Origin of the sequence: Bacillus sp. 37MA (genome assembly GCF_000372765.1) — a bacterium.
Classification (GTDB): Bacteria; Bacillota; Bacilli; order Bacillales; family Domibacillaceae; genus Domibacillus; species Domibacillus aminovorans.
The window spans coordinates 67,613-182,955 of the sequence record NZ_KB889752.1 but is presented as its reverse complement, the minus strand read 5'-3'; the positions used below and the strand labels follow the sequence as shown (position 1 = coordinate 182,955).

The following is a 115,343-nucleotide window of genomic DNA, read 5'->3' as shown; positions in this document are numbered from 1 at the left end:
CGGATCAGCTGTTGTTTCTCCCTCAAGCTGAACGCGTAAGTCAAGATGTTCGCCGACTATGTATTTCGGCGGCAGCTGTTCAGGTACCGGTTCACTAAAGGTAATGTTAACGGCTTTAGCAGAATCGAATGTGACGAATTCAATGACAGGCGTGTACATATTCTTCATATGATACTCGATGGATTTATGCAGCAACATGGCAAAGTCACCGCGTTTCATGTCGATGTGCGTGCCAAAGTGAACGGCTACACGACAGCATCAGCGGGCGAACTAAATACACCAAAGACTAACCTGGCAACAGCTAAATCGGCAAAACGCTTCCATCTGTTCATGTTCATCGCCCTCCTTTTTAGGAATTCAATCACATATATGCAGATGTAGACGCTCTATTCTTTTTTCCATTTTTCCAGAAGCGGTCCACCGACCCCAAAAACTGGATCGGTTTCGGGAACGACGATCCGGTTAATTTCACCAAGTGACAGCGCCCGTTCGCCCGGACTCCTTTTTTTCAAATTCGGGCTCTTGCCTTCTGGATAAGCACCGACAACCGAAAAATCGGGACTGCTTTCTAATCGTTTATGCCCGGTCCCTGCGGGTAAAACGATGACATCACCAGCCTGTAATTCGAGCCGCTCACCTTTTTCTCCACCGATTAGCACAGTCGCCTGTCCAGTTTTTACACCGAGCACCTCATGCGTATTCGTATGATAATGATGGTAGTCAAACACCCCATTCACCCAGCTATTTGTCCACTGATGACGGTTGAATGTCGACTCGATTTCTTCCGGGTTCTCTTGAAAAATGCCTTCATACACGATAACCGGCAGTTCTGGATTATTTGGTATCTCCCCGTCGTCTTTACACATAAATAATTTTATATTGCTTTCCATTCAATCCGCTCCTTTTAAATGAGTTTATTTCTTTATACCCTGGAGCAGAATCGTTACATTACTTTTTATTTATGTATTTTCGAGCCAAATTTAGGAACATGATATTCTGTTTTATAGGGGATGCCTCTTTACAACAACTCAAACCATTGATACACCAATCTTTATAAAGGGAGTTTGAATATGATCCATCAATATAATAGCTGGAAACTTCTTTATTTTGACGAAATTGAAAATTTATTTTCAGATCGTTATGGGATTAATCTCACGAGTTCTACACCGAATCCTTTTTACACAAGGTCTAATGAATTCGCCTATGCACACATCTTTGGTAATCCATTGATGGCACTTGAAAAAATCAAATATGAAGTAAACAGTGCTGGCCGAGATGTTAAAAGTCCTGAAGATTTGATTTCCATTCCACCAAATTATATAAAAAATACTTTTATGCTCTATAACGATCATCCATTATTTCGTAAAAGAACTCGTTGGGATTGATAACGGCGAAGGCTATGACGGCGAGTTTCGTTTCACAGACTATGTTAAGCTAAAATAGATTAAGAGACTTTAGCCCGCCCGAATCATTCGGGCTTTTGCAGGCAGTTGATCCCCCACTTCTTCTTCTTTGAAGTCAGGAATTAACCGCCTGTTTATACGGGATAAAATGGTTGGCTAAAAGGTATTTAGATTATCCAAGTTATTTTCACGAATGCCATCTGGTTCACTTCGAATGATTTCCCGTCCGTACCGCTCGAACACATCCACATGAGCAAGCTTCCCTTCTTTCGCTTCACTCAGTGCTTCAAGATAATCAAGTTCTCTTCCGCTATCTGTTTTAAAGGCAATGATGTCTCCATCGCCATTTTTGCGGACAGCTATGATCTGTTCTTGATTGTCCGTTTGTTGATGAAAGCTTTCCTTGCGAGCATTGAACTGGCTTTGTTGTTTATACTGATCAAAGGCCTGTTCAAATCGATCTCGTGTCATCAGATCACCCCTTTCCCCGGTAGTTTGTACAAAACCGCTAATTTTGAAACCTTTGGCGATTAAACAACGAACCGTAGATGGCTGCCTCTTCTCTATTCAATCTTAACCTGCTCTACTTCTTATAGTGCATGATTTAGGAAAGATCCACACGATTAAAAGAAATTTCATTTTTCTCAAACACTTTATAGGTCAATAAGGTATTTTGAACAGATTCAGCGGAAATGATGAGCATTCCCAGGTTATTCTCTGTTTCGATAATCGATCCTTTGTTGGTTGATAAATAGGCCAGCGTTTCCTTCCAGTGACATGTTTCCGGACAGGGAGACTGTCGATCCTGATGAATAATGTTATATGCCGCGTCACAAAACCGGTTGATCTCTTTCTTTTTTCTTTTTAACGAATTGACCCAACTGACTGATTTCATCAGATTTCCCCATACACCGGAGAAACTTCCATTATGCATGGGACTGCTTGTAAATTGAACAATTTCTGCGGCAGCGCCATTCCTGGATTGAACGGTTGATTTTACCGAAGACGCATAGTGCACGTCGCCTGATAGAATAAAACAATGCCGCGGAAGCCATTCGAAAATCCAGTGGAGAAACGTACTAAACCCCTTCCCATTGTATTTCCAAGCTTCAAAATCAAACAATTGATGAACTGGTATCCCAACGGCCCGTAAAGGATAAACATACGAATGCATAACCGATTCGATCAAACCAAGCCCATACAAGGGTGTCGGAGAAACAATCGTGAGGGCCTCGCCGGTTTTCCATCCACTTTCCAGCAGGGATGCGGAAACAGATTGCCAAGCTTCTTGACTAATCAGCTGCGGGCTTTGGATGGTCTCGTGCACGATTCTTCCTGTTTTCGCGGGTTTTGGAGAAAAATCGTACGTCCTCTTCGTTCTCGTATCAAGGAAGAGCGTTTTTGGTTCGGTTGGGGCCACAAAATGCCAAGATGAATACGTCGTCAAACAATGAAGCCACTCTCGATAAGAAGCAGTCATCACATCGAATGTGTGAACGTACCCCTTGATTTTCTCCCTAAATGTCCCATCAAATATTTCAGGATCATTCCCCCATCCTTGAAAGGCCCAATAAGCTCCTAACCCATTCGCTACGACGTGCCTGCCTAAAGGCGAATTCTCAACATTTTCTTTCCATTCCCCGGAAAGGTTCCAATCGTCCGTTATGTCATGATCATCAAAAATCATATAGACGGGAATATTGGCAAGAAGCCGTCTGACACGCTTCAAAACAGCCAACGATTGCCTAAGGTCTTCTGATTGTTCCGCAAACCGCGCTTCATGCTGCCTTCGCTCCATCTGACGTTCCTTACGAAAACGGTTCTCCGGTGGGAAAGCAAAATGAATGTTTTCGTTCGCTAGTTCATCTTCAAAAGCAGGTAGCCCTCCTTTTTCTTGTATATACTCCCATAACTGCGGTCCCCAGGACAACATGTACATCGCCGCATACTCCGAAAATGACATAAGATGATTATGAGATTGAGCCGAAGTGAACTGGCAGAAGTGATCCATAATGAACTTTCTTCCGTGAATTTGATGGATCGACTGACGAAAAGGTTTCTTTTTCAGGCGCTTGTCTATTCTGTCCAAACGCTCTCTTGTTCCGACAAGCTGCTGGCCGATGGAGGTAATGAGTGGGAATAGTGGGTCCGCGACATCATCTGCATAAATTTGATCACCTAAAAGAAAAAGGGAATGAGGCCTGTTCATAACGTTAGGATAAGTTTCTTCGAGCAGCAGATCTGCGCTAGCTAAAGCATCATCGCCTTTTCCGTGAAATTTTCGGCACGAGCCGTACAACACTTTTGCCTGCTCTCCTTCTTCATGTATAAAAAAAGAAGGGTATTTGAGGCTCCCATACACAATGGAATCATCACCTGGCGTAAGCAAGCCGAAATGCCCTAAATCGACAGTCTCCGATTCACCGGTAAACAAAAGATTGTATCCTAGCAACACTTCTACAGGGAAGATACCTGAAACCGGCTTCAGTTTAATCATATAAATATACAAGTGTTCACCAAAGCGGATGCTCTCTGTTTCACTTTGATCGCTTAAAAGGCTATACGTATACGAATGATCCGGATTTTCCTGATGAATGCGAAACAACTCAGCCCCGATTTGAAAACGTCTGCTCGTGGCAACCCAAATATAAACGTTATGCCGATCGACCCTTCGTAAAATCGGCCCCGATACAATAACAGGAAGGTCCATTACGTACCATCCCCCTTCGTTAAAGAATTTCCTATAAGATATTCATAGGCTGGATGGTGTGTGAGTTAGCCGTTTCAATAGCGGTATGGTTTATGGATCTTTGGGGTATTAATTTCAAATTCCTTCCTGAACAACAAAGCAAGGGGCTGTCACATAAGCCCCTCTAAATAAAGAAAATATAAAGAAAATCCGGAGAGAAATTTCATTTCTCTCCGGATTTTTTCGTTGTTATTCTTTTATTCCAATTACACGAATCCTCTTGTAATCAGCTATCCAATTACCATCTTTATATAAAATTTCTTTTAAACTATTCTCAACTTTTTTCATGATATAGTCTTTTCTATCTTCGGCAATGCCTTCAAACATATGACTGCCGAACATCTCAATCCAGTTCATTAATCCATTCTCTCCGTGTAATTGTGTCGGTCGATCATAGTGCCCTGCAAAAATGACTCTAAATCCTACTTCTTCCATTAGAGAAGAATATTCACCAATGCTAGGATAATACCAAGGGAATTGTTCTATTTTATAACCAATTCCTTCTTTTTTAACTTGATGAATGATTTCATCCGTTATGGTTTGAACATTTCCATTACCACCAAATTCCGCAACAAATCTCCCATCTTGCTTTAAGCTCTTGTAAATGCACTGCAGTGCTTGTTTTGGCGGTTTTATCCAATGAAGTGCGGCATTAGAAAATACTGCATCAAATTCATTATCATATTCTAATGTTATGGCATCTTGTACTATAAAGCTAATATTAGGGTACTTACTCATTGCTTGCGTAACCATATTTTTAGATTTATCTACACCTTTAACATCCACTCCATTATCATACAATTTCTTTGCCAAATCTCCTGTTCCACAACCAAGATCAAGAATTTTTTCACCTTGTTTTGGCGCCAGTAACTCAATTAGATTGTCTCCATACTTCGAAACAAATGAATGTTTTGTATCATATAAATTTGCATTCCAATTATCCTTCTTGCTTTGGGTTTCCCCCATCTTTAATCGCTCCCTTGATCAATTATTTGTAAACACAAAACAATCTGTATATTCCTGTTAATGAGATTATAATTAATAGAACAAATAATAAATAGTAACAGAAATAGCGAAAATTAATAACCAACTGTTATTAATGAGGGAGATGATTTGTATGGATATTAAATGGATCAAAACGTTTATTGTTGCAGCTAAGTATGAAAATTTTCGAAAAACCTCAGAAGAACTTTTTCTCACTCAGCCTGCAATAACAAAACATATTAGAAGACTTGAAGAATACCTTAACATTCAGTTGTTTGAAAGAAGTGGAAAAAAGATTGTTCTTACATCAGCAGGTCATCATTTTCTTCCACATGCAAGAGAGATCATCACGGCATATGAACAAGGGGTAGACGAATTTGAATCGTGGAAACAAGGTTATAATCGCAGGTTAGTTATTGCAGCAGCACCACAAATTGCATCCTCTATCCTACCTTCAATATTACGAAGCTTTATAGATAAAAATCCCGATATAGAAGTTTTAATAAACGTACTTAAATCTTATGAAATAGGTGAGGAGATCGGTGCAGGAAGAGCAGACCTTGGATTAACAAGAGTAAAACCAATACAAACAAATATAAATTACCGTATTGTACACGAAGAGCCTGTTATTTTAGTGGGACCTAATCTTGATGAAAAGGAGAATACGTTTGAGGAACAGAGGATATTACAAAAATACAGGTTAATCACTTATAACCATCCGGATTATTGGGATAATCTTTTGAATGACATTAAGAGGAATTACCCAACTGTTCGAACAATGAAAGTTAATCAAATTGAAATAACAAAACGCTTCATAGAACATGGGCTTGGTATTTCGTATTTACCCTTTACCATGGTTAGGGAGGAAATAAGGATGAAAAAATTGTTAGAAGTAAAATCAGATAAAATCATTCTACCCACATCTTTAACTTATGTATTAACAAAAGTTGAAACAAACGAAGTAAGTACATTCATTGGATTTTTAAAAGAGGAAATTGCAAAGCTTTAGGCTATTTTTAAATTTCAACGAGTTCGTTTTTATTAATTGTTATAACATACTTACAAATTTTCAAACAAAAAAGAAACAGATTCCAGATCCCCCATTTGCATCCATTGCATTTAAATTTCTTCCTAAACAACAAAACAAGCGCCATCCTTGATCAATAAAGATTGACGCTTGTTTTTCATCTACTTTCAAATTGCAGCTTAATGAGAATAACTTTTTTGTCTGTTCTTATTTGATTTTGAATTGGTTAAATGGTAGAACTTAATGTGAATGTTTCAACATCAGCAGGTCTTGTTTTTCTAAAAAACGCACTTGGCTTTTTCGCTCCACGTTTGTCTAGTTCAAAAAAAAGTTTTTTGTAATCAACAATTGATAATTCCCCGTAAATATAACTTTTTTGAATATAATCCAGTAATTCATTAGCATGTAATGGGTTACGCTTTTTCACTAGTTCAAAACGATGTATCAAGTCTTCTAATAACATAGTCGTTCACTCATTTCATCTGGATTTTTTAAAACGTGTATGCGCTTTCAAGTAGTATAACATGCAAATTGTTTTGAATTTATTTTTTTGAAAATTCAAACTTACGACATTTTTCTACAGTAAATTCAATTTAATTCCAATTAAAGGTAAGAAGCATATTCAGCCTTCTTTTCTTTAATTGAAAAATGAATATGTGAAACGGTCGAAATAATTACCTTTTAGCAATCGATCTGACGACTGAAAATAAACTAACTATTAAGATAGGAAAGATATCACCCTACAAATGATGGAATCTTTTTTGTTTCTTGTACGTTCGATTCTTTTAACTTTTAAAATTCCGAAACATATCTAACTCAAATTTGGGTAATGTAAAGAGTAAAGCGAAGATGTTGACAATATGAAATGAATATTATCCTGTCTTAAATAACAAAAAAGGAGACGTCGACATGAAATTTCAAGATAAAGTAGTAATCGTCACAGGAGCAGCTAGTGGAATTGGGGACGCTACAGCACTTGAGTTTGTAAAAGAAGGAGCAAAAGTTGTTGTTGCTGATTTATCGGAAAAAGGAAAAGTATTTTCTGATGAACTGAATGCAAATGGCTATGATACGATTTTCGTAAAAGTAGATGCAGCAAATGAAGATGAGGTAAAAAATTTAGTTTCTGAAACTGTAAAAAAATATGGAAAATTAGATGTTATGTTAGCGAATGCAGGTATTAACATTGAAACAAATGTTCATGAATTAGATTTTGCTAAATGGAAAAAAGTAATCGATGTAAACTTAAAAAGTGTGTATCTTTCAAATAAATATGCAATCGAACAATTCCAAAAACAAGGAACTGGTGGAGCGATTGTTAATACTGGTTCCATTCACAGCCTTGTTGCAAGGGATGATCTTGCCGCTTACTCAGCTGCAATGGATTCATTGAAAACGCTTACACAAAAAGTAGCTGCTAGATACAGTAAAGATGGAATCCGTGCAAATGCCGTTTGTCCTATCTATATTCAAACACCGCTTATTAATACTTTATCACAAGGTGTCACTAATGGTTTAGTAGGCCTTCACCTAAGTAACCGTTTAGCTAATCCAGTGGAAGTAGCGAGGACTGTTCTATTCCTTGCTAGCGATGATGTTGCATTTATCTCAGGTGTAAGTTTACCAGTTGATGGTGGTTATATAGCTGTATAATTTGATTAGGTGAACTTTTTACGGATTGAATGATTGCCCTGCTCACTGAACTGAACCCGAATAGGGACTTTTTAAATTGTCCACTATTCGGGTTCAGTCCATCTTGCAAAAATAAAAAAGTGAGATACAGCAAAGATATGTATTCTGTTCGTTCAACAATCGGGTAAGATATCTATCTTTTATTTAATAATTCCTTTTTTAAAATCCCTGTATTTCTTCCTCTGTCGGTTGATCCCCTAGTTCTTTTAAGCTTTCGATGTAAGTGTCAAGATCTTTGTTCGTTGCACTGATATTTTCTTCAGTAAAAAAATCGCCATCTTCATCCTCCTCTACCCATTGGACTATTGGTTTGTTTTTTCTTAATTCATCAAAAGTCATACTATCCTCCAAAACGATTTTTTATTTTGCTCATTTTTTTCTTTTATTTATTCAACTTCTCCATAAAGATAACCTGTCGTATCAGTTAATAAGTAAATCAGAAATGTTTATAGCAAAGATAAAAGAAAGTGGCTTATGAAACAGCCCCTTTTCATTTTAAAAAATAGCAATAAATAATAATAAATGAAAACAAATTATAATAAACTAATCATAAACGAAAATATATATTGAAAAAACAATAAAAAAAGTATTATAATGAAAATAGTTAATCGTAAATCAATATTTTAGATTCCTTAAATATCGATATTATATTTACTTCAGCAAATGGATTTTTTCTAAAAAATGAGTTAGAAGATTTTGATTTATGTGAGGTAGAATTGGATTTTTCTTTGGCACTATATTTTTAATTACAATGAAAGCGCGAACAAAATGTACTAATAGAAAGGAAGACGATTTATGAGTTTTCAAGGGTACGATAAGAACTTCAATATTACAGACAAAGTAGCTATTGTAACAGGTGGAGCAAGTGGAATTGGAAAAGCCGTGTCAGAATTATACTTAGAAAAAGGGGCAAAAGTTGCTATTTTTGACCTAAAAGATGGTGTAAAAGATGTAGCTAAGGAATTGAGTGCAGAAAATGCCATCGGTGTACAATGTGACGTTACCAATAATGAAAGTATGGACAGTGCTATCAAGAAAGTTAAAGAGCACTTTGGCAAGATTGATATTCTAGTAAACTGTGCTGGTCTTGTATTACTCGATGATGCAGAAAATATTTCTGATGATTACTGGCAAAAAACGATGGATCTTAACTTAACTGGATCATTTAAAATGTGCCAGAAAGTCGGCAGTGTAATGATTGAGCAAGGTAATGGCGGAAACATTATCAACTTAGCTTCTCAGGCAGCACTTATTGCATTAGATAATCACGTGGCTTATGCTGCAAGTAAAGCTGGGATTCTTGGAATGACTAAAGTACTTGCTTATGAATGGGCTCAATTCGACATTAAAGTAAACGCGATCTCACCTACTGTTATTTTAACTGAATTAGGTGAAAAGGCTTGGGCTGGAGAAAAAGGAGAAAAAGCGAAAAAAGAAATTCCACTTGGACGCTTTGGATATCCTGAAGAAGTTGCAGCTATTGCCTTATTCTTGGCTTGCGATGCAACAAACTTAATGACAGGTGAAAATATTGTACTTGATGGAGGAAATACAATTAAATAGTAGGAAATAAAATCCATCTATTTTAGAGGTATAGCATTTATTGCTGTACCTTTTTTTCTATGTTATATGCCCTGATAATAGATCCGTTCCCTCCATTTCTCTAAAGCGTTTCTGTCATACTTGATTTGGCACCGGGTGCTGCTCATACGTCTTTCTATCCTCAATAAATCCCTGTGCAGTAAATTTCAACAAAAAAACCACCTCACATTTTTCGCGAGATGGCTACTGTAAAACCTATATACGATAACACTCTGTTTATGTCCCGTCGCTTCCCTTTGTAACGTTTAAGTGCAATCAAAATCAGTTTAATCTATCTCTATCACCTGTGACCACTGTGGACATAAAAAAGAAGGCGGACTATATTTAATCCCTCTTACGTCAAATTGATGTGATAACTGCGAACACTTGTAAGCGTCTTCTTTTTGTTTTATCGCTTTGTCTCTTGTTCTATAAACCATATAACACGTGAATCAAATAACCTCTATTTTATCAATTTGGAAACGGTCATTCTCATTAGATTTCATGGTCACTTTATATTTAGTTTTTGAATACGAAAAGGTGAAGTATTCATCATCGTATCCTTCCACATTCTCCATTGGAATCCCGTTTGATATAAGAGTGTAAACACCATGTTCAGCCGTGTTAAATTCGAGAACTTTAGAGTCGTTTAGAGCAGATAGGATGCTCTCCATTTGCTGTTTCTCATTTTTGATATCTTCAGTACTAGACATTGTAAGTCCTCCTACTATTTTTAAATCCAATTATATCAGTAGATACTACCTTTTGATACATATAAAAACAATGTTTTTTAAATAACCGAGTTGCGAAAACGATCTACTACTTATAAGAACTCTTAAATATTTTTGTAAATATCCATTAATACCGTAATTATAATTGTAAGCAAGATTACATTCATTCCATAACGTAAGACACGATCAGAAAAGAATTTGCTAAAGGTTGGTCCGACATAGCCACCAATCATCCCGCCAATTGCAACAATAAGGGAAACTTCCCAGTTCATCATCCCTATAAAAGATTTTCCAATGATCCCAAAAAGGGCAATCATCGCTCCAGCAAACGTTGTGGTGCCGATTGTCTTCCGAATCGAAAAACGCAATACATAGACCATGTATGGCATAAACAGAACCATACCTCCAATTCCAATAATTCCAGTAGTCATGCCTAAAAAAAATATAATAACAATGCCTATCACAAAAAAAATAGTTTTAGGTACTTGTTCATTTTTTTCTTTAATTGGTATTAAATTAAAAACCAACGACAAAACAGCAATGGAACCAAATAAGGTTAGAATGAATAAGTGGTTTATATTCTTCGAAATATAACTCCCTGAGATAAATGATCCAACAGAACCACTTATTGCAAGTATAAGAGCATAACGGTATGGTATTAGCTTGGCATTATGATACCGTATAGAAGCTGTTGCAGTAGAGAAAAAGGTGAGTGCAAGTGTTGCTGATGTAATAGTTTGAATAGAAAAATACTTCCCTGTAATCAAAGGAAATACATATAAAAGCAAAGGAGTCATCATCATGGAGCTTCCTGCCCCCAGTATGCTAGCAAGAATTCCACATAAAACTCCGAAAACCACTAATATGAGCATAAAAATCTCCTTTCTTCAATAAACAATCAACTAACCTGCCCTTTAGCCATCCATGAATGCGTGCTTCACCACTTACATGATAGTTAGTTAATAAGAAACTTAAAATTAAATAGTTTTTAGCTTACCTTATCCCGAATATTGACTCAAATCCACTTTTACTATTATCGAGTAGACTTTACCACTAGCCTACCATTAGTTGCAACAACAAGAATGTTTAATCAATTTTTAAATTGATAAAAAACCTTTCATGAACTTGCTGTCATTAATTAAACGCATAGCTGACAAATTTACCCCCTCATCCTAAGAATTTTAGGCGTTCTGAAGGTAATAGAAAAACATTCTATCCAAGATACTTTATTGAGGTGGATAGCTCAGCTTTCTTTTGGATCTGAAAAATATGCCGTACGAGTAGAAGCGGAAGGAAAACGTTTAGGAAACCAATGTAGGGAAGGTATTTCTTTGCAAGTAATACAACGATGAACATTTACAGTCATTATTTAAAGGAGGCTTATGAGCGGGCCGCAGCTAAACTTGACTCTCTTTTTTCTCCATTTAAACAAGCAAATGATAAAAAAGCCTAAAAAAGCACCGCTATATACGGTGCTTCCAGTTCATCATTAGCATCCACTTTTTTTTCCACAACAACAGCCCCACGCTCTCTTGAATATACATATTCCAAAGAGAAGAACAGCAAGGAAGCCAAGTATTGCAATAATGAAGTGTAAAACAGTACCAACAATTCCCAGGTTAAGGAATGTAAACAAAGAAGTAAGTACCCCCAATGTTGTTGCTAGTAGCAACCATACCACACCCGTTAAAAATCCAAGGAAAAGCTCAAAAAGGCTACATGTAGAATGACCATTACTCATAGATGTTCACCCCCTTTCAAAAGGAATGTTGTTCAACAATATAGTATGCGGATGCTTGAGAGTTTGTTTAAGAAAAACACAAAAAAAGGCTCTAATTAAAAGATGCCTGGCATGCCCCAAAATTTCTTGTTTTAACGATTGTGTTCCACGGGGTTGTTCGATATGAACTATAGTATTTTTTACTTACTTTCATTAATTTCACCACCCATTTACCACTCAATTGGTAAAAACACACAAAAAAACACCACTCCCGAAGAAGTGGTGTTTTCATAGAGAAACCGTGTTCCTGACGCTCTCTCAAGGGTTTTAGCCCCCAATGATTCCTACTGGGTTCGAACCAGCGACCCCTACCCTTTCAAGATGGTGCCTTCATTCTGAGTAGGTCTGTTTTCCCTTTTGAAAATCAGTTACTTCAAGGCATTAGACACTTAAATACTCACACCCTCTGAAAAACTGTTAAGGTAAAAATTTAAATTCGTTGACCGAATTTTTGACCAATAAAATCTCATTATTATAATTTTTAGATGTCTTAATCTACAGAATTATAAGATAATAATGATCACAAAAATTAGTGGGCTTATAATGGCATGATACAAACAATAAAATAATCTCTAATCTTAAATATCTTAATTAGAATAGAGGATTTTGTTATTTTCAAATAAATTGTTGTTTTCCACAGTATCTGTATGGAATGCAACTATTCTCTTTTTGGAAATCCGAACTTCATATTGAACAATATGGTAAACAACAGTCCCTTGTCTTGTTGAAAAGGATATGGCCATAGGGAAAAGCAAAAAGAAATTGTCTCTATGTTGTTGAGATATCTTCTTTATGACTTTCTTTCATTATTTCGTAAAGCTGCCATTCAAAAAAATGAACCAACTTAAGCCTTTTCTCATCAATCAGCTTATATACGTATGTTTCTACTACTTTAGCATATTGATCCTTTTTAATCAGTCGGAAATATTCAGCTAGGTACAGATAGACTTCAAGCGATTCTTCTTCTACAGCCGGAAAACGGGTTGTACGAATATACCGCACTGGAATCTTTCCCCTTTTATCCCATTCACTCAAAATCCATGTTTGAAAAGCGAGTGACGGCTGCCCTATCCGCTGCCGGTTGATAGCGATTCGAAGCTGTTCCTCCATATAAATATCGTATCCCCATTTATACTGTTGACTTTCTAAATCATAAAATTCCGGAAAAAAAACGCCATATTCTTTTGCATTCATCAGCACTTCTTCTGTTTGGCCTGTCTGATTCAACAGTGTAAACAAGTCTGGTACCAGTTCGCTTAATGTCACGCGTTTAGCTGGCTCATTGAAAGCCCAGTCGGTGTAATCCGTATAAACACCTTGAATTTGCTGCGTTTTGTTTATCGTTGAAGCGAGTTTATCGGCCAGTTCTTTATAATCCGGCCTGTCAAATTGGTCTGCCGCTTTATAGAGCGCCTTGATAATCCGGATATCGTCCGCCAGTCCATTTGCCGATGTCTCTTCCTTTATCGTCCAGCGAATAAACAGGTCTTCCCCCTTTTGCACAATAAAAAAGCGTTTTAAACGATCTACCTGCCGGTCAAATTCCATTTCATTGTTTTTAAGCAACCATGTGTGGGTATCCAGCAGCGTATTCATATAATAGCCAAGATCGCGCGATAAAGAAAGATTTTCCTCTGTAGTCCCGTCTTCAAACTCTTCCTCTTTTACTTCATTCACTCCCGCGATATCGTCCTCATTGGATTGAGGAGAAAAATAAATAAGCGCGAATAAAAGAAGCAATGTTAGAAGCACGGTTTTTTTCAGATTCATAAACAAGATCCTTTCTATGCATACAAACGAAAAATCTTACTGCTGACAATGATGTGCCCATAAAGGTCAACACAATCTTCTTTTATTCATCCATACCGGGCCGAAATACACGGCACCGATTTTCGACAGAAGACTTTGCTCTATACATGGCTTTATCCGCATAATAAATTAGTTTCTCAGCATCGATGCTTTGATCCGGATAGAGGCTCACGCCTATACTTGCACTGACAAGAATCCGGTTTTGATCCATCTGAAACGGCGTGTCGAAAACCGCTGTCACCCGCTCCATTTTCTCTTTCAGATTATCCGCCAATTCAATCAGCAGCATAAATTCGTCGCCGCTTAAGTGAAAAGCCTGGATATGATGTTCCGAAAGCGCAGCTAGGCGATTAGACATCTCTATTAAAAATTCGTCTCCCGCATAATGCCCGAACATATCGTTGATTTCTTTAAACTGGTCAATATCAATAAGAACAACAGCCAGTTTTGTTTGCTGCTGATGCGCTCGCGCCATATACGATTCCATTGACATGTGAAGCATCCGCCGATTAGGCAAATCCGTCAATTCGTGATGAAGGGCAAGATATTTCCATTTCCCCATTGCCTCTATTTGCTCTCCTGTTGCTTCAAATGAATAACAGCTGTAGTCTGCCATACGATTTTCTTCCCCCATCGATTTTCCACATTTTGTTTTTTTTCTCATTTTTTAAAAAACCTCTTATCTTCTGCTTTTTTTCTCTTACAATAGTCTTATTAACGAAAATCAAGGAGAATACTCACTATGATCCGGGCTATTATCATAGACGATGAACTGTTGTCTTTGCAGGTAATGAAAAACGAATAGCCGATTTTAATATTGATAGTGTCGGTATATATTCAGGTGCGAAATCGCTGCTGCCGATATAAAAAATATTTCGTTTAATACCGCTTTTCTTGATATTCATATGCCGGGTATTAAAGGGCTTGATTCTCCCGCGCCCGGGTCATATACAAATCCATTTACAAGTTCAGCATTCTCCGATTTGGCAATCGAGTTAATTCGTAATGGCAGGCAAGGTACTTCCGTTTTCCCATTGTCGCCTGCCGAGCAGCCTCCGTTTTAAATGAACAAAAGCTGTAATTTTCCAAGTTCATTCGCGCCCGCTTTTCCCTCTTGATTCATGGTTCGAGTATAGTAAAAAAATCTTAAAAAATTCTTAAATACAGTCTGCAACAAGTTTTATATAAATATAAAATAGTGGTGATAATCACATCTTTTAGCTTTAAAAAAACAGGTTTTCTTTTTCTTTACATGCCTGTTTCTTTCTGAAGGATAATGACGATTTTCGTCCCTTTATTTAGTTCACTCGTAATAGTCCACGCTGCATAAGATATATACTGGAGGCGGCGATTAATGTTTTTCAGTCCGATACCTTTCCCTTCCACCGTGCCGCTGCGAATCTTTTCCAGGACCTCTGGCGGAATTCCCACCCCGTCGTCTTCAATGACAATTTTCCACTTGTCCTGTTCCTGCGTGATCGACAGGCGCACTGTTCCGCCGTCTATCCGCTTGCTGATGCCGTGGCGAATCGCGTTTTCGACGAGCGGCTGCAGCAAAAGAGGCGGTAGGCGAAGCGACAACTCGTCTGGAATATCATAAACAGCCCGGACTTTGTTTCGAAAACGGGCCTGTTCAATCGATACATACGTCTGAATGAGCGCCAGTTCCTTCTCAATCGGAACCAGCTGCTCGGTATTATGAAAGTCAAAACTGCCGCGCAAGTAACGGGCAAGGGCATCAATCACCTGCCGGGCCTGTTCTGCATCCATATATGTTAACGCATGAATTGTATTCAGCACATTAAATAAAAAGTGGGGCTTTATTTGTGACTGTAAAAATGCGACTTCCATCGTCGCATTTTCAGCTGCCGCCTGTTTTAGTGCCACTAAATTAGCAACGCGTACTTTCAGCTCGGAAAGATCAAACGGCTTGGGCAGAAAATCAGTTGCCCCCGCCTGAAACGCCGTAATCTTTTCTTCCTTATGATGGCTGGCCGTCACAATTAAAATCGGCAGCTGAATGGCGCTGTACCTTTTGCGGATGTGACGGCATACGTCAAATCCCGACATGCCGGGCATCATCAAATCAACAATCATTAAATCAACCTGCTTTCGGGAAATGAGCTGAACCGCTTCTTCTCCACTTTTCACCGCAGTTACCTTATACCCTTCCCCTTCAAGCAGTTCGATCAAAATTTTCAAATTTACGTCATGATCATCGACAACAAGAATGGACGGACCGCTTTGGCTCGATGATTCATACGGCACATGAATCATGTACCGCTCTGACGGGTCAGCAGCCGGTTTCCCTTTTGTTTCTACTGAAGAATCAATAGGAAGATAAAACGTGAACGTCGACCCTTCTCCTTTTTGAGAAGCGACCTTAATTGATCCGCGCTGCACCTCCAGCAGCTGCCTGACAATACTGAGTCCAAGACCTGCTCCTTTATACGACGTCGCCTCGTGAAATTGGCGGTACGGCTCAAAAATAGTGTTCAGCTGCTCAGCACCGATCCCCTCGCCTGTATCTTCAATCGAAATGGCCAGCCTTCCGGATTCTTCAAAAGCGGTAATCCGGATCATGCCATGGTTTGTATGCTTCATCGCGTTATCAAGCAAGTTAATCATAATCTGCCGGAAGCGAACTTCATCCGCCAGCACAGACGGCAGGTTATCTGGCACATCATTCACAATAATGAGCTTCTTTTCCTCAATCAAAAACGTATACATATCCAAAATTAAATCGACCGACCCACGGACATCGACTTTGAGAATGTGAACGTCAAGCTCGCCCCGCTTCAGCTTCGACAAATCCAGCATGTCATTTACTAAAACAGACAGCCTTCTTGCCGTAGCGGAAATGAGGGTAATATTTTCAAGCTGTTCTTTCGACAAACTGTTTTTCGCATCTTTCACAATCGATTCGGCAATATTCATAATGCCGTGCACCGGCGTTTTGAACTCGTGGGACGTTTTCGCCAAAAACTCATCTTTATGCTTGTCAATTTTCAGCAGCTCCTGCGACAAAGCATCCACTTTTTTAAACGCATTTGAAAAGCGTAAAGAAAGAAGCAGCGCCATCATTAATATAAATAAAATAACTTCCAACGGAAAATAATCCAAGACAGACAAGCCAAACACATTCGCTGTATGGGAAATTCCATATATATTAAAAACAATCAGGCCAATGAGAAGGTACATCGCCCCTTCTTCGCGCTGCCAAAAAGCCGCACTCAAAATGTAGATAAAATAAATTGCGGATAAAAGAGAATAAAGCGGGCTCATCACCATAAGTCCATACGGAACAGCGGACGGGGAAAGAAAGCAGTAAAGAGTCCCCGCCGCCCCAATGCCTGCGCCCATATAGAGCATCATTTTGGGACGAATCGACGGAAACGCATAATATAAATAAAAATACAGCAACACATTTCCCGACACCGGCGAGAGAAGCTGCATCCGCAGCACGAAGCTGTACGGCAAATCCGGCCATATCATATAGAGCACCTTTTCGCCGTGCAAACCTGAAAACACCATTTGCGCGAAACAAAACAAAGAGAAAAACAAAAGCGAGCGATCGGTTTTCCGCTGCATGTACATGCCTAGTAAATAAAGACCCATAACGAGTAGTGCTGTCACCACCACCCAGTCATGCATTAACGAACGGTCCCGGAGAGACGAAATCGCTTCCTGGCTGCCGATATACATCGGGCTGGTCAGGCCCCCGCCCGCCATATAATAATAATTCGCAACGTGCAAAACAATTGTGTTCTTACCTTTTTCAAGCGGGACATATACGGTATATGGTGTATTGCCGGGCTTAGTAGACTCTTTCGTTTCACCCGGCGCGCCGCTTGATCCGATCAGCTCGCCATTAAAAAAAAGCCGATGCGCCATCCGGATCGAGTTCGTCTTCAGGCCGATCACGTTTTCTTCCTGATCAGCCAGAATTATCAGCCGATACGAACCGTAGCCAAATGGACTGTCCAGCTGCTCATCTCTCGCCCAGTTATGAGGAACGGGCTGGGAAAGGCTTTCTGACCAGTCCCCATCAATCGGATCAACAAACGCACCTTTTTGAAACAACCATTCGCCGTTAAGCTGCATCGCTACTTCCTCTTGAAAAGATCCACCCCGTAAATCAAGAACACCCTTTTCTGCCAGATTTTCTGTCTCATTTTGACCCAATAAAAACAAATAAGCGATCGAGATTCCCCCAAATAAAAGCACGCATAACGCCAGCAGCCATTTCGATTCTTTCATGACACTCATTGCCCCATAATCGAAGCCAATAAAGCGCAAGTAGCTGTGGACGGCTGGATACCGATATCTTCTTCAAGCAATTCCGCAAACCGACGATACACAATGACCGCTTCTGTCCGGTTCCCCGTCTTCGCATACGCATTCATCAGCCGCTGGCATACGTCATCCGAGTAAGGAGACAGCTCAAGCTGTTTTTCAAGGGAGTGAATCCATGCTTTTTCCATTCCGGCTAATTCATAATCTGCTTCCAGCTGTTGAAGCAGTTCCAGCATTTGCCGACGGATGTATTCCCGTTTCTCTTGTGCCCAATGAAATCCCGTCATTTCCATATAATCGCCCGTGTACAGATCCAGCCGCTTTTCCATATACGTCCGCTCGTGCGTTCCATTTGACATCATCTTATTCCATTCTATACAGTCACAATTAAGGCGCTCGATATCTATATAGTACGCAGAACCATTTTTTAAAATAATCTCTTCCATGCCGTGTTCTTTAAACACTTTGCGTAAATACGAAATGCCTGTGTAAAGGCTTATTTTCGCTTTATCCACATTCACATCGGGCCATAACGCCTCAACAATGTAGTCCCGTTCCAAAAGGCTCCCTTCGTGATGGATGAAAAAAGCACATAGCTCTTTTACTTTGTTCGTTTTCCATACAAACGGTTGGTTGCTTGAAGAGTCCGTCACCTGAAAATCGCCAAACGTACGGATCGATACACCCTTTGCAGCCGGACAGTCTCCTATCACACCTTTCAATCGGGAAACCGCTTTATCCAGCCGCTGCTTCGTAATGGGCTTTAGCATATAATCAAGCGAATAAAGATCAAATGCCTCAAGGGCAAACGCTCTGTACGCCGTAATAAAAACGATATGAATAGATGGATTATGTTTTTTTATATGCCGGGCCAGATCGATGCCTGACATGCCCGGCATCTCAATATCTAAAAAGAATGCATCCACCTCTTGCTGTTCAAGGTGATCAAGCGCTGCAAACGGGTTCGTATACGCACCACAAATTTGAACGTCCGGATCATCTGCAAGCAAAAAGCGGATCACCTCCATCCCAACTTCTTCATCATCGACAAGGACGGTTTTAATCATCGATACCCCTTCTTCCTATATGAATATCTTTTATTTAAGCGGATTTGATTTACTTATTAAGCTCCGCTTGCTGAAATGCTTCCTTTCCATTTCGATCGATTCATCGCCGCTCTCGTAAACTTTTATAAACACGACTGTCATCACCTGGCGTGAGCGGGCAATTATTCCTTTCCACAACTGGAAAAACGGCCGAACCTCATCTTTACGCAAAATTGTTTGGCTCCTTGTCACTTCTTTTCCCTCCAATCAATGAATCTACTGAAAAAAGAATACGACTTTCTTCTTATAAATTTCTTAATTTTTTCTGATTGAAGAAAAAAGACTCGCCAGATGAAGGCAAGTCTTTAAGATTCTTATTCTGAGCGTAAGCATTCTCTGCCGAACGTGAACAATCGGTTCTGAACGTGAGTATTTTTCCTTCCGGCCACGTGATTATAGCCACATTCGATGATCGATCCAAAGCATACTTAATATCAGCTAATTCCTTCAAAATTTCATCCATTTTTTCCTTATTTTCAAGTCTTAATGATTCAGACACTATTATCTAACTTTTGCCCCCCATCTTTTATCATCTATAACATTGAATTTGATCGTACTTTCAGATAAACATACTTGAATAAATAAAAAAACGACCCATAAAAAATAGCAGGGTCGGTTGCACTACTCACTCCTAGCCATCCAAAGTGCCCACATACAGATGGCTGTTCATCGCTCCATAATGTTTCATATAATTTACAAAAATTTTTTTCCCGTAAAATCATATCTTAATTATAGACAGAAAGATCTAAATGTCAATGAATCCCTCAGATTATTAGGTTATTTCGAACTACTAATTATATCCCTATAAACATGAAGCAATTGCTTCGTTGCCGGCTGGATTCTGGTGCAAAAACTTCAAGACAGTTGCAAATCATCTTTAAATCTTGGACATACTGATACTATTACTCTAAAAGAGGAACAAGATCATCGATTGTTAATTACACTCTGTCCAACTCAATAAATTAAACAAATGCTCAGAGAATTATCGTTCTGAGCGTTGTTGCACTTATTAAGGTAAAGCACCTGTTAGCTTAATAAGTTTTTTAATTTGTTGAACGAATTTACCTAAACATTTATATATCCTTCTAAATAAACAACAGCTTCTCCAGACATTTTTACCCTTTCACCTAAATCAGTACAATACAGCTTTCCGCCTCTTTCTGATAATTGCAATGTGACAAATTCATTTTTATTCAATTTATTTTTCCAATATGGAACTAGTGTACAATGAGCAGAACCAGTAACTGGGTCTTCATCTACTCCAGCCTTTGGTGCAAAGAATCTTGATACGAAATCTACTTCTTTTCCTTTAGCTGTTACTATTACACCAAAACCATCTAGTTTTTTTAGTTCATCCATATTTAATTCAAGACTCAAAATATCCTGCTCTGTATCAAATACTGCCATATAGTCTCTAGACTTATAGACTTCTTTAGGTACTTTACCTAAACCTTTAATAAGTGCCTCTGGAGCATCGCATTTTCTTCCTTCTCTAGAAGGAAAAGCTAAGGTAAATAAACCGCCATCCTTAGATACTTCTAAAAGTCCACTTTGGGTATTAAAGTTTATATCCTTTGAATTTTCATCTAAATAAGTACATATTACATAAGCAGATGCTAATGTTGCGTGTCCACATAAGTCTACTTCCCCTTTTGGAGTGAACCATCTCAACTCATATTCATTATCCTTTTTTACAAAAAAGGCTGTTTCAGATAAATTATTTTCTGCTGCAATCTTTTGCATTAAATCATCTTTTATCCATTCAGTTAATGGACAGACTGCTGCCGGATTTCCTTTAAATTGTTCATTTGTAAACGCATCAATCTGATAAATTGGAATTCTCATTTCCGTAATCTCCTCGCTATTCATTTAAAACTCCATAGGTTATCGCAAGTGCTGTTAAGCTCGGTAATATGGGCAGTGTAAGTGGGAACGCTGCATAAAAAGCTTCTTTCCATTCAGGAGTTTTTTGCTTTGCTTCATTCTAAATTGGAATTATCATAACACGCACAAAAAATGCCACACAATATAATAATTGTGTGGCATACAAATTAATAAAGGCTTTTTAATAATTTCTGTAAAATCATTAAACCTTTCGCTAATTCTTCATTCGTTTCGGGTGCACAAATGGACAGACGAACCGCTTTTTCAGGAATACTATTCCCTACTGTAAATCGTTCAGCCGCATATATTTCAACGCCATGATCTAAAGCAAGGGCCTCAAAATCTGCTCCTGATCTATTAGCTGGAAGTTTCAGCCAACGAAAAATCCCCGTTTCGTCACCGTAACAATCATAGCCTGATAAGTAGTTATTCACCAATTGATTTCGATAAATGGCGTTTTCTCGATGGTTGTCAATTATTGTATCCAGGTTATTGGACACAATTAATCGGGCAGCTAATTCTGCTAACAACGGTGAAACAGAAATATTCATATTATAAAGTGCATTGGATAGCGGATTTTTATATTGTTCTGGAGCTGATACATAAGCCATTCTAAGCGCCGGTGCAATGGTTTTCGATAAGCTGGCTATATAAATTGTCTGCTCTGGTGCAAATGTAGCTACAGCCTGCACAGACTCCTTGCACAGTAAATGATAAGTAGCATCCTCAATAATGAAAATATTATGTTCTTTGGCAACTCGGGCAATTGCTTTCCTGCCAGCAAGTGACATTCTGTGAGTAGTTGGATTTTGGTAATCGGGGATAAGATAAATACCTTTCAATTGATCATTTTTACAAGCATACGCAAGCGCATCCTCGCTCATTTCTCCGTCTTTCTGTTTAATCGGTATTAATTGAATACCGAGCATAGCTGCTGAAGTTTTTAACCCAGAGTAAGTATGGGGATCGGTACCAATCTTATCACCATGTTTACAAAGGCTGGCTAGAACTGCTGTTATAGCATTTTGTCCACCATTAGCAAATAAAATGCTGTTAACATCCGTATGATAACCGCCCTTACGCATAAGCTTTACAGCTGCGTCCTTCTGCCAAAGCATATCACCTGGTCTACTATAACTAAACCATTTTCCAAAGTCCGTTTCATTCATCATGTTTTTAAGTTGCAGCATTAGCGGCTCATAAGAAGACGAATCCGGAATAGTAGCCCCCATTTCAATGACGTTCTTTGGCTTGCTATCACTAAGCAAATAGGAATTAGATAAAGCGTCAAAAGAGACGAACGTACCACTGCCTACTGTTGCACTCAGTAAACCCTTTAGTTCACATACTTTAAAAGCCTTCGATACAGTGCTCACATTAATATCTAAAAAATCTGCTAGTTCTCTTTGCGGTGGTAATTTCGTTCCTGGAAGTAATGAGCCCTTTATTATATCTGTTTCAAGTTGTTTGGCTAACGTCATATATAGCGGTTTCCTTGCTCTATCAATAACAGGTTTCCAGCTCATAGGATAATTTTCAAATGAATTTACAGGCATCATATCTGTCCTTTTTACATACAATTATAGGATTGTGTGGTGGTTTTAGCAAAGATATTCAAAACAAGTTTCATTACTCAACGAAGCTAAGTAATATACATTGTTAACAAATGAAATATGTGAGGCAGAATTTATATAACACTTCCTCTGTGATTTTTTATTAATTGTTCAACCTCACACACCTTGGCACGAACCTGTCACAACTTAACGTGAACCTAACATAATTCGCATCCCTCCGTCGTCCGTGTAGTAGAGATTGCAGCCACGTTCTTCGATATAAGCGATGAGTAAGGACAAGTCAAAAAGCAGTGATTTTTATCTCACTGCTTTTATTATTAATTAGTTTCTTTAAGTTTTAACATAGCTGATGATTGTTCAGTACACCTCAAGCATTCTTTTTATTCGCTTTGTGTCTTACGCCTTTTTTATAGTAGCCTTATATAGATTAGCATCGGACATTTCCTCGGAGCTTTGTTCCACACGTTTGATAAAAAATGATAGGAGTAATCCGATAACTGCTATTCCTATAATTACAACATAAGCATCGTTAATTCCCTGAATGGTGGCTTCTAAAATCATTTGTTCTTGGGTTGCCTCATTTCCGCCGGTGGACATCATATCCGTTAGATGCGTTTTGGTGCGATCCGTCATAATTGTTACAAGAAGGGATGTACCAACTGCGCCTGCTACTTGCCTAATGGTATTGGAGATTGCCGTACCATGGGCAATCAAGCTGGAAGGCAATTGATTTAAACCTGCTGTTTGAATAGGCATAAGCATCAGTGCCATTCCGATACGACGGCCGGTAGACATGAGAACCAAATAAGTATAGCTAGTTGAATCTGTCAAATCAATAAAGCCGATAGTTGTAATGATCGTAATTATTAACCCCATTATGGAGAGCCATTTTGCTCCATACCGATCAAACAACCTGCCGGTAATAGGCATTAAGAAACCCATCACAAGCGCACCGGGGAGAAGCAACAAACCCGATTCTAAAGCTGTGTAGCCGCGTGCACTTTGTAAGTATAGTGGAAGCAGCATCATATCTGCATACATAACCATGGTAACCGCAATGTTGATAATGGTTGTAAGGGAGAACATATTATACTTGAAGGCCCGGAGATCCAGCAGGGGATTCTGAGAAGTTAACTGCCTCCATATAAAAAGTCCAAGTGCTACGACTCCCGCAGCAATAGATACAAGCACCTCACTACTTGACCACCCTTCACTGCCAGCCCGGCTGAAGCCATATAACAGAGTGCCAAATCCTATTGTAGAAAGGGTTACACTTATAATATCAACCTTGGTAGTAACCTGTTCCGAAACGTTCTTCAGGTAAATAAATCCGCAGATAATCACCAAAAGGGCAAGCGGAATCATGCCGTAGAACATTAATTCCCATTCAAAGTTTTCCAGGATATATCCTGCCATAGTAGGACCGATGGCAGGCGCAAAAATGATCGCAAAGCCCACCATTCCCATGGCCGTACCTCTTTTTTCGGGAGGAAAGAGCGTAAAAATAACATTCGTAAGCAGTGGCATAATAATACCAGCTCCCGCTGCCTGAATCATGCGTCCAGTCAAAAGAACTGGAAAGTTTGTTGCTATAGCAGATACTATCGTGCCTGCAAGAAAAATCAACATTGAAGACTGAAAAAGCTGGCGAGTGGTGAACCTTTGCATGAAATACGCTGTGATTGGAATTAGAATACCATTTACTAGCATATAGCCAGTTGTCAGCCATTGTGCAGTTGCAGCCGAAATACTAAAATCAACCATTAGTTCTGGAGTGGCAACACTCATGATTGTTTGATTTAGCGTGGCTAGAAAAGCCCCCAAAATCATAATGAACAAGATAGGTCCTTTTTTAATAGAACTACTAGTTGTATCCATCTCTTTACTCAACCTACAAACTTCCTTTCTATTTTCCACTAGACTTATTTTACAATGTGTAAGATAATTAACATCATATAAAATAGATTATAATCAGGAATTAAAATTTTACAATTTACAATATATCGAAAGGTGTAAATTAGTTTACATTTAACCTGTTTGTGTTGTTTAGTTGGGAAATATAGTACATTTCCTAAAGAATTGTATATCTTAATACCGAGGAGAAAGGAAAAGGAAAAGGATGGATAATACCAAGGATTATACAGACCCTCGAATTCTTCGTACACGGCTGTTGATAAAAGAGGCTTTTGTTGATTTATTACAGGAAATGGACATCGAGAAAATGTCTGTTAGCCGTATAGCGGAGCGCGCTACAATTAGCCGTGTTACGTTTTACCTGCATTATCGTGATATACCAGATATGTTAGATAAGATGGCTGATGATATGATTGAAGATATTCAGGGTGCCATAAACAGTCAGCCAGTAAACGAGGGCTCCTCTGAAGACACGGATTGGTTGATGCTGGAGAGGCTGCTTGAACATATTGCTAAACATGCTAACTTTTATAAAGTTACTTTAGGTTCGAGGAAGGCACCTATCTTTACTGAACGCTTGTTAAATATGCTAACTGAAATAATTACTGTAAGATTAGAGTATTTGGGGAGGAATTCTTTCAGCTATAAAGCAGGAATTCAAAAAGATATTGCTATTTGGCACGGATCTTCATCTTTGATCGGCACTATAGTGTCTTGGCTACGAAATGACATGCCGTACACACCGCATTTTCTTGCAAAACAGTTTTACTTGCTGACTTCTCATAATCAAGATAAAAATTCTTAATTAGTTATAATTACATCTTATGTAAACATTAAAGTTGAATAACCCTTGCTGCATCAACGTTTTTAACAATCAATCAAATTGACCGTATGCAAATTCTATACATTTGCGGTTTTATCGTATTTTTAGCCCTGTTTCATTTTTGATTAGTACAGCCATCCTGCATAAACGCTGGCTGTTTTTTATAAATGGAATATACGCAAAAAAACACCTGATTAGGTCGGTTGGCAGCCTAAGTAATCTAAAGTAGAACTCTTTCTATTCTTAAAAATCATAGCAAAAGGGCTTATTTTATTTGTTTTTCAATTTTGACTATCAGCGACTCTTCTTTATATAAATAATCTAAAGAGATCCCCTTTCGATTAGCTGCTTGTTTGATCAAATCTATTTCCTGATACATAGCGTTAGACAAAATACCTCTTTTTATATTTTTTTTTATTTGATAATAAAATCCAACTAATAAATACGCTGGCAATGTGTCATATATAGTTTCTTCCTCCACTACTCATTCTCCCTCATTACTAATGAAATTTTTACCAATATACATTTTACCATTTTTTTCTTTGTAACATTGCATCGAGTTAATAAACTTTTGTCGTTTTGCACTAGTGACAGGAATCGGAGGTTGTGCAGTTTTGTAACTTCTTACAAAAAGAAGAGAACCCGTGGGTTCTCTTTGCTGCTATTTTAACAATCATCTTCTGGTTCATCTTCTGGTTCAATAACCCAGCTTCCATATGGAATAAATGAGACTGGTTCACCAAAAAAAAGACCAGTACGTTCACCACCGATGACCACAGCTCCTACACCAGCAACAACACTAATTTCAAGTAATCCCCCAGCTGGTCTTCCATTTATTACATTATAATCACCCGTTGAGAAAATATTGATGAATGGCTTCGTGTTTTGAGTGATGGCAACTTCATAAATTTTGCACGTTTCTCCTGGAATATTGGTTCTAGGAAATGTGGCTAATGTAGTTTCAGGCAGGCTAGTTTCTTCCGTTGGAGGAGTAAAATCATTAAGTAGTGGGAAGCAAGCGTCAACCACAACATCTGCTTGGAGAGTTCGCTTAGAATGGTTTTTAATAATTATGATAAGTCTTTTATTAGCATTAGCAGATTGGTTAAAAGTTGGAATATGGAATGGACCAGAACCCAAGGTCACTTCGTTTCTGTGAGAATGTTTTTTTCCGTGACGAGACATGTTAAATATCCCTCTTTTCATATTAAATTTTCTTGAGGTAATCAGAGATAAGAGTAAAAAAGTAGCTACCTGATTAAAATCCTCCTCATCCTATTCTATGTAACAAGTAAAAATTTTGGTTGTACAGTTGTCCATTTCAAAGGTAGATATTATTTAAGGTAGATATTATTTTGCGTTTAGTTGGGGAGCCTATATATGATCCGATCCCTCTTATACTAGGAGTAGAGTTAGAAGAGCCGTGAAACGGACCAGATCGCCGCAGTAGATACGTTAACCCTGCTACTCTCATCTTATATTCCGAGGTGATATGTCACGACGGGACAAAAAAAGGACGGCATCTGCCACCCTCTATAAATCTAACGCCTTAACCGCCCTGTCCTTTTCATCCTGCGTAATGCCGGTGTATCGCAGCGTGACCGACGGGCTCGAATGATTCAGCATATCCTGCAGCAAAACGATGTCTGTCCCTGCCTGGTACTGATGATAGGCGTGGGCTCGTCGTGATAATTATGAAATTGTAGCATACCGCAACATACTGATCTTGGGCATATCCCATTTTTAGAAGTTAATTGGCGATTTTTGTTACAACTAAAGATGGTAATCTATAACTTACATTTTGAGATGCAAATACAACCCTGATACTTAGTCTATCGTTTGCATTTAATCGCCGTTGTATTGTTTTTCCTATCGAGTTTCTAATTTCAAGTGTTACTGGGTTCCCGCCTGTTCCTCCTGAAACACGATTATAGGATTCAAAAGTACTTTCCAAAACCTGAGTTGTATCGTTGATGAATAATGCGAACTGTACTTCAGTATTAACCGACACGTTGGTAACATTAATCAGTCGAGCTGTTAAATCCATGCTGATCTCATATACGCCATCAGTCGAAACCTGAAGATCGGTAGAACCAACAGGAGCTGTGCCCGATAATGGCCCAGTAGGAGGCGTGAAGATAACCTTCTGACCTAAAGCCGGTGGAGAAATTGGAGTTACTGAGACAAAATTCAAAGACCGATCGTACAATGATCCATAAGCTAAAGCCCCTCCTGGTCCCTGAGGCCCTGTTGCTCCTGTTGCTCCCGTTTCCCCTTGTTCCCCTTGTTCCCCTTGAGGTCCCTGAGGCCCTGTTGCTCCTGTTTCTCCTTGTTCTCCTTGAGCCCCTTGAGGTCCCTGAGGTCCCTGAGGTCCCTGAGGCCCTGTTGCTCCTGTTGCTCCCGTTTCTCCTTGCTCCCCTTGTTCCCCTTGTTCCCCTTGAGCCCCTTGAGGTCCCTGAGGTCCCTGAGGCCCTGTTGCTCCTGTTGCTCCTGTTGCTCCCGTTTCTCCTTGCTCCCCTTGTTCCCCTTGTTCCCCTTGTTCCCCTTGAGGTCCCTGAGGTCCCTGAGGCCCTGTTGCTCCTGTTGCTCCTGTTGCTCCTGTTGCTCCCGTTTCTCCTTGCTCCCCTTGTTCCCCTTGAGCCCCTTGAGGTCCCTGAGGTCCCTGAGGCCCTGTTGCTCCTGTTGCTCCTGTTGCTCCTGTTGCTCCCGTTTCTCCTTGCTCCCCTTGTTCCCCTTGTTCCCCTTGAGGTCCCTGAGGTCCCTGAGGCCCTGTTGCTCCTGTTGCTCCCGTTTCTCCTTGTTCCCCTTGAGCCCCTTGAGGTCCCTGAAGTCCCTGAGGCCCTGTTGCTCCTGTTGCTCCTGTTGCTCCCGTTGCTCCCGTTGCTCCCGTTGCTCCTGTTGCTCCTGTTGCTCCTGTTGCTCCCGTTTCCCCTTGAGCTCCTTGAGGTCCTTGTCGCCCTCTTTCCCCCTCAGGCCCCTCTGGTCCTCGTCGTCCTGGTAGACCTGGTGGACCTGGAATACAACAAGGATTGCAAAAGCTGCATGAACAATTTTTTCTACATGAACTCAAAAACATCACCTTTCCTTTCTTTGTGTCTTACTATCAATATATTTAAATTACTAGAATTGGCTTGTACGTTCGTCTTCTTTAATATAAAAAATCCCTAAGATGAAAAAGAGCCTTCCAATGCCTATAGAAGCTTGTCATACCTTTAGAGGGCACCTCATGAAAGGAGGCTGTCACCTCTATGGGTTCTGTAAAGAAAGACGGCTCCTGCTGGTACTACGTGACTGAGCTGGGCACTGATCCTGTAACAGGAACACGTAAAAGAAAGAAGCAGCGTGGTTTTAAAACGAAGAGAGAGGCTGAGGTTTTGAAAGGAACATACTTTGAACCGTCTTATATTTTGTTCAATGATCACCTAGCGGACTGGTTCAAAACAAAGAAGAACAGTATTAATATCCAGACCGCAAAAACTTATGAATCCTATTTAAAGAATCGGATTCTACCAAAGCTCGGCCACTTTAAGCTAGCTCATTTAACACCAAAGCTTTTACAAGGCTATGTGAATGATTTAATTGAGGATGGATTAGCCAATAGCACGATCAAGAAAGCGTGCAACATCATTAAGACTTCACTTGATTTCACAGTTGATATGGAATTGCTCCCTAGTAACCCTGTGAAGAAAATACAGTTGCCTCAAGCAAAAAAAGCTGAAATAACTGTGTGCGAAATAAATGATGTTCAAACTTTTTTAGAAACTGCTGCTCATCATCGCTGGTACATTGCTTTTCACTTAGCGATTACAACAGGAATGAGGCGCGGTGAGATTTTGGTCTTCGCTGGAAAGATATTGATCTGGAAAAAGGAGTCTTGTATGTACGGCAAACCTTGAGTAAGGATGGCAAGCATTTTTTGACGGGTGCTAAAACCGCTTCAGGTGTTAGGGGTACTAAGTTTTCCAATGAAACAGTTATTGTGTTGAAGAAGCATAAGGCGACGGTTGCAAAGACAAAACTAAAATGTGGTCCTGCTTATAAAGATTATGATTTAGTGGTTTGCACGGCTGGGGGAACTCCTGCAAATCCTGAGAACCTAAAAAGATCCTACGCACAGTTGATTCAAGAAGCAGGTGTGCCTAAGATTCGCTTCCATGATTTGCGTCATACCACGACTTTGTGTACAAACGTACAGGTTTATAAACGCTGATTTGCGGTGATTTGACAGAGTTGATAAACCGTTCGTTTTATAGACCCTCAATGATCGCTGAAATCGGAAGCAAACGGCACCCCCTAAAATTTCAAGGCGTGTCCGCCCGGTAACCATCCAGCCGGTGTTTATCACAAAGAATCACAACGAAATATTACTCAATCGGAAGGTTGACAGCGAGTTATTTCGGCGTTCAAAAATTTCCGGAGACTCCTCGTCTGAACCTGCGTGCCTGTAAAAACTGAACTAAACTGCATCGCCAAAGTGTTTCGAGGCTTGTCCGTCAGAGGCTTGGTGCCGGTAAAATGTATAATAAAGTGTAACGCAATCACCCCGAAAATTTCGGTAAAAGCGCAATTTTGTAACTACCCCTTATACGTCCAAAATCGCCGAAATAATAAACTGCATCGCCTTTACATCGCCTGCCAGCGCCATTTCCGCATATGTTCGACCATTAGGAACTGTCTTACGCAAGTATGAGCGGAGTCTCTTGTCTTTTTCACGTTGGAAATCCTTGCGCTGTTCCCATCAGTAAAGCTGCATTCGAGAAACACCGACGATCTCTGCGATTTCTGTGCGGCTCAAGCGTCTATTACGGCCACGCTTTTTATCAAAATACGGCTTGATCATTAACTCCATCGCAATGTAATGTCGCTCGTCCAGCGGTGGCACTTGCGACGGTTGTTTGCTACGTTTTTTCTTACGTGCTGCCATCGTTTTAATACCTCCAGTAAGTAAAATCGGTCTAGTTCTAGTTTTAGCACTTTTGCGGAAATTTGACGTATCCCAGACTTTTTTCAAGACCGGTCCGCCAGGTGCGTGATGCCGATGAAACGAATCAACTTATTATTCTCTTTCACAAAAAAAGATGATCAGTGGGGACAAATGCTTAATCCAATACGGTTCTCTGTTCATACCCTATAACATAGAACAATTATTATAGATCAATTAATAAACATTGATTTATATAATTGCTTCGCTACCTTTCTATAAAGGAGTTGAAATGATATGTGGGGTTACGGTGGTCAACAAGGCGGTTACGGCGATTGCGGCGGCGGTGGTGGTTACGGCGGCACTTTTGTGCTGATTGTAGTGTTATTCATTCTTTTAATCATTGTTGGTGCTTCATTCATGAAATACTAATTTAAACGATCAGGCGCCATTTCAGCGACTTCCCCCCGGAGTTCTCAATCGTTGAAATGGCGCTCCTGTTTGTATTGCGCAATATATTGTACAGAGGGATCGCGCCAAATGTGCGGCCATCAAACCGACTAATACCGATACAGCCATGTGTTTTTGGCGTCGATTTGCGGCCTACATTTTCGCAAGAACACGCTCGCTTTCCTCGCTGACTAAACGGTCCAGCATCCGGTCAAGCGTACCGTTGTAGTAGCCGGCCAGGTTCTTTATGCGCTTCGATTTCATCGCCATTACTGACGCCCGCAATGCTTCATATCCGGCATGTTCAACGTCTGTCCGTTCGAATGATCCGTACTTAGTTAGCGGCGTAGAATGCGCCTTATACACTCCATACAGACGGCTAATCAGCGGTTGATTATCGCCGATAGTATTCGAAATGAACTCTTTAAAACGACGGTAAAACGGTCTTTGATACGTATTATGTAATAAAGATTTATAGCTTAATAGAGAAGCGGTTTCCTTTTCCGTTTTAACGGCTTCGCGCTTACTCTCACATGGCTTTGTTGCTTCCTTACGGCTGGACAAGTCCGGTTGGACATTAGCGGCACAAACGGGCGGCACAACGTATATATTTGCGCCTTGACCACCTCTGACAGGCCGAGTTGTAACGTGCTTAATAATAGCGCCGAAGTTAGCCAGCGCTTTCAATGCACGATAAACGGTTTTTGTGCTAACTTCTAAGCCTTCCGCAATGGTAGCCGCCTTTAAGTGAGCAGTGCCGGGATACTTGACCGCGTATTTGCTGACGAACCAAAGCACGCGAAACTCAGTAGCATTAGTCAGACTGCACCACTGATCAACGTGATGATTCAATCCTATCTTTTGAGCTGTTTCGGAAAGCGGTTCTGCTGTCTGAAAAACAGACAAAAAACCGACACTAGAAGACCGTACTTTTTGGTACGCTCCTTTTATTCCGGAAATTCCTTTTTAGGGCCTGAGAATAGATAAGTCGGGATTTTTATAATTGAAAGTTCTTAACGTTGTAAATCCGCGCTTTCCTGACGCTATCCCTTATAAAAAAATCCCTTCAAATTGCTGAAATCAGTAAAATGCCTACATAAGTAACTTTTATTTCATATATGCACTTTTTAATAGCACAAGTATATAACGAAAATCATAATTTGTAAGAGCGAACATTAAATACACAAAATATTATAAATAGTTCTAAACAAATAAGCTATTCAAGGGTAGAAAATACCTATATCATTTCAGGAAAGAAGATGTCCTATGCAAAAACAAAAACGTGTTCCAATTATTGAATTATTTTTAACTATTATTACAGGATGGTGGTCATTAGTTCTGCTGGTAGACGACAGAACATTTGAGAAACGAGCTGAACTATTTCAAACTTTTAAGCAAATTATGAATGAAAACGGATGGGGATATATCTTTTTAATAGCCTTCATTGTCCATGTACTTAGTCTCGTCTGGGAGGAAAACCATTGGATCCGCAAGGTCGCATTATTATTAGCCGCATTTTTATTTAGTCTCATTTCCGCAGCATTCATTTTATCACAAGATCCATTTAGTACTGGAACAGGGATCTATTTTGCAATTTCTATTCTTGCTTTATGGGGACTAAGGGAAGTGAAACGAAGTGATTAACATTGACGTTTTAGAAGAAAAAGTGAAACGTTTGGAAGAAGATATGGATAAGATAAAAAAGGAAGTTAGCATGCTTCTGATAAAAAAGGAAACCATGATATATAAATTAGATCAAATTCAAAAACAATTAGATGAAATACAAACTTCTGTTAATCGAGATTCAGGATGGAGAGGTTTTTTAATTGATTTTATCAAAGCCGCTGCTCAAATTGCTGCCTTAGTTGCGGCAGGGAAATTCATATTTTAATAAAACATATCCCTACACTTTATTAAGGGGTTCTGACGACATTTTTTTGAAAAATTGCAGGATAACTTCTTGCAATTTTTATTTTTCACAATTTTCAGGAGCAACCATAGAATTACACCCTATGGTCTTTAAACCCTTCGTTTTATAGACGGCGGATCCCCGATATTTTCAGGCCATACGTCTCCTGAACGTGGTATCCGATGGATAAGCGGTGCGATCGGTCAAACCGGAAATTTTCGGTAACAAAAAAACGCGTTCCTTCTATATAATGCGCCATATTCCGATTAGACCGATGCAGACCGACGTAAACCGCTTATAATCGAGCATCACACGACACCCTGAGTTCGGCATTAACGTCCGCTTTCAGCCAGTCCAGCCGCCTCCAAAACATTTTAAGGGCTTGTCCATCTCGACCTCCGTGCCTGTAAAATGCACAATAATGCACAACGAAACACTACGCAATGTAACGTTGATTTGACCGTTTTCTTCTATTACTAAATGTAAAAGCTCCTTGTGGAAATTAAAAACCATGAGGCTTTTTTTATTTGTAATTTTCTTAAGAAATAATACTAGTTCACTGTACTCCTTGCTTACTAGTCTCTTTCACAAAAAAGATTATCAGTAGAGACAAACGCTTAATCCAATACGTTTCTATATTCATACCATATAAAATAGAACAATTATTACAGATCAATTATTAGAAATTGATTTATATAATTGCTTCGTTACTTTTTCGTAGAGGAGGTCAAATGATATGAGTGGTTACAGCGGCGGTGGTTACGGCAGCTCTTTTGTGCTGATTGTAGTGTTGTTCATTCTTTTAATCATTGTTGGTGCTTCATTCGTGAAATACTAATTTAAACGATTAGGCGCCATTTCAGCGACTTCCCCCCGGAGTTCTCAAGCTGTAATGGCGCCCAACTCGTACATATTTGCAGACCCATGTCGAAAATTGCGTAATATTGGTTTATACTTCCGTCGCAGCGGGTAACGTTTAATAAATTAACCTCCTGGACATTTTTGTTTTGCTGCGGTTCCCTTCCGCGGCCTTTTTTTATGGAAGGTTTACGGTTCCACTGCGTCTGGTAACGTTTAACATGCGGCACAATTTACCACTCACACATTTCCTTTTATCGCTACGGCCCCCCGTGGCTTTTTTTCGTTATTCGGCCCCGTTCCCCGCTATTTCTGAATGCTTGTTTACGTTACTGCTGCCATACGTCTAGTAAGCCGCTTTGACGGAATTTAACGCCATGTGTGACGGCCTTTCCAAGCGGTATACAGCACGCCTTTAAGACTGCACACCTTTCCGATCTTATAACGAATATACAAGCGACTTGAACGCCTTAATATAGGCCTGCTCGTCGTCCTCAACGGTGATAGACCGGTCGACAGACGCTTTAGCACGCAATAGCACTCCGTACATATCGTACAGTTCAGCCGCATTGAAGAACGGAGCCATTGCACGACGTAGATTCTCCGGCATTTTACCTGCCATATAAGACGAATCAAATGCGGGCTCCTCCGTATCTGTAAGTGATTTTAAAGGATTAATAAAAGATAAAGGTTCGGATTCATTGCTTAAATACCAACATTCATACGTCCCTATCCGCCCTTTTAGATGGTAAAAGGTTTAAGTCCACCCCCCATCTATACATACCTATACAGAAAGAAAACAAATCCTCTTCATACCAATTTCTTCCTTTTACTACATGGTATAAACCTGTCACGACTAATAGTGTCTTCATTACCCGTTCACCTGTTTTACCTTTATTTTCATTGATTTTTTAAAAATGAAAAAACAAAAAATCCCGACAATTAAAAAGTCAGCCAAAATGACTGACTTCCTCCTTAAATCATTTTTAACATAGCGTCTTTTCCAAGCATACCTTTATGAATTCCGATTGCTTCTGCTTCCAATGTAACTGATTCTAACGGTGCTTCTAAAAGCTGTTCAACTGTTTTTACACCAACCGCTCTACCAGCAATAATCTTCCTATCACTCAACCTCTCATTTAGCAATGAGACATCAAGAGCCCCACACATAATATATCCTTTTTCGCTGGTAACCATGACTAAACCTGTTTTTGGCAACATAACAGAGATGCCTAAAAAGATATGTCCATTTATTTCAACTGGAAATAAATTGACCATCTATCCCTCCCTCCCTTCTCACTTCCTTATTAAATAATATGTTGGGAGGGGAAAAGCGTGTCTCATTTGGTTTACTATTCTAGCTTCAATTCTAATGTTTGTAGGTAAATTATAAATATTCGTTGTTAAAGAAACCTGCTTCGTTAGTTTAAGTACATCTTTTCACAATTTATATACTTGTTTTAATATATAGTTGAGTTTTAGGGTAAAATTTCTACCACATTTCCTTGGTGTTTTTTGATTAATAGACTAATGCGATTCATCTACTCATCAGCTTTTTCTCGATATGACTCTTCCCAGTCTTCTCTATTTTCTAAACAGTCATCTGTTTTGCATTTTATATGCAGGAATAATCCTGCTCGGTTGCAGTTATTTAACCCGTGGTTTATATGCTATGATTGAATGAAACAGGTATGAAAAGATACTAGGAGGACACTCACCATGTTAAAAAAACAAATGGAAATATACATATCAAAAGCTTTAAGTGAGAATAAGGTTGAATTGTTTAAAGAGGAAAAGGAATATGCAGAAAGGCATCACTTGACAAATGGTTTTACTATAGTAGAAAAAGAAAATATTACCCGCTTTACTGATGCTTATATCGAGCGCAGTAATAAAGAAAACGAAGAGTTGATTTCGGAAGAATCAGCTGCATTTTTATCACAACCCCTTGAATATCTAAAAATCAATAAAAGCGAATTCCTTTACTTCGAATCTTCATGGTTTGAATTAATCGGGGTTGAGACACTTTCATTGGAAGTCGATGATGTGTTCGGAACATACAATGCCTTGTTCGGCTTGAAATTCCAGAAGAAAATGGGGAATGTATTAAAGGCTTACTTAAATAATGAACTCCAAGGAGAGATTGGAACATACAGTTTAATGTTCAACCAAGGTGATGGACTATGGGATGTCAATTTTTCCTTGAATAGTGTAGATGGATTTAAGGAAGAGATGTCTTTAGGCGATGCTTTAAGCCTCATCTATCATTTTCTGTTTATTCTTGTTGAAACAATCGAAGAAGATAATTAAGTAATTATAAACAGCCTCCACCAACTAAAGATGGGGACTGTTTTGCATTCATATGACTTTATAGTCAGCTGGTCAGTCGGTTGGCTATGGAATTTAATGCCGTGGAATTGACTGCACATTAGAGAATACTTAAAAATAAGGCTCTGTTAAACACTAGTGTTGATTTTTTTGCGGAATGCAATAATTTACATAATAGACACAAACTGTTGAGTAAAAGGCTTTTTCTTAAATCTATTCCTGTTTAAATCAGCAAAAAGCATTCTCTTTTTAACCTAAAAACTCTTTTTTGTGTAATCAGATGAACCATTTTTAATAATCAATGAAAGAAAAGGCTGCCTCCATTGACGTAAAAAAGGACGCCCAATGCGGCGAAAATCCGACTTATTGGGCGCCCTTCTTTTCTTACTTAATCAAATTATTTATATGTGTTAGTACATTTTATTCTTTTATTTAATTGTTATTACGCTTTCTGGCACGGGCTTCGCCGCCTTTGCGTCCTATCTCTTCATAAAATTCTCTGTCATGGTTTGCTGAGGTGGCTTGTCCACCTTTACCTCCCGCTTCTTCGACAGTCATGTTGCCATCATTGTTTCTGTTGCGATTGTTCTGGTTGTTCTTAGCCATTAAACGTTCCTCCTCAGTAATATTGTTGAACTCACTCTCTGTTTTCTCAGCTACTATTTTTTTAAACATTATTTTCAACACTTGAAAATAAAAAAGCAACCCGACCTTTACATTTAGTAAAAGTCGGGTTGTTTACCACAATGGATTGTGGTCAAAATAGTGTCATGATAAAGTGAAACTTCATTCAATGAGGGTTTTCTTTATCCCCCACTAAATGTTAGTTGAACCAATAGGGCTTTTACAGGCAGTTGATCCCCCCTTATTCTTCTTTTCTTTCCGAAGTCTTGAAGTGGGGGTCTTACTGCCCGTTAATGCGGGACAAATTTTAATAGGTTAGTCCATGACCAAGTTTATAGATATTACCATCGCTATCCTTATATGCATAGTTGAGTCCTTCAGGCATATATTTGTCCTTGTCATAGCCCGGTACATCATTTCTAGACACACAATCACCATTCTGATAAACCGCAATTACTTCCCCACTCGCTGGTAATGTCAATGGTAAAACACCTACTGGTCGACTATTGCCTGCGATAACCTCAAGCTGCGCATTATAGAAGGTATCATATCCAGCGATCAATGCATCCGCCAATGGTTCAACACTTCCAAGTATCCAGGGCAATGTCACATTAACACTGATAACCACTTTTCCACCACGGTTATGAATGTTGTTTTTCACTTCTTTTAGATGATTCATACCAGTTAAAGTAGTTTCTTGATACAATGTGCCATCTAAAGCTGATACTACTTTATCCTCACAAATATCAAGCTCTAATAGTCCAGGTGTCGCGTTGAAATAAGAACCAGATTTTGGATGTAAGAACATGATCGCTACGTCAGCTTCTTCATAGTTATCAGTCATCGTAAATTGTCCGAGCTCTTGACATTCTTTTCTTGCCTGCTCAGTGTACTTTGTTGCTCGTTCTACTTCCTTGTGTAATACTTCCACATAAATCTTTTTATTATTAAGCTTTTCAGCTGTTAATGGTAAGGTCTCATTTTGATTTTTAAGTATCGTTACAGATTTTTTATGCCCTTCATAAGCTGCTTCCCAATTCGCTGTGTTACTAACTACAGCTGTAGCCTCTTCTGGTGAATTATATGTACGATCATCGAAAATACCTAAAGTAAACATTTCTGTAAGGAGTCGTACATTCGCTTCATTAATACGCTTTTCACTAATCCATCCTTTGCTAACAGCTAATTTAAGATTTTCTATATCATTTGTGTCAGCAACTATATCTGTCCCAGCATTGACTGCTTTCGCAAAGCGTTCAGCCTCACTTAATTCTTCTACTCCCCAGCTCATATTATTCACAATGCCGCTGTCACTATTGATATAGCCATTAAATCCAAGTTTTCCTCTTAGAATATGGTTAATAAAATAGTGGTTGAATGTGAAGCCTACCTCTTCGAATGGAATGTCTTCACCCTCAAACTCTTGTACCACACTCTTCTTGATACTTGGTATAGAATAATATGGCATGATAGATGATGTACCATGTTCTACCGCTGCTCTAAATGGTGGTAAGTGATATTTTTCTAAACTTCCTGGAGTTGGGTAAAGATTCCACTTTCCTTCTTTATAATGAGGATCAAATCCATTTTCTCTTGCTCCTCCGCCAGGAAAATGCTTCGTTGTCATTGCAATACTGTGTTTCCCTAATTCCTCACCTTGGAATCCGTCGATAAGGCGACCAATAGCATCAGAAATAAATTCTGGATCTTCCCCAAACGTACCATACGTTCGTTGCCATCTCGGATCTGTAACAGTATCCGCCATGTACATATAACCTTTTCTGATACCAGTAGCATCCCACTCTTCGCGAGCGATTTTAGCAAATTCGCTAATAAGTGATGCATCTTCACCGTTTTTAATATCTCCTTTGGCTGCCGCTGCAAGTCCTAAAGTTCCAGGCCATGTAGAGAAAATTCCCCCTGCATCATTCATACCAAAGATAGATTCTGCATTTTCATTTCTTGAATTAGATGTAACCAAGCAAGGAATACCTAAACGCGTTCCCTCAGCGATTTCATTCATTTTATTAATCCACTCTGCCATTTCAGCTGGACTAAAGTTGTCTCTTAAAATGAAGTGTCGTAAATTTCTTTTCTCGATGGTATGTGTTGTTCCATATACTTTTGATGCGGCAAATATATTTTCCCCTTTTTCTACAATAGCCTCGTCTAATATACCATCATGACTTGTCTTTTCCTTATCTTCCTGAGAAAGTCCCATTTTGCGCGTATTAATCAGCATCATACCGACCTTTTCATCGATATTCATCAGTGAGACTAGGTTCTCCGCGCGTTCTCTCGGACTCAAACGCCAATCCTCATAAGGATCTAGTTTCCCATCGTTATTCAAATCTTTAAATTTTAATCCATCAACTTCAATGATGTTCTTAACTCTGACTTCTAAATCGGGTTGTTTATGGTTAATTTCCATTTTAACGCCTCCTAAAATTGGTCTTCTCCTAATTATGTCCTTGAATTGAATTTGTTATCGCTTTCTTCTATAGTGGTATAATAACAACAAAAAGTTAAATTTAAATGGCGTTTATTGTTTAAAATATTGTAATTGTTGCTATATGAGAGGATGACATCAAATGAAACAATCTGTTCTTATTCCAGTAATCAATAAAGGTTTTGAAATTCATTACTTTAGCAAAAAAAATCAATCCCACGATTGGCTCAAGAAATACAACGAATCAGCCGAGAAATTTTCCCAATTAGAGTCTTTATTCCAATTGCACAGGCACGATGTTTTGGAGGTTCTTGTTTTTTTAGATGGGGAGTGTGAATTCTTTTGTGAAGGAAAGACATATTCCTTAAGGAGAGGGGATGTTGTGGTGATCCCTCCTTATGCTGTTCATAAAGCTATTGTTAAGAGTATCGATAACTATGAGCGCATAATAGTTAGCGTTAGTGAGCATTTAATGAACGACTTTCTATCTAGTTCACCATCTATGAAAGAAAATATTGTTTATCAAAAGACACAAGGTTCTTATGTATTACATCTGCATTCAAAAAATTCCCAAGATATCATTTCTTTACTTCATGAAATAACTCATAGAATAAAAAATGGTGAAGAAAATTCTTCTTTTACATTGCATTACCTATTATTTCAAGCACTTCAAGTTATCTTCGACCCCGCAAGTAGTATGCCCAACCTTAGTAACAAAGATGAACTAGACCAAAGGTTCGTATCTATACTAGAATACATTGAATCATATTTGACAGAGCCGGATTTAAGTTTAGACAATGTATCTAATTATTTTCATTTAAATAAATACTATTTTTCTCATTATTTTAAAAAGAACATGAACCTACCCTTTTACCGTTACGTATCATTAAAGCGTCTATCTTTTGCTGTAACTATGATTAAACAAAATCAGATCTCCATAGAGAAAATCGCCTTAAAATGCGGTTTTCCTGATTACTCAAGTTTTTACAGACTCTTCAAAAAAGAATACAATCTTTCTCCAAAAAAACTTCAAAAAGAATATAAAAATTTATATTAAGATGCATCTAGCACAGCATTCGTTTAGGCACGCTTACACGTCCTTGTTAATTGAAACGGTTCTGGCGCAAAAACTTAGGGACAGTTGCAAATAATCTTTTAATCTTGGACATACTGATACTATTACTCTAAAAAAGGTGCGTGATCAGTATGGAAAAGCAACATTTATTCAAGTGGAAACATTATCATCATGATATTATTTTACAAACAGTAAGATGGTACCTACGATACAACTTGAGCTTTCATGATTTGGTGGAAATGATGGAGGAACGGGGCTTATCCGTTGCTCATACAACGATCATGCGTTGGGTTCATCAGTATAGTCCTGAATTAGACAAACGAATCCGTCGTCATCTCAAGCAAACCAATGACTCTTGGAGAGTCGATAAAACATATATCAAAGTAAAAAGTCAATGGTTGTACCTGTATCGTGCTGTCGATTCGAAAGGAAATACCATCGATTTTTACCTAAGTAAAACAAGAAATCACAAGGCGGCAAAGCGGTTCTTCAAGAAAGCTTTGCAGTCTTTTCATCATTCTGAGCCTCGTGTCGTGACAGTCGATAAGAATCCGGCTTACCCTATAGCAGTTGAAGAATTGAGAAAAGAAAAAAAGATGCCATTAGGCATCCAAATAAGGCAAGTGAAATATCTCAATAACATAGTGGAACAAGATCATCGGTTTACCTGACAAACTGTAGTATAAAGTGCAGCACCTAAGACAAAATAACGGAAGCACATAACATAACCATGGAAAATCAAGGTTCCTACACAATACATTGCAATTATTTTATTTAGAAGGATCGCTATGGCCGCTTACTTTTTTACTGACCATTTTTTCTACGAACTGTTATTGTTTCTCCTGCAATCCCCCAATTATCAGTATTAACCTCATCGATTACTACAACCGTTGTATTGGGATTTTTACCAAGGACGTCAACTAGTAATTGTGTTGCACCTTTAACAAGTAATGCCTTTTTTTCAGGGGTAACATTTTCATTTGTGATTTTTATGTTTACATATGGCATAATGATTAACCTCTTTCTATTTTTATAGTTTTTTATAATTTATTGGTGAAATATCCAGGTTTGGTTTCTTCTCAAATTTAATTCCATTTAAAAGTAAGCATGTACCAATTATTACTGTACTAGCAGCTCCTAGCAAAGCAGCATTATAATCGTGGGTGAATGAAGATAAGACTCCAGCAATTGTTGGTCCTATCATTTGGCCAATAGCATAAGTAGCTGTAAGATAGCCAATGATTCGACTGCTGTTAGATGGACTCATTTGGCGAGCCAGTGTTGTAGCAAGTGTAGTGATCCCCATAAAGGTAGCTCCAAATAATCCTGCACTTATAAATAAACTTGTTTGAGACATCCAGAAGACAGGCATCGCTATACCGAGAGATTGCAAAGCCATTGCAAACATTAGTGACTTAACGAATCCCCATTTTTTAGCAAGTGATGACCAGATGATACAAGATGGAATCGCAGCCACCCCTGCCACCATCCAAACTAAGGCAGGATCTGTACTAAAGGTTGAGGTCTTTTCAGCAATCGATACGATAAATGTACCTGTGACAATATAACCCAACCCTTCCAGTCCGTATGCTGCAATTAACCAAGGAAGCCATTTGACGGGAGGTAAATATGTAAGAACTTCCTGTGTATCCTTTTTTGTCACATTGTTTTGGGAATCTTTGAGCCACATCCATACGAAGATAGCAAGGATTGCGCTAACAATGGCTAGACCTAGCCATGCTCCTTCCCAATAAAATAAATGGTTCAAACTCGGAATAATTAGACTAGACAAAAAGATTCCAAATCCCACTCCTGCATAGAATAAACCTGACCAATGTGTTTTACCATTGGCTGCAAGTTTATCTAAGACAATACTCGAAGCTAAAACAAAGATAAAGGCACTTGAAATACCTGAAATAAAACGGATTACAAGCATAAGTAAGTAAGAGTGAGATAGACCCATACCCAGGGTAGTTAAAACGCTAACCATGAGACTTATCCTCAAATAAAAGGTTTTGTGTTTTTTCAAGGGAAGAACTCCTGTTAAAATGGCTCCAAGGAAATAGCCTGCGTAATTGCTTGAAGCTAGGTATCCCGCAACTGCGTCAGAAAAAGAAAGAGCATTTTGCATAAGTGGCAGAATGGGAGTATAGGCAAACCTTCCAATTCCCATTGCAATCATTAATGCAAAGATTCCCCCTATTAAAAACAGAAAAGGATATTTATTCAACCTCTCACCTCCGACTGAAATTATTTATATTTTTATCTTAGTTGTTTTTTGCTATATGGTATAATACATAAAAATGATATTGGGTATCAGTAAATTAGATGACAAAAGGAAGATGCCGAGGGGGGAGAAATTTTTATGGATTTGCATACATTAAAAATTTTCCAGACTGTTGCAAAGCTGGGTAGTATATCAAAAGCGGCGAGAGAGCTTAATTACGCACAATCCAATATCACTCTCAAAATTCAGCAGTTGGAAACTGTTCTTCAAACAACCTTGTTTTATAGACACAATCGTGGAACCACCTTAACAGCTAAAGGAAAATTGTTACTGACAAACACTGAAAAAATCTTTCATCTTATCGAAGAGACCAACAAGGTGATGAAAGACGACCAAACACCAAAAGGCCCTTTAATTATCGGGTCCATGGAAACAACCGCCGCGGTTCGCTTGCCTGAATTGCTTTCAAAGTACCATCACAATTATCCTGATGTTGATTTGACTTTAAAAACGGGCCCTACTGAACAAAATGTACAAGGAGTTCTTCAGTATGAACTTGATGGAGCCTTTGTTGCCGGGCCTATTGAACATCCCGAGCTCGTTCAAAAGACAGTAATAGAAGAGGAAATGGTACTCGTTACAGACACAATCCACCCTCCCTTATCTTCTATCAAAGATATTCAAACCCGGACTCTCCTTGTATTCCGTACGGGCTGTTCCTACCGGGCCAAGCTCGAACAATTGTTTCATCAAGAGGGAGTGACTCCTAATAAAATCATGGAGTTTGGCACACTTGAAGCGATTATCGGCTGTGTATCTGCGGGTTTAGGCATAAGCATGCTCCCTTATAGTGTGATAGAAAGACAAGTTCAAGAAGGAACACTTAGGCATCATTTAATTCCAAGCCCATATGGAAAAGTCAAAACAATATTCATTCACCGAAAAGATACATATCTGCCTACGTCGTTAGCAAAATTCATAGATATGTTAAGCGATGAGGCCGGATTGTTAAATAACAAGAGATGACTTGGCTGATACCTATTACCTCAGAGGAAGCTGCCTATGTACGTTCGCTTCAAAAGGGATAGTTAGATTTAACAAGATTGATAAAGATAATTTATTACGGCAAAAAATAAGACCCTTCGATTTAGGGAAATCAAGGGTCTTACCTTATAAAAAAAATAATCTAATTATGAGTCTTTTCAAGAGCCAGTTTTATACCAAAACCTATCAGTATAGTACCTGTGATTCCTTCAATAATATTTTGTGTTTTAGGTTTTTTCATAAAAACACTAATCTGATTAATTAAATAGATATAAAGTAAAAACCATACGGCAGTCAATACCGTATAAGTGATACCCATTATAAGAAACGGTAAAAAGGTATTGCTTCCAGAGTCCACGAATTGAGGCAAAAAGGTTAAGAAAAAGACAGCAACTTTGGGATTTAGGATATTTGTAAGGAACCCTTGTTTAAAACAAGATGTGTTTACAAACTGGCTTTTTGTGTTCATCGCAATGCTTGCTGCTTCTTCCTTTTTCTTCATAGACCATAATGTCTTGACACCCAGATAAATTAAGTAAACAGCACCAACGTATTTGAAGACAGAAAATAATAACGCTGATTTCACAATGATGGCTGAAAGTCCTAATACAGCAGCAGAAGTATGGATAAGAAGGGCACAACAATTACCTAAGGCTGTTTTAAGACCCCCGATTCTTCCAACGGTGACAGTATTTTTTGTAGCGATTGCAGTATCGGGACCGGGTAAAATAATTAGAAAAATACACATAAGGACAAATAGATAATAGTTTTCCATTTTATTATCACCTTTCTGATTATGATAAGTTCTGAGTATGTAATTCTTATATTGTATTATATTTGCTCTCATATCAAGATTAATATCGTTAATTTAATCAAACTTTTAAAGCTACATCAGATTTGGTTCTGGTGCAAAAACTTCAAGAAAGCTTTGCAGTCTTTTCATCATTCTGAGCCTCGTGTCGTGACAGTCGATAAGAATCCGGCTTACCCTATAGCCGTTGAAGAATTGAGAAAAGAAAAAAAGATGCCATTAGGCATCCAAATAAGGCAAGTGAAATATCTCAATAACATAGTGGAACAAGATCATCGGTTTATTAAAAAGCGAGTTCGGTCGATGTTAGGATTGAAATCTTTTCGCACAGCATCGTCCATTATTTCTGGAATAGAAGCTATGCATATGGTAAAAAAAGGGCAATTTGTTTTACGGGATAAGTCTGTCCAAAATCAAGTGAAATTCATCCATCAACTATTTGGAATTACTGCTTAAGACCAGATTCCACTAGGAAACTTTTCGCCTCTTTATATCTTCCTCAATTATTTGCACCAGAACCGGTAAACATAGAATTAGGATTAAAAAATTACTTTCATTCTTACAAGATCTTGAATACTCCCATCTTTAGCGCTTCTTGTGAAAACACGAAGTTCTCCTGTACTTGCTGTAGGCATTTTGTCAAAAGGCAATGTACTTCTGAATTTTCCGTATTCAGGAGCTCCTGCATCGGCAGTTGTAAAGCGCTCTTTGGAAACTATCACTCCATTTGCATCTCTTAGTTCATGATTAAGAGTGGCTTCGAATGCTCTTGCTTGCCCTTGTACTTGCTGTCCGCTAACAACTTTTGCTCCAGGTAGGGGGGACCATACAACAATATTTTGAGATGTTGGCAAAGGGAGAATCAAATAAAACTTTGGCCAGATAAGGTCTTCTTGATAACCTGGGCGTCCCTGATTTGATTTGGTTATTCTTGAAAGTGAAATTCCAAACCTGCGTGAAATGGCGAAAAGCGTATCTCCGGATTGTATTTCATAGATACACACAGGAACCTGTAACCGTTGATCCGGCACTATTAGATTGTTCATGTTCAAATTGTTTATACCGGAAACTAGATCTGTAAATGTGCTAAACCTCGATGCGATTCCACTGACTGTATCTCCGCCTTTTACAATATAAGATACTCTTCCAGATTCTAAAAGAATTGGAACAACTAACACATTTCCCGGATAGATAAGCCCAGGATCTGTAACAGGTGGAGTTAAATGGTTTGCTTCCTCAATCGCTTTAACAGAACTTCCAAATCTGCTGGCTATTGAAAAAAGAGTGTCCCCTTTCTGTACTGTATAAATAAAATTTTTTTTCGTAACTATCAATTCATTCCTCTCCTTTCTCTTAGAGTTTTCTTTATTTTATGCTCCTACATTCAAGTTGGCTTGGATATTCTTCTCGGGGTCCTGGTGCAAAAACTTAGGGACAGTTGCAAATCATCTTTAAATCTTGGACATACTGATACTATTACTTAAAAAAAGGTGCGTGATCAGTATGAAAAAGCAACATTTATTCAAGTGGAAACATGATCAGCCTGACATTATTTTGTTAACGGTGAGATGGTACCTGCGGTACAACTTGAGCTTTCGTAATGTGGTGGAGATGATGGAAGAACGGGGCTTATCGATGGCTCACACAACAATTATGCGTTGGGTTCATCAATATAGCCCGGAAAATATAGCCCGAAATTAGATGAAAGAGTACGGCGTCATCTTCGACCAACAAATGACTCTTGGAGAGTCGACGAAACGTATATCAGGTCAATGGATGTACTTATATCGTGCAATGGACTCCAAAGGAAACACGATTGATTTTTATCTTAGTAAAACAAGAGAAAACCAAGCTGCAAAGTGCTTCTTTAAGAAAGCTTTGCTGTCTTTTCATGTTTCTAAGCCTCGTGTCATAACAGTAGACAAGAATCCAACCTATCCTGTAGCAATTAAAGAGTTGGAAGAAGAGAAACGTATGCTGGAAGGCATACAAATAAGACAAGTTAGATATCTCAATAATATAGTAGAACAAGATCACCGTTTCATTAAGAAACATGTGCGCTCTATGTTGGGATTCAAGTCGTATAAAACAGCCACTTATATATTGAGTGGCATTGAAGCGATGCATATGATAAAAAAAGGGCAAGTTCACCAAGGAGTGAAGTCTGCCCAAAATGAAGTTGAATTCATACATAAGTTGTTCGGGATAGCACCATAACTCGCAAGTTAGCGGGTAATATAGGTTCTATCTTTTTATCAAATTATTTTCGCACCAGAACCGTTAATAAGGGATTTCTTTCATGAAAAACGCTGATTTAAACATCATAGTAGACCATTTAGAAAAAGAATTAAGACTGATTTTCAACAGCTACCTTCAGCGCATAGACTAACAAAAAAATCACAGACTGTCCCTTGCTAAAGGATAGAGCCCTGTGGTTTCTACCTAAATAACATCCTTTCTTTTCTGATTGATCATTCTATTTATTTGTTGCCTTGATGTAAGTTTGTATGATGTTGTATTTTTCCGAGGATTAACATGCAGATTGGTGCACTAATGGTTCCTACTCCAATAATTGTGAAGGCAACGCCCCAATTAAATACGTCAAGAAAAAATCCAAATACGAGTGGAGCAAAGATGGTGACGGTAAATCCTAAGACCGATTGAACGCCTAATGCGAGTGCAATGACATCAGGATCATTGATCTCGGTGATAGAGACGGTATAGATCGCCGTATCTGCAACGATTGTAAAGCCATAAATGAGTGCTAATAAAATCATAAGTATGATTGGTAATTGAATAGACCAACCTATCATTAAAGAACAAATAATACTCATCATTAAAAATAGATTTGCAGATTTCACTCTACCAAGATGATCGGAAATTCTCCCCCCTGTGTATGTAGCGATTCCTCCAATCATTATGACGAATGCACCTATAATATTTCCGTATTTCATCGCTGCTTCTTCTGTATATCCTTGCTGCAAAAAATAAAATACTAGAAATGGACCTATCCATGCCCACATAGCATATAATTCCCAAGAGTGCCCCGCATATCCTCCATTTATAAGATTGTTCGTTTTATTAAACACTTGCTTTATTTTCTTCCAATTTAGATGATTACCTTGTCCCTCTATTAGTGGTAATTTTAGTGAAAAGAAAATGATGCTTGCAATTAAACAAAAAATGGATGTAAGGAGAACAACACCCCTCCAACCAAGTACCTCTATAAACAATCCAGATACAAACAATGAAAACCCCGAGCCGATCACGAACGAACCCGCGTATACACCGAGCACCTTACCTCTTTGATGTGAAGGCGCAATATGCGAAAGGATGCGTATCCCCGGTACATATATACCTGCAATTCCAATACCGCTTATAGTCCGAAGTATGAGTGTTGACCAAAAGCCTTGAGCGAAGAAACTTAAAATCAGCCCGGTTATTCCCGCAATGATCGTTCCATAAACCAAGAAGCTTTTGGGATTATATTTTTCACTTGAAAAGCTATAAAAAAGAATCGCAATTACATAACCGAGTTGAAAAAATGCAATAATCAATCCAGATTGCATAGGAGTCAGTCCCCACTCTTTTTCAACAACAGGAAGAATTGCAGAAAAATTAAACCAGACTTGCATTGCTAGAAACTGAGCGATAGACATCCACCATAAGACTTTTGTATCCATCATTAAAATCCCACCATATCCTTGAGTGTATTATCAAAACGTTTATATGAAAAAGCTAATAATGCTTTCTTAATTAGGATAAGAGGCTTTACATGCAAAAAACTTGCTATCCTCTAAAGTTAAACTATTATGATAATAATTAATTTTCCGAAAATTAAATACTCAAGTACCCTCAATGTTCTAGCGCTAAAATGTATCCTTTGAGTTTGATTCAATTGCAAATGATGTCATCCTTTAATCAAAATTTTTTGATGTAAATATCATATGCTAAACAAAATCTTTTTGCAATAAATTAATCAATTTTTTTTGATGAAGGTATTTACTTATATAAAGACTCTTGAGAAGATCAAGAAAAGACATCTTTGTATTCAAGTGTAAAAATAATGACTTTTCCTATTGTCAGAAGAATTTGAATGGAATATCTCGAAAGTTGCAACCTATATTGATCCTTTAAAGAAAGCCCCAGTGACCGTTAAAGGTGCACTAAATTAGATAAAGCAAATCTAAAAGAAGTAGCAGCACTTTATCGACAAGGGTTTAATTTCTTTGTATCCGTGAAAGAAGATTGCATAATTAAGTAAATGCTTTTATTAAAAAATTTTGTTTATTTCTTGCAAAAAGATTTGGTTCAGCATATGATATTTACATCAAAATATTTTGATTAAAGGATGAGATTGAATGACATCATTTGCAACCGCACCAAGCTCAAAGGACATATTTCAGCACTATGAAAAGAAATTTAAAGCGCTGGCCGACCAAAAGCGATTACAGATCCTTTACATTTTATGTGAACAAGGTTCGACCTGCGTTTGCGATCTTGTGCCAGAGATGCAAATGTCGCAGTCAAAATTGTCTTATCATTTAAAAATTTTATTGGATGCAGAACTGATTATAAAAGAAACAAAAGGAACATGGAGCTATTATTCGTTAAACGAATCAGAAATGAATCAATTGTTATCTAAAGAATTTTGCTACTTATTCCACCCGTCTTCATAAAAAGGCGGATTCTTTTATAATTTATTAATCAAAAAAATTTGATTTATACTTAAGAGAAGGAAAACGTATGAATACGTCACTACCTGTTGCCATTATCTTCATAAGGGAGGCGGATTCTTTTATAATTTATTAATCAAAAAAATTTGATTTATACTTAAGGGAGGAAAAACGCATGAATACATCACTACCTGTTGCCATTATTGGAGGCGGTCCCATTGGTCTGGCTGCTGCTTCGCACTTAGCCGAAAGAGGAGAGTCTTTTATCTTGTTTGAGACAAGTTCACACGAAGGGGCTAATATTTCAACGTGGGGGCATGTCAGATTATTTTCACCCTGGCGGTACAACATCGATAAAGCATCTTCAAGACTTCTTGAAAAGAACGGCTGGATGACCCCGTCTTTAGATAAACTTCCTACGGGGAAAGAGCTTATTGAAGAATATTTGCGCCCATTGGCGGCCGTACCAGAAATCACCCCTTACCTCCACTTCCATACCGAAGTACTGTCGATTAGCCGAAAAGATATCGATAAAATGAAAACAGCCAATCGTGAAAACGCTTCATTTCTGCTCTACACCAAGCAGAATGGCCAATTTAAAACCTACGAAGCAAGAGCAGTTCTGGACGCTTCCGGCACATGGGGGAATCCTAACCCTGCGAACACCGGCGGGATTTGGCTGGATGATGAAAAAGCGGCTAAAGATCACATTTTTTATGGCATTCCTGATTCTTTAAATATGGCAAAAGAGCGTTATATCAATAAGCGCATTGCCGTTGTCGGCGGTGGTCATTCAGCTATTAATGCCTTACTTGATCTCGCTCAATTAAAAGAAGAATACCCAGAAACCGACATCCTCTGGATTATGAGACGGCAGCATGTGGAAGAAGCCTACGGCGGAGAAAAAAAGGATGCCCTTGAAGCGAGAGGCGCGCTAGGAAGCCGGATTCACCGTCTTGTCGACGAAGACGCTGTAAAGGTGATGACGCCTTATCTTATTCAATTGGTAAAACAGGATGGCGATCAGGTAAAGATTATCGGAAATCAGGATGGAAAAGAGCATACACTATCAAACATCGATGAAGTCATTGTTAATACGGGGAACCGTCCGAATCTCAACATGATTCGGGAAATACGTACGTCCATTGATTCTCCTACTGAAAGTGTTGCGGCATTAGCACCTCTTATTGATCCGAATCTGCATAGCTGTGGCACTGTTCGGCCACATGGTGAAAAAGAACTTCGCCAGCTGGAAAACGATTTTTATATTGTCGGATCCAAAAGCTATGGTCGTGCTCCAACCTTTCTAATGGCAACTGGATATGAACAAGTTCGATCTATTATTGCACGCCTCACCGGTGATAATGCAGCTGCGGAGAAAGTAGAACTGGACTTGCCTGAAACCGGTGTTTGCAGCACAAGTTTACCTTTAACCATTAAAGATTCATGTTGTTAACTCGATCGTTCAACTGTTTACAGATTTTGTGAACGAGAAAGCCTATGCTGGATGTTAGCCAACCCGTCTTTAAACTAAAGTCAAATGGAGTAGGTCGTGATTTGAATGCTCGAATTAGAGGGTCTAAGATGAAGAAAAAAATAGTAAATACAGTGCTTACTTTGCTGCTCATTATAGCTTTAGGCGTTTATTATATGATACCAAACCCTTTTACTGGGGCACAATTAGAGAAAGATGTACGTGAACATCTTTACAATGAGCAAGGTGTAACGGAAAATGATATTCTTCGTTTAGAAGTTAGAGCTTCACGACTTGAAAATTCAGGTAAATATCGTTTTCTAGCAGTTGTGTATTTTAAGGATGAGCCCGAATTGGATTATGGCTATGAATGGAATGTAGAAGGGAAAATTGAACCAGCATACTTCGCTTTTGGTAATCATAATCCTAAACATTTTAAATAAGGAGTTGTAAATCTTCGTATAAGTCATAATCAAAAAAAACGCCGTTTTTAAGTGGTGTTTTTTTGATTGTCCCCAAATTGTCCCCGAAATGCCTGTTTCAGTCGTTTCACCTACAAACTGTACCAATCAAAAAAAGAGCGGAAACCCTTGATATTGCTGGGCTCTCGCTCTCTCTGTATGAATGATTCCTACTGGGTTCGAACCAGCGACCTCTACCCTGTCAATGTGACATAAGCTGTCTGATCGTACCAGATTTGAACAGAAAACATTGTTACAACAGGCTTGAACACCTTCGTTCACATGTTCCTATCAGCTCTTTTGGGTAGTAAATTGTTTGAGTTCACCACCCTACACACACCCTTCATGTGAATCAAAAATAATTAAAAAATAAAAACACTATGAGAAAAGTATAAGTTTTTCATCAAACACCTTATTTCTGTTCCAGATTTTCAACTTTTCTTTTTAACCCTTTGAACATATAACCTGCATTTTTTAAAACAAGGCTCTATTAAAGTTGAATGTTAATATTTCATCAATTTTAAATCGCTCTATTATTTCTTCTTGAAAAAACAGGTAGCAATATAAAGAACTTGGAGAATAGGAAGAATAAAAAATGCTTTTAAAATAGGTTCTAAATCTTGGAACCTTGGTGTTTTTAATTAGTTTCATGAAGATGTGATTAATTTTGAAGATTGGCAAGAAATGATGGTGGATGTTTTGCCGATAATGATGATTGAGCAAGGATGACTGGCTGCGGCTGCTCTTTTTTATTTACCTAATCTTTACAAAAATCCTCTTCGCTTCCTTATATAATAGAAAGAAAGGAGCTGAGTTCATGGCAGAAAAAATCGCAATGGCTTGTCCTAAATGCGGAAACACTATTAAAAATGATGAGTACGTTGGAATAACTCAAATACATTCCATTGTTCATCTTAGTTGCGGTTCAATGTCTTTACCAGGAGAGGTAGTAGTTGAAATTGGCTCTTTTGAAGAGATAACTGAGAAGTATCTTGTATGACTGGCTACGGCTGGTCTTTTTTCGCGTGGAAATAAACAAAAAAAGCCCCGGTCGCAAAAGCGTAACCAGGGCATGCTCGTGTTTATTATTCTTCTTTTCGTATAAATGGATTCAAGCCGACTTTTTCTTTAATGAGAGCTGCAGCTTCTTCGGCTGATTCCTTGCTGTCGAACACACCTGTGAAGACTCGGTACTTGCCTGGCGTTACTGTTGCAGCGACAGTTGCTTTCCTCTCCAACTTTGCTCCTTTCGCGATACCATCTGCATGCGCTTTTGCCAGTCCATCGATCACAGCAGGATCTTTCAACAGCTTCGCTTCATTAGGATTGCTGACAAATAGGTTTTCCGTTAAAACTGCCGGCATATTGGATACACGAAGCACCGCTAGGTTCTGCTGTTTTATACCTCGATCACGGATACCATATTGTTTCAAAAACGACATAATCTCATCGTGAACGGCTTTTTGGAACGTTGCTGTTTCTCCTGACACTCCCTGCTGTCGGAACGTTTCAAATCCGTTTGAATCTGGATATAAGCTGTTTAAATGGATAGATACAAGGTAATCTGCCTTGTTTGTATTTGCAATACGTGCCTTTGCTTCTGGTTCATGATATACATCCGTCATGCGTGTAAGTGATACTGTACAGCTATAGTTGTTCGTTAAATAAGCTGCAGTCTTTTTCGCTATATCTAGAACGACGGCTTTCTCTTGCAACCCATTTCCAACGGCACCTGGATCTTTACCACCGTGTCCCGGATCAATCTCGATATGTTTACTCATTTTTCTTCACCGTCCTCCTTTTGCTTAATCTCAGTTTTCGTCGTGACTTCTAGGACTGGTCCTGCTATTTTCTCGTTTTCTTCCTTCAACTGGGCGAAAACACTGCTGATCTGCTTCGGCACTTTGACACCTAGGTGGCCAAGATTTTCAATAAAGCTGATTCCTTCCATCCCGATCAAAAACATGATCATTGTGTTACGCATAAACTGGCCACCTGTACCGCTGATATTGTCCAGCTGCACGGCCACGACGACGGCAAATATCATGGCTGTTTTTTTCATCAGCCCGCGAAAGCCAATCTCAGACGATATTGTTTTATTGCCCCACGCAATCATGAATCCTGTTACATAATCGATGATCATCATGATCACGAGCGCCTTAACCAAATGATCCACTCCCCCGACAAAATAAGCAACAGCTGATATGCTGCCCCCTAAAACGGATGTGTATAACGTGTCTGTATTATGTTGCATCCCGCACCTCTTTCAGTTTTTGTATATAAAAAGAACGTCCGCAATGGACGCTCTTCATTCACTCTTTATATCCCTTGTTCATTAGCCTGGTTGAACAATAGGTGCAATCATCTTTCAAACGTTTGTAACTGTTTACACCTGCTTGATAAGCATCAGCTGGTTTTGCTTTATTCCCTTTTTGTTTTGGCACCGAATTGAAGCGGCCTTGCTTCTTTCGTGGCTCTTCTTCATCGACATCATCCTCTTGCGGAGAAAAGTATTCTGGGAATTCTTCTTCGAGCTCTTCAAATAGCTCGTCCAAGTTATCCGGGTTACCATCCTCATCAAGTTCAATCGCATCGATATTGATTAAGCGAGCAAGTAGCTTCGGATTATGGCCATTATCAACCGCAAATTCTTTTACAAGAGCTGTTTTTTCTCTGCGTTCCGCACGCAGGAGACGTTTTTCATTTTCAGTGTTACGAGCGGCATTATCATTTGGATCCTCTTCTTTTGGATCTTTCTTTTTGTCTGCCTGTTCTTTGAGTAGGCGATACTCTTCCGGATCAACATCTTTAAACTTGCTCATCCGTTTGCCCAACTGATCCTTCAGCTTCGCATTGTATTGCTTTTTAAATTTCGGATCTTTCAGCAATTCATCCAGGTTTGGTACATCATCATCTGGATCTTCATTGTCTTCAGGATCCTCTCGGTCTTCTAGATCGTCTGGATCACCATCGGCAAAAAATTGTAAGTCTAGCTTCAATAAATCCTCTTCTTTCACGGCAGAAGGAGGCGTCTTCTTAAACAAGAAAACAAATGTAGCAATCCAAGCTTTTAAAATGTTTAACATATTCTTTCTCCTTTCATCTCTGCTTTTTTCGCATAAAAAAAGCAGGCAAAAATGTTTGTCTGCTCGAATGCTTTTATTGTCATCATCGGTTTGGACAAAAAAACAGCATCCCTGTAAGAATGCTGTTTCTAAGCTTAATTAAAGTCTTTGTTATGATATCTATTCAATAAATAAGCACGGAGAGCTCCCCTGCAACTTGTTGACAATGATGAGTTTTGAACATGAATTAAATCACCAAAAGGTACACCCTCTATAAATTTCACAACTCCCTCGAACTCTTTTCCTCCCTCAGCGTCAAATCCGGTTACTTTAACGAATAATACATTCTGTTCGGTCCATTGGTAATCCACTGTGCTAAATGTATGATGATGAGTTTCGTACATCAAGATAATCCTCCTATTTTAGCTTATTTTTAGATAAACCCTTTTTGAAGGATAAAGCAACTACTTTTCTTATATTCATATATTCAAGATCAGATTGACCGAACAGCATTCAAATACTCTCTCTGCAATTGCTGCCACTTGTTATCATTTTTTCTCTTCATCCGCCTATATGCTCCAATCGTTTTCGGTGCCTTGTCACCTAGTGCCGCCTTCATCTTTTCATAGGCCTTCGCTTCCTGCCTGGCTACGCGACGGATTTCCTGCTCTTTTTCGTACGCTCTACGCTGGGCGGGAGTCCTTGTATCCTCGTCAGGATCAAAATTACGCCATCGTTCTTTCGCTTCTTCCTCATCATCACCGAATTCCGGAATGAAAGGAGATACACCACAACGATCATTTGGATGAAACGGCGGTAGCGGAACTTGTGCTTTTGTCGGATATCCCTCGTGTTCACCCGTCAAACTAACGACCAATCCACGATGACGAGCACACACATCACACGTGGGATAAGAACCTGTAATTTTAACCAACCCAACACCCACATCTGTATAGCGAGTCTCTGCTCCCGCCACATGAGCTGTCCGGATCTTTGTCCGAGTGACTGTCCGAGCATAAAAATCAAGCGGCAGTCGCCTACCGTCACTTGTGATAAACGACGTCATACCCGCCTCGGCGAATTCTTTTGCAACCCGCTTTGCCGCTACTTTGCTGTGCTCGCCTTGGATTATACCGGATGCGATTTCCTGACGTACCGTTTCAAGTGTGTTGTCAATCGTAGTGACAGCACTTTCCTTCGCTGTACGGAAAGCGGCTGCCATATCACCCATTGTATCGCTAACGATTTCGTCAAGTGCGTTCAAGTGAATGCGGTTTTGAATGACTGGCTTTATTTTTACTGCTGCAGCAATCGCTTTGGCCATTGGACTTAAAGGCACGGACGTTAAGAGTTCCTGCAACGCTGTTTGTGCCTCGTTCAATCCACTCATGTACGCTGATGCTAACTCGGTTGGCAACACTTCTTCTGTTGCGGCCTGTAAATCATCGAGAGCGGCGAGAATGGACGCCAGAAGCGCTGCTTTCTTTTTATCATTAAGGATATCATCGATGGTGACCACTTCTTGGAAAACGATGAACAACACTTCCGAAAAAGCTTTTAATAGTTGCTCAAGATTCATTCCTTATCCCTCACAATATTTCCTTTGGCATCGCGGTTATCGTTCAAGTTTAAAAGCGTCTGCCTGCCACGAAGCAGTGATGTAGTGTTATCCATCTGCTTTGCCTCTTCAATGCGTGTGATTTCATTTTCAATCCAATCCTCTGACGCATATGGATTATTCCGACGCACCACTGTTTCCAACGAAGCGGTACCGGCAACATACTCCGCATTATTCTTCTCGACTACTTCAAAGCGGCTCACAGGCACCATATCAAGCACAGTGATTTCTGGTTCTTCAATAATGACCGCTTCATCATCATCTTCAAGCAGCCATAATGCGCCTTCGTATAATCCTTTCAGAAACGCCACGTACTCTTTCAAAATCTGCTCCGCTTTTGTCAACGACACGAACAAATCATAGAATTTTGCAATACCTGACTGTGAGCCACCGCTTCCTTCTGCTAAGTAGAAATCGACCGCCTTTTCAGATGTTCGTGTCTCCATAAGCATTGTTTTCATCAAGTCTTTCACCCATTGAATGTCACCGATTTGATCAATATCAATTTGAATAATTTCAATAGCTTTACCCTTTTCATCGAACGTCGTCACTTCCAGATCTCGGTGATCGATTTTCGTCTCATCATCATAGCGCTCATAAGCGAGTTGTTCAAGGCGTTCCATGACCTCTTTCGATATAGCAAGACGAGGTTTTCCGTTCCGCTCAAATGTGATGCTATTCCGCGTCAATGTCCAGTTGATGTCATCTTGTTTACTGCCTTGATTCTCTAAACAGGAGCGGCCGAGAGGATCAAGCATGGTCTTTTCGTTCGCCCAATAGTGAATCAGTAAACGGGAGCGGCCTGTATACTTAGTTTCTAGTTCTTCAATGCCGAGCAATTCAAGCGCCAATGTATCTTCTACCTGTTCGAGTTCATCACTATCGTTGATGGAATGAAGAATATGCGTCACTCTTAAATCCCCTTTTTCAATGCGCTCTCGATACACATGAAAGTATTCATCTAAGTCTTCACCTAACTTGCGAATAAAACCTAAATCAGCGCCATTCCCATCCTCATGAGGGAAATATACATCCCGCAACTTAAAATCGATTCGTACACCGTCCTCGTCCTTCACAGGGATACCAACAACGCCTCCGTCAACTTGGTGCATGACGATATTGGACCAGTGTTCAAAATCCAATTTGCTATTTTTCGTGATCTGGTCAATCAGTTCTGTTTGTGTGTGGATGATCTCACTGTTCACTCCACTTTCTGGGCCGTCAATAGCATTGTCCGTTTTGTCGTTCACTGCTTCATTCTGCAACTCATCAGCCTGCAACGAGGACCTGACTTCACCGATCGACCGAGCAACAAGTGTAGCAGGGATTTCAGCAATCAACTTTGAGATATTCGCCGTGATATATGGTGTTTTCACGTTTCGAGCATCTACCGGTCCCTTAATCAGCCTGTCAGTAATCTCGCCTTTTTCAATCAATTCTTTTGCACGTGGAAAAAGCTTTGCATGATCACCCTTATATAAGTCACGATGATAATCAATGTCTCCGTGCCACTCTTTTACGACGTCGCTATTGAATTTTTTCCATTTGATCGTCATTTAATCACCTGCCTTTCTGCACAAGAAAAAGACACCGTTCTGCACGGTGTCCTTGTTTTCAATATGAACGTTTCAAGTCCTGCACTTCATAGTCGTCTAACCCGTACCACACGGCTGAGAGGGAGTGTGAATCGATGTTGAATTCATCTTCAATCACCTCTCCATCTTTGTTAACAGCTAACGTTAAATATTTCAATTCTTCTATCGTGTTCGGACACTGATCTGAGCAGATAATCTTTTTGAACCGCTTGATTTTCTTTGTATATTGGAGCCGGGAACCTTGAAACTTTTTAGCGGCCTTCATACGAAAACCTTTTTTGTTAAAATAAGAAATCGTTTTTGGATCAGCGGAGTCTGCACGTATTTCCCATCGGTTTTTCTGAAAGATACGGATATCCTCAGCAGTGTCCTCATCATCTTTTCCTCGCTCATAATACTCCCAAAAGATATATAAAATTAAATTTTCACGATCCACTGCCATACGCAGCAACGCGTTGAAAGACTTTACAAATCCAAAGTCCATTCCATTACGTAGTAGAGGTCGGCGGATTTTCGAAATGGCATCCACCACCGCATCGTGCGGCTGTTCTTCAAACTGAGGGAATACCTTGGTTCCATTTACACCAAAATGACCTTTTCGAGCTATTCGGTAAAGGTCTGGATCATAAGCTTTCATTTCCTCCAGCTGTTCGATATAACTTTCCGGTAAAAACAAATTATCGTCAGCAGTGGAATGGTGATAATACGTGTTTCCTTGCATAATCGTTCGCTCACGATAAAGCCGCTCATCGTCCAAGACAAAGATTTTTTGGGTCTCGTCCTTAAAAAAGTGTTTATAAGTCCAGTTTGACTTGCTGACTGGATTTGTTGAGAGAATCATGTGCAGATCTAATTTTGGATGCCGCAAGCGGCCAAGTAGTTCTTTGAAGCCGATATATTTGATCTCTGAACACTCTTCCAGCCAAATAAGCGAAATGTTATTAATGGATTTCAGCTTCATTGGCTTATCCATACCTTTGAAAATGATCTTTGATCCGTTAGGAAAGCGGATCTGCATTGGAGACGTCATGCATTTAATGCGTCCTTCAAGGCCCAAATCATTAACCAGTTCCTCAAGTAGAGAATACGTTGAGTCGCGGTGTGTATCGTATACTTCACGGACAACGAGAGCGGTTCGTTTTTCTTCCAGCAGCTTTAATATAATTTTTAATGCAACATGGTAGCTTTTACTGCTGCCATAGCCACCGACGAGAAATTGAAATTTCGTTGACCAGTCAAAAAGAAAGTCTTCGAAACGCGGATTCACTTCTTTTTCAATCATGAGTCCGCCTGCTTTCTCTTGATGAGAATTTCAATTGGTCCATCATCATTGTTGCTGTTTAACTTTTCGATCTCCGCTTTTGATTTGTCGATGGCTATGCGCATTTGCTCCAATTTCAAGCGGCGTTCGTCGTGAACGTGAGCCTGCTCATCAAACTGTTTGATTAAGTTACGGAGCTCTGCCATGGCGCGAGACTGGACGCTTAAATAGGCATAATACTGTTCATAAGCAAAAGACACCTTGAACGATTCTCCACCGCCCGCGTCACCCCAACTGCTTCCGGATTCCTCTTTTAAATGGTCATCACCGCTCGCTACCCACATAACCTTTTGGGCACGAATGATGGAAGTGTATTGAATAACAATTTGTTCCCAGATTAAATCGATGGGATCTGCCTTTCTGACTTCATCCATTATTTCTAAAAACTCTTCCGGCAGGTGCTTTGCATAAAAGCCATGTTTGAGAGCATTTGAGTTTCGTTTCGGAGGCGCTGCTGTTTTGTTGCCTTTATTACCTTTCCCATTAGAGTTACCAACGGGTGCGCCCTTCTTTTTGGTTGCATCTTTCCGCTCTATGGTTGCAACCTTTTCTATTTTGGATGCATCCTTTTTCGTTGGATCCCTCGACCATCCTTCACGGCTTTTCCGGCTCTTTAAGGTACCGAGTTTCACGTCATGCTTTTCAGCTAATGCAGCCAGCGTGATTTTCGTTGTTTCCCACTCTTTTCGTATTGCATCCCAGTTGACCATGTCACATTACCGCCACCTCCGTTATTTGTTTGTTTTTGAGCAAAGAAAAAAGCATTCCCTGAGGATGCTGTGAAATCACATTATAATTTCTAACGAATAAATATCTGAAGCAGTTAGAATTTGTTCATCAACATATTTATTATCTTTCTCTTCTGATTCAATTTTAATTGCGGCCATTATGCTACTAATAAAATCAAGACCTTCACATGACTTCATTTTTTCAATTGAATTATAATTGATAATCGTGCCATCTTTAAACTTTATTATGGCCTTCAAAATATCATCTCCTTCAACTTAATTAGCATATTCAACGTCAGAAGCTTTATGCCCATTTCATCTTACTATGTATACTTTATTCACCTGTAACCACTGCTCCATTATTTTCATTTTCGAGCAAAATAAAAGCACCCCGGAGGATGCCTAATTTCTCAATAAACCAGTTTAGTGTCGTTCATATTCCCGCAAATAGAACAACGAGCAGAAATTTCATAATCTGTTTTCGTGCCTTCTGTAGTTACTACACTTCCTACCGGTTCGATACTTGACGCTATGACTTGATTAGGTCCTGTCGTCAAATGTACTTCCTGGTTATTGGTTCCTACTACTCCGTACGTGTTATTACAAGTCTCACAATTAATCTCAACAAAGAATGGTCTAGTTGCCATCATTTCACACTCCTTTCGCCCTACATTTCGACAAAAGAAGCTAAACCCCTCTTATTTACTATCTGCCCACACAACTATTTTCACATATTTTCTGAAAGGGCACGAAGCCCTGTCACCCACTTTTATGAGCCATATGTATGCTTGACATTTCTTCATGCCTCTTCACCCTTTTTTCTTCTCTGCTCAGTGTCATGCTTAGCCACAAAAGAAAAACACCCACATAAGTGAGTGTAAAAATTACTTGTCTTTAGAGCATTCTTCACAAAAGCCTGTCATTGCATTTTCGTCTGTATAAATTGGCCCGCCGCAACCAGGACAACTCGACTCTATTTCTCTAGTCATATTCTCACCTCCTCTGTCTACCATTCGACAAAAGAAGTTAATAACCTTCTAAGCAAAGCTACCGTAAGGAGAGCGCCTGTTTACGTTCATATCCAACTTTTTATTTTGTCTTCTCATGTATACGGCAGCTGTATGACAAAAAAGAATAAAGAAGAAGCACCTCAGAGAATCCCCTAACCCCTTTGACTGTTTATTGCCTATCTTTCTCTCATTCATTAGTTTAAAATAGGTACATAGATTCATTATTTAAGGGGGAGATTTGATTGAAACTAAATCCTTTAGATTTACTGGATTATCTAAAGAGTAAAGATATTAACTTTTTGTATCATGCAAACACTGTAGCTACTGCTGCTACTTTCATTGAACAACAGGGGCTCCTTTCACGCGGAGCTGTTGAGGACTTTGGCTTATATCAAACACCTCAAAGTTCTGACGCCATTGATCAAAAGTACAATGTTTGGTACGACATATTCCTTGATAGCGTAGATCTCCATAAAAGATTTAATCGCCAAAACCACTACGGTCCTGTATTATTTAAATTCGATGTTGATCTTTTATCATCTTCCTCCCTGCCAGAGCTCTGGGTTACTAAAGATAACCCTATAAGATGGCATGATGGTCAAACAGATGTTGATCGATATTTTCAAAATTTCGATGAGTTTAAAGAAACATACACCAAGGGCGCATACAGAGAGATGATAACCCTGCGTTTCACCAAAGATGCATTTCCCTTTGAGCCTTACTTAAAAGAAATTATTTTAGATGATCCAAGTGTAAGGATATCAGATTTAGTTATTGGTTCAGAAGCAAGAAAGATTCTGACATCTGCTATTAAGAATTGTCCATTTATAATTGACAACGTCACTCGAACCTTAAGAAAGTGTGATAACTGCTTTTGCCACGATAATTACTTGAATCAGGTAGGCGTCTCTAGATTAAAAGAATCATTCCTTATTGAAAAATAACTTTCACCTGAGAAATAGCGTTACAGACCCATCCTGTCTGTAACGCTATTTCCGAATATTGATTCCTACACAACGTGTATATGATCCCTGTTAACAGTATACTCCCTCTTCTTCAAGATGTATGTAACCTGGATACACCTTTCTTCACAGCTTTTTAACGTACTGAGTTTTATATCATGCTTTTCCGCTAATGCTACCAGTGTGATTTTAGTTGCTTTCCATTCTTCTCGTATTGCACCCCATTTGACCACGTCACATCACCTTCATTCCTCCCGGTCTTTCGTTTCACATCCTATCAACCCCTTGCGCTATTTGCTTTGTTTATTTTGGGCATAAAAAATAGCACCGCGATGGGTGCCGTTGATTAAAACAGTAATTCAATTGATTTGATTTCACTTGCTTTTCTTGTTTCACCTGTTGATTCTTGAGTTAATTCTGAACCTGGTTTCTGAAATTCATTCAGCATGAACGCAATTTGATCAGCCGAAAGCGCTATATCATGCGTTTTCTCATCCCATGACTTTCCATCTTTAAAGTGATAAACCAATTTATAAAGCTTAGCCATTATAACCATCTCCTTTCGCCTTATATTTCGACAAAAGAAGCTAAACACCTCTTATTTCCCAGCTGTCCATCCGCCTTTTTTCACACATTTAACAAAAGGACACGAAGCCCTATCACCCGCTTTTATGAGCCATATGCATTTCTGACACTTCTTCATGCCTCTTCACCTCTCTTTTTCTTCTCTGCTCAGTGTCACGCTCAGCACAAAAGAAAAAACACCCACCGTTATCAGTGAGTGCCTCATTCCTTATATTTCCCTACTAACATAATAGCACCCCCAATAACAAAACGCGTGCCATTGTGCGGCCAAAATCTTGCCAATTGTTTGCCACTAATTTTCTTCCCCCTTCACGACTTCAAGCCGCAACATGAAAGCCAGCTTGTAGAATGCTCTGGATTTCACTCGTCCATAGGTTCTCGCGCTCATTCCTAGCTCGTTGTGGATCATGTAATCAAATGCGTCTTCATCCTCTAAATATCTTTTTTGAATAATTGCCCGTTCGATTCTGGAAAGACGATTTAACGCACGATCCAAATTGTCTTCTAAGTTCTCAAGTTCTTTTTCCTTCTCTACGTTCCATAAAGCTGTTTCCTCCGCGGGATTACCCACGGAATAAGTTTCGCCATGATAACGTGGAGTATATGCAGGAGTGGTTTTCATTTCCCTTCTGATAAAGCCGATCTGCTTATAGATCCGAACGCTTTCAAGCGCCTCTTCCAACTTTTTTTGTGTTGCTTTTCGGTCAATCTCAGGTAAAAAAGAAATTTGTCCCATTCTATAGGTGCCCCCTTATCCTTTATATGCTCCACCTTTACCGCGTCGTAACGTCCGCATGTCCATTCCCATTAAGCTTCGCAATTCACGCTCAGACAGCTTCTCCGGCTTCTTCTGTGGCGGCTTTTCTTTCTTCCGTTCTTGCTTTACTTCCTGGTGGTCTTTCTTCCATTGTTTTAGCTGCTCTTTCAAACTTGGATTCATCATAATCACTCCTTTTTGGCAAATAAAAAAGGACACCAAACAGCACACGAATTTTCGTGTCTGTTCAGTGTCCTCCAGTGGGCTGGTAGGGATTATAAAATTATTCTAATAATCGTCATACTTATCTTGTAACATGATTATTAAATTTGCAGGAAAGGCAATAAATTTCCCTTTATGATGCTCTGGCTCATCATCTTTAGGACTAAGTTTCAAGAAAAGAATCTTCCTATCCTTTTCAGAAAGTCCTTTGTAAATATTCTCCATTCCCCTTATTCCAACATATATTCCCCCATAGTAATATATCCAATTTTTCCATTCTTCGATATAGGATATAAATGCAGAATCATTCACTCTAGCGACAGAGCCTAACTGAGATTCTAAGAGAATAACAATCACTACTAATAATGCAAAAAAGAATTCGAGAGTGCCATATATTTGTTGAGTGTTTTTTACCATTTTTAATATATATAAATTATATATTGTTATTATAGAAAAGTACGAAAAAATAACTGGAATAAAAATTATATTTATCAAATCTAAATTTTCTATAAAAATAAAAATTATATTTATCAAATCTAAATTTTCTATGAAAATAAAACCCAAGGGAATCAAAGCTATGTAACTGACTAAAAATATTTTTATCATATTGTTTAAAAACAATATGATAAAAACTATAAATAACATTATACTTGTTAACATGTACTGCTGAGACGTCGTATCTAAATTTTGAACCCAATTATAAGCCTTTAACAGTATTAAAGGAACAAATCCTATAAATAGGTATAACATGATAATTAATAATGCTAAAATAAATTCCACAAAATTATTTGCTATCAAACTCTTCTGCTTTTTTTTTGGTTCACTCAAGATTCTTTCGCCTCTTCCCGTCGCATCCACTTCCCTTTTTCTCACTCTTTTTCATTAAATCTCCTGCCTGCTGGATGCACACATCTAATATTTCAACAAGAATGTTAATCTTTTTTCGGCAAAATGTTCTTTAATTATATTGGAGTACAAAAACATTAAATAGAATATAACCATTATAAAATGGTGTAGGCTAACGTAAAAATAATTTAATTCGTAATTGGTTCCCTTACTATAATTCAGAATACAACCAGTGGGCTGGTAAGGCTTATTATTTTTCAACACTTCTTTGGTTGAGTGTTATCTTTCTTAAGTCATTAAAGTCTATACTTTCTGTATTGTCTCTGATATCTCCAATACTTAAAGTTTTACTTTCTGCATCAATTGGAGCTCCTAAAACAAGTCTAAATTCTCTTTGATATTTAAAATAATCCCTTTTATACATAAAAGCCATTATAGGCTCCTCTTCATAAACAGCTTTATCTAATGGATTAGGATCATACTCATTAAAATACTGAACAGCACCAAAATGAATGCTTTGTCCTGTAGCGTCAAGTTCGGTTTCTATTTGTTTTAAAAACTCATTCACCTTAGAAATAATAATTGCCTTTCGTCCATTAAAGTCTTTGGATAATTCTTTAAAAACTTCTTCTTTTAGTGTTCCCTCTCCCTGATTATTAAATATGAAGTCGTCTGCTGATAACATTACAAAACAACTAAGTGGGATATGCTTTGAGAATCCATAACTCTCAGCTAAATAACTTTTATCCATATCTATCTTTAACATTTCACCATTAGGACCTACCATAATTACGTTTTTCATTTTAGGATCTAATTTTCTAAGATATGCTCCTTCATATTTATCACCAATTCCCTTATCTAATCCTTTGTTCTCCAAATCAACAAAATAACTACTTTTTTTCATGTAGATGTTGCCATTTAAAAAGTCCTCTTCATATTGCGGTTCAACAAATTTGATTAGCACAAAAGCTTTGTCCATTTAAATATCCTCCGAGAAATTATAATAATTTTGTTTAAGTAAGTAGCCTTTTATTCTATCCCATTAAGCTATTTAATCTTGTTTTGTTGTACTTCATAATTTTTTTATTTCTTCACCAATATTCTGTTGTTCATTTAGACTCTGCCAGTGATCTGGTTCTGATAGAACTCTTTTTTAATCAAAAAGTAACAACTTTTTATCCTATGAATTCACTTTTTCTTCTTTGGTTTCAATAACGTAGAGTGATAATCTTTTAATTTAAACTCACTTTCCAACCTGGATATATGTACTGGAATTGTTCTTTCGGTAGAATCTTCAAAAAATTTCAGACACTTACCCTCTAAGAATGCTAAAACATCTCTTTTTCTATTTTTATATATAGTATCTCTTCCCCAAGCTATTATAATGAGTGATGTCTTTTCGTCGTTAATTGCCCCTTTTATATAAAAATCATTATCAGGTCCTACATATTGTTTAGAAGCCTTTAGCTTTTTTGAATTAGTTTCTATAAAAGCAAATAAATTTATTACTTCAATAGACCCATAATCATGGTCAATTAAATAATTCACACAACGATTCACTGAGTGATCCATTTTCAACTCATCAGCAATACTGGGATTGAGCATTATCACAACTGCCCTCGGAAGAGATGAATTCCATACTTTTACTAAAGAATATCGATATGGATATTTTGGATCAGTCCGATCAAACACTGCTTTAGATTTCATGATTTTCCAAGTCATTTTTAACTTTCCACCTTTTTATATCTCGTATAATTTTAAAAGGTATTCAATTTCTTTTTTAATTCCAAAAGCCTTTAATTTGTCTTGTCTTTCGTTATATAAAGCTTTTAACATTTCTTTTTTATCATTTGGACTGCCATGATGAATTTTCCTATGACAATTCGGGCATAGAGCAATGATATTTCCAGGCACGTCTAAACTGAAATTAAAACTACCCTGATTCGACATTGGAATAAGATGATGAGCTTCTACAAAGTTTTTATTAGTACGTGGCGATACAAAAGTTTCGTGATTTATATCAATCTCACACTGATAATTCGCTTTGATGAGTGCTTCTTTTGCTTTCTCAGCACTTCTTTTCCACTTGGTTTTTACAGAGTTAGTTGTCCCTTGATCCGGAATATTTTGAGGAGTTTCCTCTGTACTAGAAGCTTTAGCAAAGGTAATATCTTCTTGAAACTTAATGTCTTCAATCTCTTCTTTGTAGAGTAATTCATCAATAACTTGATCTAAATTTCTTATTCCAATAAAGTTCTTTATTTTTTCCAAGTTGCTAAGTAATAGGCTTATATCGGACAAGATTTGTTGATTATTTGGAAAAGTATTTTTGTCATAATATTTCGCCTGAATGTTTGCTGCTTCATAAGCAGCACCATAATTTTTAGAACCCAGTTGAAGTTGATCTATCTTTCCGATTAAAGTAGAAAAAGAAATTTCCTCATTTAATTTCGTTGCTATATCCTTCATTTTGTTTATTGGTTTATATCCAATAAATTTTTTTCTAAGATATCTAGTTCCTTGATTTAATGAAAGATAGACACCATCCATATCCTTGCGAAACAGAAAGACCACATAAAAACCCCGCTGTGCGCTTTCCGTAATACTTCTTTCATAAATAGCTATCCATGGAGTTTCAGTTAAGTTACCTTGACCGTACGAACCAATAACCATGTGTTTTTGAGGGTCTAAATTTAGTAGTGATTGTAGTTTTTGGGGGAGATCGTATCGTATCAATTTTTTTATATCTACTGAGCTTACTTGATTAGGATTCCTGTAAAAGTTTTCATAGTTGTTAAATATCTTTAAAAAATCTTGTTTCACTTTAAAATTCCTCTCCTTGATCCCATTTAACTCTTTTCACTTTACCTTGATGCGTTATGATCTTCGTTTCCCCATGCTGCGGCAGATCTGCAATTTTCACTTTCCCATCGCAAATTACGACGGCTTTGTTATTTAGTTCCATTATATCCAATTTCATTACCATTGTACTAGGATTAATTTCTAGTTCTCTTAATTTCACAAAAGCTGCCCCCAGTCTGTTAAAATAGAATTGCGAGTAATATTTCAAGAGCTGGGGACTTTCCTTGGCTTTTTTTGCATCATTTTCTTTTTATTGGTTAAACTTCTTTCAAACGGAACATTTTGCTATGGTGATTCCTATGTTTTAAAGCCGGGGCAAACCTGGCTTTTTTGGTGTAAACTTTTGATTAACGGGTATATTGTTTTTGTATGACATTTCCTCGTCATACGCACCCTGCAAATTCAACTCTTTTACAGTCAGGTATTAACCTGGCTCTTTTTTGTTTAAAGCTTCCACTTCCACATTTACCTACGCATCCTGTAGTATCCTTTCTCTTAACTCAAAGAACCATTCCTTATCTGCATTCATGATCGCTAAATCGATAAGTTCGTCATAATCTTCTTTCAAAAGAGACGAATCCAACGGTACAATTAAATTCATTGAGCACGTAGCTGGGGCTGGTTTGATGTTTTCGGGAATACCTCTTACAAACCTGGTTATTTTCGTCACATGAACCGTCTCTGAATCTTGCGAAAAGCTATCAATATAACTCGTGTACCAGTACCGGCCAGACGCCGCTAAAACCCAATCGCCTACTTTCAAGGCTGCCACTCCCTTTTTAATAGATAGTTTCGTCGAACTGTTCACTACTTTTATAAATTGTAAACACAGTCCTACTGCTCCCCATGGTATAATTACCCAAAATGAGAGGAGGCTCATAAATGACCGGTGATGCGGTTTTTGCTATTTTTCCAATCTTAACTATCTTCTTTTACATAGCCCCAGTTGTATTTGTAATTTGGTTTCTGGTTAAATACCTTAAAATACAGCAGGAAAAGAACAAAATTCTAAGAACTATTTCTGACAAGCTAGATAAGCTAAATAATTAGACGGGGAAACCCGTCTCTTTTTATGTCACATCATGTGTCAACTGTGTATCAGCGTTTCCTTCTCCACTCACCGCGACTGTACTCCATGACCGTCACTTCTTGTCCAATCGCCTTTTCAAGTAGCTTTCGCCGCAATGGAAAATCCCGTGAAGTAGGTCCGCCTTTGACATCCACAATTTCTGTCCGACCATCCTTGTAATAAACTTTAAAATCCGCCGTGTATTTGGCCCCTGCCTTCGTTTTCTCACCTTTTCCCGAGCAAAGAGTACAATTGATAGGCCGTCTCGTTTTCGGGCTTGTCCGTTTGCCTGATCTGTTACAGCGATAGCAGAGGAAATGAGGCAGATCTGGGAAGTAATCAAAAAACGAGGACTAAATAAATAAACACGCTGCGGCGTGTATTTATTTTAGCTATTTAATGGTACTATTTTCATGATATGGATGGATTATCTGTAAAACTTGCTGAATGTATGGAATTTTTGAAGGGTTGGCGAATTTCAAGAAATATCTTTAGAGGAGCGTGTACAAGATGAATCTCAAAGAAACATTGGAAATGTTAAATAACGTTGTGAACGACAATAAGGATTTAATAAAGAATGAGGAATCAACAAAGCAATTTTTGATTTTACCTCTACTCAAGGGACTAGGCTACGATACATATAGCCCCCAGGAAGTGACACCGGAATTCACAGCAGATTTCCATAAAAAGAATGAGAAAGTAGATTACGCTATTTCTATAAATGGGATCCCCAAAATTTTCGTCGAAGCAAAATCAATGAACAGCAGCATTACCAAAAATGCTCCGCAATTAAGTAGATATTTTAGTACTTTCCCTAGTGTCCGATTAGGAATCTTAACCAATGGAATTGAGTATCACTTTTTTACTGATTTAAATCACGCGAATATAATGGATTCTAAACCATTTTTTATTTTTAATATAACTGACTATAATGAAGAAGATTTCAACCACTTAATTAAGTTTTCTAAAAACCTTTATGACTATGATAGTCTGAAATTAATGGCCGAGTCTCTGATGTATTACCAATCTTTTAAATCCGTCATAAAAGAAATTTTCGAAAGCCCTAATGACGACTTCATTAAATATGTCATAAAAGAGCGCTTTAAATTTAAAGTAACGCAACAGTTTATTAATACTTCTCGACCTTTAGTCCAAAAATGTATCCAGGAATCCTTAGCTGAAATTATTAGTGAGAAATTCAAAACTACAATGCCTAATCAAACAACACAAGAAATGGCTATAGATATTAACGAAATACGGGAAGCAGTGAAAAAGACATATTATTCTACAGAAGAGATCGAATCATTAGGTGTTTTTGAAGAGTTTGAAGGCGTTAAAGTCGTTTTACCCAACTCTGAATCCTATAAAAAATTATTAAAAAGCCCTATGGAAGAATACTCTGTTGAAAAAGGGAATCCGTTAAGTGATTTTTTTGTTTCGTCCGTTCTTACACAAGGGAGTGCGATTGTGGGATATTTGATCGGGCAATACTCTAATCAACAAAAAGATACGACACTATACACAGTTAAATCTAACGAAATTGCTAATTTCCTAAAAGAAAACCCTATCGTTGAAGAAGCTGGCTTTATCAACGCACGGCTAGGCTCGCGATTAAACAAAAACACAAATGAAAAAACGTACTATTTGAGAAGTTGTTTAACCAATCTTTCATTTAGAGATATTCCCAATCTTGTATCTAAAGTTGAAAATGTTGATGAATTTTTTAAGATTATTCAATAATTATTTTCTAAACAGTGGGTAATGGTTTTCTGTAAACTTTGTAAGGTATACTGTTATATCGCACCACCTTTTCAAATTTATTTATTTCAATTAACAATCTTTATAAAGACACGTAGCCGATTTGGGAAGTGCTTAAACGAAGAGGACTGAAATAAACATGCTACGGCGTGTATTATTTTTACACATTAATAGAAGATTATTTGAAAATTGTTTGATTTTCTAAAAAACCCTTCTTCCTATATAGGAAGAAGGGTTTTAATCTATACTATCTTAATTAAAATTGCTTTATTTATACTTTAAGAAATTATTCATAATATACTGAAGAACCCCAGTATGCAATTAAATCTAGCTCGATGCTTTCTTGGTTATTTACTCGTTCTAAAATGCCTAAGTTCTGACTTTCACTGTATTTTTCAATAAATTGACTTGTAATTATTGACGCTCCGGAAGATAAAAGATGTTGTGTATAGTTGGTAGATAGATTCCAATTCAATCCTTGACTAAGGTAGAACATTAAGATAGCGCCAAAGGTTGAAGAAGATAAATAGTTGGTTAACCAACGATGTCCTAATACAGATTGCTCTTTGTTTGTTAAAATTTGAGAAATACCATTAAAGTCCATGCTATTATATCTTATGTGAGCTGCAGCGCTCTGACACATATTTAAAACCAAAAGTCTTCTCTGATCTCTGATAATTTTTATTTCAGATATTTCATAGAGATACAATTTTTCACTTTCTGATATTTGCAGCCAACTTTTCACAGGGTTATCCGCATCAAAATTGGCATGACCTGACACCCATATTAAATCATAAGTTTCAGAAGCATAAAGTTCTATAAATTCGGTCTTACTACATTCGTTTTGGAATCTTATTGTAATATTTTGATTACCGATCTGCATTTTTCCCAGAAAATATTTTAATGCTTCCAGTTCATATTTACTTGTAAACAAACTCATATCTGGATCAATCCATAATAGGACTTTTTTAAATTGTGCTTCCTGTTTTTTATTTTCTTTTGATAGGACGATTATTTCTTTATCTACACCAACAGACATAATAGACTGAAACGGCGTATTAAAAGTTGATAATTCAAATACTTTTAATTTCTCAACAGAATCGACATTATTAACTTCTTCGATTAGCTTATCCAAACTATAAAAATCATTTAAACGTGATAAATATGCTTGGGAAGTTTTTTTATTCAAATCTGGATTACCAGGAATTTTAGGTTCATGTGTATCTTTATCTTCTAACATTGCCATCCACGTTGATTCGATTTCATCTTTCAACTTCAAAAAATCTGCATGAGTGGTTTGAGATTTATACTTTTTTAGCTTAGTATTTGTAGCGTCTTTTATTAAGTACCAACATTCCATATCATGGACATTTGAAATGGCTAAAATAATCATTTCTTTTTCTTGCAAAATATTTGTTAAACGTTCACCATTATAAGTTCTCCAAATAAATGCTAGTGTCAATGCTAAATCATAGTTTGTTCTTTGTATCAAAGTATAAACAATATCATTAATTATCCAACTTTGTCTTTGTCGCTGTAGACTACTGTATATTTTTTCAGGATAATATTTATAAATTGAATCCATTATTTCATATACACTGTCAATTAAAATTTTCCTTGGAAATGATTCATTGGTTTGTAGTTCTCTTACGTTTAAAATTTTTTTTCTATATTTAAGGATTTTCCTATCCTTAAGTTTATTTAAATGCTTATGTAAACTCACTATTTCAGTAGATTCTAAATTATCAGTGTGAAAGGTCAACAGTGCTTCTATTATCAAAAATCTCTGATAAGTATTCCGAACTTTTTTTAATAATTCCTTTAATAAAAACGTTAATCCAATCAATTCGGAATCCTTAGTTACAAATAATATTCGTGAAGAGTTACATAAAAAATTAATATCTTCATCTGTGCAATCGGTTATTTCCACAAAATTTTTCATCAATTTATAGGTTTCCAAGGACTCACTTAATGCGTTTCCAAGTACACCGCTAACCCTAAAATAAACCGAACAATAACCCAACAGAATTTCTCTTACCCTAGGAATTCTAAGTTCTATTCCCTCAAAGAAATAATCAAATTTGACTTCAGTTTTTAGTTCTCTTTCGGGATCTTTGAAATTATAATCAGGATTTATGCTTTTAACTAAATAATTAAAAGACTCACCAACACAACCAATGGATTCAAGTAGAGTCGCATAATTAATAAGCAAATTAATAGATCTTGTATAAATCTCAATTCTCTCTCTCTTATCTTTTATATGACAACGAGAAGCTTCTATAAATATTTCTACTGTAACATCAATTAGTGACCCAACTTTATGATAATCACTATATTTTAAGGAACCCAACTGTTTTTCAAAAGTGTCTAATAGGACCAAATAATCTTTAGATTCATTATCTGTTATCCAGGCTTTTAAAGTGGATGTATACTCTGAATAATAATTGTGATTTACATCTAAATTATTATTTTCTTTTGCGCTTGTTATAAAACTTTTTAGATAATCTCCTATATCCAAATTTGTCATCAACTGCTCCCCTTTTTTAGTGATAACTGCTTAATAAATATTACCATTATACCTAGCTAGATGTAATACTATGTCTCAATCATCTACTTCCCCCTTTCCTTTTTGGTATGTTTTGTTATACACTGATAAAAACATACGTTCCTACAATTGTTAATTGGAAAAGAGGCGGTCACTTTGGTCTATACAAAAACACATTTAGAAGATTTTATCGAAAATCTCTACACGAACATTGGAATCCACCATCCTCGACAACTAAATCCTGAAGAAATATCTGCAAGGCTTGGTATTGTCATTGATTATGTTGATGGTACAAGCAAGTGCATAGAGTATGAACAATTTTCATTTATCATGCTGAATCAAAATCTCTCCCCTGCTGTGCAATGGCAAGAATTTGCCCATGAGCTCTGTCATCTGTTGCGCCACGCAGGGAATCAGTACACGCTTCCTCCCTTCTTCTTAAAAATGCAGGAATGGCAGGCCAATAGCTTTGCCCTGCACTTTTGTATTCCAACTTTTATGCTTGAAAAACTAGATTTACCAGCTTATAAGCAAGCAGCTATCGCAATAATTGCTCAAACATTCGGTGTTGAGCATGACTTTGCTGAAGAACGGCTTGAGCGTTGGCTGATACAACGGGCTATGGTGTATTACGGATAAAAGAAAAGGATTCTATCCCTATCATTATTTGTCGTAATATGTCGAAGGAAAAGTGTGGAAATCATCTTTTTTTTATAGGAAGATAGATAGAATGACTAGTCCGGCATTATTAGCACACTATGGTGTGTATTTATTTTAGCCATTGAATAGTACTATTTTCATGATATGGATGACTTATTTTTAAAAGGGGGATTTTTCGAAATGAGCAATCTGTTCAAAGGATGTCTTGGTTGTCTAGGACTGCTTGTTGTGTTGGCTTTACTCGTTGGCGGATGTACTGCGTTTTTCGATGTAGACGAGGGCGTTGAGGTTAGCAATAATTCTGTTACAGAAACGGGAGTAAATGAAGCTGATACTGAAACATCTGCTGATCAGGATAGTGAGACAGTCCATAAAGAAGTTCAAGAAACAAATGAACCTGATAGCTGGCTTTCCAAAATTCAAGATGTGGCTGTCTCAAGTAAATCAGAAACAGAAAAGTTTGATGAAATTAGTCTCTACGCTCAAGACTACACACCGAACACTTCCGAATTAAAAGAATTTGAAAAATACATTATCGATGAATTTACATCGGGAGCTTACTTATCCGGTCCTTCAAACGATGCATATATGCTAGAAAACATATTCAAGTCAGAAGTAATCGATGTCTATTACCGGAATAGTCCTCAAGTTCCTATTGGCGATTTCGCTTTTGATTTTTGGCAGAATACAAAATATGTTTACCGTGGAGTCGATACTGTTGATAGTGATCCAGTCAAAGCAAATGAAGAACAAATGAATAAAGCTTTGGCAAAAATGAATTAATAGATTTCTCACCCACCCCCTTTCTCAGCGTTCTTTTTTGATGTGATGTACCAGCAGCTGCGGGGATGGTGTGAAAGGCACTTCTATGGGCGATGCTGTTCTCAGATTATGTATATCCTATCTAACTATGAAAGAAGGAAATAAAAGTGAAAAAACAGTGGTTTGCAGGGAGTGTTTTCTTCTCAGCTGTTCTTATTTTAAGTGGCTGCATTAATGAGAATTCTTCAAGCGATACAAGTCAAGAAACAGCTTCCTTAGCTGAAGCTCAACTAAAAAAAGAAGCTCAAATACTTGATTACACCACAATGTCTGAGAACGGGATTGAAGATGGAGCTAAAGTGGTGATCGATGGGATTGTAGCGTCTGCTGATGATTACGCTGACAATGGTACTATTCCGGCCCGTACAAAATTTGTAGTAAAAAAAGAGGATGATTCTATCCATTATTGGGTTGAAAATCTCTCAGACGATCTAATGAGATTGGATTCGCACGTTAAAGTATATGGTACTTATAAAGGAATTGATGAGGAAAGCCTGCTGCCTGTTGTTGAGGGTGAAGTAGTTGAGGTAGTCAGCGAAGATATCACTGATGAAAATAAGGCATCTTGAAAAGTAAATGATGCAGACACAGGTATTCTTTTCACGAAGAGTTTGACGCTCAGAAAAAGAAGTTGCTCATTTAAAATAGGCAGCCTTTCCCCGGCCATTCTTTTTAATGTACCTGCAGCCGGCGGGGATGTTGTGAAATATATATTTCCCACTAATACATAAGGAGATAATATTGTATGAATAAAAATATTGTTTTTATTTCAGGTATTCATGGTGTAGGTAAAACAACATTCTGTAAGTACCTTGAAGATCGGACCGGCACAAAATCGTATTCAGCCGGTACACTAATAAATGAATACATAAACAATCCCTCTATCTCGAAAGAAGTTTCAAATGTGAACGGCAATCAAGAAATACTCGTCTCATCAATTCAAAGAATAATTCTTGAAGATTCCTTCATATTGGATGGGCATTTTTGTTTGCTCGATAAAAACAGTACTATTCAACAAATCCCAGTTGAAACTTTTTCAGCTTTGTCACCTAAACTCTTTATCGTTTTATATGATGATATCAAAATCATCCAGGAACGCTTAAATAGTAGAGATGCAAAAGTCTACGATGCTTCTCTCTTGGAAGAACTACAGCAACAGGAGATTTCATACTCTTCTCATGTTGCAAACTTACTTAACATCCCGGTTATTCATCACTGCTCTTCTCATGATTATGAGGAAATTACTAGCATTTTAATTGATTTAAATTTAGGAGGAGAACTATCATGAAAACTGAACCTTATTTGAAGTATGAGCTTTTTGCTGACATTAACTTAGATGATCCATTTTTTGATTCATTAAAAGAGGATTACCCAGAATTTGAAAAATGGTTTCATAAAAAAGGAAACGAAAGAGCATATATCCTTCGTGAAAACGATTTAGTCGAAGGTTTTTTATACTTAAAGTACGAACACGGGCCAATTGATGACGTATATCCAGTGATTGATTGTACAAGTGCCTTAAAAATCGGAACCTTAAAAATAAATCCGCATGGAACTCGTTTGGGAGAGCGTTTTATAAAAAAAGCACTTGATCATGCAATCGCAGGTGATGTTGAACTCTGTTATGTTACTGTATTTGAAAAACAGTCATCCTTATTAAAAATATTTGAAAAATATGGATTTACTCGATTTGGTCAAAAATCTAATGGTGAGCTCGTTTTGGTGAAAAATCTAGTTGAACTTTCTGGCGAAGTCCTAAAAGATTACCCTTTGATTAGTACCCAAGGAAAACAAAAATATTTATTAGCGATCTATCCACAATATCATTCTATTATGTTTCCTGATTCTATTTTAAATAATGAAAATATAAACGTATTGGAAGATTGTAGCGTTACGAATAGTATTCATAAGATCTATGTAACCACGATGAAAGTTAATCGCGCGAATCCTGGCGACATATTCGTAATGTATCGAACTGCCACACCTGGTAAATCTGCAGAGTATAGCTCTGTCGTTTCTTCTATTTGTGTTGTAGAAGAGGTGAAAAGCCAACATGAATTCGCGAATTTTGATGATTTCTTTCAATATGCCACTACTTATAGTATATTTGATTATGATGATTTAAAATACTGGTATAATAAAGGCGGCTGCTATACTGTTAAAATGACTTATAATGTCGCTTTAAGCAAGCGGTTAATCAGACAAAAATTGGCCGATGAAATTGGTCTAGATCGAAATACACGTTGGTCGTTTATCAAACTAACGGATAAGCAGTTTAATCGAATTTTAGAAGAAGGTGGAGTAAGTGAAGGTATTATTATCGATTAAACCACAATATGTTCAAGAAATCATAAATGGAAATAAAAAATTTGAATACCGAAAACGCATTTTCAAGAAAAATGTAGAGTCTGTTGTTATTTATTCTACAATGCCTGTTGGTAGAATCATTGGTGAGTTTAAAATAGATAGAATTATTAAGGACTCGCCTGTTGAATTATGGAATCAGACGGCAAGGTATTCTGGTATATCGAAAGATTCTTTCCTAGAGTATTTTTCTGGACGAAATAATGGATTTGCCATCAAGATTAAAGAGTTTGTTGAATATGATGAGCCTATAAATCCAAAGGAGTTAGACAAAGATTTCACGGCTCCACAGTCTTACAAGTATATTTACAATGAACCTGATATTCAGTTGAATTTAATGTGAACTTTTCCTTTAATCTCACTCAACCCCTCCCTTCATGAGTTGGGGTTTTTCTTTAAGCTCAAAAAGAACATATGTTCCGAGAATAAATGTTCTGAAGTCTGGAATACAAAAATTAAAGCCTGATATATAAGCACTTTTGTATTATCTACTTGAAGTAATGGAATACATTCACTAACTTTTGTATCAGTTGTGTCATTGATTAATACATAAATTATTTGAATGATTAAGATGAAGGAGTGAGCACTATGGCAAGCATCGAAAAACGCGGTGATAATTCGTTCCGACTAATTGTTGAAGCAGGTTATGACGGAAATGGTAAACGAAAAAGACGATCAAAAACAATTCGTGTGGATCCAGACCTTTTGAAGAAGACACGCAAGCTAAACGATTATTTGAATGCGGAGCTTTATAAGTTTAAAACAGAGGTTGAATCCGGTGAATATATCGCACCAGAAAAGCTGACATTTGCCGATTTCTCTGTGGAATGGGAAAAGAAATATGCAAAAAAAGAGCTCGGCGAACAGACCCTGGATACGTACTTATCCTACTTAAAGAATCATATTTTACCTACGTTCGGACATATGCGTCTGGATCAAGTGAAGCCGATTCATATAGTGAACTTTCTCGATGGTTTGAAACGAACTGACGGGGACGAAAAGGCGATTTCTATCTCTACTATAGAATATATTTATCGTGTTCTTCGAAATGTTTTTCAACGAGCCGAAGACTGGAAAATACTCAAGGAGAACCCAGTTGCTTCTGTGAAGCGTCCGAAAGACCGAACAAAGAAAAAAGTGGATGTATATGACGAAAAGGAAATCACAGCTCTTTTCGAAACTGCTCAAGACGAACCGTTTCATTGGCGGTTATTCATCACATTGGCCCTAGCTGCTGGATTAAGACGTGGAGAACTTCTTGGATTAGAGTGGATGCACGTCGATTTTGATAACGGAACAATTCACATCGATCAAGTCATTAGCCGTGGCGAAAAGGGGCGTGCGGTTTTAAAAGAGCCAAAATCCGAAACATCCAAACGTTTAATTTCTCTTCCCTCCTCTGTTCTATTGGAGTTAAAAAGATATCAACTGCATTGGCGGAAAGAAAAAATGAAAATGGGGGATTTATGGGATGAGAAAAAACATGAATTTGTTTTTTGTAATGAAAACGGGAAGCACTTTTATCCAACCACGCCTACAACCTGGTGGAGACGATTTACGACTCGTGTTGGCGTCCGATACATCCGACTGCATGATCTACGACATACTTCTGCCACCATGCTGATTAATCAGGGCGTTCATGCCAAAATCATTTCAGAAAGACTTGGCCATGCTGATATTCGCATCACGATGGACACGTATGGTCACGCTTTACGATCCGCTGATCAAGAAGCAGCGGATAAATTAAATGATCTTTTTTCATCCAAAAAAGATACCATTTAACGTTTTCGTCCCCAGTTCGTCCCCATGCACTCCATAGATACAAAAAAAGACCACCTCCGAAGAAGTGGTCTTTTCATAGAGAAACCGTGTTCCTGACGCTCTCTCAGGGGTTTTAACACCCAATGATTCCTACTGGGTTCGAACCAGCGACCTCTACCCTGTCAAGGTAGCGCTCTCCCAGCTGAGCTAAGGAATCGTTTTACTGACAAGTTCTATTATATGAAATTGTCAGCTAGGTGTCAACGATTTTTTATTTTATTTTTCGCCACATTAAGTGGATGACAATGAGAAAGATAATGGTCATAATGACAGCAGTCAGCATGCCGATATGGAATGTGTTTGTGCCGGTGAGCGGTGATTGGTTTCGCATAGATACGAAAATACCGGCCATGACGATGCTGAAGGCGAGCATCATGATGCTCAGAACAAGCGCTGACGCCATCCGCTCGATCCGCTTCATGATATTTTCATCGGCGGTGACGTGCATTTTTAGCTTCGGCTGACCGCCTTCCCATTCGCTCAACGTTTCATTTAGGACGCCAGGAAGCTTGTCTGCGGCCATTTTCATTAAGCGCACAAATGAACGTGATCCGCGCATGAGTTCTTTCGGATGGATGCGGCCTAAGAGCACTTCGAGTGACATATCTCGCACCATTCCTGAAAGGCTTGAGCCTGGGTCAAGTGCGATGACGGTCTGCTCAACTTTTAAAAAGGCCTGCCCCACTTGTACGAAGTCTTTCGGGATGCTAATGCTATGACTGCCCGCAACGGTGAAGAGCTCCTGCAGCATCGTACCCATTTCCACATCAGCTAATTCAATATCCATATAGCCCGCCATCCATCGGCTAATATCGCGCTGTAACATACGGCGATCGACCGGTTTTCGTGATCCCATTTCAAGCACGAGCATGGACAGTGCTGCCGCATCACGGTCAGCGAGGGCAAATAAGGAGTCTGACAGCAAATGCCGCATCTCATCAGATAGTCGTCCTGTGTTGCCAAAATCAATAAGACAAAGGCGCCCGTCTTTCAATAATAACAAGTTCCCCGGATGCGGATCGGCGTGAAAAACGCCATCAATAAACACTTGGCGCAACACCGTTTCAGACAAGGATTGAGCAAGTTCTTGACGCTCTTTTATGTCCATTCCAGCGATGACTTCTCCATGCAACGGCTTTCCGTCCATATATTCCATCACAAGCATCTGCTCTGTTGAGCATTCCGGATAAATAAGCGGCACGTAAACATACTTTTCTTTTATTGTTTCCCGCATACCGGCCGATTCCGTTGCTTCCATCCGGTAATCCATTTCTCTGCGGAGCGAGCTCACGAAGTCATCGATAATCGCTTTTAAGCTTACTTGCCGTGCAAGCTCTGAATTGCGCTCTGCAAGATTCGCAAGCTGCCGTAAAATCGACATGTCATTGCGAATAATCGGTTCGATGCCTGGACGGCGAACTTTAATGGCGACTTCTGTTCCGTCTTTCAGTGCAGCACGGTGCACCTGACCAATGGATGCAGCGCCGATCGGTACTTCTTCCATATAAATAAGCCAGTCGTCAAGCGGCTGCCCCGCTTCTGATTCGACAATCTTTTTAATTTCTTCAAAAGGCACAACTGGTGCACCGCTTTGCAGTTTGGACAGCGGGTCGGTCCAAGATGGCGGCAATAGATCCGTTCTCGTTGATAAAAACTGGCCTAGCTTTATAAATGTCGGTCCGAGTTCTTCAAGTGCCCGCCGCAGCTGCTCGCCTTTTACATTTTGCTCTTTTCCCCCTCTTCTCGTGAATGGAATTTTCTCCGCTAGTCCGAGGTCTTTTATGTATCCCGCAAAGCCATGCTTCGCGAACACCGCCACAATTTCCGGTGCCCGCCGCAGCGTCCCGATTCTTCCCACATTGCCACCTTCTTCGTTTCGGTTGTTTTTCCCATCATAACACATTCCTATATGTTGTTTAAAACAACAAGACATGTGAATCTCCCTATCAACGAGATTCTCGTCGGACAATCTGTCCGAAAACATAAGGTGTATGGTAAAATGAGCTGACTTGTTTTTAGGAGGGATTTAATGATGAGACGCGGGACGATACAGGATGATGTCATCCATTCAAAAGAACTTGGCGAAGATGTACCGATTTTGATTTACGTGCCAGCTGACTTTTCACCAATGTATACGTATTCGTTTCTTCTATGCCAGGATGGCAAGGATTACTTCCAAATGGGGCGCATTCCGCGTGTCGCGGATGAGCTTTTAGATCAAGATGAAATTGAAAACATGATTATCGTCGGAATTCCATACACTAATATAGACGATCGCCGGGAAAAGTATCATCCGGACGGTATCAAGCAAAAAGCATATATTCGCTTTTTAGCTCACGAAGTCGTTCCCTATCTCGATGAAAAGTTTCCCGGTCACAATGATCGTTTCGGACGGGCGCTTGCTGGTGACTCGCTTGCGGCGACGGTTTCGCTCATGGCTGCACTTGCGTATCCGAATCTTTTCGGGAAAGTGATCATGCATTCGCCCTTCGTTGACAGCTCAGTCATGAATGCGGTCGAACGAGCAGATTCTGATTGCAAACTTTCGTTGTATCATGTGATTGGAACGGACGAGACGAACGTGAAAATGACTAATGGGGAAACAGCAGACTTTTTAACGCCGAATCGGGCGCTTCATTCATTGATTTCTAAAAAGAAATTTGATTATTTTTATGAAGAGTTTGACGGCGGACATATGTGGACGTACTGGCAACCGGATATGAAGCGGGCGCTATCGAAAATGTTTGAATGAGGAGTAATGCTTAAGATACCGCATTCCTCGTCATTTTTGTTATACTAATGAAGAAATGCTATTTCTAGGGAGAGTGAACGAAATGAAATACGGTGTTGTTATTTTTCCATCTAAACCTTTGCAAGATAGAGTAAACGGTTATCGGAAACGCTATGACCCGCATTATGCACTCGTTTCACCGCATATTACATTAAAGAGTTCATTTGATGCAGGCGTCGATGATCTTGCTTCCATCTCAGAAAAACTGCATAAGATCGCGGCGATCCATCAGCCTTTTTCGTATCATGTCAGCAAAGTAAAATCGTTTGAACCAGTGAGCAATGTCATTTATTTTAAAGTAGACCGTAACGAAACACTCACGTCTCTTTATGACATGATGCACACAGAGCATTTCCCTGGTGAAGAGCCGTTCCCATTCGTTCCCCACATCACTATCGGACAGAAATTATCAGATGATGAACATTCTGATGTGTACGGATCACTGAAAATGGAATCGATTGACTTAACTGAAACCGCCGATCAATTCCATTTGCTCTATCAGTCTGAAAATGGCGTGTGGACTGTTCATGAAACATTTTTACTCGGAAAGGATGCTTAACAAGTTGAAAGTAGTCATAGCAACCGATTTAAAACAGCGGGAAGACGCTTATTCTGTTCGGATGACTGTATTTGTCAATGAACAGAATGTCCCTGCTTCAATTGAAATTGATGAACTCGAAGATGAAGCCGTTCATTTTGTCTTATATGATGACGAAATGAGTCCGTGTGGTGCCGGTCGTTTTCGCACCGTTGGCTACTACGGGAAAGTAGAACGTATTTGTGTGTTGAAAGAATCCCGCGGGCAAGGAGCCGGCGACCTCATTATGGGCGCGATTGAGCAGCATGCAGCCACTGTTCCACAACTCACTGCCTTAAAGCTTGATGCACAAGTACAGGCAATTCCTTTTTACGAAAAGCGAGGATACGAAGTCGTTTCCGATGAGTTTTTAGATGCCGGTATCGTGCACAAAACAATGACAAAGCCTTTATAAACGCAAAAAAAGCTTATTCTCTTATAATAGATGAATAAGCTTTTTCTATGAATTCGTCATGGTGCGCTCCTTCTTTCATTATGCCAGTTTATCAATTTCAAATCCCTTTCTGCTAATTTGAGCAAGGTGTACGCGGAATGCTTCATGTTCATGTTGCCGCTTTTTCCTTCGTTCTTCCACACTCATTTGCGGCTCAGCACGATCGCGTAAAATTTTATCAAACGATACTTTGGCAGCTGGATCGATGTAGGTATCGCCTCTACTCGATTCATTTAAAACCCGTTCCCTATAATGGCTATACTGATACTGTGGGATCGGCAGCACGTAGCCCATCTCTTTTCCTCCTTTCAACATAAAATATATGTACATAGATATATATGTATTGTTTAGCCGTTTTATGTCTCACCAAAACCATTCTTGCAAAAATCACAACCTTCTTCCTGCTTACGTGAAAAAAAGAGCGACTTTTCGGCCACTCTTCACTACACTACACTACATTACATTTATTTAATCATTTTCGTAATGGCATCTATATTCAGCTTTTTGCCATCTTTTATAATCGTTTTGACGAGTTCGTCTTCTACTTGCTTCGGTACTTTTTTACCGGCAAGTGCTGCCGTTTGTGCAATGACTGCGCGAACTGTTCGTTCATCGCGGAAATCAGCATACTGAAGCGAATCAACAAGAGCGAACACGTCGTTCATACGCACGCCTGTTTTTTTCTCAATTTTGCCAAAGAACTTGTTGTCCACTGTGGCTCCCCCTTTTAAAAATCAATAAAAGCTTGCGCCAACGATGATCAACAAAATGAACAAAACAACAATTAAAACAAATGTGCTTGAACCGCCGTATCCACCACCGTTTCCACCGCAGCAGCCGCCACCATAGTAACCCATTGTCATTTCCCCCTTTCTCTATTCTCCTTACTATCATATGGAGAATCAAAAAAAGAGGTTGGGCCGCTCACCCTTTTGGTTTAAAAAAGATGGCGCCCATAAAACCAAACACAATTGCTGCGGAAATACCAGAACTTGTTACTTCAAACATACCGGTCAACACACCAACGACTCCATGTTTTTCCGCTTCTTGCATCGCACCAGCCACGAGTGCGTTGCCGAAGCTCGTAATCGGAATCGTTGCCCCGGCTCCCGCAAAATCAATAAGCGGTTCATATAAATCAAATCCGGCAAGCACAGCACCTACTACGACGAGTATCGATAATGTATGCCCTGGTGTTAACTTGCCAACATCCATCATCAACTGACCGATAACACATATGAGGCCACCGATAATAAATGCCCAAAAAAACATTGCGATCATTCGTCTCTTCCTTTCCTTTAAAAAACAGATTTAATAAGCGCTACAATAAAAGCAGAAAAAACGCCAAATAAAATGACCGAACCAGCGAGTTTAAACATATTGCCTCCGACCCCTTGTACGAATCCTTCTGAACGATGTTCAATCGCCGCTGAAATAACGGCGTTGCCAAATCCCGTTACCGGCACCGCACTGCCAGCACCCGCAAACTGGCCAAGTCTATCATATACGCCGAATCCTGTTAACAGCATGGATAAAAAGATCATGAACGCCACTGTTGGGTTCCCTACTGTCTGCTCGGTAAAGTTAAAAAAGAAAATAAAGAAATAGGATACGGCTTGACCGATTATACAAACAAGACCGCCTGTCCAAAACGCGCGAATGCAATTTTTTAACACCGGCTTTTTTGGTTCGTACTTTGAAGCAAGCTTTTTATAATTCTCCGGCTTCATTAGGCCATCTCCTCTTTCAATTTAATAATTTCAGACAGCCGTTTATTCGCTTCTTTTTCCGTCAGATGGCCCGCTTCCATGTCTTCCTTTAATCGGACGGCTTCAAGGAAAATTTTGTAATCACTCGAAACCACCACTTCTTCCGTACTCTCCATTTTCTGAATGCGTTTATCAAGATCTTTTTCAATTTCCTTCATGTTAAATCGGTCAAGATGACGCACTTTATACGCTACGAGCAGCTGGTCTTTTCCTTTTATAACAGCCGTATCGTAAATAGTTTCAATCGAATCTGCTTCTTTTTTGATTTTTTCAGCAAATCCATCATGTTTTCCGTCAAGCTGCACAGCATCCGGATCAGCCGTTTCCAAGATCACTGTTCCATCATGTTCCGGTGCACATCCCGCCAGCAGCAAGATGGTGAGTGCCCATTTCTTCATGATATGTACCTCCGTTTTTGATCAGTATGTCCTGAAAACAAAAAAAAATTCTGCTCATAGCGGCAATTGTCCACGCCGAAGAGAACAGATTTCATACAGTATTAGTGTACCGATATTTTAAGGAGGAGTGCATGATGGGATGCCATAAGCATCGCGACGATTTTGACAATGATGATCTGCGTCAGCGTTCTGAAAGCTGCGTTCGCGAAGTTGTACGCGCAATTCGCGACATTCAAGATGCAAAAGAAGATGATGACTGCAGAGACTGCAAAGACTGCTTCGCCGAGCCGCTTGGAGACTTAGACGGTCCACGCCGACGCAATGCAGATACACGTGTGATTACACTTACAACGAAGGAAGGAAAACCGTTTTTCGCTTTCTTTGATCCTGCAGAAGCTGATGATAATGATCATTGCAGAACAGGATGTGTATCCATCTTTTTCCGTGTTGAAGATGTGTTTGACAGCGGTTGTGCCCGCCTTCGTGTATTACTGCCGCTTGACCATGACTTTGATCCTGTTAATCTTGCGGACGATGGCGACATCAGCCTCAAAAAAGTATGCAAAGTCGAAAACTTTAAAAAGACCCGTAGTTGCGTTACCGTTGATTTAAATGATTTTCTTGCGGTTCAGTGTATTAAAGACGTGGACTTAAATGTATGCCGTTAATTTTAACCCGCCCCCACGGCGGGCTTTTTTCATGTACCAGCAATTCGAATATATACAATTTCTGCAATTGGAACACGAACTGTTTCTTTCCCTTCTTCCTCAAGCACCCACACATTATCTCCATCAAAACGTTCAATGATCCCACGCACGGATCCATTTTTCCATTCAAACTGACATGGCACTGGAATTCTGCGCTGCGCCAAGTAAATGACTTTCTCCTCCACATTCATTTCCTTGAACGGAAGTAATCTACCTGATCCTGACGGCGTCTCTTTTGTTACAGGTTTAGTCTCTTTTGTTACAGGTTTAATTGGTATTTCTGGCGTTTCAGTTATTTCTGGTGTTTCAGGCACTTCACCGGCTTTCACAATTTCCTGCATAACTGGCTGCACATGCTTAAGCGTTGGCTGTCCGATGTATAAGAGCGGTCCCTGTTCTTTTTTCACGCCTTTAGCACCTCCGCTTTTTGTCCAGTATATGCAAAAAAACTGCCCGATATGGACAGTTTTCTAAAAAATTAATTTCCGATAATGTGGAAATTAATTTATTTTCAAGCAAGCCTTATTGATCTGATTGTCCTAAACAAGATGACAACTTATATAAATTCTCCATACTCAACAAGTGCTGACTCAAATTTTTCTTCATTTTGTTTTAATTCAACTATTTTCCCCTCATTCTTCTTTGTCATAGATTGATCAAATTCATAGCCCACTGCATATTTCCGTAAACTTTTTAGGATTTCTTAACATTACTTTGCTAGTTGATAAATATTTATTGGACTCAACCCTAGGATATTTAAATAAAATGTTATAATATAATACCAGATAACAAAAGCAGGTATATTAAATATTGATATTAAACTGTACCTATTTCAATGGAGGCTGAAATGGAAGATATACTTAAATTAAAAGGCAAGAATATTGTAGTTATGGGTGTCGCCAATGAACGGAGCTTAGCTTGGGGTGTAGCAGAAGCCCTTTATAAAGCAGGAGCAAATGTAATTTATACATACAGATTGGAACGATCTCTAGGAAAAATAACGAAGCTATTAGAGAAAAATAACTATCCATCAGAATATATTTTCCATTGTGATGTAAATAATGATGATAGTATTCGCAAAGCATTTAAAGATATAGGTGAAAAAGTTGGTGTCATTCACGGATTGGTTCATTCTATTGCCTATGCTCATGCAGAAGACTTAAAGGGTGATTTTGTAGAAACATCTAGAGACGGATATGCATTTGCCCAAGATACTAGTGCCTATTCATTAATTGCTGTAGCAAGAGAAGCTCGTCAATATATGACAGAAGGAGCATCCATTGTTACAATGACTTATCTTGGAGCAGAACGCGCTGTGGAAGGTTATAACCTAATGGGTGTTGCAAAAGCTTCTCTTGAAGCCAGTGTGAAATACTTGGCACTCGATTTGGGTAAAGACAATATTAGAGTCAATGCTGTTTCAGCAGGAGCCGTTCGAACACTGGCGGCCAAGGGAATTCCAGCTTTCAATACCATTCTTCATCATATTGAAGAGAAGTCACCTTTGAAGAGAAATGTGACTCAAGAAGAAGTAGGCGACATGACTCTTGTTATACTTAGCCACCTTTCTAGAGGAGTCACTGGTGAAATTATTTATGTTGACTCTGGTTACAATATATTGGGATAGTATATGAACAAATGAATCAATACGTTTATTTACGAAAAAAGACCGTTTTCGGTCTTTTTTTCTTTTCCAAAGATTCACTTTATATGCATGATTACAGAAAAAATCAACGTAAATCCTGTTTCAGCTCCGTATTTCCATTTCAATATTTTCATGCTCTATTTAAGAAGTATAACCTCTTTTTCAATTAAATCAGCCGTTTTAAATGCCTCTCCAACCGACAGATCCCCTCAAAGTCGAGTGCAAAGCGATATGATACAATCAAAACAAGCTTCAGTTGCTTCAGCAAAACGGTGTTAAAAAAGCCGCTTATGACGACAATAACTAGTGACGAACTTCCACCTTTCTTTTTGTGCACGATATCGCAGTAAACTTTTCGTCTGCTCTCTTATTTACCCTTTAAATATGTATATTTTCAAGGAGGCGTTTTGATGAACTTAGATATTATTGGTGACATACACGGCTGTTTAGATGAATTTCGTTCATTAACGTTGAAGCTTGGCTATTCATGGGACTCGGGCATTCCTGTTCATCCCGCTGGCCGGACGCTCGCTTTTGTCGGCGACCTGACAGATCGCGGTCCGGATTCTGTTCGCGTTCTTGATGTCGTTTGCCGTCTGTTTGACGAACAGTCCGCTCTATACGCGCCCGGCAATCACTGCAATAAATTATACCGTTACCTTGTTGGAAATAAGGTTCAAAAAACACACGGTTTAGAAACGACGGTCGCTGAACTCGACTCGCTTTCAGCACGGGACTATAAAAAGATTCGCAGCCGCTTTTTATCCATGTATGAACAGTCGCCGCTTTATCAAATGGTGGACAGCGGGGCGCTCATTATTGCCCATGCCGGCATACGCGCTGACTACATCGGGCGGCATGATTCACGAGTGAAAACATTTGTCCTCTATGGGGATATTACCGGCGAGAAACATGCGGACGGTTCGCCTATTCGGCGCGACTGGGCAAAAAATTATACCGGTGATCCGTTTATCGTGTATGGACATACACCTGTTAAAGAGCCGCGTGCATTAAACGGAAGCATCAACATTGATACTGGCTGCGTCTTTGGCGGCAAGCTGACAGCACTCCGCTGGCCCGAACGCGACACCGTATCGATCCCTTCGAAACAGCCTCTCGTTCCCGAAAAATTCCGGGAGTTTGATTGAACATGATAAACATAAACAAACCGTACTCCATAATGGATGGACGGTTTGTTTAGTTAAGCATTTCTTTCATATCATCCGGCATTGGCATGACAATGTTCATCTCTTCACCCGTCAACGGATGCATAAATGAAAGATGACCGCAATGCAGTGCTTGCCGCTTTATCCGCTGCAGATGGCCGCCATACAAATCATCGCCAGCAAGCGGGTGGCCGATATGGGCCATATGTACACGAATTTGATGCGTTCGGCCTGTTTCCGGCTTCACTTCAATGTGCGCGAAGTGAGCGTACTGCTTCAACACACGGTAACCGGTCCGCGCTATTTGCCCGTCCGGCCGTACCATTCGTTCAATAATGCTGTCATCACGCCGGCCAATCGGCGCATCAACAACACCGGTTTCATCAGAAAATACACCTTCAGCGAATGCTTCATACCGGCGAAAAACGAGTTTCTTTTTCTGCATTTCAGACAGTAAATGATGAATATAACGGTTTTTTGCGACCAGCACAATGCCCGATGTATCCCGGTCGAGCCGTGTAATAATATGAGCCGTTGCTGCAATCCCTTGCTCTTCATACAATCCGAGCAATCCAGCGGCAAGCGATCCGGACGGATGTTCACGCGACGGAATAGTATTCATTCCTGTCGGCTTCCCAATCGCGATCAGCACCTCATCTTCATACAACACATGAAGTGCTATTCGTTCTGCCTGCATACTGTCTGACGGCACTTCCCTCGGAAAAATGACCCGTACAGCGTCACCCGCTTTTAATACGTGACGTACGTTTACTTCTGCTCCGTTCACTAAAATAAAACCACCGGCAAATTTTATATCCGTAAGCGCCCGCTTTGAAATCGACTTTTTCTGCAAAAATGTTCGCAACAGCATGCCGTCTTCATCCGCCGTCCAGCTTAATTCAAAGGGTGTCATGTTAGTTGCTGACAAACGAATCATGCACCCTTTTCCAAAACGGGAAAGGACGGAAACGCGCAAATCGAATTTTTTCACTGGCAACACGATATTGAATCGACTTGACGTCTTTGTGTAAAATTGTCAAATGGTCAATGGTCACCAGAAAGTCCAGCCGGTTGACCGGTTTTAACATACATGTGTGATGTGCCGGCAAAATGAGCGGTGAACCGACTGTCCGAAACACACGGTTATTGATCGAAGCCATTTCCGCAAGCTGTAATGCACGGATGGACGGATGCAAAATCGCTCCACCAAGCGCTTTATTATATGCCGTACTTCCAGATGGAGTCGATACACATAATCCATCGCCGCGAAACCGTTCAAAATGTTCGCCGCGTATTTCAACATCCATGACAAGCGTCCCATCCACACTTTTCACCGTTGATTCGTTTAATGCCAAATAGCGTGTTTCTTTGCCGTCGTGCTGATAGCGGATAATGGCTTCTAAAAGCGGATATTCGATAATTTGATAGGGCGTCCGTGCAATAGCAATGACAAGCTTCTCAATTTCATTCGGCGTCCAGTCCGCATAAAAGCCGAGATGACCGGTATGAACTCCGACAAACGCCGTTTTATCCAGCCGACCGCTGTATCTGTGAAACGCGTATAACAGTGTGCCATCACCGCCAACTGAAATAACAATATCCGGCTCACTTTCATCGTATGCCAGTTTAAAATCAGTTAAATAATTACGGATTTTGTGCATTAATGCATTGGACTTCGCATCACCTTTTGACGTAATTGCAAACTTCATCTGTCTCACCCCTGTCGATTATTCTTCATTCCTTTTTCTTCGTAAAAAATTTTTGCGCTTCTTGTATTTCTTCACGGATGAGCGACATCTCTTCATCGAGCCGAAATGCTGCCTCTGCCGCACGCTGCAAACGCATTTGAATTTCCGTCGGGAAGTCGCCGTTGTATTTATAGTTTAGCGAATGCTCAATCGTTGCCCAAAAATTCATCGCTAGCGTCCGAATTTGAATTTCTGCTAAAATTTTCTTTTCCCCGTGAATCGTCTGAACTGGGTATTCAACGACCATATGATAGGACCGGTAGCCGCTCGGTTTTTTGTGGGATATATAATCTTTTTCTTCTACAATTCTGAAATCATTTCGCTTCCGGAGAATGCTAACGACCTTTTTAATATCCTCGACAAACTGACACATCATACGCAGTCCCGCAATATCCTGCATGTCACGATGAAGGCGATCCATCCGAATTCTTTTCGTGTTCATTTTATCAAGAATACTCGGGACTGGCTTCACTCGGCCTGTCACAAACTCGATTGGTGAACGATCGTCACTCATCGTAAATTGCTTCCTGATTCCGCGCAGTTTCACCTTCAACTCTTCTACTGCCTGCTTATAAGGTGATAAAAATTCATCCCAATTTTCCATTGCATCCTCCATCAGTGCTGTTCAGCGAAAAAGACTCGTTCTACTTTTTCCACCATTTCCTCGCCGTAATTGCCGTTCCCTTCAATATTAGCAACGAGCTCTTCCATTTCTTCTTGAAAAGAGGCAAGTGTAAATGTTCCGTCCGTACCGACCGCTTCGAGTGGATGCTTGCCATCAATCGCTTTTTTTACGTCCAGCCATGTGCTTTCGTGCAAATACACATACACATATCCAGGTTCCGCTTCAGCCAAATATACAAAGGCAAAGGCGTCTGAATCGGTAATCACCTGGTTCCTTGCCTGCAAGTGTGTGACTTCAACGTCTTCTTCTGATAATAGACGAAGCACCCCTTCCACCCATTCTGTGTTCGTAAAATGCCATTTTGTTCTCATATCTAATTCTCCTTTATAACGTCCGTTCATTCAAAACATCGTAACCATTTTACCACATTTTGTTCTTTTAAACATTGTCTGAACAGGATACAATGAGAGTAATGACTTTTTTGGAAAAAGAGGAAGATAAATGAACCAGGAAATTGAAATTGAATTTAAATGTTTGCTGTCAAAAGAACAATTTGATCAATTGGTTGAATCCTTTCATCCCGGCCCCTTTACCACACAACATAACCATTATTTCGACACGGCTGACTTTTCACTAAAAGAAGCCGGTGCTGCCTTGCGCATTCGTGAAAAAAATGGACGAGCTGAAATGACATTAAAGGAACCAGCTGAAGTCGGATTGCTTGAATCAACCGTTGCTCTCTCAAATGATGACGTAACTGCTTCCCTATCTGGTGGCATTCCAGATAACGATGTGATGGCTGCTGCCCGTAAACACACCGGTAAAAATGCCGTTTTTCATTTCGGTACATTGTCTACAACACGTGCTGAAATAGACTATAAAGGCGGGCTGCTCGTTTTTGATCACAGCACATATGTAAACCATGAAGATTACGAAATTGAATATGAAGCAAAAGATCTTTCAGGTGAGCAGACTTTTCTTGCGCTTCTAAATTCATTCAATATCGAATATATACCGGCTGAAAATAAAATTCGCCGTTTCTATCACGCACAATTTCAAAACGGAGGCCATTAACGTGGATACAAGCTTCTTTAATACGATGATTCGTTCAACGATGATGAATGCCATGCCAGCAACGAAGACTACTTCTCCTTTTTTGACACCAACAGCTCATTCTATGGTCTTCGGATCCATTTTACAGCAGGCGCTCGTGCAGGGACTTGACATTGTAAATGCAAATGAATCGAGCACCGTTGCCTCTGGGCCTGCTCTTTATACAAAAGCCGGTGCAGACGTTTTATCGGCCGCAGCGACAGATTATGATGATATTATTACAAGGGCTGCAGAAACATATCATGTGCCGAAAAAACTCATTCAATCTGTGATCAAACAGGAATCCAATTTTAACCCGAATGCGGTCAGCTATGCAGGCGCGTCCGGACTCATGCAGCTCATGCCAGCAACCGCACGTGATCTTGGTGTACAAAATTCGTTTGATCCAGAACAAAATGTGTTTGGGGGTACCAAATATCTGCGTCGAATGCTCGACATGTTTGATGGCAACACAACATTGGCACTTGCAGCCTATAATGCAGGGCCAGGCAACGTAAAAAAGTACGACGGCATTCCGCCGTTCAGCGAAACACAAAATTATGTAAAAAAAGTAACCAGTTACTACAATACGTAGAGCTGGTTTTTTTGTGTGAAGCACTTCATTTGTTTTATAACAGAAGCCTTGTTAAAATGAATATATACTATGAAATAAAAGGAGTACATTTTATGGCCAAGCAATCCAATGTTCCATACGACATCATTGGCGAAGAACAGCTTTCAAAGCTAGTTGACGCATTTTACAGCCGCGTTTCGCAACATCCGGATCTTGTGCCGATATTCCCCTATGACTTAACGGAGACGGCCCGGAAACAGAAGCAATTTTTGACACAGTTTTTGGGTGGTCCTCCCCTTTATACCGAAGAACACGGGCATCCCATGCTCCGAGCACGCCATCTGCCATTTCCAATTACACCGGTACGAGCAGATGCCTGGCTAGCTTGTATGAATGCGGCAATGGATGAGGTGCAGTTACACGGAGATTTGCGGACTTTCTTTTTTGAACGGCTTACACAAACGGCACGCCACATGGTAAACCGGCCGAATGATAAGGATGATGTTCTGTGAATTCAATACAATTACCTGATCGTATTTGCTCTAACCGGCAAAAACCGCTCGAGCTATATGTATTTGTTGATCCACTTTGTCCGGAATGCTGGGCACTTGATCCGAAGCTCCGGAAACTGCAGATAGAATATGGGCATTATTTTAAACTGAAGCAAGTGCTGACCGGAAAACTGACCTCTTTAAATGCACCGAGACGGCCCCTTGCTGTTGAACAGAGCGGACTTGCGTGCAATGAATCGCTCTGGGTGGAAGACTCTGTTTCCTCTCCTTTTCTTGCATCAATTGCGATAAAAGCAGCGGAATTGCAAGGAAGAAGGGCAGGAAGTAAGTTTTTACGTAAACTGCAGGAACAGTTTTTTTTAGACAGAGAGAATGTATCTGATTTAGCTGTATTGAGCCGGTGTGCAGAAGAATCGGGACTAGATAAGGGCGAATTTTTAAACGATATTCATTCCACTGGGGCGACGAAAGCCTTTCAATGTGATTTGACGATTACATGTGAAATGGATGTAGACGAAGCACCGACGGTCGTGTTTTTCAATGAACGAATAGAAGATGAAGGCATTAAAATTGCTGGACTTTATTCATACGATATTTACGTTCAAATTTTGCAGGAAATATTGGAAGAAATACCCGAGCCGCTCGATCCACCGCCGCTTGAAGAATTCATGCAATATTTCAGAATTGCAGCAACGACTGAAATTAGTGAAGTGTACGATTGTTCAGAAGTTCATGCTTTACGAGAATTGAAAAAGCTGCAGTTACAGCAAAAAGTGCGCAAAATCGATACAAAGCACGGCACTTTCTGGGAGTATATATAATAAAAAAAGACGTCGGTGCTGCTGGCGTCTTATACCGTTGACAACTTCGCTTTTCAATAATTCCACTTGAAGCGAGGTTGTTTTTTTATTTTTTAAAAACGCAGACGCAGTCTTCTTTTTGAAGGCTGGGTCTGCGTACTGATTACGATTGAAGAGTCGCTCATTATGACGTGTAAACAATGGCTACTTTTCTGCTAAATCTTATTAACATTCGAGTCTATCCACTCTATCTGCAAGTTTACACACTTTCTTTTCAAGTTTATCTACTTTCTTTTCAAGTTTATCTACTTTCTTTTCAAGTTTATCCACTCTATCTTCAAGTTTATCTACTCTATCTTCAAGTTGATCTACTCTCTTTTCAAGTTTATCCACTTTATCTTCAAGTTTATCCACTTTTTTTCTTAAACGATCAATCTGTTCTTGTTGACCTGCTACGAGATCCTCCAACATAGCTAACCGTTTCTCAACGCTGTTATGACATCCTGACATACTATAACCCTCCCTTCAATTTTTAAATTTAAATAAAAGCATTTTTCTTCTATTCTTGTTGATCTGCTACCATTTCCGCCCACATGTCTAACCGTTTATCAACGTTGTTAGCGTTGGCGCTTCCTTGTTGAATTTGCCTTTGATGTGCCCTAGCAGCCAATTCCTCCCTTCTTTAATAAACTATGTAAAAAAGAAAGAAGTGTTTGGACGTACCGATCAGTACAAGCACATTTTTAAAAAAACCAAACGATAAACTAGATTCCCTATTGAGAACGTTCATTCACTGGTATTACACTTTTCTTCCTAAGCGTAAACATCTGTTTCTTCACGCATAGAATAATGCTTTTTTAATTTTTGATTATGAAAAGAATTAATGAGGAGTGATGATTAAAAGGTTTGATTCAGTGGTTGATGATTGTAATCTAACTGATGTGAGTTTTTCTACGTCAACTAGAAAAAGCCCCGCCGAAGCGAGGCTTTTCCTTACGAACAAAGGGGATTGAAGAAATTTTTCACAGTCAAACAAAGGGGTATATGTTTATAAGTGATCAATTTCACACCCTTATCCTATCATGTTTGGCACATATATTGCAAGGTGCGTCCGATCCGTTCACCTAATTGTCATAACAATGGATTTGACAGTGTTAAATCCCATATTAAGACAATAGTTTTTCCATTTCTTCAAGTGACTTTTCAAACACTTTGCATGCGGATTCAATGGCATCAGCTGCCGTCATATCCACACCTGCACTCTTTAATACGTCAATTGGATCAGCTGAGCTGCCAGCCTTCAAAAATTCATTAATGTATCGTTCTGCAGCAGGTTCGCCGTCTTCTAAAATTTGCGAAGACAATGCAATCGCTGCACTTAAGCCCGTCGCATATTGATATACATAATAATTATAATAGAAATGTGGAATGCGTGCCCATTCAAGCGCAATTTCTTCATCAATGACCATGTCATCGCCGAAATATTTTTTATTTAATTCATAATACGCCGCGCTTAATCCATCGGCTGTCAATGCTTCTCCATTTTGTGCTTTTTCATGAACGAGGTGTTCAAATTCAGCAAACATCGTCTGGCGAAAAACCGTGCCGCGGAACGTTTCCAAGAAGTGATTCAACAAGTACATACGCTTTTTCTCATCTTCTGTCGTTTTCAGCAAATAGTTATTCAAAAGCGATTCGTTGCACGTGGATGCCACTTCCGCAACAAAAATCGAATAATCACCATAAATATATGGCTGATTCGCACGTGTGTAGTAACTGTGAATGCTGTGACCGAATTCATGAGCGAGCGTAAACAAGTTATTTACATTATCTTGCCAGTTCATTAAAATGTATGGATTCGTGCCGTACGCACCGGATGAATACGCCCCGCTGCGTTTCCCTTTATTTTCAACAACATCCACCCAGCGGCCTTCAAGCCCTTGTGCGAGAATGCCATTATACTCTTCCCCAAGTGGTTTCAATCCTCTTAATAAAAGGGCCTTTGCTTCATCATAATTCACGTCAAACTTGCCTTCTGCGACGAGTGGCGTGTACAAATCGTACATATGCAGCTCATCGAGGCCAAGCACTTTTTTACGAAGTGCGATATACCGGTGCAAAAGCGGCAAGTTTTTATTGATCGTGCTGACGAGATTGTCATATACCTCTTCTGGAATATGATTACGTGATAACGCAGATTCACGTGCACTTCCGTAATGTCTGACATGAGCGGAAAAATTATCTTTTTTAATTTGTCCTGATAATGTAGATGCAAACGTGTTTTTGAATTTTCCGTATGTTGCGTATACCGCTTTAAATGCTTCTTCGCGTACACGGCGGTCTGAAGACTCTAAAAAGCGAACGTAATTACCATGCGTAATTTGTACGTTTTCCCCATTTTCATCTTGAATGACCGGAAACTCAAGATCTGCGTTATTCAGCATCCCAAACGTTGCACTTGATGACCCGAGCACATCTGACGCCTGCGCCAGCAAGTTCTCTTCGACTGCTGACAATACGTGCGGACGCTGCTTATTCAAATCATCAAGCACTTTTTTGTAAAGTAAAAGCGGCTCGTAGGAAGCCACAAAGCCATTAATTTTTTCCTCATCAATGGACAAAATTTCTGGATCAGCAAACGACAATGCGCCGGCAATTTGCGTATACAGCATCTTCGCCCGGTCATTCATTCCTTGATAATGACCATTTTGCGTATCTTCATCGTAACGCATATGTGCATACGTATATAACCTGCCCATGCGCTCTAAAAGCGTATCCTGCCACGTAAAAAACGAATATAGCTGCTCAGCGCTGTTACCGAGTGTGCCATTATAAGAGGCCGCAGCACCAGCAAGCTTTCCGATCGCTTTAAATTCTTCTTCCCATGCTGTATCCGTTTCAAAAATATCTTCCAGACGCCACTTTAATTCTTCTGTAATCTCACTACGTGCCGGAAGCTGTTTTACTTGATTGTCTGCCACGTTAAAAACCTCCCTTTATTTATAAACCATTCTCCTTCTTTATTGTATATTCCTTTTTCTTATTCCTCAAAAAATCAGCCTGTCTATAATTCGATTTTCATGTGCGAGGCAAAATTCTTCTTCTCTCCGTATTTTCCCACCCCTTGACTGACTATCCATCCCTCTTTTTATACCGATTTCATTAAGAAGCACTACGTAATCTTCTGCTGCTTGTTCCGGTGTCATCATCGGAGCGAGCGGCATAATTGTTTCTTTTAAATGACCCTTCTGAATACGTCTACGGATAATGTTTGCCGCTTCTTGCACCGATCCATTTTTACGGTCATGCACAATATAAAATTGCCACTCGGCCGCATGATTGCGAATGGCCATGCCACTTCGTACCGGCAGGCCGATTTCTTCCGACAATAAATATGGATTTCGACCTGATTCATAAACAGTCCGAAAAAACGGATGATTTCGCGCATTGCTATAATAAAGCGAGCGATCGATCCATTTTCGTTTTTCATCAAAAAAGGGTGCGAGTGGAAACATAAATTCAGTTAAAAATACAGCGGACGGTGGAAACGTCATATCCTCTATTTTCACATCAAGGCGTATCGCCTGACAGAGCGATATGGTTACCGGTACGATTCGTCCGTAAATCGTAAATAATTTCAAATCTGGACAATACGCGACGAAATAAAAGCCAAGCTGTGCATGATAGCGCATAAAAAGCCGTTGAAACGGTGTTAATTTCACATATCGCCCTTTTCGTTCAATCGAAGGACCACCATATATCCAAAAAGGATTTAAACCACGCATCATATATTTCTTCGTCCGTTCTCGGAATAACGAAGCTGAAATGGTTGAACATTGGTATTCAACGGCAATCGTTCCCGATAATATATCAGGTCGCTGCGTTCCATCGGGCAGACGCGCTTCCATTATGGCATCATGCGTTCTTATTATCCAGTTAAATAAATCGATTTTGGCAGCAAGGTGACGTGGTGATTCATGTTCGGAAAAAGAGTCACAGGAAGAGTATGTTTCGTGAGCAAAGTGTGGAATATTGACATCTCCCGCTTTAATGACGACCGGGCGGCCGCACTGTGGGCAAAAATGAGGTATTTTTTTTAAGCTTAATGCCATCTGTTTCGCATCAGGTCCGGCAAGCACAACGGGCTGTCCATTTATATCGACTGCCGCCAGCATACAACCACTTCCTTTCATACTGTATCATTCGACACATGATTAGGCATTCTTTTTAATAAAGTAAAACGTCATACATGATCAAAATCCCCACTCGAAAGCCCCCCTTTCTGCGTAGCTCGACAAAAAAAGCCTCCTGAATCAGAAGGCTCTCCCATTATGAAAAATATTGGCGTACCGTTTCAAATACATTGTCATCGATCACACATTTTCCGTATTCTTGCAGCATATGAATGGTCATTCTTGATTCGTGCGTATATTCAAGCAAAATGCTAAGTGCATCGTCAATAGCTTTTTCTTCAAACCGCTCTTCTTCAAATTCAACAAATAAATAATAGCGGTTTTCATGTGCGTAAAGAGATGTGATCAAATGATCGAGACCGCCACGATTGCTAAGCGTAATGACATCTTCAAAATCTTGGAACGAAAGAACAAAATCAAGTGGTTGTTCATCTTCTTCCGCTCGGTCAAAATGCTCTTCAAGCAAGTCTTCAATCTGTCCTTCTACATCAAGCTTATCACTTGTGAATGGAAGCTCAAGCTTTTGGCCGTCTTTCGTTAAGTTTGCTTGTGTTACTAAAATTTCAAGCCCTTTATCAAGTGCATGCACTTGAATCCAAAGGGGACCATCCACTGTGAAATCTTCTTCATCATGGACTTCCTCCATCATATCCCAGAACAGTTCTTCGCTGCGCTCCCGGTTGTACCAGATTTCTTCGCGATCAAAGCCCCGTTCTTCTATATCAACATACGATATGAAAAACTTCACCGTATTCTCATTAATGCGTTCGATTTCCATAATTGCGGTCTCTCCCTTCCATTTAGAGGGTTGTCGGGAGTACGGAAAACAAACTCCTCATCCCTTTGTTCTATTGTATGATAAACATGTCATAAATGAAAATAGAAAGACTCCAAAATCGGAGGGCTGTCCGCTTATTCTATCTGAATTTTTTGATTTATTCAAGTGAATTATACAAAAAAAATCCCTGCATGAATTGCAGGAATTCTCTCTCCATTAGTTAACCATACGCCGTGCTTCAAGCAACTGGAATGTACGAACTTTCCGTGGTAAGAAGCGGCGGATTTCATCTTCATTGTAACCGACTTGCAAGCGCTTTGCATCCATAATAATCGGACGGCGAAGCAATCCCGGATTTTGGCGAATCAATTCAAACAAATCTTGAAGAGGAAGCGTTTCAAGATCAACATCCAATTTTTGAAAAATCTTTGAACGTGTTGAAATGATTTCATCTGTTCCATCCTCCGTCATACGCAAAATCTCTTTAATTTCGTTAATGCTTAGCGGTTCAGAGAAGATATTGCGTTCCACGTAAGGTATTTCATGTTCTTCCAGCCATGCTTTCGCTTTACGGCAAGATGTGCAACTTGGTGATGTGTATAGTGTAACCATTCCTCATTCACACTCCTTAATTAAAATGTATAATACCTGTCAATTTACACCTGTAAATTTGAGGAATTGAACGTTCATGGAGATTTCAAATAATTAGTGAAACTCCTCAACAACCGGCTACATATGTATTATACCATGAAATGACATTCATTGAATATGATTTTCATTATATCGTAAAAATTATTTGTTTTGTTCTACACAATAGATTATACCCGAGAAATGTGTCCACTAAACGTCAAAAACATTTTTTTAAAAATAAGTGTAAATGGTTTTAAACTATTTTTCATTCCGCTCTTCTTTAAACAATTTGATTACAATCAAGCACTCCTTGAATATTCAGTCTGTTTTGTTTATAATCATACTCATAATAAGATGAAGCGAAGTGAGAATTGATTTATGATGAAAACGATTTTTTCCGGTATTCAGCCGAGTGGAATGATCACAATAGGAAATTATATTGGCGCATTAAAACAGTTTGTAGAACTGCAAGATGATTATAATTGTTATTTTTGCATTGTCGATGAGCATGCCATTACCGTGCAGCAAGATCGTCTTGAATTACGAAAAAACATTCGCAGTCTGGCAGCGCTTTATGTCGCCGTTGGACTTGACCCAACAAAAGCAACATTGTTCATTCAATCCGAAGTGCCCGCACACGCGCAGGCAGGATGGATGCTGCAGTGTGTTGCCTACATTGGTGAGCTTGAGCGAATGACACAGTTTAAAGACAAATCAGCAGGCAAAGAAGCGGTCTCAGCAGGTCTCCTTACTTATCCGCCACTGATGGCTGCCGATATTTTGCTCTATGATACAGATATTGTGCCGGTTGGCGAAGATCAAAAGCAGCATTTAGAATTAACGCGAGATTTAGCGGAACGTTTCAACAAGAAATACAATGATATTTTCACGATTCCTGAAGTGCGTATTCCAAAAGAAGGTGCGCGCATCATGTCTTTACAGGAACCGACGAAAAAAATGAGCAAGTCTGACCCGAATCAAAAAGCATTCATTACACTTCTCGATGATCCAAAACAAATTGAGAAAAAAGTGAAAAGTGCGGTCACAGATTCAGATGGTATCGTGAAATATGATAAAGAAAACAAACCAGGTGTTTCCAACTTGCTGTCCATTTGTGCTGCTTTTGAAGGTGTACCGGTTGCGGACGTCGAAAAGCGGTTTGATGGAAAAGGGTACGGGGATTTCAAACAAGAAGTGGCAGACGTCATTATCCGAAATCTCGCTCCCATTCAATCCCGTTATCATGAGCTTATTAACTCAGATGAACTGGACCGTATTCTTGATGAAGGTGCAGAAAAAGCGCGTCGTACAGCAGGCAGAACGCTTAAGAAAATGGAAAATGCAATGGGCCTCGGCCGTAAGCGAAAATAAAAAAGAAATCCCGCCAATCAGTTTGGCGGGATTTCTTTCACGTGGCGACACCCATCTCATGCTCATACATTTTCTCAAAAAATGGACGCCCTTTAATAATTTGACCGCATATTTGTTCATGTCGTGAGCTCCATCCAATTTTTACTGCTTCGCTAAATGTACTCGCTGCCATATCCCAATCCATTTCTCGAATCTCTTCATAACGATCCGGCATCCATTCCGTCAGCCAATACTTTAATTCTGGCTCATTTTCTGATTCAATGAGCTGATCAATGGCAAGTAATAACAACTGCTTTAACTGCCGTTCTTTCCGTGTCAGTCCGATCATCCATTCGGGTGCTGGCTCAATTAAGCTGTATGTTTTCTCATTCATTTCCGGAAAATAAAATGGTTCTGCTGCATGACAGTCCGCCATTTCACGGACAATTAGTTCATGCTGTGGCATAAGTCGGCTTTTTTTCACAGGTACACGGTACCCCATCGTCTCAATCGCCATCATCCGTTCTCCGTCTGAAGCAATAAAACAGTATTCCAACATTTCCACCTTACTGCCTTTTCGAATAAATGCTTTGCTTTCAATTTTCTTCAATAAATCATCCGGTAGCTCACCTAGGGAATTCTCCATATAATCCATGGCTGATTTCCTCACAATCAATACAGGGACTTGATCCAACATCACCATGCCGTCATCTTTACGCCACTCATGAAAAAAACATACATTGCATCCGTTTTCTTCTCCTTCAAACCAGTTGACCCATACATCATGAAGGTATAGCATCAAATTCCTCCTTGAACTCCTTATTATGGGTTCATTATCGTCACGTTTCCGTTAATTTATTCCTTCAACCCCAAAATAATGAGTACCCAGCCAAGGAAAAATAAATAACATTCTGGTCTACTGATTGTGAAAGATAAATAATCTGTCCATGTCATGCCCGCTGCAAGCAAATTGAAATACATAATAAAACTAACACCGCCAGCAACAGCAAAGCCGAATCCTGTTAAAAAGATCGTGAATCGCATCTGATCACATCCCCGCTGCTTGTCCTGTATGTATATGCAGCATCGAAGCAAAAAAAACAGGCCGCGGCCTGTTTTAGGATTAATCGTTATATTCGGTTAACACGATCGTTGCATTGTGACCGCCAAATCCGAGTGAATTGCTGAGCGCAGAACGAACTTCTTGCTTTCGTGCTTCATTCGGCACGTAATCAAGATCACATTCTGGATCTGGATTGACTAAATTAATGGTTGGCGGTACAAGATCATTTTTAATAGTCAGCGCGGTGAATATCGCTTCTACCCCACCTGCTGCACCAAGCATATGACCCGTCATTGATTTCGTAGAGCTAATCGACAGTTTTCGTGCATGGTCGCCGAAAACCGTTTTAATGGCAGCCGTTTCGAACTTATCATTGTACGGTGTACTTGTACCGTGTGCATTGATATAATCAATGTCTTCTGGTGCAAATCCTGCATCATCAATGGCTATTTGCATAGCACGTGCTCCACCCTCACCTTCCGGCGCAGGCGCTGTAATATGATAAGCATCACCTGTCGAACCATATCCCACGATTTCCGCATAAATAGTCGCACCACGTTTTTTCGCATGCTCCAATTCTTCAAGAACGACAATACCTGCTCCTTCACCGATGACAAACCCATCACGGTTCGAATCGAAAGGACGGCTTGCTGTTGCTGGATCCGGATTGTTTGAAAGCGCCGTATTCGCACAGAAACCAGCTACGGACATTTGGGTAATCGGAGCTTCTGCACCACCTGAAATCATCGCATCTGCATCGCCGCGTTGAATCACTTTAAATGCATCTCCTATGGAGTTTGTACCCGTTGCACATGCGGTTACGGTACATGAGTTTACTCCTTTTGCACCTAAATAAATGGATACTTGCCCTGCTGCCATATCTGGAATAATCATCGGCACAAAAAACGGACTGACCCGGCGGTAGCCGCGCTCTAAAAATATTCTGTATTGGTTTTCAAATGTTTCCATTCCACCAATACCCGAACCGATCCAGACACCGATACGTGATGCATTTTCATCATTAATATCAAGGTTTGCATCCGCGATCGCCATTTTCGCTGCTGCAACGGCATATTGAGTGAAACGGTCCATTTTACGTGCATCTTTTTTCTCCATAAATTGTTCAGGGTCAAAGTCTCTAATTTCTGCCGCCACTTTTGTGGGATAATCATCTGCATTCAACCGGGTTAACGGCTTCACACCACTTTTTCCTGTTGTGACACTGGCCCATGCTTCTTCTATTGTACTTCCAACCGGTGAGACAATGCCAAGACCGGTAATGACTACTCTTCGCTTTTCCACGTTTTCCACCTCTTTATTGTAATCTGCTATTAGCGTCCCCACTTCATTGCGATAGCGCCCCATGTTAATCCTCCGCCAAAACCGACCATCACGATGACATCATCTTCTTTAATCTTTCCCTTCTCCAATTCTTCTACAAACGTGATCGGAATCGATGCAGATGATGTATTACCAAATTGATTGATCGTTACCGACATTTTTTCCGGCGACAGCCCGAGACGTTCGCGGGATGATTCCATAATGCGAATGTTTGCCTGATGGGGCATTAAAAAATCAACATCATCTTTTGTTAAACCCGCTTTTTCGAGCACGTTAATCGCTGATTCACCCATTTGACGGACGGCAAATTTAAACACTTCACGTCCATTCATCTTGACATATTCATCCTGATATAAATGCTTGGCGCCCCGTCCATCTGCACCGAGCTCAAATGAAAGGATACCCCGTCCATCTGCAACTGGACCAAGAATGGCCGCTCCAGCACCATCTCCGAATAAAACGGCTGTATTACGGTCTTCCCAATCAACGGATTTTGACAGTTTTTCTGCACCAATGACGAGAATATGTTTATACGTGCCTGTTTCCACAAACTGTTTCCCTGTAACGATAGCGTACATAAACCCGGCACACGCCGCACTTATATCCATCGCTGCTGCATTCACCGCACCGATTTCGTGTTGAATCAAGCATGATACAGAAGGAAAACGATAATCGGGTGTCACCGTTGCCGTAATAATGAGATCAATTTCTTCTGGATGAATTCCTGCGTTCTCAATTGCTTTTTCCGCTGCTTTCATCGCCATATAGGATGTGTCGATATCATCTCCAGCAATACGGCGTTCTTCAATCCCTGTACGCGTGCGAATCCATTCATCTGACGTATCCATCTTTTTTTCCAAATCCGCATTCGTTAACACATTTTCGGGAATATATCTGCCCATTCCCCATATTCCAGCGTTCATCAAAACGCACCCTCTTTCACATACATTAGTAATATCAATTATTAAGACTTGGTCCTAATTTTACTGAAAACAATTCATGATTGCAACTAAAAAAATGAAAGCGGACTCCTATTACTAGGAACCCGCTTTCATGTATCAATGTTTCTCAATAGGATCGTTTGGAATTAGAGCTGTCAAAATGAACAACAAAATCGTAACGACAACGGCGACCAGAACGCCTGTTTCAGCATGAAACGGAGCACCGTTCATCGATGACACAACGTATACAACCATTTCAGACAAGAAAAGTGTCCAAACAAATGTCATAATATATTGCACGTGTAAACCTCCTTCACCTTACATTTATGTACTCTGTTTATAATCTTAGCATATTACGGGATCGGCGGCATAAAAAAGTTTTTCTTTTTCTTGACGATTTTTGCAGTAAAATAAAAAGAATAGAAACTAGGCAATAGCCTGGATAAAAAGGGAGATAATATGATGGATAACAAACAGATGGAATTTATGCAAATTGCGATGAACTATTTACCAAATGCACAGGAAAAAATGAAAGAAGCCGGTATCGAGTTTTCTCCTGCAATGGCAGAGCCCTTTTTTGGCTTATTTATGAACGTCATGCAAGAAGCGTATGAACTCGGCAAAAAAGATGCACAAACGGAAAAATAAGAAAAAACAGTGCCGTCCATAATACGGCACTGTTTTTTTGTCTTATTGAATGTTGTTTCTGACCACTCACACCGTTTTGTGATCGCTCACTTCCTAACGACGAGTTCACCCTCTTTTACATCGACGACCGCCGTTGCACCTGGCAAAATCTCACCGGCAATAATCGAACGGGCTACTTTTGTTTCAATTTGCCGTTGAATGAATCGTTTCAACGGGCGGGCACCGAAGACTGGATCATAGCCTTCTTCTACAATGATATCTTTTGCCTCATCCGTAACAGAAAGGGTAATTCCCCGATCTGCCAGACGTTCATCCAATCCTATCAAAATTTTACTTGCAATGTCTTTTAAATTATCACGTGTAAGTGGTTTAAATAGCACGATATCATCGACCCGGTTCAAAAACTCCGGCCGGAAATGAGCACGCAGCTGCATCATCACATTATTTTTTGCTTCTTCCGGAATTTCTCCTTCGCTTCCCATTTCAAGCAAATGAGACGACCCTATATTAGACGTCATAATGAACACTGTATTTTTACAGTCAACCATGCGTCCTTGTGAATCGGTAATCCGGCCATCATCCAGTATTTGCAGCAAAATATTAAACACATCCGGATGCGCTTTCTCCACTTCATCCAGCAGTACGACAGAATATGGCCGACGGCGAATCGCTTCTGTCAGCTGACCGCCTTCTTCATACCCGACATACCCTGGAGGCGCTCCAACAAGCCTTGACACGGAATGTTTCTCCATGTACTCAGACATATCAAGACGAATCATCTGCTCTTCACTGTCAAACAGCACATCGGCAAGCGTCTTCGCCAACTCCGTTTTCCCGACACCGGTTGGTCCGAGAAATAAGAAAGAGCCGATTGGACGATTCGGATCTTTAATACCCGCTCGTGCCCGCAGTACCGCATCACTGACAAGTGATACAGCTTCATCCTGTCCAATCACCCGCTCGTGTAAAATGTCTTCAAGACGCAATAATTTTTCACGCTCGCCTTCCACCAATTTCGTTACTGGAATGCCTGTCCAGCGCGCCACAATCGATGCAATTTCTTCTTCTGTTACTTCTTCACGAAGGAGCCGGTTCTCTTTTTCATCCGCAGCGCCCGCTTCCAAGTCGACTAATTCTTTCTCTACAGCCGGAATTTGTCCATGGCGCAGCTCAGCTGCTCGATTTAAATCATAACGGCTTTCTGCATCTTCCAGTTCACGACGCAGACGATCGAGTTCGCCCCGCTTCTCTTTTACATGCATAATCGCTTCTTTTTCACCCATCCATTGGGCTTTCATAGTATCTGCCTGTTCCTTTAAGTTGGATAATTCTTTTTGAATGTGAACAAGACGCGCAGCACTTTCCGCATCTTTTTCTTTTCGTAGCGCTGCTTCTTCAATTTCTAGCTGCATAACACGTCTCATCACGGCATCAAGTTCAGTCGGCATTGAATCAATTTCCGTCCGGATCATCGCACATGCTTCATCCATCAAGTCAATTGCTTTGTCCGGTAAAAAACGGTCTGTAATGTAGCGATTGGACAATGTGGCAGCTGCAACGAGCGCCCGGTCGTGAATGTTTACGCCATGATGAATTTCAAACCGTTCTTTCAAGCCACGCAATATCGAAATTGTATCTTCAATCGTCGGTTCTGACACGAGTACAGGCTGAAAACGTCGCTCCAGCGCCGGATCTTTTTCAATGTATTGGCGATGTTCATCGAGCGTCGTCGCACCAATGCAATGAAGTTCACCCCGTGCGAGCATTGGCTTAAGCATATTACCCGCATCCATCGATCCTTCTGTTTTCCCTGCACCGACAATTGTATGAATTTCATCAATAAATAATAAAATATTGCCTTCGCTTTTCTTTACTTCATTCAACACGGCTTGTAACCGTTCTTCAAACTCCCCACGAAATTTGGCACCAGCAATGAGCGAACTCATGTCAAGCGAAAAAATCGTTTTATCTTTCAAGCCGTCTGGTACATCTTTGCGAACAATTCGCCAAGCTAGCCCTTCTACAATAGCAGTCTTTCCTGTTCCCGGTTCTCCAATTAATACTGGATTGTTTTTCGTTTTCCGCGATAAAATCCGAATCACATGCCGGATTTCATCATCACGGCCAATGACTGGATCAATTTTCCCCGCGCGTACTTCTTCGACTAAATCACGTCCGTATTTTGCTAGTGCTTCATAGCCTGCTTCTGGATTTTGTGTCGTCACTTTTTCATTCCCCCTAATCTCATGAATGGCGTTTAAGATGGCCTTTTCTGTCACGTGTTCTTTTTTTAAAACGTCTGCAATCACTTTGCCTGCTGAAAAAATCGTCGCTGTCATATGTTCAACGGATAAATACGCATCATCGAACTCTTTTTGAATGCTTGTCGCTTTTTGAAACCATGTGTTCAATCCACTTGATAAATAAGCACCGTACTGCGCGTCTCCAGAAACGACCGGCTTTGTTTGAATCGCTTGCTGCAAAACGCGGAGCAACACAGCTCTTTTCATTCCTGCCCGCTCGAGAATTCGGCTGAACAGTCCATCTTCTTTTGATGCGAGTGCTATCATCATGTGCACGGTATCCACATCAGAATGGTTTCGTTCAACAGCGCTTTGCTGAGCTGCGGCAAGTGCTTCCTGCATCGTATATGTCATGTTGTCCATCTTCATCCCAAAACCTCCTTGACCTTTTTTGACCTTTTATTCATTTTAATTTATTCCTTTTTTTTTCGCAAAGAAAACGGTGTGATTAACTTTATTTTATCGGCTTTTCAGGCGAGAATATCCCCATCTTCAAACATATGGTGACGTTGGTGTTCTCAAGAATCCCCCACTTCAACGAAAATGCGTTTCTTTCGTAAGTGGCGGGTAGTTCATACTCGAAAATAACTAGTTGTTATGCACACTTAACACCTTTACAATAAGAGATAAGGAGGTGGGAAGCGAGTGGTATTTGATCCGTCGCTTTTACATACACTGGAAGCTTTATTTACAGAAGAGCAACATGTGTTTTCGTTTAAAAAAGGCACTTACTTGTTTCAAGAAGGGGAAGCGGCATCTAACATTTTCTGGCTGCAGTCCGGCAAAATACAGATTGGCAAAGTTATACCCGATGGTCGTGAATTAACCATTCGGATTTCAAAAGCAATGGATATGCTAATTGAAATGGCACTGTTTGAAGAAGATGCGAATTATACAATGAATGCCAGAGCCATCGAATCTGGTGAAGCACTTGTCATCCCCCGACGGAAACTAGAATCGGCGTTGTCATCGAAAACGGAATTAATGGTGCAGTGGCTTCGCTATACGCATAACCACCATTTACGGACGCAGTCAAAGCTCCGAGATCTCGTCTTGAACGGAAAAAAAGGCGGTGTTTATTCAACGCTGATCCGGATGGGCAACACGTTTGGGGAAAAAACAGAAGATGGTCTACGACTAAATGTGTCGCTGACGAACCAAGAAATGGCGAACTTATGCGGCACGTCGCGTGAAGTCGTCAATCGGCTGCTTTCGGAACTGAGAAAAGAAGGCATCATTAAAATGAAGCGTAACCGTATCATATTATGCGACATTGATTATTTAAAACAGGAAGTGAACTGTGAAAACTGTCCGATTGATATGTGCCAAATTGATTAAAAAAGATGGAGGGTCCCCAGGTATCGGAGTCCTCCATCTTTTTTTATTGAATGCCTAATGCAATTTTTGCATAGCGTGACATCATGTCGCGTGACCATGTCGGCGTCCACACAATGTTCGTTTCCACTTCTTTCACTTCTGGAATATCGGCAAGCGCTGCTTTCACTTGATCGACGATAACGCCGGCAAGTGGACAGCCCATTGACGTCAATGTCATCGTAATTGTTGTTTTTCCTTCCGCGTCCATATCGGCGTCATAGACGAGCCCAAGGTTGACGATGTCAATACCGAGTTCCGGATCGACAACCTGCTCAAGCGCACCCATAATATTTTCTTTTAAATCTTGATCCATGTTAAAAAACACTCCTTCCTTTTCTCATCTCTTCTTATCATAACAGACAAACATATAAATAAACAAAAAGCCTGCCTCTTTACAAATAAGGGCCCTACCCTCTACACTTAAAAGGAGAAACAGAAAAAGGAGAGAGAGATGCAGAATGGAAAAACATTTAATTGTACTTGATCTCGATGGAACGTTATTGACGGATGAAAAAACGATCTCTTTCCGAACGAAGCAAGCGATCCATGCGGCAATGGAGCAAGGCCACGAAGTAATGATTGCAACGGGCCGCCCATTTCGCTCCAGTGTACCATACTACAGCGAGCTCGGATTAAAAACACCGATCGTCAACTTTAATGGTGCATTCGTTCACCATCCTGGCAATGCCAAATGGGGGATGTTTCATGAGCCGATGGAGTTAAAAACAGCAATCGATATCGTTGAAGCATGTCAATCGTTCACTTTTCATAATATCATCGCTGAAGTACTCGATGATGTCTATTTTCACTATCACGATGAAAAACTCATCGATGTATTTGAAATGGGCAGCGCCGGCATTACATGCGGTGATTTGCGCAACATGCTGACTGATCATCCAACAAGTATGCTCATTCATGCGACAGAAGAACAGGTGCCAGAAATACGACGGCATTTAAGCGATGTTCATGCCGAAGTGATCGATCACCGGCGTTGGGCAGCTCCTTGGCACGTTATTGAAATCGTCAAAAGCGGCATGAGCAAAGCAGTCGGCTTAAAGCGCATTTCCGACTGGATCGGCATTCCGCCCGAACGCATTATTGCTTTCGGTGATGAAGACAATGACTTAGAAATGATCGATTTTGCCGGCATCGGGGTCGCAATGGGCAACGGGATTAAGGAATTAAAATCGATTGCGAATGAAACGACCGCTTCAAATGAAGACGACGGCATCGCCCTTTTTCTAGAAGAACGGTTATCACTAAACATACACGTTTAAACTGAATAAACAAGGATGGTTATGATGGAACGCATTCAATTAACAGATGACCTGTCATTTTCCCGATTCATTCACGGATCATGGCGACTTGCCGACTGGCAATATTCTACTAAAAAAACACTTGATTTAATTGAACACGCAATGGAGCGCGGGATTACAACATTCGATCATGCTGATATTTATGGAGGCTATACATGTGAAACGCTATTTGGCGACGCACTAAATGAAAAACCTTCATTGCGTTATCAAATGGAACTCGTCACGAAATGCGGCATCGTTTTGCCGTCTGAACAGCGCCCTAAGCATTACAATACCACGAAACCGCATATTATCGCGTCGGTTGAGCAATCATTGCGTAACTTGCGAACCGATTACATTGATTTGCTGCTTATTCATCGACCGGATCCGTTTATGGACCCTCATGAAACAGCGGATGCATTCGTTCGGTTAAAAGAAACAGGTAAAGTACGCCATTTTGGTGTGTCCAACTTTAAAGATCATCAATGGCGGATGCTTGAATCACACATGACGTTTCCGCTCGTAACGAATCAGTTAGAATTATCTGCCTATCATCTTGAAAACTTCGAAGACGGCACACTTAATTTGTGCCAGGAAAAACGAATCGCGCCAATGGCTTGGTCTCCGCTTGCAGGCGGTTCTATTTTTAACGGTACCGATGAAAAAGCCATCAGACTTCGTCAAACACTTCAAGAAGTCGGCCATGAAATCGGTGCAGATAGAATAGACGAAGTCCTTTATGCATGGCTCATTCGTCATCCAGCACAGATTATGCCGATTATTGGTTCCAGCAAAAAAGAACGGATTGACGCTGCTGTAAAATCACTTGATCTATCACTCAATCATGATCAGTGGTTTGCTATTTTGCAAAGTTCCATGGGCCATAGCGTTCCATAAGCAACACTAATCTATCTTTTTCAAACAAAAAAATAGAGCTGTCCTAGGTCAGTTATTCACTGACTTTTGGGACAGCTCTTTTGTTTATTCCTTACCTGCTGCACGTTTTCCACGTTTCCAGACGATATAAAGGAAAATCATAAAGGTTACATAAACGATGATCATTGCACCAATAAATGCATAGTTGATCCCTGTTTTTTCCGTAAGCGCATAAACTTCCGCTTCTTCACGGTCTAAAATAATGGTGAACTCCCCGTCCGCAGCACGTGACATATCACCCGCTAACAGTCCGCTCAATTCTTTTTCAGGATCAAGTTCATCTACAGGTATCGTTACTTTTTGTGTTTCTCCTGTATTATTAATCGCAACAATCAACGTTTCATTTTCATATTCCCGTTTAAAAACGGATAGGCCCTCTTTTTCATAAAGAGGCTCGTACGACCCTTGCCGCAGCGCCGGCAAATCGGCACGCAGTTTAGCAATTTGCTTTATGTAGTCAGCAAGTTCCTGATCCGTCCGAAAATTCATTAATCCGTGTGCATCAACACCAGACTCTCCATTTTGTGCAATTTCTGAACCGTAAAAAACAGCCGGCGTCCCCGGTGTCGTATACATATACGTCAGCGCCATTTTCCAGCGAGCGCCAGGGAACATGTTCTCATTCGCCATATCAAGCGTAAATCGGTCTGTTAACGCAGAATCTGCCATATGAATGATCTCCAAAGGATCTTTGAACACATTCTGCTCTTTAAGCAGCAGCGCTTTCACTTCTTCTGAAGAACGGTCAACCGTCGCAAACTGCTTGCGAAGCGGCTCCTGCATCCATGCAGCTGTCACCGAATCAAGACCTGCTTCTTCATAAGCAGCCGCTTCTTCGGGCGTCACATCATTCATTTCACCAATTAAGTGAAGGGCCGGCAATTTCTCGTCAAATGCTGTCCAGAAAGAAGGAGCGGCACCAGATGCATTGCTGAAAAAGTACCCGTCAATGCCTGTATCATCGGCAAGCTCGACCGCTACATTAATCAGCGCATTTTGCACATCTACATTCGCTGTATTAATCTCAGCCATGTTTCCAAGCCAATTCGGCTCCTGTGCGCTTGAGAGCGATGTGAACCAATCCTCTTTAGCTGGATCACCTGCCCACACATGCTCCGTGCTCACACGTGTTGCTGGGAAATCAACAAGAACCCGAATATCCAGCTCATGCGCCTTTTTTACGAGACGCTGCAGTTCTTTTTTCGATCCGAACTGCTCATTCATCTTGCTGTAATCCGTCACACTGTAGCCATGATAGGCCCCTGCCTCATTTTCAAAAACAGGCGACATGACAATCGATGTGATCCCCAGTTCCTGTAAATAATCAAGCTGGTCTTCTACACCTTTGAAATCTCCACCTTGATAAGCGGATGGATCTTCATTGTTTACTTGCGCATTATTCGTAGGATCACCATTCATAAAACGGTCTGTCATTAAAAAATACATCGTTTCATCATGCCATTCCTCACTTTTTTCTTCCGCTAAAACGGTGCTTCCAGAAAAAAGGAGAAGCGGGATCATGACGAGCGAAAATAATTGTCTTTTCACTGCCTTTTCCCCCTGCGTCAAAGTGGTTATGCTAACCTTTAGAGTACGCTTTTTACTACTTTGCGTCAAACAATGTTGAGATTGTTCAAGAAACGGACAAAAAACGCCTCTTCCTTTTCGGAAAAGACGGCTATTTGTCAGTCTGTTCTTTTTCAGTTGGAAAAGGTTCTGAAGAGATCAACGTTTCAGACCTTGTCATATGAATCGACACAGCCCGCACCGTGTATATAAACAAAACGAATACAAGCAGCCATAATAAAACAGGTAACACTTGATCAGCTCCTTTTCTTTTATTATAACAAAAAAGCTGCGCTATTAAATAACCGCGCAGCTTTTTTCGTCGAAATAAGGAATCTACTTTTAAGCGATTCCTGGAAGTGCAAACCCTAGAATAATTGTGATAAGAAGCAAAAGAACGGCCCCAACTAACACGCCGCCTGCCCCTTTGCCTTTCTTTTTGCGGACAAGCGTCATTTCCATTAAACCGATCGTTAAAATTCCACCGAGCATTTTAAATCCATAAAGCATCGGATTTAAGCTGTCAAATGTCACAAACAACATGAACCCTGTGATCAAGATGAGCACATAAAACAGGCGCAGCGCCATATGCAAACCTTTAGATGGTTTGCCTAGTGCGATAAAAAACAAAACAACGGCTACGACCCATGTTGTAATGTGCACATGTGTTGATGATGTTAAAAAGTCCATAATTTTCCCCCTCCTTTTTGCACTATTATCTTACCACATAATCACTGTACTTTATTTGTCAAAGTACCGACACCTTCAATTGTAATGTCAACAGAATCGCCTGCTTTCAGCATTCTTTTGGGATTCATTGCATAACCAACGCCAGCTGGAGTACCTGTGGCGATGATGTCACCCGGTTCAAGCGTCATACCTTTTGATAAGACATGAATGATTTCGTCGATCGGAAAAATAAACTGGGATGTATTCGACTTCTGCCGTATTTCTCCGTTTACTCTCGTTTCAATCGACAGGTTATGTGGATCTTCAATATCCTCTTTTGTTACAATCCATGGCCCCATCGGACACGTTGCATCTAAGCTTTTTCCAAGGAAAAACTGGTGATGGCGATTTTGAATGTTGCGTGCTGTCACATCATTTAAAACGGTATAGCCAAAAATGTAGTCAAACGCATCTTCACGGTCAATCTCTTTTCCTTTTTTACCGATAATGACCGCCAATTCACCTTCATAATCAAGCGAATCCGTCAATGATTCATATGCTGGAATTAGCGCATTTTGTGCTGATACCGTTGTCGGTGCTTTTGTGAAAATGATCGGGTGTTCCGGAATACTTGCTTCTCCGCTCATTTCAACCGCATGATCTCGATAATTTTTCCCAACACAGAAAATATTTTTCGCTGGCCTTGGGATCGGTGCCAGCCATTCAACTTCTAATGCTTTTATTCCTTTTGATGTAGTAGAAAAATCCACAGCCGCTTTCATAAATTCGGGCTGGCCAATTGCTTCTCTCAGCGTTTTCGGCGCGTCATTCATTTCTGTTAAGTTTACGACCGTTTTGTCCCAGTCATTATAGATTCCATAATGTTCAACCCCTTTATAAACAAAGCTGATCCATTTCATCATTATTTCCCCCCTTTTCCATATGTAACAGTACGCCAAAGCGACTCCATCGGTCCCCTCTTAAATCGATCTAGCCATAAATTAGATACGACCACTTGTACAGCAAAAATGGTCAAACAAATCCATATACTAGTTAAAATGGTTATTTGACCATAATAACCGAGGCCGTAATGATAAAAAATGAGTGTCCCGATGACAGACTGCATTAAATAATTGGTTAATGACATTTTCCCGGCAGCGGCGAACGGTTGCAGCATTTTTTGCGGCCATTGAAATGTGCATAATAAAACAATGAGTACTGCGTATGATATAGCTAGTATCGGACCGCCAATCGAATCCTGCACGTACATGTACGCAATATTATTGCGGTCAAGAACATGCGGTACCCCTTTTAACAAAAGGCCGGAAATAAAAAACACAAGAAAAGTGAACGTCGTTTTTTTCGGATGAGTTGTCCATTTGTCAATGACATTCAATTTATAAGCACCCGCACCGATGATTAAAAGTGGAAAGATTGAAATGATTTGGATTAAAAATCCTCCGTCCACAAGGTTTACGTTCATCCAGTCATGTATGCGCTGCGTCGTAATTTCCATATACGATCCACTTCCATACGCGGCAATGGATTGTGAAACAGACGCAATATCTGTCCAATACAAAGCGTTATATGGATCTGAATAAGCAGCCAGCATGAGCATCACGCTTAACAAAACGGCTGGCAAAAACAAAAGAACGAGACCGACAATAAGTAGCATACGTCCAGAAAAACGTAAAAAAAGCAATAGAAGAAAGCCGCATACTGCGTAATTGAATAAAATATCGCCCGGCCAGATGAAGAAAGCATGAATGAGACCGAGCAGCAGTAAAAAAGTAAAACGGCGAATACCGGTCCAAATAAAAGACCTTCCATGCTCTCTCGCTTTTGCATACTGCATCGCCACGCCAAAACCAAACATCATCGCAAACAGCGGGTAAAAACTAGCCTGTACGAAAACATCAATCCAGGAAAAAATAGTTAAATCCTGTGATGTTTTCCACCATTCATATGGATTGTAATAAAAATAAGGCGAATGAAACGAAAACATATTGACGAGAAAGATACCGAAAAGCGATAGGCCTCTCAATACATCGATCGCTAAGATTCGCGGTTTTTCCCCTGTTGATAAAGACTGCAAGCAAAACGCTCCTTCCAGGTTATAATATGACTTTCATAATCATAACAGAAAAAGGCGATTTTCACGTATACTCGATTACGTGTGCACCGTCCATAAAGAAGACAAACTTTTTATGCAAAGGCCGTTTCCAAATGCGTTCTATTGCTTTTGCGTACAAAGTAATTTGCATGTCGTATCGTTTACGTAAAACAGGCTCTGCTTCTGTAAACCCGCCCGCAAAACGATCTGTGATGCGATCGGTTTTATAATCAAGCAAATATAGATTCCCTTTATACTCGAACAAACAGTCAATGACCCCTTGAATTAACACTTTTTCATCTAAATCCGCAGTTCCTGCTTCACGTGCTGACACCCCCATATTAAACGGCAATTCGCGGTGGACACGGTCGGCTGCCAGCAGCATTCCCCCCGGTTCTGATTTGAAAAAGGCAGCAACCATTTCGGTATGGATGGCTTCCGTCTGTTCGACTGTTAATAATTCTTTTTCAATCAGCTTCTCCAAAAGACGTTCCACTTCAACTTCTTCCGGTACTTTTTCAAGGCTTATGTGCTGCATAACTGTATGGACAGCTGTTCCAATTTCGGCTGGTGACAACTGTTTCATTTGCATAAAACGCGGTCGTCTAAATACAGGACGACGATAATCGCTCGCTGTCTCATTCGCAGCCCCTTCACTGTAAATATCATTCATTCGTTTTAAATCAGAGACCGACTGTTTCGAACGAAGACTCACCGCTTCGGGAAACGCGTACTCCCACCTCATCCGTTCTTCAATATCTCCTTTTTCCGGTGACTGTTCCGGATACGGCTGACGTTTTTTTATGTAATCCAGCCACATATCCTGCTCGATCTCTTGTTTTTTTTCATCGGTTAAAAAGAGTTCCGCTGATTCAATGACAGAAAAAGTGAAACGAGATGGATGATCTGCCAATAACAGATGAGTGCCATCAAGATCCGTATGGCGCATTAAGACAGGGCCTATCCAGTCCATGTAAGACGTAGCGGATGCTCTTACTGCATCGCTTAACAACATCGATTCTCTTTCACCTGACAATGCCCAGTTGGCTAATTTCTTCTCGGCCCTTTTCACAGAACCAGTAATAAAAAGTTTTTCTTTTGCGCGTGTCATCGCGACATAAAGTACACGCATTTCTTCCGCAAGCAACTCCAGTTTCTTTTTCCGCTGGAAAGCAAGCTGAACAAGAGAGGGCCAAGCAATTCGCTTATCAGGATTCATGTATTTAACCGCCACGCCATAATCTTTATCAAACAGCACGCGGCCATTTAAATCCATCATATTAAAGCGTCGTCCGGCAGCAGCCATAAACACGACCGGAAATTCAAGCCCTTTACTTGCGTGAATCGTCATAATACGGACAACATCTTCCTGCTCTGACAACGCACGGGCTGTCCCAAGATCATCGCCCCGTTCGCGCATTCGCTCAATAAAACGAAGAAAACGGAACAAACCTCGAAAGGACGTTTCCTCATATTGACGAGCCCGGTCATATAAAGCACGTAAATTCGCCTGGCGCTGCTTTCCACCTGGCATTCCGCCTGCAAATGCATAAAACTGCGTATCACGATATAATTCCCATATTAAATCGGACAAAGCACCGCTTCGGCCAATGGAACGCCATTTCTCCAGATATTCTAAAAACGGACTCACTTTTTCTTTTAAAGATGCATCACCATTTCGGTCATCCATAAAAGCTAGCAATGATTCAAAATAACTGCCTTTTTTCGATGCAAGTCGAATTAATGCGAGTTCATTTTCACTGCAGCGTACAATCGGTGACCGCAAAACAGCAGCCAGTGGAATGTCTTGATATGGGTTGTCAATGACTTGCAGTAAAGAGAGCATGACAGATATTTCTGTCGCTTGAAAATAACCGCCAGATGTGCTCGCATAAACCGGAATACCGGCATGTTTAAATTCTTCCATCATTTCCGGCACCCATGTGAGAGAACGCATTAATATGACAATATCTCGGTACTGTACAGGCCGCTCTGTTTTCGTTTTCGGATCG

The 115,343-nt window shown here is 39.6% G+C and carries 127 protein-coding genes, 1 tRNA gene, 3 pseudogenes and 1 riboswitch (2 of these 132 running past the window's edge); of the genes and pseudogenes, 47 read left to right on the top strand and 84 right to left on the bottom strand.

Annotated elements, in window-relative coordinates; translation table 11 throughout:
• Together A3M5_RS0101065 and A3M5_RS0101055 are read right to left on the bottom strand one after the other, a co-directional pair.
• A protein-coding gene (locus A3M5_RS0101065) for a hypothetical protein (RefSeq protein WP_155894646.1) crosses the window boundary here: on the bottom strand, positions 1-219 show its 5' portion. 132 nt of this gene lie to the left of the window's left edge; only the first 219 of its 351 coding nucleotides appear in the window; its start codon is at positions 217-219; its stop codon lies off the left edge, out of view.
• A 167-nt stretch (positions 220-386) separates the two neighbouring features.
• Positions 387-890, bottom strand: coding sequence for a cupin domain-containing protein (locus A3M5_RS0101055; RefSeq protein WP_018391897.1), 504 nt, complete (start codon positions 888-890; stop codon positions 387-389).
• A gap of 180 nt (positions 891-1,070) precedes the next feature.
• Between A3M5_RS0101055 and A3M5_RS0101050 the strand changes: the two genes are divergently transcribed.
• On the top strand, positions 1,071-1,385 hold the full coding sequence (locus tag A3M5_RS0101050; RefSeq protein WP_018391896.1) for a hypothetical protein: 315 nt from the start codon (positions 1,071-1,073) through the stop codon (positions 1,383-1,385).
• 174 nt (positions 1,386-1,559) lie between these two features.
• Here the strand turns inward: A3M5_RS0101050 and A3M5_RS0101045 are convergent, their stop codons facing one another.
• The 3 genes from A3M5_RS0101045 to A3M5_RS0101035 all read right to left on the bottom strand — a co-directional run bounded on the left by A3M5_RS0101045 (position 1,560) and on the right by A3M5_RS0101035 (position 5,118).
• Positions 1,560-1,874: a DUF3892 domain-containing protein gene (locus A3M5_RS0101045; RefSeq protein ID WP_018391895.1), complete on the bottom strand. Its 315-nt coding sequence runs from the start codon at positions 1,872-1,874 to the stop codon at positions 1,560-1,562.
• Positions 1,875-2,007: 133 nt separating this feature from the next.
• Positions 2,008-4,113, bottom strand: coding sequence for a metallophosphoesterase family protein (locus tag A3M5_RS0101040; protein ID WP_018391894.1), 2,106 nt, complete (start codon positions 4,111-4,113; stop codon positions 2,008-2,010).
• Between the two features lie 228 nt (positions 4,114-4,341).
• Positions 4,342-5,118, bottom strand: a complete 777-nt coding sequence (locus tag A3M5_RS0101035; protein ID WP_018391893.1) for a class I SAM-dependent methyltransferase — start codon at positions 5,116-5,118, stop codon at positions 4,342-4,344.
• Positions 5,119-5,269: 151 nt separating this feature from the next.
• Between A3M5_RS0101035 and A3M5_RS0101030 the strand changes: the two genes are divergently transcribed.
• Positions 5,270-6,145: a LysR family transcriptional regulator gene (locus A3M5_RS0101030; protein WP_018391892.1), complete on the top strand. Its 876-nt coding sequence runs from the start codon at positions 5,270-5,272 to the stop codon at positions 6,143-6,145.
• A 244-nt stretch (positions 6,146-6,389) separates the two neighbouring features.
• On the opposite strand, the gene yppF is transcribed toward A3M5_RS0101030, so the two are convergent.
• Positions 6,390-6,626 carry a YppF family protein gene (yppF, locus tag A3M5_RS21940; RefSeq protein ID WP_018391891.1) on the bottom strand — a complete coding sequence of 79 codons (237 nt, stop codon included), beginning with the start codon at positions 6,624-6,626 and terminating at the stop codon, positions 6,390-6,392.
• A gap of 446 nt (positions 6,627-7,072) precedes the next feature.
• On the opposite strand from yppF, the gene A3M5_RS0101020 reads away from it, so the two are divergent.
• Positions 7,073-7,816, top strand: a complete 744-nt coding sequence (locus tag A3M5_RS0101020) for an SDR family NAD(P)-dependent oxidoreductase (protein WP_018391890.1) — start codon at positions 7,073-7,075, stop codon at positions 7,814-7,816.
• A 198-nt stretch (positions 7,817-8,014) separates the two neighbouring features.
• On the opposite strand, the gene A3M5_RS21935 is transcribed toward A3M5_RS0101020, so the two are convergent.
• Positions 8,015-8,194 (bottom strand): hypothetical protein, encoded by a 180-nt coding sequence (locus A3M5_RS21935; RefSeq protein WP_018391889.1) that lies wholly within the window; start codon positions 8,192-8,194, stop codon positions 8,015-8,017.
• Positions 8,195-8,650: 456 nt separating this feature from the next.
• Here A3M5_RS21935 and A3M5_RS0101010 point away from each other — a divergent pair, with 456 nt between their 5' ends.
• Positions 8,651-9,418: an SDR family oxidoreductase gene (locus tag A3M5_RS0101010; protein WP_018391888.1), complete on the top strand. Its 768-nt coding sequence runs from the start codon at positions 8,651-8,653 to the stop codon at positions 9,416-9,418.
• A gap of 470 nt (positions 9,419-9,888) precedes the next feature.
• On the opposite strand, the gene A3M5_RS0101005 is transcribed toward A3M5_RS0101010, so the two are convergent.
• The 12 genes from A3M5_RS0101005 to A3M5_RS0100940 all read right to left on the bottom strand — a co-directional run bounded on the left by A3M5_RS0101005 (position 9,889) and on the right by A3M5_RS0100940 (position 24,494).
• Complete coding sequence (locus A3M5_RS0101005) at positions 9,889-10,149, bottom strand: hypothetical protein (protein WP_018391887.1); 261 nt, start codon at positions 10,147-10,149, stop codon at positions 9,889-9,891.
• A gap of 122 nt (positions 10,150-10,271) precedes the next feature.
• On the bottom strand, positions 10,272-11,039 hold the full coding sequence (locus A3M5_RS0101000; RefSeq protein ID WP_082193802.1) for a sulfite exporter TauE/SafE family protein: 768 nt from the start codon (positions 11,037-11,039) through the stop codon (positions 10,272-10,274).
• Between the two features lie 617 nt (positions 11,040-11,656).
• A complete protein-coding gene (locus A3M5_RS0100985; RefSeq protein ID WP_018391883.1) occupies positions 11,657-11,908 on the bottom strand; it encodes a hypothetical protein in 252 nt (83 codons plus the stop codon).
• 807 nt (positions 11,909-12,715) lie between these two features.
• Positions 12,716-13,717 (bottom strand): hypothetical protein, encoded by a 1,002-nt coding sequence (locus A3M5_RS0100980; RefSeq protein WP_018391882.1) that lies wholly within the window; start codon positions 13,715-13,717, stop codon positions 12,716-12,718.
• 82 nt (positions 13,718-13,799) lie between these two features.
• The gene (locus A3M5_RS0100975; protein WP_018391881.1) at positions 13,800-14,420 is read right to left on the bottom strand and encodes a GGDEF domain-containing protein; all 621 of its coding nucleotides are present in this window, start codon (positions 14,418-14,420) and stop codon (positions 13,800-13,802) included.
• A gap of 584 nt (positions 14,421-15,004) precedes the next feature.
• The gene (locus tag A3M5_RS21930; protein ID WP_018391880.1) at positions 15,005-18,016 is read right to left on the bottom strand and encodes a hybrid sensor histidine kinase/response regulator; all 3,012 of its coding nucleotides are present in this window, start codon (positions 18,014-18,016) and stop codon (positions 15,005-15,007) included.
• 5 nt (positions 18,017-18,021) lie between these two features.
• Positions 18,022-19,119, bottom strand: a complete 1,098-nt coding sequence (locus A3M5_RS0100965; RefSeq protein ID WP_018391879.1) for a response regulator — start codon at positions 19,117-19,119, stop codon at positions 18,022-18,024.
• A 30-nt stretch (positions 19,120-19,149) separates the two neighbouring features.
• Positions 19,150-19,350: a hypothetical protein gene (locus A3M5_RS0100960; RefSeq protein WP_018391878.1), complete on the bottom strand. Its 201-nt coding sequence runs from the start codon at positions 19,348-19,350 to the stop codon at positions 19,150-19,152.
• Between the two features lie 52 nt (positions 19,351-19,402).
• On the bottom strand, positions 19,403-19,657 hold the full coding sequence (locus A3M5_RS0100955; protein ID WP_018391877.1) for a hypothetical protein: 255 nt from the start codon (positions 19,655-19,657) through the stop codon (positions 19,403-19,405).
• Between the two features lie 102 nt (positions 19,658-19,759).
• A riboswitch (cyclic di-GMP riboswitch) is annotated at positions 19,760-19,843 on the bottom strand.
• Positions 19,844-20,223: 380 nt separating this feature from the next.
• Positions 20,224-21,003: a PhzF family phenazine biosynthesis protein gene (locus tag A3M5_RS0100950; RefSeq protein WP_018391876.1), complete on the bottom strand. Its 780-nt coding sequence runs from the start codon at positions 21,001-21,003 to the stop codon at positions 20,224-20,226.
• A gap of 206 nt (positions 21,004-21,209) precedes the next feature.
• Positions 21,210-22,598, bottom strand: coding sequence for an aminotransferase-like domain-containing protein (locus A3M5_RS0100945; RefSeq protein ID WP_026221536.1), 1,389 nt, complete (start codon positions 22,596-22,598; stop codon positions 21,210-21,212).
• Positions 22,599-23,012: 414 nt separating this feature from the next.
• Positions 23,013-24,494, bottom strand: a complete 1,482-nt coding sequence (locus tag A3M5_RS0100940) for a DHA2 family efflux MFS transporter permease subunit (protein ID WP_051080848.1) — start codon at positions 24,492-24,494, stop codon at positions 23,013-23,015.
• 241 nt (positions 24,495-24,735) lie between these two features.
• On the opposite strand from A3M5_RS0100940, the gene A3M5_RS0100935 reads away from it, so the two are divergent.
• Positions 24,736-25,335 carry a TetR/AcrR family transcriptional regulator gene (locus tag A3M5_RS0100935; protein WP_018391873.1) on the top strand — a complete coding sequence of 200 codons (600 nt, stop codon included), beginning with the start codon at positions 24,736-24,738 and terminating at the stop codon, positions 25,333-25,335.
• Between the two features lie 283 nt (positions 25,336-25,618).
• Here A3M5_RS0100935 and A3M5_RS0100930 read toward each other — a convergent pair whose 3' ends face one another.
• The 3 genes and pseudogenes from A3M5_RS0100930 to A3M5_RS26750 all read right to left on the bottom strand — a co-directional run.
• Positions 25,619-25,834 (bottom strand): hypothetical protein, encoded by a 216-nt coding sequence (locus A3M5_RS0100930; RefSeq protein ID WP_018391872.1) that lies wholly within the window; start codon positions 25,832-25,834, stop codon positions 25,619-25,621.
• A 185-nt stretch (positions 25,835-26,019) separates the two neighbouring features.
• Positions 26,020-26,538, bottom strand: a complete 519-nt coding sequence (locus A3M5_RS0100925; protein ID WP_018391871.1) for a hypothetical protein — start codon at positions 26,536-26,538, stop codon at positions 26,020-26,022.
• A 1,042-nt stretch (positions 26,539-27,580) separates the two neighbouring features.
• Positions 27,581-28,366: pseudogene (locus tag A3M5_RS26750) on the bottom strand (collagen-like protein); the annotation flags it as partial.
• Positions 28,367-28,601: 235 nt separating this feature from the next.
• Between A3M5_RS26750 and A3M5_RS21920 the strand changes: the two are divergent.
• Both A3M5_RS21920 and A3M5_RS25035 read left to right on the top strand, forming a co-directional pair.
• On the top strand, positions 28,602-29,249 hold the full coding sequence (locus A3M5_RS21920; RefSeq protein ID WP_051080825.1) for a site-specific integrase: 648 nt from the start codon (positions 28,602-28,604) through the stop codon (positions 29,247-29,249).
• Positions 29,228-29,563, top strand: coding sequence for a site-specific integrase (locus A3M5_RS25035; RefSeq protein WP_196803546.1), 336 nt, complete (start codon positions 29,228-29,230; stop codon positions 29,561-29,563). Before A3M5_RS21920 ends, A3M5_RS25035 begins: the two co-directional genes overlap by 22 nt.
• Positions 29,564-30,091: 528 nt before the next feature.
• Here the strand turns inward: A3M5_RS25035 and A3M5_RS0100900 are convergent.
• A complete protein-coding gene (locus A3M5_RS0100900; RefSeq protein WP_155894643.1) occupies positions 30,092-30,364 on the bottom strand; it encodes a hypothetical protein in 273 nt (90 codons plus the stop codon).
• A 207-nt stretch (positions 30,365-30,571) separates the two neighbouring features.
• On the opposite strand from A3M5_RS0100900, the gene A3M5_RS23965 reads away from it, so the two are divergent.
• The gene (locus tag A3M5_RS23965; RefSeq protein ID WP_018391867.1) at positions 30,572-30,706 is read left to right on the top strand and encodes a YjcZ family sporulation protein; all 135 of its coding nucleotides are present in this window, start codon (positions 30,572-30,574) and stop codon (positions 30,704-30,706) included.
• A gap of 171 nt (positions 30,707-30,877) precedes the next feature.
• Here A3M5_RS23965 and A3M5_RS21915 read toward each other — a convergent pair whose 3' ends face one another.
• A complete protein-coding gene (locus A3M5_RS21915) occupies positions 30,878-31,630 on the bottom strand; it encodes a helix-turn-helix domain-containing protein (protein WP_018391866.1) in 753 nt (250 codons plus the stop codon).
• A 360-nt stretch (positions 31,631-31,990) separates the two neighbouring features.
• Between A3M5_RS21915 and A3M5_RS0100885 the strand changes: the two genes are divergently transcribed.
• The 3 genes from A3M5_RS0100885 (at position 31,991) to A3M5_RS24160 (ending at position 33,471) form a co-directional block, all read left to right on the top strand.
• Complete coding sequence (locus tag A3M5_RS0100885) at positions 31,991-32,368, top strand: hypothetical protein (protein WP_018391865.1); 378 nt, start codon at positions 31,991-31,993, stop codon at positions 32,366-32,368.
• A complete protein-coding gene (locus A3M5_RS0100880; protein WP_018391864.1) occupies positions 32,361-32,615 on the top strand; it encodes a hypothetical protein in 255 nt (84 codons plus the stop codon). The genes A3M5_RS0100885 and A3M5_RS0100880 overlap by 8 nt, the downstream gene beginning before the upstream one ends.
• Positions 32,616-33,369: 754 nt before the next feature.
• Positions 33,370-33,471, top strand: coding sequence for a YjcZ family sporulation protein (locus A3M5_RS24160; protein WP_018391863.1), 102 nt, complete (start codon positions 33,370-33,372; stop codon positions 33,469-33,471).
• Positions 33,472-33,930: 459 nt separating this feature from the next.
• On the opposite strand, the gene A3M5_RS0100870 is transcribed toward A3M5_RS24160, so the two are convergent.
• Complete coding sequence (locus A3M5_RS0100870; protein WP_155894642.1) at positions 33,931-34,101, bottom strand: hypothetical protein; 171 nt, start codon at positions 34,099-34,101, stop codon at positions 33,931-33,933.
• A 365-nt stretch (positions 34,102-34,466) separates the two neighbouring features.
• Complete coding sequence (locus A3M5_RS0100855; protein ID WP_018391860.1) at positions 34,467-34,769, bottom strand: YunC family protein; 303 nt, start codon at positions 34,767-34,769, stop codon at positions 34,467-34,469.
• Positions 34,770-35,210: 441 nt separating this feature from the next.
• Between A3M5_RS0100855 and A3M5_RS0100850 the strand changes: the two genes are divergently transcribed.
• The gene (locus tag A3M5_RS0100850; protein ID WP_018391859.1) at positions 35,211-35,801 is read left to right on the top strand and encodes a hypothetical protein; all 591 of its coding nucleotides are present in this window, start codon (positions 35,211-35,213) and stop codon (positions 35,799-35,801) included.
• A 450-nt stretch (positions 35,802-36,251) separates the two neighbouring features.
• Here the strand turns inward: A3M5_RS0100850 and A3M5_RS26335 are convergent, their stop codons facing one another.
• Positions 36,252-36,425 (bottom strand): KGG domain-containing protein, encoded by a 174-nt coding sequence (locus A3M5_RS26335; RefSeq protein WP_034298835.1) that lies wholly within the window; start codon positions 36,423-36,425, stop codon positions 36,252-36,254.
• Positions 36,426-36,750: 325 nt separating this feature from the next.
• Positions 36,751-38,874, bottom strand: coding sequence for a glycoside hydrolase family 3 protein (locus tag A3M5_RS0100840; protein WP_018391857.1), 2,124 nt, complete (start codon positions 38,872-38,874; stop codon positions 36,751-36,753).
• A 160-nt stretch (positions 38,875-39,034) separates the two neighbouring features.
• Here A3M5_RS0100840 and A3M5_RS0100835 point away from each other — a divergent pair, with 160 nt between their 5' ends.
• Positions 39,035-39,949 carry an AraC family transcriptional regulator gene (locus A3M5_RS0100835; RefSeq protein ID WP_018391856.1) on the top strand — a complete coding sequence of 305 codons (915 nt, stop codon included), beginning with the start codon at positions 39,035-39,037 and terminating at the stop codon, positions 39,947-39,949.
• A gap of 149 nt (positions 39,950-40,098) precedes the next feature.
• Positions 40,099-40,632 (top strand): annotated as a pseudogene (locus tag A3M5_RS21900) (IS6 family transposase); the annotation flags it as partial.
• Between the two features lie 139 nt (positions 40,633-40,771).
• On the opposite strand, the gene A3M5_RS0100825 reads toward A3M5_RS21900, so the two are convergent.
• Positions 40,772-40,975, bottom strand: coding sequence for a tautomerase family protein (locus A3M5_RS0100825; protein WP_018391854.1), 204 nt, complete (start codon positions 40,973-40,975; stop codon positions 40,772-40,774).
• Between the two features lie 22 nt (positions 40,976-40,997).
• Positions 40,998-42,197, bottom strand: coding sequence for a YbfB/YjiJ family MFS transporter (locus A3M5_RS0100820; RefSeq protein ID WP_018391853.1), 1,200 nt, complete (start codon positions 42,195-42,197; stop codon positions 40,998-41,000).
• A 135-nt stretch (positions 42,198-42,332) separates the two neighbouring features.
• Between A3M5_RS0100820 and A3M5_RS0100815 the strand changes: the two genes are divergently transcribed.
• Positions 42,333-43,220, top strand: a complete 888-nt coding sequence (locus A3M5_RS0100815; RefSeq protein WP_018391852.1) for a LysR family transcriptional regulator — start codon at positions 42,333-42,335, stop codon at positions 43,218-43,220.
• A gap of 160 nt (positions 43,221-43,380) precedes the next feature.
• Here A3M5_RS0100815 and A3M5_RS0100810 read toward each other — a convergent pair whose 3' ends face one another.
• A complete protein-coding gene (locus tag A3M5_RS0100810) occupies positions 43,381-44,013 on the bottom strand; it encodes a LysE family translocator (protein WP_018391851.1) in 633 nt (210 codons plus the stop codon).
• A 141-nt stretch (positions 44,014-44,154) separates the two neighbouring features.
• On the opposite strand from A3M5_RS0100810, the pseudogene A3M5_RS21895 reads away from it, so the two are divergent.
• Positions 44,155-44,505, top strand: a pseudogene (locus A3M5_RS21895) (DDE-type integrase/transposase/recombinase); the annotation flags it as partial.
• 83 nt (positions 44,506-44,588) lie between these two features.
• Here A3M5_RS21895 and A3M5_RS0100800 read toward each other — a convergent pair.
• Complete coding sequence (locus A3M5_RS0100800; RefSeq protein WP_018391849.1) at positions 44,589-45,383, bottom strand: LysM peptidoglycan-binding domain-containing protein; 795 nt, start codon at positions 45,381-45,383, stop codon at positions 44,589-44,591.
• A 169-nt stretch (positions 45,384-45,552) separates the two neighbouring features.
• On the opposite strand from A3M5_RS0100800, the gene A3M5_RS26330 reads away from it, so the two are divergent.
• Both A3M5_RS26330 and A3M5_RS21890 read left to right on the top strand, forming a co-directional pair.
• Positions 45,553-45,750: an IS6 family transposase gene (locus A3M5_RS26330; RefSeq protein WP_018391848.1), complete on the top strand. Its 198-nt coding sequence runs from the start codon at positions 45,553-45,555 to the stop codon at positions 45,748-45,750.
• Complete coding sequence (locus A3M5_RS21890) at positions 45,751-46,266, top strand: IS6 family transposase (protein WP_286130477.1); 516 nt, start codon at positions 45,751-45,753, stop codon at positions 46,264-46,266.
• A 263-nt stretch (positions 46,267-46,529) separates the two neighbouring features.
• On the opposite strand, the gene A3M5_RS0100790 is transcribed toward A3M5_RS21890, so the two are convergent.
• Positions 46,530-47,735: an MFS transporter gene (locus A3M5_RS0100790; RefSeq protein ID WP_018391847.1), complete on the bottom strand. Its 1,206-nt coding sequence runs from the start codon at positions 47,733-47,735 to the stop codon at positions 46,530-46,532.
• 675 nt (positions 47,736-48,410) lie between these two features.
• Between A3M5_RS0100790 and A3M5_RS0100785 the strand changes: the two genes are divergently transcribed.
• The 4 genes from A3M5_RS0100785 to A3M5_RS0100770 all read left to right on the top strand — a co-directional run bounded on the left by A3M5_RS0100785 (position 48,411) and on the right by A3M5_RS0100770 (position 51,660).
• The gene (locus A3M5_RS0100785; protein WP_018391846.1) at positions 48,411-48,728 is read left to right on the top strand and encodes an ArsR/SmtB family transcription factor; all 318 of its coding nucleotides are present in this window, start codon (positions 48,411-48,413) and stop codon (positions 48,726-48,728) included.
• Between the two features lie 172 nt (positions 48,729-48,900).
• Positions 48,901-50,181 (top strand): FAD-dependent oxidoreductase, encoded by a 1,281-nt coding sequence (locus tag A3M5_RS0100780; protein WP_018391845.1) that lies wholly within the window; start codon positions 48,901-48,903, stop codon positions 50,179-50,181.
• A gap of 128 nt (positions 50,182-50,309) precedes the next feature.
• Positions 50,310-50,642 (top strand): DUF3139 domain-containing protein, encoded by a 333-nt coding sequence (locus A3M5_RS0100775; protein WP_018391844.1) that lies wholly within the window; start codon positions 50,310-50,312, stop codon positions 50,640-50,642.
• An 835-nt stretch (positions 50,643-51,477) separates the two neighbouring features.
• Positions 51,478-51,660 carry a hypothetical protein gene (locus tag A3M5_RS0100770; RefSeq protein WP_018391843.1) on the top strand — a complete coding sequence of 61 codons (183 nt, stop codon included), beginning with the start codon at positions 51,478-51,480 and terminating at the stop codon, positions 51,658-51,660.
• Positions 51,661-51,745: 85 nt separating this feature from the next.
• Here A3M5_RS0100770 and A3M5_RS0100765 read toward each other — a convergent pair whose 3' ends face one another.
• The 9 genes from A3M5_RS0100765 to A3M5_RS0100720 form a co-directional block, all read right to left on the bottom strand.
• Positions 51,746-52,441 (bottom strand): N-acetylmuramoyl-L-alanine amidase, encoded by a 696-nt coding sequence (locus A3M5_RS0100765; RefSeq protein WP_018391842.1) that lies wholly within the window; start codon positions 52,439-52,441, stop codon positions 51,746-51,748.
• Complete coding sequence (locus A3M5_RS21885; RefSeq protein WP_018391841.1) at positions 52,438-52,914, bottom strand: phage holin family protein; 477 nt, start codon at positions 52,912-52,914, stop codon at positions 52,438-52,440. Before A3M5_RS21885 ends, A3M5_RS0100765 begins: the two co-directional genes overlap by 4 nt.
• Positions 52,915-52,972: 58 nt before the next feature.
• Positions 52,973-53,746, bottom strand: coding sequence for a phage scaffolding protein (locus A3M5_RS0100755; protein WP_018391840.1), 774 nt, complete (start codon positions 53,744-53,746; stop codon positions 52,973-52,975).
• Between the two features lie 134 nt (positions 53,747-53,880).
• Positions 53,881-54,129, bottom strand: coding sequence for a hypothetical protein (locus tag A3M5_RS0100745; RefSeq protein WP_018391838.1), 249 nt, complete (start codon positions 54,127-54,129; stop codon positions 53,881-53,883).
• Between the two features lie 89 nt (positions 54,130-54,218).
• On the bottom strand, positions 54,219-55,304 hold the full coding sequence (locus A3M5_RS0100740) for a phage minor capsid protein (protein ID WP_018391837.1): 1,086 nt from the start codon (positions 55,302-55,304) through the stop codon (positions 54,219-54,221).
• Entirely contained in the window at positions 55,301-56,899 is a 1,599-nt protein-coding gene (locus A3M5_RS0100735) for a hypothetical protein (RefSeq protein WP_018391836.1), read from the bottom strand. Before A3M5_RS0100735 ends, A3M5_RS0100740 begins: the two co-directional genes overlap by 4 nt.
• A 58-nt stretch (positions 56,900-56,957) precedes the next feature.
• A complete protein-coding gene (locus tag A3M5_RS0100730; protein ID WP_018391835.1) occupies positions 56,958-58,220 on the bottom strand; it encodes a PBSX family phage terminase large subunit in 1,263 nt (420 codons plus the stop codon).
• Positions 58,217-58,969: a phage terminase small subunit gene (terS, locus tag A3M5_RS0100725; RefSeq protein WP_018391834.1), complete on the bottom strand. Its 753-nt coding sequence runs from the start codon at positions 58,967-58,969 to the stop codon at positions 58,217-58,219. Before terS ends, A3M5_RS0100730 begins: the two co-directional genes overlap by 4 nt.
• Before the next feature lie 75 nt (positions 58,970-59,044).
• Positions 59,045-59,245, bottom strand: a complete 201-nt coding sequence (locus tag A3M5_RS0100720) for a hypothetical protein (protein ID WP_018391833.1) — start codon at positions 59,243-59,245, stop codon at positions 59,045-59,047.
• A 994-nt stretch (positions 59,246-60,239) separates the two neighbouring features.
• Between A3M5_RS0100720 and A3M5_RS0100705 the strand changes: the two genes are divergently transcribed.
• Positions 60,240-60,941 (top strand): hypothetical protein, encoded by a 702-nt coding sequence (locus A3M5_RS0100705; protein ID WP_018391830.1) that lies wholly within the window; start codon positions 60,240-60,242, stop codon positions 60,939-60,941.
• A gap of 364 nt (positions 60,942-61,305) precedes the next feature.
• On the opposite strand, the gene A3M5_RS0100695 is transcribed toward A3M5_RS0100705, so the two are convergent.
• From A3M5_RS0100695 to A3M5_RS0100650, 9 genes are all read right to left on the bottom strand, one after another.
• Positions 61,306-61,506 carry a hypothetical protein gene (locus A3M5_RS0100695; protein WP_018391828.1) on the bottom strand — a complete coding sequence of 67 codons (201 nt, stop codon included), beginning with the start codon at positions 61,504-61,506 and terminating at the stop codon, positions 61,306-61,308.
• A 330-nt stretch (positions 61,507-61,836) separates the two neighbouring features.
• Complete coding sequence (locus A3M5_RS0100685) at positions 61,837-62,280, bottom strand: ArpU family phage packaging/lysis transcriptional regulator (protein ID WP_018391826.1); 444 nt, start codon at positions 62,278-62,280, stop codon at positions 61,837-61,839.
• A gap of 15 nt (positions 62,281-62,295) precedes the next feature.
• Positions 62,296-62,487: a hypothetical protein gene (locus A3M5_RS21880; RefSeq protein WP_231373210.1), complete on the bottom strand. Its 192-nt coding sequence runs from the start codon at positions 62,485-62,487 to the stop codon at positions 62,296-62,298.
• A gap of 102 nt (positions 62,488-62,589) precedes the next feature.
• The gene (locus tag A3M5_RS0100675; RefSeq protein ID WP_155894641.1) at positions 62,590-63,351 is read right to left on the bottom strand and encodes a hypothetical protein; all 762 of its coding nucleotides are present in this window, start codon (positions 63,349-63,351) and stop codon (positions 62,590-62,592) included.
• 268 nt (positions 63,352-63,619) lie between these two features.
• On the bottom strand, positions 63,620-64,348 hold the full coding sequence (locus A3M5_RS0100670) for a hypothetical protein (protein WP_018391823.1): 729 nt from the start codon (positions 64,346-64,348) through the stop codon (positions 63,620-63,622).
• Positions 64,349-64,557: 209 nt separating this feature from the next.
• Entirely contained in the window at positions 64,558-65,091 is a 534-nt protein-coding gene (locus A3M5_RS21875) for a DUF1643 domain-containing protein (protein WP_018391822.1), read from the bottom strand.
• Positions 65,092-65,109: 18 nt separating this feature from the next.
• Positions 65,110-66,192 (bottom strand): MrcB family domain-containing protein, encoded by a 1,083-nt coding sequence (locus A3M5_RS0100660; protein WP_018391821.1) that lies wholly within the window; start codon positions 66,190-66,192, stop codon positions 65,110-65,112.
• Between the two features lies 1 nt (position 66,193).
• The gene (locus A3M5_RS0100655) at positions 66,194-66,391 is read right to left on the bottom strand and encodes an XtrA/YqaO family protein (protein WP_018391820.1); all 198 of its coding nucleotides are present in this window, start codon (positions 66,389-66,391) and stop codon (positions 66,194-66,196) included.
• Positions 66,392-66,700: 309 nt separating this feature from the next.
• On the bottom strand, positions 66,701-66,994 hold the full coding sequence (locus A3M5_RS0100650; RefSeq protein WP_082193951.1) for a hypothetical protein: 294 nt from the start codon (positions 66,992-66,994) through the stop codon (positions 66,701-66,703).
• A 119-nt stretch (positions 66,995-67,113) separates the two neighbouring features.
• Here A3M5_RS0100650 and A3M5_RS25655 point away from each other — a divergent pair, with 119 nt between their 5' ends.
• Positions 67,114-67,281: a hypothetical protein gene (locus tag A3M5_RS25655; RefSeq protein ID WP_018391818.1), complete on the top strand. Its 168-nt coding sequence runs from the start codon at positions 67,114-67,116 to the stop codon at positions 67,279-67,281.
• A 48-nt stretch (positions 67,282-67,329) separates the two neighbouring features.
• On the opposite strand, the gene A3M5_RS24150 is transcribed toward A3M5_RS25655, so the two are convergent.
• Positions 67,330-67,557, bottom strand: coding sequence for a DUF1064 domain-containing protein (locus tag A3M5_RS24150; protein ID WP_231373254.1), 228 nt, complete (start codon positions 67,555-67,557; stop codon positions 67,330-67,332).
• A gap of 253 nt (positions 67,558-67,810) precedes the next feature.
• Between A3M5_RS24150 and A3M5_RS0100640 the strand changes: the two genes are divergently transcribed.
• The gene (locus A3M5_RS0100640; RefSeq protein WP_018391817.1) at positions 67,811-69,040 is read left to right on the top strand and encodes a type I restriction endonuclease; all 1,230 of its coding nucleotides are present in this window, start codon (positions 67,811-67,813) and stop codon (positions 69,038-69,040) included.
• A 304-nt stretch (positions 69,041-69,344) separates the two neighbouring features.
• On the opposite strand, the gene A3M5_RS0100635 is transcribed toward A3M5_RS0100640, so the two are convergent.
• The gene (locus A3M5_RS0100635) at positions 69,345-71,585 is read right to left on the bottom strand and encodes a CHAT domain-containing protein (protein WP_018391816.1); all 2,241 of its coding nucleotides are present in this window, start codon (positions 71,583-71,585) and stop codon (positions 69,345-69,347) included.
• 174 nt (positions 71,586-71,759) lie between these two features.
• Here A3M5_RS0100635 and A3M5_RS21865 point away from each other — a divergent pair, with 174 nt between their 5' ends.
• The 7 genes from A3M5_RS21865 (at position 71,760) to A3M5_RS0100600 (ending at position 77,231) form a co-directional block, all read left to right on the top strand.
• Positions 71,760-72,242, top strand: coding sequence for an ImmA/IrrE family metallo-endopeptidase (locus tag A3M5_RS21865; protein ID WP_018391815.1), 483 nt, complete (start codon positions 71,760-71,762; stop codon positions 72,240-72,242).
• Positions 72,243-72,443: 201 nt separating this feature from the next.
• Positions 72,444-73,046, top strand: a complete 603-nt coding sequence (locus A3M5_RS0100625) for a hypothetical protein (RefSeq protein ID WP_018391814.1) — start codon at positions 72,444-72,446, stop codon at positions 73,044-73,046.
• A gap of 146 nt (positions 73,047-73,192) precedes the next feature.
• Positions 73,193-73,654 (top strand): hypothetical protein, encoded by a 462-nt coding sequence (locus A3M5_RS0100620; protein ID WP_018391813.1) that lies wholly within the window; start codon positions 73,193-73,195, stop codon positions 73,652-73,654.
• A gap of 176 nt (positions 73,655-73,830) precedes the next feature.
• On the top strand, positions 73,831-74,373 hold the full coding sequence (locus tag A3M5_RS21860) for an ATP-binding protein (RefSeq protein WP_018391812.1): 543 nt from the start codon (positions 73,831-73,833) through the stop codon (positions 74,371-74,373).
• The gene (locus A3M5_RS0100610; RefSeq protein ID WP_018391811.1) at positions 74,370-75,413 is read left to right on the top strand and encodes a GNAT family N-acetyltransferase family protein; all 1,044 of its coding nucleotides are present in this window, start codon (positions 74,370-74,372) and stop codon (positions 75,411-75,413) included. The genes A3M5_RS21860 and A3M5_RS0100610 overlap by 4 nt, the downstream gene beginning before the upstream one ends.
• On the top strand, positions 75,391-75,792 hold the full coding sequence (locus tag A3M5_RS0100605; protein ID WP_018391810.1) for an ASCH domain-containing protein: 402 nt from the start codon (positions 75,391-75,393) through the stop codon (positions 75,790-75,792). The genes A3M5_RS0100610 and A3M5_RS0100605 overlap by 23 nt, the downstream gene beginning before the upstream one ends.
• A gap of 245 nt (positions 75,793-76,037) precedes the next feature.
• Positions 76,038-77,231, top strand: a complete 1,194-nt coding sequence (locus A3M5_RS0100600) for a tyrosine-type recombinase/integrase (protein WP_018391809.1) — start codon at positions 76,038-76,040, stop codon at positions 77,229-77,231.
• A 123-nt stretch (positions 77,232-77,354) separates the two neighbouring features.
• Here the strand turns inward: A3M5_RS0100600 and A3M5_RS0100595 are convergent.
• Positions 77,355-77,427: transfer RNA gene (locus A3M5_RS0100595), tRNA-Val, on the bottom strand.
• Between the two features lie 54 nt (positions 77,428-77,481).
• Entirely contained in the window at positions 77,482-79,128 is a 1,647-nt protein-coding gene (locus A3M5_RS0100590) for an ABC1 kinase family protein (protein ID WP_018391808.1), read from the bottom strand.
• 174 nt (positions 79,129-79,302) lie between these two features.
• Between A3M5_RS0100590 and A3M5_RS0100585 the strand changes: the two genes are divergently transcribed.
• The 3 genes from A3M5_RS0100585 (at position 79,303) to A3M5_RS0100575 (ending at position 81,053) form a co-directional block, all read left to right on the top strand.
• Positions 79,303-80,022, top strand: a complete 720-nt coding sequence (locus tag A3M5_RS0100585; protein ID WP_026221533.1) for an alpha/beta hydrolase — start codon at positions 79,303-79,305, stop codon at positions 80,020-80,022.
• A gap of 82 nt (positions 80,023-80,104) precedes the next feature.
• Positions 80,105-80,620 (top strand): YjcG family protein, encoded by a 516-nt coding sequence (locus A3M5_RS0100580; protein ID WP_018391806.1) that lies wholly within the window; start codon positions 80,105-80,107, stop codon positions 80,618-80,620.
• A gap of 4 nt (positions 80,621-80,624) precedes the next feature.
• Entirely contained in the window at positions 80,625-81,053 is a 429-nt protein-coding gene (locus tag A3M5_RS0100575) for a GNAT family N-acetyltransferase (protein WP_018391805.1), read from the top strand.
• A gap of 78 nt (positions 81,054-81,131) precedes the next feature.
• Here A3M5_RS0100575 and A3M5_RS0100570 read toward each other — a convergent pair whose 3' ends face one another.
• The 6 genes from A3M5_RS0100570 to A3M5_RS0100545 all read right to left on the bottom strand — a co-directional run bounded on the left by A3M5_RS0100570 (position 81,132) and on the right by A3M5_RS0100545 (position 83,259).
• Positions 81,132-81,386 (bottom strand): hypothetical protein, encoded by a 255-nt coding sequence (locus A3M5_RS0100570; RefSeq protein ID WP_018391804.1) that lies wholly within the window; start codon positions 81,384-81,386, stop codon positions 81,132-81,134.
• Between the two features lie 170 nt (positions 81,387-81,556).
• Complete coding sequence (locus A3M5_RS0100565; protein WP_018391803.1) at positions 81,557-81,805, bottom strand: stage VI sporulation protein F; 249 nt, start codon at positions 81,803-81,805, stop codon at positions 81,557-81,559.
• 21 nt (positions 81,806-81,826) lie between these two features.
• Complete coding sequence (locus A3M5_RS23960) at positions 81,827-81,949, bottom strand: YjcZ family sporulation protein (protein WP_018391802.1); 123 nt, start codon at positions 81,947-81,949, stop codon at positions 81,827-81,829.
• Positions 81,950-82,016: 67 nt separating this feature from the next.
• Positions 82,017-82,373: a stage V sporulation protein AE gene (gene spoVAE / locus A3M5_RS0100555; protein ID WP_018391801.1), complete on the bottom strand. Its 357-nt coding sequence runs from the start codon at positions 82,371-82,373 to the stop codon at positions 82,017-82,019.
• A gap of 17 nt (positions 82,374-82,390) precedes the next feature.
• Positions 82,391-82,822, bottom strand: coding sequence for a stage V sporulation protein AC (spoVAC, locus tag A3M5_RS0100550; protein WP_018391800.1), 432 nt, complete (start codon positions 82,820-82,822; stop codon positions 82,391-82,393).
• Complete coding sequence (locus A3M5_RS0100545) at positions 82,822-83,259, bottom strand: YhcN/YlaJ family sporulation lipoprotein (protein WP_018391799.1); 438 nt, start codon at positions 83,257-83,259, stop codon at positions 82,822-82,824. The genes spoVAC and A3M5_RS0100545 overlap by 1 nt, the downstream gene beginning before the upstream one ends.
• 134 nt (positions 83,260-83,393) lie before the next feature.
• On the opposite strand from A3M5_RS0100545, the gene A3M5_RS0100540 reads away from it, so the two are divergent.
• The gene (locus tag A3M5_RS0100540) at positions 83,394-83,927 is read left to right on the top strand and encodes a CotY/CotZ family spore coat protein (protein WP_018391798.1); all 534 of its coding nucleotides are present in this window, start codon (positions 83,394-83,396) and stop codon (positions 83,925-83,927) included.
• A gap of 29 nt (positions 83,928-83,956) precedes the next feature.
• On the opposite strand, the gene A3M5_RS0100535 is transcribed toward A3M5_RS0100540, so the two are convergent.
• A complete protein-coding gene (locus A3M5_RS0100535) occupies positions 83,957-84,373 on the bottom strand; it encodes a CotO family spore coat protein (protein ID WP_018391797.1) in 417 nt (138 codons plus the stop codon).
• Between the two features lie 440 nt (positions 84,374-84,813).
• Between A3M5_RS0100535 and fabI the strand changes: the two genes are divergently transcribed.
• Together fabI and prpE are read left to right on the top strand one after the other, a co-directional pair.
• Positions 84,814-85,593, top strand: coding sequence for an enoyl-ACP reductase FabI (gene fabI, locus A3M5_RS0100525; protein ID WP_018391795.1), 780 nt, complete (start codon positions 84,814-84,816; stop codon positions 85,591-85,593).
• Positions 85,594-86,021: 428 nt separating this feature from the next.
• Positions 86,022-86,759: a bis(5'-nucleosyl)-tetraphosphatase PrpE gene (prpE, locus tag A3M5_RS0100520; RefSeq protein ID WP_018391794.1), complete on the top strand. Its 738-nt coding sequence runs from the start codon at positions 86,022-86,024 to the stop codon at positions 86,757-86,759.
• Between the two features lie 49 nt (positions 86,760-86,808).
• Here the strand turns inward: prpE and A3M5_RS0100515 are convergent, their stop codons facing one another.
• Genes A3M5_RS0100515 through A3M5_RS0100500 form a run of 4 tightly spaced genes read right to left on the bottom strand, consistent with a single transcriptional unit; the run spans position 86,809 to position 89,521 of the window.
• Positions 86,809-87,714 (bottom strand): RluA family pseudouridine synthase, encoded by a 906-nt coding sequence (locus A3M5_RS0100515; protein ID WP_018391793.1) that lies wholly within the window; start codon positions 87,712-87,714, stop codon positions 86,809-86,811.
• The gene (locus A3M5_RS0100510; RefSeq protein ID WP_018391792.1) at positions 87,692-88,486 is read right to left on the bottom strand and encodes an NAD kinase; all 795 of its coding nucleotides are present in this window, start codon (positions 88,484-88,486) and stop codon (positions 87,692-87,694) included. The genes A3M5_RS0100515 and A3M5_RS0100510 overlap by 23 nt, the downstream gene beginning before the upstream one ends.
• A 25-nt stretch (positions 88,487-88,511) precedes the next feature.
• Positions 88,512-89,129, bottom strand: coding sequence for a GTP diphosphokinase (yjbM, locus tag A3M5_RS0100505; RefSeq protein WP_018391791.1), 618 nt, complete (start codon positions 89,127-89,129; stop codon positions 88,512-88,514).
• Between the two features lie 11 nt (positions 89,130-89,140).
• Positions 89,141-89,521 carry a UPF0738 family protein gene (locus A3M5_RS0100500; protein WP_018391790.1) on the bottom strand — a complete coding sequence of 127 codons (381 nt, stop codon included), beginning with the start codon at positions 89,519-89,521 and terminating at the stop codon, positions 89,141-89,143.
• A gap of 130 nt (positions 89,522-89,651) precedes the next feature.
• On the opposite strand from A3M5_RS0100500, the gene A3M5_RS0100495 reads away from it, so the two are divergent.
• From A3M5_RS0100495 to A3M5_RS0100480, 4 genes are all read left to right on the top strand, one after another.
• Positions 89,652-90,224 (top strand): CYTH domain-containing protein, encoded by a 573-nt coding sequence (locus tag A3M5_RS0100495; RefSeq protein ID WP_018391789.1) that lies wholly within the window; start codon positions 89,652-89,654, stop codon positions 90,222-90,224.
• Between the two features lies 1 nt (position 90,225).
• On the top strand, positions 90,226-90,837 hold the full coding sequence (locus tag A3M5_RS0100490; protein ID WP_018391788.1) for a lytic transglycosylase domain-containing protein: 612 nt from the start codon (positions 90,226-90,228) through the stop codon (positions 90,835-90,837).
• 92 nt (positions 90,838-90,929) lie between these two features.
• The gene (locus tag A3M5_RS0100485) at positions 90,930-91,328 is read left to right on the top strand and encodes a globin domain-containing protein (RefSeq protein ID WP_018391787.1); all 399 of its coding nucleotides are present in this window, start codon (positions 90,930-90,932) and stop codon (positions 91,326-91,328) included.
• On the top strand, positions 91,325-92,149 hold the full coding sequence (locus A3M5_RS0100480; protein WP_018391786.1) for a ClpXP adapter SpxH family protein: 825 nt from the start codon (positions 91,325-91,327) through the stop codon (positions 92,147-92,149). Before A3M5_RS0100485 ends, A3M5_RS0100480 begins: the two co-directional genes overlap by 4 nt.
• Positions 92,150-92,353: 204 nt before the next feature.
• Here A3M5_RS0100480 and A3M5_RS21855 read toward each other — a convergent pair whose 3' ends face one another.
• The 5 genes from A3M5_RS21855 to spxA form a co-directional block, all read right to left on the bottom strand.
• Positions 92,354-92,638, bottom strand: coding sequence for a coiled-coil domain-containing protein (locus A3M5_RS21855; protein WP_018391785.1), 285 nt, complete (start codon positions 92,636-92,638; stop codon positions 92,354-92,356).
• 656 nt (positions 92,639-93,294) lie between these two features.
• Positions 93,295-95,109, bottom strand: coding sequence for an oligoendopeptidase F (gene pepF / locus A3M5_RS0100465; protein WP_018391783.1), 1,815 nt, complete (start codon positions 95,107-95,109; stop codon positions 93,295-93,297).
• Positions 95,110-95,175: 66 nt separating this feature from the next.
• Positions 95,176-96,303: a competence protein CoiA gene (locus tag A3M5_RS0100460; protein ID WP_018391782.1), complete on the bottom strand. Its 1,128-nt coding sequence runs from the start codon at positions 96,301-96,303 to the stop codon at positions 95,176-95,178.
• 154 nt (positions 96,304-96,457) lie between these two features.
• Positions 96,458-97,099 (bottom strand): adaptor protein MecA, encoded by a 642-nt coding sequence (gene mecA / locus A3M5_RS0100455; RefSeq protein WP_018391781.1) that lies wholly within the window; start codon positions 97,097-97,099, stop codon positions 96,458-96,460.
• Positions 97,100-97,315: 216 nt separating this feature from the next.
• The gene (gene spxA / locus A3M5_RS0100450; RefSeq protein WP_018391780.1) at positions 97,316-97,711 is read right to left on the bottom strand and encodes a transcriptional regulator SpxA; all 396 of its coding nucleotides are present in this window, start codon (positions 97,709-97,711) and stop codon (positions 97,316-97,318) included.
• A 396-nt stretch (positions 97,712-98,107) separates the two neighbouring features.
• Here spxA and trpS point away from each other — a divergent pair, with 396 nt between their 5' ends.
• Positions 98,108-99,100 carry a tryptophan--tRNA ligase gene (trpS, locus tag A3M5_RS0100445; RefSeq protein ID WP_018391779.1) on the top strand — a complete coding sequence of 331 codons (993 nt, stop codon included), beginning with the start codon at positions 98,108-98,110 and terminating at the stop codon, positions 99,098-99,100.
• A 37-nt stretch (positions 99,101-99,137) separates the two neighbouring features.
• On the opposite strand, the gene A3M5_RS0100440 is transcribed toward trpS, so the two are convergent.
• The 5 genes from A3M5_RS0100440 to A3M5_RS0100420 all read right to left on the bottom strand — a co-directional run bounded on the left by A3M5_RS0100440 (position 99,138) and on the right by A3M5_RS0100420 (position 102,724).
• Entirely contained in the window at positions 99,138-99,878 is a 741-nt protein-coding gene (locus A3M5_RS0100440; protein ID WP_018391778.1) for a DUF3603 family protein, read from the bottom strand.
• Positions 99,879-99,934: 56 nt separating this feature from the next.
• Positions 99,935-100,123: a YuzI family membrane protein gene (locus tag A3M5_RS0100435; RefSeq protein ID WP_018391777.1), complete on the bottom strand. Its 189-nt coding sequence runs from the start codon at positions 100,121-100,123 to the stop codon at positions 99,935-99,937.
• 79 nt (positions 100,124-100,202) lie between these two features.
• Complete coding sequence (gene fabF / locus A3M5_RS0100430; RefSeq protein ID WP_026221528.1) at positions 100,203-101,444, bottom strand: beta-ketoacyl-ACP synthase II; 1,242 nt, start codon at positions 101,442-101,444, stop codon at positions 100,203-100,205.
• A 29-nt stretch (positions 101,445-101,473) separates the two neighbouring features.
• Positions 101,474-102,406, bottom strand: coding sequence for a beta-ketoacyl-ACP synthase III (locus A3M5_RS0100425; protein WP_018391775.1), 933 nt, complete (start codon positions 102,404-102,406; stop codon positions 101,474-101,476).
• Positions 102,407-102,541: 135 nt separating this feature from the next.
• Positions 102,542-102,724, bottom strand: a complete 183-nt coding sequence (locus A3M5_RS0100420; RefSeq protein ID WP_018391774.1) for a YjzD family protein — start codon at positions 102,722-102,724, stop codon at positions 102,542-102,544.
• Positions 102,725-102,883: 159 nt separating this feature from the next.
• On the opposite strand from A3M5_RS0100420, the gene A3M5_RS0100415 reads away from it, so the two are divergent.
• Positions 102,884-103,072 (top strand): ComZ family protein, encoded by a 189-nt coding sequence (locus A3M5_RS0100415; RefSeq protein WP_026221527.1) that lies wholly within the window; start codon positions 102,884-102,886, stop codon positions 103,070-103,072.
• A gap of 86 nt (positions 103,073-103,158) precedes the next feature.
• Here A3M5_RS0100415 and clpB read toward each other — a convergent pair whose 3' ends face one another.
• Complete coding sequence (clpB, locus tag A3M5_RS0100410; RefSeq protein ID WP_018391772.1) at positions 103,159-105,744, bottom strand: ATP-dependent chaperone ClpB; 2,586 nt, start codon at positions 105,742-105,744, stop codon at positions 103,159-103,161.
• A 276-nt stretch (positions 105,745-106,020) separates the two neighbouring features.
• Here clpB and A3M5_RS0100405 point away from each other — a divergent pair, with 276 nt between their 5' ends.
• The gene (locus tag A3M5_RS0100405) at positions 106,021-106,713 is read left to right on the top strand and encodes a Crp/Fnr family transcriptional regulator (protein WP_018391771.1); all 693 of its coding nucleotides are present in this window, start codon (positions 106,021-106,023) and stop codon (positions 106,711-106,713) included.
• 43 nt (positions 106,714-106,756) lie between these two features.
• On the opposite strand, the gene A3M5_RS0100400 is transcribed toward A3M5_RS0100405, so the two are convergent.
• Positions 106,757-107,065 (bottom strand): metal-sulfur cluster assembly factor, encoded by a 309-nt coding sequence (locus A3M5_RS0100400; protein ID WP_018391770.1) that lies wholly within the window; start codon positions 107,063-107,065, stop codon positions 106,757-106,759.
• A gap of 145 nt (positions 107,066-107,210) precedes the next feature.
• On the opposite strand from A3M5_RS0100400, the gene A3M5_RS0100395 reads away from it, so the two are divergent.
• Both A3M5_RS0100395 and A3M5_RS0100390 read left to right on the top strand, forming a co-directional pair.
• Entirely contained in the window at positions 107,211-108,029 is an 819-nt protein-coding gene (locus tag A3M5_RS0100395; protein ID WP_018391769.1) for a Cof-type HAD-IIB family hydrolase, read from the top strand.
• A gap of 24 nt (positions 108,030-108,053) precedes the next feature.
• Entirely contained in the window at positions 108,054-108,944 is an 891-nt protein-coding gene (locus A3M5_RS0100390) for an aldo/keto reductase (RefSeq protein WP_018391768.1), read from the top strand.
• 84 nt (positions 108,945-109,028) lie between these two features.
• On the opposite strand, the gene A3M5_RS0100385 is transcribed toward A3M5_RS0100390, so the two are convergent.
• The 6 genes from A3M5_RS0100385 to addA all read right to left on the bottom strand — a co-directional run.
• Positions 109,029-110,531, bottom strand: coding sequence for an alpha-amylase family glycosyl hydrolase (locus tag A3M5_RS0100385; RefSeq protein ID WP_018391767.1), 1,503 nt, complete (start codon positions 110,529-110,531; stop codon positions 109,029-109,031).
• 130 nt (positions 110,532-110,661) lie between these two features.
• Positions 110,662-110,802, bottom strand: coding sequence for a hypothetical protein (locus A3M5_RS25030; RefSeq protein ID WP_018391766.1), 141 nt, complete (start codon positions 110,800-110,802; stop codon positions 110,662-110,664).
• An 89-nt stretch (positions 110,803-110,891) separates the two neighbouring features.
• Positions 110,892-111,239, bottom strand: coding sequence for a DUF1516 family protein (locus A3M5_RS0100375; protein ID WP_018391765.1), 348 nt, complete (start codon positions 111,237-111,239; stop codon positions 110,892-110,894).
• 41 nt (positions 111,240-111,280) lie between these two features.
• Positions 111,281-112,138 carry a fumarylacetoacetate hydrolase family protein gene (locus A3M5_RS0100370; RefSeq protein ID WP_026221526.1) on the bottom strand — a complete coding sequence of 286 codons (858 nt, stop codon included), beginning with the start codon at positions 112,136-112,138 and terminating at the stop codon, positions 111,281-111,283.
• A gap of 2 nt (positions 112,139-112,140) precedes the next feature.
• Positions 112,141-113,313: a DUF418 domain-containing protein gene (locus A3M5_RS0100365; protein ID WP_018391763.1), complete on the bottom strand. Its 1,173-nt coding sequence runs from the start codon at positions 113,311-113,313 to the stop codon at positions 112,141-112,143.
• Positions 113,314-113,374: 61 nt separating this feature from the next.
• Positions 113,375-115,343, bottom strand: the 3' portion of a protein-coding gene (addA, locus tag A3M5_RS0100360) for a helicase-exonuclease AddAB subunit AddA (RefSeq protein ID WP_018391762.1). It continues 1,709 nt past the right edge of the window; only the last 1,969 of its 3,678 coding nucleotides appear in the window; its start codon lies off the right edge, out of view — the gene reads right to left on this strand; the stop codon is at positions 113,375-113,377.

Bases quoted from the DNA above. Each gene is read 5' to 3' on its own strand.
- A3M5_RS0101055 (WP_018391897.1), bottom strand. From the start codon at position 890: ATGGAAAGCAATATAAAATTATTTATGTGTAAAGACGACGGGGAGATA.
- A3M5_RS0101050 (WP_018391896.1), top strand. From the start codon at position 1,071: ATGATCCATCAATATAATAGCTGGAAACTTCTTTATTTTGACGAAATT.
- A3M5_RS0101045 (WP_018391895.1), bottom strand. From the start codon at position 1,874: ATGACACGAGATCGATTTGAACAGGCCTTTGATCAGTATAAACAACAA.
- A3M5_RS0101040 (WP_018391894.1), bottom strand. From the start codon at position 4,113: ATGGACCTTCCTGTTATTGTATCGGGGCCGATTTTACGAAGGGTCGAT.
- A3M5_RS0101035 (WP_018391893.1), bottom strand. From the start codon at position 5,118: ATGGGGGAAACCCAAAGCAAGAAGGATAATTGGAATGCAAATTTATAT.
- A3M5_RS0101030 (WP_018391892.1), top strand. From the start codon at position 5,270: ATGGATATTAAATGGATCAAAACGTTTATTGTTGCAGCTAAGTATGAA.
- yppF (WP_018391891.1), bottom strand. From the start codon at position 6,626: ATGTTATTAGAAGACTTGATACATCGTTTTGAACTAGTGAAAAAGCGT.
- A3M5_RS0101020 (WP_018391890.1), top strand. From the start codon at position 7,073: ATGAAATTTCAAGATAAAGTAGTAATCGTCACAGGAGCAGCTAGTGGA.
- A3M5_RS21935 (WP_018391889.1), bottom strand. From the start codon at position 8,194: ATGACTTTTGATGAATTAAGAAAAAACAAACCAATAGTCCAATGGGTA.
- A3M5_RS0101010 (WP_018391888.1), top strand. From the start codon at position 8,651: ATGAGTTTTCAAGGGTACGATAAGAACTTCAATATTACAGACAAAGTA.
- A3M5_RS0101005 (WP_018391887.1), bottom strand. From the start codon at position 10,149: ATGTCTAGTACTGAAGATATCAAAAATGAGAAACAGCAAATGGAGAGC.
- A3M5_RS0101000 (WP_082193802.1), bottom strand. From the start codon at position 11,039: ATGCTCATATTAGTGGTTTTCGGAGTTTTATGTGGAATTCTTGCTAGC.
- A3M5_RS0100985 (WP_018391883.1), bottom strand. From the start codon at position 11,908: ATGAGTAATGGTCATTCTACATGTAGCCTTTTTGAGCTTTTCCTTGGA.
- A3M5_RS0100980 (WP_018391882.1), bottom strand. From the start codon at position 13,717: ATGAATCTGAAAAAAACCGTGCTTCTAACATTGCTTCTTTTATTCGCG.
- A3M5_RS0100975 (WP_018391881.1), bottom strand. From the start codon at position 14,420: ATGAGAAAAAAAACAAAATGTGGAAAATCGATGGGGGAAGAAAATCGT.
- A3M5_RS21930 (WP_018391880.1), bottom strand. From the start codon at position 18,016: ATGAAAGAATCGAAATGGCTGCTGGCGTTATGCGTGCTTTTATTTGGG.
- A3M5_RS0100965 (WP_018391879.1), bottom strand. From the start codon at position 19,119: ATGATTAAAACCGTCCTTGTCGATGATGAAGAAGTTGGGATGGAGGTG.
- A3M5_RS0100950 (WP_018391876.1), bottom strand. From the start codon at position 21,003: ATGAGAATTCCAATTTATCAGATTGATGCGTTTACAAATGAACAATTT.
- A3M5_RS0100945 (WP_026221536.1), bottom strand. From the start codon at position 22,598: ATGCCTGTAAATTCATTTGAAAATTATCCTATGAGCTGGAAACCTGTT.
- A3M5_RS0100940 (WP_051080848.1), bottom strand. From the start codon at position 24,494: ATGGATACAACTAGTAGTTCTATTAAAAAAGGACCTATCTTGTTCATT.
- A3M5_RS0100935 (WP_018391873.1), top strand. From the start codon at position 24,736: ATGGATAATACCAAGGATTATACAGACCCTCGAATTCTTCGTACACGG.
- A3M5_RS0100925 (WP_018391871.1), bottom strand. From the start codon at position 26,538: ATGTCTCGTCACGGAAAAAAACATTCTCACAGAAACGAAGTGACCTTG.
- A3M5_RS21920 (WP_051080825.1), top strand. From the start codon at position 28,602: ATGGGTTCTGTAAAGAAAGACGGCTCCTGCTGGTACTACGTGACTGAG.
- A3M5_RS23965 (WP_018391867.1), top strand. From the start codon at position 30,572: ATGTGGGGTTACGGTGGTCAACAAGGCGGTTACGGCGATTGCGGCGGC.
- A3M5_RS0100885 (WP_018391865.1), top strand. From the start codon at position 31,991: ATGCAAAAACAAAAACGTGTTCCAATTATTGAATTATTTTTAACTATT.
- A3M5_RS24160 (WP_018391863.1), top strand. From the start codon at position 33,370: ATGAGTGGTTACAGCGGCGGTGGTTACGGCAGCTCTTTTGTGCTGATT.
- A3M5_RS0100870 (WP_155894642.1), bottom strand. From the start codon at position 34,101: ATGCCGGAGAATCTACGTCGTGCAATGGCTCCGTTCTTCAATGCGGCT.
- A3M5_RS0100855 (WP_018391860.1), bottom strand. From the start codon at position 34,769: ATGGTCAATTTATTTCCAGTTGAAATAAATGGACATATCTTTTTAGGC.
- A3M5_RS0100850 (WP_018391859.1), top strand. From the start codon at position 35,211: ATGTTAAAAAAACAAATGGAAATATACATATCAAAAGCTTTAAGTGAG.
- A3M5_RS26335 (WP_034298835.1), bottom strand. From the start codon at position 36,425: ATGGCTAAGAACAACCAGAACAATCGCAACAGAAACAATGATGGCAAC.
- A3M5_RS0100840 (WP_018391857.1), bottom strand. From the start codon at position 38,874: ATGGAAATTAACCATAAACAACCCGATTTAGAAGTCAGAGTTAAGAAC.
- A3M5_RS0100835 (WP_018391856.1), top strand. From the start codon at position 39,035: ATGAAACAATCTGTTCTTATTCCAGTAATCAATAAAGGTTTTGAAATT.
- A3M5_RS0100825 (WP_018391854.1), bottom strand. From the start codon at position 40,975: ATGCCATATGTAAACATAAAAATCACAAATGAAAATGTTACCCCTGAA.
- A3M5_RS0100815 (WP_018391852.1), top strand. From the start codon at position 42,333: ATGGATTTGCATACATTAAAAATTTTCCAGACTGTTGCAAAGCTGGGT.
- A3M5_RS0100810 (WP_018391851.1), bottom strand. From the start codon at position 44,013: ATGGAAAACTATTATCTATTTGTCCTTATGTGTATTTTTCTAATTATT.
- A3M5_RS26330 (WP_018391848.1), top strand. From the start codon at position 45,553: ATGAAAAAGCAACATTTATTCAAGTGGAAACATGATCAGCCTGACATT.
- A3M5_RS21890 (WP_286130477.1), top strand. From the start codon at position 45,751: ATGAAAGAGTACGGCGTCATCTTCGACCAACAAATGACTCTTGGAGAG.
- A3M5_RS0100790 (WP_018391847.1), bottom strand. From the start codon at position 47,735: ATGATGGATACAAAAGTCTTATGGTGGATGTCTATCGCTCAGTTTCTA.
- A3M5_RS0100785 (WP_018391846.1), top strand. From the start codon at position 48,411: ATGACATCATTTGCAACCGCACCAAGCTCAAAGGACATATTTCAGCAC.
- A3M5_RS0100780 (WP_018391845.1), top strand. From the start codon at position 48,901: ATGAATACATCACTACCTGTTGCCATTATTGGAGGCGGTCCCATTGGT.
- A3M5_RS0100775 (WP_018391844.1), top strand. From the start codon at position 50,310: ATGAAGAAAAAAATAGTAAATACAGTGCTTACTTTGCTGCTCATTATA.
- A3M5_RS0100770 (WP_018391843.1), top strand. From the start codon at position 51,478: ATGGCAGAAAAAATCGCAATGGCTTGTCCTAAATGCGGAAACACTATT.
- A3M5_RS0100765 (WP_018391842.1), bottom strand. From the start codon at position 52,441: ATGAGTAAACATATCGAGATTGATCCGGGACACGGTGGTAAAGATCCA.
- A3M5_RS21885 (WP_018391841.1), bottom strand. From the start codon at position 52,914: ATGCAACATAATACAGACACGTTATACACATCCGTTTTAGGGGGCAGC.
- A3M5_RS0100755 (WP_018391840.1), bottom strand. From the start codon at position 53,746: ATGTTAAACATTTTAAAAGCTTGGATTGCTACATTTGTTTTCTTGTTT.
- A3M5_RS0100745 (WP_018391838.1), bottom strand. From the start codon at position 54,129: ATGTACGAAACTCATCATCATACATTTAGCACAGTGGATTACCAATGG.
- A3M5_RS0100740 (WP_018391837.1), bottom strand. From the start codon at position 55,304: ATGAATCTTGAGCAACTATTAAAAGCTTTTTCGGAAGTGTTGTTCATC.
- A3M5_RS0100735 (WP_018391836.1), bottom strand. From the start codon at position 56,899: ATGACGATCAAATGGAAAAAATTCAATAGCGACGTCGTAAAAGAGTGG.
- A3M5_RS0100730 (WP_018391835.1), bottom strand. From the start codon at position 58,220: ATGATTGAAAAAGAAGTGAATCCGCGTTTCGAAGACTTTCTTTTTGAC.
- terS (WP_018391834.1), bottom strand. From the start codon at position 58,969: ATGGTCAACTGGGATGCAATACGAAAAGAGTGGGAAACAACGAAAATC.
- A3M5_RS0100695 (WP_018391828.1), bottom strand. From the start codon at position 61,506: ATGGCTAAGCTTTATAAATTGGTTTATCACTTTAAAGATGGAAAGTCA.
- A3M5_RS0100685 (WP_018391826.1), bottom strand. From the start codon at position 62,280: ATGGGACAAATTTCTTTTTTACCTGAGATTGACCGAAAAGCAACACAA.
- A3M5_RS21880 (WP_231373210.1), bottom strand. From the start codon at position 62,487: ATGATGAATCCAAGTTTGAAAGAGCAGCTAAAACAATGGAAGAAAGAC.
- A3M5_RS0100670 (WP_018391823.1), bottom strand. From the start codon at position 64,348: ATGGACAAAGCTTTTGTGCTAATCAAATTTGTTGAACCGCAATATGAA.
- A3M5_RS21875 (WP_018391822.1), bottom strand. From the start codon at position 65,091: ATGACTTGGAAAATCATGAAATCTAAAGCAGTGTTTGATCGGACTGAT.
- A3M5_RS25655 (WP_018391818.1), top strand. From the start codon at position 67,114: ATGACCGGTGATGCGGTTTTTGCTATTTTTCCAATCTTAACTATCTTC.
- A3M5_RS0100640 (WP_018391817.1), top strand. From the start codon at position 67,811: ATGAATCTCAAAGAAACATTGGAAATGTTAAATAACGTTGTGAACGAC.
- A3M5_RS0100635 (WP_018391816.1), bottom strand. From the start codon at position 71,585: ATGACAAATTTGGATATAGGAGATTATCTAAAAAGTTTTATAACAAGC.
- A3M5_RS0100625 (WP_018391814.1), top strand. From the start codon at position 72,444: ATGAGCAATCTGTTCAAAGGATGTCTTGGTTGTCTAGGACTGCTTGTT.
- A3M5_RS21860 (WP_018391812.1), top strand. From the start codon at position 73,831: ATGAATAAAAATATTGTTTTTATTTCAGGTATTCATGGTGTAGGTAAA.
- A3M5_RS0100610 (WP_018391811.1), top strand. From the start codon at position 74,370: ATGAAAACTGAACCTTATTTGAAGTATGAGCTTTTTGCTGACATTAAC.
- A3M5_RS0100600 (WP_018391809.1), top strand. From the start codon at position 76,038: ATGGCAAGCATCGAAAAACGCGGTGATAATTCGTTCCGACTAATTGTT.
- A3M5_RS0100585 (WP_026221533.1), top strand. From the start codon at position 79,303: ATGAGACGCGGGACGATACAGGATGATGTCATCCATTCAAAAGAACTT.
- A3M5_RS0100580 (WP_018391806.1), top strand. From the start codon at position 80,105: ATGAAATACGGTGTTGTTATTTTTCCATCTAAACCTTTGCAAGATAGA.
- A3M5_RS0100570 (WP_018391804.1), bottom strand. From the start codon at position 81,386: ATGGGCTACGTGCTGCCGATCCCACAGTATCAGTATAGCCATTATAGG.
- A3M5_RS23960 (WP_018391802.1), bottom strand. From the start codon at position 81,949: ATGGGTTACTATGGTGGCGGCTGCTGCGGTGGAAACGGTGGTGGATAC.
- spoVAE (WP_018391801.1), bottom strand. From the start codon at position 82,373: ATGATCGCAATGTTTTTTTGGGCATTTATTATCGGTGGCCTCATATGT.
- spoVAC (WP_018391800.1), bottom strand. From the start codon at position 82,822: ATGAAGCCGGAGAATTATAAAAAGCTTGCTTCAAAGTACGAACCAAAA.
- A3M5_RS0100545 (WP_018391799.1), bottom strand. From the start codon at position 83,259: ATGAAGAAATGGGCACTCACCATCTTGCTGCTGGCGGGATGTGCACCG.
- A3M5_RS0100540 (WP_018391798.1), top strand. From the start codon at position 83,394: ATGGGATGCCATAAGCATCGCGACGATTTTGACAATGATGATCTGCGT.
- fabI (WP_018391795.1), top strand. From the start codon at position 84,814: ATGGAAGATATACTTAAATTAAAAGGCAAGAATATTGTAGTTATGGGT.
- prpE (WP_018391794.1), top strand. From the start codon at position 86,022: ATGAACTTAGATATTATTGGTGACATACACGGCTGTTTAGATGAATTT.
- A3M5_RS0100515 (WP_018391793.1), bottom strand. From the start codon at position 87,714: ATGATTCGTTTGTCAGCAACTAACATGACACCCTTTGAATTAAGCTGG.
- A3M5_RS0100510 (WP_018391792.1), bottom strand. From the start codon at position 88,486: ATGAAGTTTGCAATTACGTCAAAAGGTGATGCGAAGTCCAATGCATTA.
- yjbM (WP_018391791.1), bottom strand. From the start codon at position 89,129: ATGGAAAATTGGGATGAATTTTTATCACCTTATAAGCAGGCAGTAGAA.
- A3M5_RS0100500 (WP_018391790.1), bottom strand. From the start codon at position 89,521: ATGAGAACAAAATGGCATTTTACGAACACAGAATGGGTGGAAGGGGTG.
- A3M5_RS0100495 (WP_018391789.1), top strand. From the start codon at position 89,652: ATGAACCAGGAAATTGAAATTGAATTTAAATGTTTGCTGTCAAAAGAA.
- A3M5_RS0100485 (WP_018391787.1), top strand. From the start codon at position 90,930: ATGGCCAAGCAATCCAATGTTCCATACGACATCATTGGCGAAGAACAG.
- A3M5_RS21855 (WP_018391785.1), bottom strand. From the start codon at position 92,638: ATGTCAGGATGTCATAACAGCGTTGAGAAACGGTTAGCTATGTTGGAG.
- A3M5_RS0100460 (WP_018391782.1), bottom strand. From the start codon at position 96,303: ATGCTGGCGGCAGTCGATATAAATGGACAGCCCGTTGTGCTTGCCGGA.
- mecA (WP_018391781.1), bottom strand. From the start codon at position 97,099: ATGGAAATCGAACGCATTAATGAGAATACGGTGAAGTTTTTCATATCG.
- spxA (WP_018391780.1), bottom strand. From the start codon at position 97,711: ATGGTTACACTATACACATCACCAAGTTGCACATCTTGCCGTAAAGCG.
- trpS (WP_018391779.1), top strand. From the start codon at position 98,108: ATGATGAAAACGATTTTTTCCGGTATTCAGCCGAGTGGAATGATCACA.
- A3M5_RS0100440 (WP_018391778.1), bottom strand. From the start codon at position 99,878: ATGCTATACCTTCATGATGTATGGGTCAACTGGTTTGAAGGAGAAGAA.
- A3M5_RS0100435 (WP_018391777.1), bottom strand. From the start codon at position 100,123: ATGCGATTCACGATCTTTTTAACAGGATTCGGCTTTGCTGTTGCTGGC.
- A3M5_RS0100425 (WP_018391775.1), bottom strand. From the start codon at position 102,406: ATGAACGCTGGAATATGGGGAATGGGCAGATATATTCCCGAAAATGTG.
- A3M5_RS0100415 (WP_026221527.1), top strand. From the start codon at position 102,884: ATGATGGATAACAAACAGATGGAATTTATGCAAATTGCGATGAACTAT.
- clpB (WP_018391772.1), bottom strand. From the start codon at position 105,744: ATGAAGATGGACAACATGACATATACGATGCAGGAAGCACTTGCCGCA.
- A3M5_RS0100400 (WP_018391770.1), bottom strand. From the start codon at position 107,065: ATGGATCAAGATTTAAAAGAAAATATTATGGGTGCGCTTGAGCAGGTT.
- A3M5_RS0100395 (WP_018391769.1), top strand. From the start codon at position 107,211: ATGGAAAAACATTTAATTGTACTTGATCTCGATGGAACGTTATTGACG.
- A3M5_RS0100390 (WP_018391768.1), top strand. From the start codon at position 108,054: ATGGAACGCATTCAATTAACAGATGACCTGTCATTTTCCCGATTCATT.
- A3M5_RS0100375 (WP_018391765.1), bottom strand. From the start codon at position 111,239: ATGGACTTTTTAACATCATCAACACATGTGCACATTACAACATGGGTC.
- A3M5_RS0100370 (WP_026221526.1), bottom strand. From the start codon at position 112,138: ATGAAATGGATCAGCTTTGTTTATAAAGGGGTTGAACATTATGGAATC.